We start from the raw sequence: 83878 nt of genomic DNA, 5'->3' as shown, positions 1-83878 counted from the left end.
AGGCCGCCCGGCGGGACATCACCTGCTACATCGAATTCTGGTACAATCGCAAGCGCCTTCATTCGGCCGTGGGTTACCGCCCTCCGCGCGAAATCCACGCCGAGTACGAGAAGTTGCGAATCGCCGCGTGAAATAGACAGTCAGACGCCTGTCCGGAAAACGCGAGGCCCCTCATAGACCACGAAGGCGGGGATCGAAGAGATTCCATGCCGGTCCGCCAGTCCGGGCTCCTCATCCACGTTGATCTTGACGATGTCCAGGACGCCCGCGTGTTCGGCGGCCAGCGCCTCGATGATGGGAGTGACCTTGATGCACGGCCCGCACCACGCGGCCCAGAACTGGACCAGGACGGGCCGCTCCGCCTTCAGTACGCGGGCGGGAAATGTCTGCTCGGTGACACTGTCCACGGGTCCGGTGGACTTTGCTGCCATGGTGAGACTCTCCTTCTTGGTGGGTTCGTGTATGCGCGTGGCTCCCGGCGGGCCCGGACGGCATGTGCCGGGAGACGGCTGGCGAAGCGGCCGGGGTCAGTCGGACAAGGCGGCCTGCGGGGCCGACTGCAGGGCCGACTGCGGGAAGTGCTTGGGCGTCCGGGACGTGGGTCTGCTGTTCTCCACGGCACGCTCGATGTCTTCCGCGACGAGGTCATGGTTGAGCGCGAACGCGGCCGCGGCGCCCTGCCCTGCTGCGGTGATCACGAGCGCCTTCGCGTCGGATACGTTGCCGACCGCCCATACCCCGAACACGCTGGTCCGGCCCGCAGTGTCGGTGGTTACCCAGCCGTTCTGGTCCCGCTCGCACCCCAGGCCGGTGAGCAGGGTGTCGTGCGGCACCATGTGCGGGAAGAGGAAGACCGCGCAGCGGGGGTAGACATGGCCCTCGGCCAGCTCGACGCCGCGCAGTCGGTCGCCTTCCGTCACCAGGCGCTTGATGGCGCCATCAGCGACAGTGATTCCGCGGGCGGACAGCTGTTCGCGCTCCTCCGTGCCGAGGTCCAGGGTGTGCGCAAAGAAAACAATGTCGTGCGACCACTGTCGCAACAGCAGCGCGTGCTGCACCGCGCCCGCGTGGGTGCCCAGCACTCCGATGGGCTGGTCGCGTACTTCATACGCGTGGCAGTAGGGGCAGAACAGCAGGTCCCTGCCCCACCGCTCGCGTACGCCCGGGATCGCGGGAAGCTCGTCCCGCAGTCCGGTGGCCACCATCACCCGGCGGGCCCTGAGTACCGCGCCGCCGTCCAGCCGGACGTAGAAGCCGAGGTCGATCTCATCCACACGGCTCTCGAACAGGTCCACCCCGTAGCCGGTGACCTCGGCCCGCCCCACCGCCAGCAGGTCGGCCGCAGGCACCCCGTCCCGGGACAGGAAGCCGTGCATATGCGCGGCAGGAGCGTTGCGCGGCTCTCCCGCATCGACCACCGCAACCCGGCGGCGGGACCGGGCCAGGACCAGGGCGGCGCTCAGCCCTGCCGCGCCCGCGCCCACAACCACCACGTCATACACGCCATCGTCAGCAGGGGAGTTCTGCGGATTGTTTGTTGTATCGCTCATGGCAATCACCTCCGCCCCGAGCGTGCATCCCTAACCGAGACATCAGCAAATGAACTTGCCATTTCCGCAAGTATCGCCCTGCCCTGCCCTGCCCTGCACGATGTTCACGCCGAACGCCTCCTCCCGTTCCCGCTCGGGCGGGGACAGTTCGAGGGTCTGCGCGAGGAAGACGATGCCCTCGCTCCACTGGCGCAGAAGCAGGGGCTGATGCACAGCATCCGGGTGTGTGCCGAGGACGGCGAGATGCTGGTCTCGGACCTCCGTTTTGCGCTTTGAGCAACTTCTGTTGCCGTTTTCGGAACGGCTTGGGTTGAATGGGGTTCATGGACGAGCAATCCCCCGTTGCCGCCACACTGGCGCAGGTCGGCGCGCGGCTCCGACACATCCGTACGCAGCGCGGCGTGACCCTGTCCGCACTGGCCGAGGCCACGGGGATCTCCACGAGCACACTTTCGAGGCTGGAATCCGGCCAGCGCCGCGCGAGCCTCGAAATGCTGCTGCCGATCGCGCAGGCCCACCAACTGCCGCTGGACGAGCTGGTCGGGGCACCCGAGGTCGGCGACCCCCGGATCCACAGCAGACCACGCGTGCGCAACGGCCGGACCCTGATTCCGCTGACCAACCGGCCGGGCCCCTTGCAAGCATGGAAGTCGGTCATCCCGGCCGCCCAGAACCGGCCCGAGCCGTGCACGCATGAGGGGTACGAGTGGCTGTACGTCCTGTCCGGACGTGTACGGCTCGTCCTGGGCGAACAACACTTGGTCCTCAAGCCGGGAGAGGCCGCCGAGTTCGACACCCGCCTGCCCCACTGGTTCGGGTCTGTCGGTGACTCGGCCGTGGAGGTCCTCAACCTCTTCGGCGGCCAGGGAGAGCGCGTACATGTCCGCGCCGAACCTCGCTCCCGCTGAACGCCACGTCCCGCCGGACGGGCATACGGCATGCTCAGTTCGGGGTTCGGAGCTCTGGTCAGGGCGGCGACCAAAGGCCCCCTTCCTGCGGATAGCGAGGTTGTCGGGAACAACTCCGGACAACCACGCGCTGGGGGCCACCTCGGACCGTATGCGGTTCGTGGGGCCGCGACGCGGCCCTGTCCGAGCTGCCGGGCAACATCCGCGGCGTTCCGAACGGTCACCAAGCGATTCCGGCAACACCGCTGCGCGGGCGCCGCGTTGTCCGAGCGCCTATGTTCCTGTGTAGTCCGGACCGGCCGGCCTTTCAGCCGGACGACCTCCTGGTCGCTGCCCAGCTCTCCACACACACCACGCCGGCAGAGCTCTCCGGCCACAGCACTGGACATCAGCCAAGCCAGTCGACTCTGTTCTCACGAAGCTGCCGCGTGCAGATACTCCCGGGAACTCTCCTCCTGGCAAGGCCGTTCAACCGGCATGCCGCACAACCAGAACGCCCCCGTCGTACGCCCCATCACCGACGTCGACATCCCCGCCGCCGTCGAGACCCTGACCCGGGCCTTCGCCGACTACCCCTACACCCGGCACGTGGTCGCCGCAGACGACCACGAGGACCGGATCCGGCGCTTCCAAGAGCTCTGCTTGACCCGCGTCGGAATGGTGTACGGGCGCGTGTGGGTTGCGGACGAGGGCCGCGCCGTCGCTGTCTGGGCCGCTCCTGACCAGGACCCTTCGCCCGCTTTTGCTGAGGTCGGCCCGTTGCTTGGCGACCTCGCCGGTGACCGGGCGGCTGCATATGAGTCTGCGGAGCAGGCCGTCGCACCGTACCGGCCGCAAGAGCCGGCGTGGTTCCTCAACACGGTAGGAGTCGCCCCTGAAGCCCAGGGGCAGGGCCTTGGTAGTGCAGTGCTCGTCCCAGGCATCGAGGCGGCTGCACACGCCGGGTACCCGGCGTTCCTGGAGACCTCCAGCGAGCGGAACGTGAAATTCTACGAGCGCCTCGGCTTCAAGGTGACAGCCGAGATCTTGCTCCCCGACAACGGCCCTCGCACGTGGTGCATGCGCAAGGACCCCCGCTAGGCCCTGTCGTTTGGATCAGGCCGGAACAAACAACGGCCTCGAGAAGGCGCCCGCCCCAGCAGATGCCCTTCTCACTGCGGATGCGGGCACGTTCCTTGCGGTCGGCGGCCAGGACATCGTGGTGGCGGGCGTTGGCGCGAGCGCCCGGCCTGGGATGCAGGGTGGCAACGCCGCTTCCGACTCACCGAGCCGGGAGATGCTCCGGGAGGCCGTCAGGAGGACGGAGCCGACGGGCCCGTCGGGGTCAAGCTCGGGACCTGGCTCGACAACACCCGCAAACGCGCCGACACACTCACCCAACAACGCCGCACCGACCTCAACGCCCTCGGCATGCGCTGATAGAGCGGGCGGAACAGGGGCAGCGCGGGGACACTCGGCGCGTTGTGCTCCTCGCCTCTGCTGTCTTCCGGGACGAGCTCGGGGTTTCAGCCAACGTGCGGGGGCCTTTCCCCGATGGCCCCGGCACTGGTCACTCCTCGCCGCCCACCTGGGTGATGCGGTCGTCGCCGATACGCTGCTGCACATCCGTCAGCAGGAGGTGGAGCAGTTCCGTCAACCTGTTCCGCTGGTCGGGGGCGAGTCCTCCGATCAACTCGGCCTCGCGCAGGAGCACTTGGTCCACAGTGGCCTCGACAAGATCGTGCCCGGCCCCGGTCAGGGCGATCTGGACGGTACGGGGGCGCCCGGTGCCGGGCTGCCGAGTCACCAGCCCCTCCCGCTCGGCGCGGGCCACCCGTTGGGAAATGGCTCCCGCCGTGACCAGGGCACGCCGCCCGAGTTCGCGGGTGCTCAGGGTGTACGGGGGGCCGCTGCGGCGCAGAACGCTGAGCAGGTCGAGAGTCGCGGAGTCCACCCCGGCACGTGCCAGCACCCGGCGCCGGTCGTCGCCGAAGAGCTTGGCGAGCTGCCAGATGGGCGTGACGATCCCGATCGAGTCGGCCGGAGTGCCAGGGCGCTCGCGCTCCCATGCGGCGGCGATGTCCTGCGCGGAATCGCGCCCCGCACCGTCCTCGCCGTTTGTCGTCAAGGGTTCCTTTGCCACGGCCTCACTCCCACCTGTACGTTTAGATCTAAATTTAGACCTCAATGGAGAAGAATCGGAGTCAGCATATGACACGCACCATCATGGTCACCGGTGGCGGTACGGGCATCGGCCGGGCGACCGCCCGGCTCTTCGCGGAGCAGGACGAGACGGTGATCGTCACCGGTCGCCGCCCCGGTCCGCTCCATGAACTGGCGGCGGAGTCCGGCGTCCGCGCGCTGGTGTGCGACCACACCGACCCCCGGGCGCTCACCGCCCTCCTGTCGGAGCTGCCGGACCGGATCGACGTCCTCGTGAACAACGCGGGCGGGAACACCGACTTCGACAGCGATGGAGCGACGGACCTGGCCGCATATGCCCGGGACTTCCGCGCCAATCTGGACGCGAACCTGGTGAGTGCCGCACTGACCACGAGGGCGCTGTACGAACGGCTCTCCCCCGGCGGCGCGGTCGTCCACATCGGCTCGATCGCCGCCGACCAGGGCGCCGGTTCCTACGGGGCCGCCAAGGCGGGGCTCGCCACCTGGAACCTGGATCTGGCCCGCGAGCTCGGCCCACGCGGCATCACCGCGAACGTAGTCTCGCCCGGCTACATCGCCGACACGGAGTTCTTCCGCGACTGTCTCCCGGACACCCGCCGCACCGCCCTCGTCTCCGCCACGGCGACGGGCCGCGCCGGTACTCCCACGGACATCGCGACCACGGTCGCCTTCCTGGCCTCCCCCGGGGCCCGCCACATCACGGGCCAGGTGCTGCACGTGAACGGGGGCGCACACGGGACCCGCTGATCGGGGCGGGATGCGCGGGGGCCGCAACGGCCGGCCCGCCGACTGCTTCGGCGAGCGCGCTGCCCTCCCGGGGCCGACGGGCGGCCAGGAGAACCCGTGCCTGGACCCTCTCGATGGCACTGCCCCGGAAATCCGCGTCGCCGCCGAGCACCCCGTCGAACCCGAGAACCCGGGCCCCCGCCGCCGCCCCCACAACTGAGGTTCCTATCACCACCGCGAACTGCACCCTGTACCGGGAACGGAGCACGACGGTCCTCCCGGAACTGCCGGTCGCCCCGTTCTGCGCGAGCGGGCGCAGGTCGGAGAGCTCGGTGTGGAATGGGCCTGACACCACCCGCCGGGGTCGCCCGGATCTTGGGTTCAGCGGCCTGGGGGCGGGGGCGATCCACTGAGGTGGTACCGGTGGTGACCAAGGGGATGGGGTGTGAGGTGCGGCCGGTGGGACGGGGTGCATTCGATGATCAGGAGTGCGACGTCGTCGGCGGGGTGGCCGCCGATGTGGGCGAGCAGATCGCGGTGGATGTGGTGCAGCAGAGTATCGGGACTGGTGGTGGGGAAGGAGGCGACTCGTTCGGCGAGCGGGTAGAACGCTCCGGACGGCGAGCGGGCTTCGATGACTCCGTCGGTGTAGAGGACGAGCATGTCACCGCATGTGAGGGTGAACGGGTCGATGCGGTCGTCCTCGATCGGTCGTTCGTACACGCCCAGCGGAGGCAGCGGCTGTCGGGCATGCAGCACCGTGACCCGCTGATCGTGCACCAGCAGAGGCGGGGGATGCCCGCAGTTGATCATCTCGGCGGCCGACGGGGCGTCGTCGGGGATCTCCAGGACGAGGCAGGTGATGAAGTGCTCGCCGGGGTCGTGCTCGGTGTCCGCCACGTCCTCCAGGTTCCGGGAGACGCTGTCTTCGAGGGCAGTTACCAGCTCGGGGAGGGTGGCATACCGGTGAGCGCCCTCACGGAATGCCCCCAGCACCAGCGAGGCCTCACCGATGGCGGCCAGCCCGTTGCCCCGGACATCGCCGATGACCACCCGGGTCGCGGCATGCGCGGCGCGGGCGAACGCAAACAGATCGCCCCCGATCTCGGCCTCGTCCTGCGCGGACATATACAGCCATGCCACCTGCAACGGCCCGATCCGGCGTGGCGGAGGCCGAAGCAGAACCCGCTGAGCCGTCTCCGCCACGGAGCGTGCCAGGCTCAGCGCCCGGTCGCGCCGCTCCCGCACAAACCGCATGAAGACCACCAAGGCGGAGAGCACGGTCAGCGCGATGATCTGCGCCAGGCGGTTGGGCGTGGTCAGTGCGCCGAGGAAGACAGCGATGAACACTTGGGCCGCCACTGCCAGGACCCCGGCGAGAGCGGTGAGCCGTGTCCCGGCGAGGGAGGCGGTCAGAGCGGGCGCGATGACCAGCAGGGGGCCCAGCTGGACATCGCGACCGGTGTAGATATCCAGCACGGTGATCGTCACGATCAGCACGAACGGGATCCCCACCAGACCACGGCCTGATGGGGGCTCCAGGAGGTGATCCCACGAACGTCGCACACCCATATACCCCTCATGCTCCATCGATTACGCACCCCCAGCCAGCCGACGAGCACGAGTCGGGTCTTCTCTCAGGCCGTGCAAGCGCTGGTCGTGCGCTGGACCGGCGAGGAGTTCGTCGTCACCGAGCCCGGGACACGGCCGTCGTGAGCGGGCGGCAGGGCCCCGCCCGGAGAGCCGGCGGGGCCCTGCCGGTGCGGCTGGGTCGGCCGCGGCCGGCGTCTCCGTGATGCGATCACACCCGCCCCGCACAAGGATCGGACTACGGTTACGGACAGTGGCCCGGCCGCGCCCTGCCACGCCTTGAGCGGGGAACTCCTCCCGGGGCTCCGGTCCGCATCCCGGGGCCGCGGCGGTGGTCGACTCCAGTCGGGGACGTCACTCCGGCGGTCGTCCTCGCCGAGGATGGCGAGCATGTCCGCCAGGCTGCCCGCGAGGTCGACCGGGCTACGGAAGCCGGAGCCGGCTACACGCAGACCGGCGGGTCCGGGTAGGAGCACCCGGCGTTGGTGTCGCCCTCGTACGTGATGCCCCCACACCGCAGCCCCCGGCCGACGCGACTCAGCCCTGGTGCCTGAAGCTCGCAGGCCCGACGACCTGCGGTATCACGGGCTCCACCTGTACAGGACGAGCTCGTTCTCTGAGCGTTCAGATGTCCGGTCGGGCCGACTCTCTCCGTATCGGCCGGCTTCGCGTCCTCCTACCCTGCTGTCCGGACGGTGCCGCGGGCCTCGTACTCCAGCATGGCCTCCAGGTCGGTCGCGGCGTCGGCGCCGAGTTCGCGGCGGCTGAGCCAGAGGGCGAGTTCGAGGCCGGAGGTGATGCCGCCGGCGGTGACGAGGTCGCCGTCGTCGACGACGCGGGCGTTCTTGAGGAGACCGCCCTGCCGCTCCAGGTCGGGCTTGGCCTTGTTGTGGGTGGTGCAGGGGCGGCCGTGGGTGAGGCCGGCGGCGGAGAGGAGGATGACGCCGGTGCACAGGGCGCTGATGGTGAGGCCGGGGCGGGTGGCGGCAGCAAGGGCTCGGGGCAAGGTGCCGCGGTCGATCTCGGCCCAGACGCCGGGACTGTCGCGACGTGCGTAACCGCCGCCGGGGACGACGAGAATGTCCGCCGCGTCCGGGGCCCAGTGGTGTATGCCTCGGATCACCGTGCCGTAGGCAGCGGTCACCGTGCGGGCTCCGGTGGCCGACACGTAGCGGACCTCGACCGGGCGCGGGGTGAAAGAACCCGGCAGCCGAGAAGACCTCGTACGGGGGGCGAAGTCCGCCCACTGCGACAAGACGATCCGCTCGGCAAGTAATCCCGGTCTTCCCTGGACGAGCGAGGGAACACTCTGCATGATCAACTGGTGACCACCCCAGAGACCATCGTCGAACGCCAGCTCGCCGCCTACAACAGCCATGACCTCGAAGCCTTCGCGGCGACGTACGCCCCCGACGTCTGCATCAACCGCCGCAGCGGCGACCTGCTCGGGCGCGACGCCGTGCGGGAGGCGTACGCCGACATGTTCGCCAAGGGCCGCTGCCGGGCCGAGATCGTCGGCCGACTCACCGAGGGCGACTGGGTGGTGGACCACGAGATCGCCCACGGCATCACGGACGACCCCCTCCGCGTGCTGGTCGCCTACCGGGTCCGCGACGGCCTGATCGACCACGTCGACTTCCTCGGCTGATCGCCGGACCTCCTTGACCGAACGAACCGTCAGAGGGTGTTCGGTGCTCAGCCCTGGCTGCCACGGGTCACCGGTCTCACGTGGAGTGGCCCTCGACGGCCTGCCGGAAGCGCCTTGTTCTGTGCCCCGGTTCGGAGCGCTGAACAGGTCGGCTTCCATCTGGACGTTCCCGCGGAGGATTCACCACCAAGATTCACCTCGTCACCGAGGGGCGATGCCGGCCCGTCACCTTCGTCCTGGCAGGTCAGCGGCGAAAGTCTCCCACCTCCGCTCGGATCAACAGCGCCTCACGGCACAAACTCCGCGTTCGTCAGATCCCCCGGCTCATGAAGCCAGCCTGCCCCGACACCCCACTCGGATCAGGAGATCCGAGAAACCGTGCCTAGCCGTGCATCGCGGTGCTGTAGACGTACATGGCGATCACACCGGCGACGCAGGCGATGATCACCCATGAACCGAAACCGGTGTGTTTCCCACTGCCTTTGGGCCGCGCGGCCTTCCCGGAGTGATTGAACCGCCCGGGCGCTGCCCGCGGCACGACCAGCGCCGCATCGGCCGCCGTCTCGGCGAGCAGGCGACGGCAGGTCGCGGCGAGCACGTCTGTAGTGGCGGAGAGGGGCACCACGGCCTCCGAACGCGCCGGAGCGGTGGTGCCGCCGTCCAGGATGCGCCCCGCGCGTACGAGGATCTCGTCCCGGCCGCCCGCCGGAGCGAGGCTGATCCACCGCCGTACATGCTCACCCCGGATGACCACACCGCCGGACCGCTCCCGGTACACGGTGTGTTCCCGCCACAAGATCTCCGCCAACTCACCTGCGATGTCCCTCAGTTGTGCGCTCACAACCCCTCCCCCTCCGCCTCACGGCGAATCGAACAAGCATCGCACTCTAGCGGTAGGCGCAGAGGGGGCCAGCAGTCCCCCCAGAGGCCGCACCCGCCCCCGGGCACGGATCTAGCCCGAGCCCAGACCAGCCCCTGACCGCTGCTGGGAGCACACAACGGCGCGAAGGGGTACGAGTACCGGTGTGGCGAGTGAGCGGATCCGGTGGCCGGTCGTCGTGGGCCGGGCCCGGGAGATCGTGTAGAGCTACGAGGGCGGTGTCAGGCTGCGCCAGGTCATGTACCGCCTCGTTTCCGAGGACGTGCTGCAACCCGATGCTGTCCTTCGGGTGCCGAGCCCCACCAAGGGGGAGACACCGCACCGGCCGGTCCGCGCCCTCCCGCCATCAGTTCGCCGGGCTGGATCTCGGGCATGCTGCCGTCGGCGTCGACCAGCTGCCGAAGGACAGCGGGCCCAACGCGCTCGCCGACGATGTCCTGCGCGAGGCGGAAGGCCAGCTGCCCATGACGCTGGAGGGCACCGTGCGCTGCATCCAGAACCGCGCCCGCCTCGTTCGCGCGCTGTATGAACGCTTCGGTCCGGCCGGAGTGCGGGAGCTTGTCGTGCGCTGGAGCGGCGAGGAGTTCGTCGTCACCGGGCCCGGGGCACGGCCCTGAGAGGGCGGGAGGCCCGCCCGAGGGCCGGCGGCCCCTGTCGGCGTGCGCGACTCCGGCCGGCGTCTTTGTGATGCGATCACGCCCGACCAGCATGAGGATCGGATTACGGGCGGTGGCCCGATCGCGCCCCTGTCCCTGCCTGTGTGCGGGAACAGCGCCCCTTCCCGGCGCTCCGGTCCGCTTCCCGACCAGGACCTCGCGGCTCGTGTCATAGAGCATTGCGCCGACCAGCAGGTTCCGGGTTCTCTCAGGTGCGTTCCGACGCCTTTTTCTCAACTCCATGGCATTTCCTCCGGATGGTGTCAGGGGCGCACGGCCTCGATACAGAGGCTGACCATCCGATGGACACCGACGACATGATCGGTGATCTGCATTTCCGTGGGCAAGCCGAGGTCCGTGAGGTACTTGCGGTAGTAGAGCCATCGCACCTTCAAGGATGCGATCGTCTTCATATGTGAATCAATGGGCTGTTGCCGCGGCCAATCCCCCAAGGCCGTGATCAGGTAAAAGAGGCTGCCTAGCTAGGAGATAGAAAGCCGGCCCGCCGACACTCACGGCCATGGCCGCCAGAGCCGATGTCCCGTCCACTGCCTTCTGAGTGCCGCCTCGCGCCAGCTGCAAGCTGATAGCCACCTGATCGGCGTGGATCTCCTTGCCCGGTGTGTCGTCCCGCACGTCGTGGCATTCCAGCAAATGGGCAAGTTCGTGCGCCACGATCGCCCAACAAAGATGAAATCCACTTCACGGGCTGGCCGGGCGTAGGGGATGAAGTCCCGGTTGATGGCCTGCCGAGCAGCCACCGGCGAGTATTTACGGATTCGAGAAGCGGCGGGCAACCGCCTGGGCAGCGGGCCGGCGGCCCGATCCGCGCGCGGCCCGCATCGCCCGATTGCGCGACCTCAACCAGCGGCTCACCAGCAAAATCACGCGAACTCACACGAACTCACACGGAGTTCAACCAGCTCAAAGAACACCATCGACTCCTTCTGTCCGTCCTGGCCGCCAAGGACGACGAGCTGCAGCGGCTCCGCCGCGAGCTGAGCACGTTCAGCCGCGCCTCTCCAGCAGCCGTCCCGGAATCGCGGCAGGGGGACGGCCCCGGCGGCGTCGTCCCCCTGCCCCGTCATGATGTGTGGTTTCCACACCTGCCGAGCCGGGAGACGGCCGACTGCTCGGTCGCTCCCACCTCGCCATTGCGTCTCACGCCCCGGCAACTCCGTCGATGCGCTCTCGGATCAGATCGGCATGGCCGTTGTGACGCGCGTACTCCTCGATCATGTGAACCATGATCCAGCGCAGGGAAACTCCCTGATCTCCTACATGACCAGCCTCCTGCTCGGACAGATGCCCGGAATCGTCCAGCGACGCGGCGGCGATAAGCTCGCGGCCCCGAGCGATCTCCGTCTGCCAGGCAGTCACCGCCTCTTCGAATCCTCGGTCCGGATCAAGGGCAAAACCGTCGCCATTGCTCTCCCCAAAAACCGGGGGCAGGTCCTGGCCTGCAAACACACGCCGGAACCAGTTGCGCTCCACCTCGGCCAGGTGCTGGACGAGGCCCAGCAACGTCATCGACGACGGTGCCGAGGTCAGTCGCAATTGATCATCTTCGAGGCCCGAGCATTTGAGGGCGAGAGTCGCACGGTGAAAGTCGAGCCACGCCTCCAGCATGACTCGTTCGTCAGCATGCGCAGGCGGGATCGGACGTCCATCCGGGGTCGTATTCATGACCGCACCCTGCCAGAAGCAGTCCTGACCCTACGACCGTCTTCGCCGGCGATGAACACGCGGTCGCGCGTCGGGGAACGCGGATTCGAGATCGACGTGCTGGAGATCCGCGCCCCCCGCCGGTCCTCGGGCTGTCGGAGGAGGCGCTGCGGCGCCGGCACCTCGCCCTGTTGCGGACCGCGCTCCTGGAGCACGCGGCGAGGTGGAACCTGCGCACCGTCATGACCTTCCGCCAGAAGGTCGAGGAGGCCGCGGCCCTCGCGGAGAAGCTGCCGGAGACGGCCGCGGAGCTGTACGTCACCGACGCGTCGGATGAAGACCTGGTGAGGTCGGAGGACCTGCCGAAGCGGAGGACCTGCCGAAGTCGTCGATCGACGCGGAGTTCTACGAGCGGAGGCCGGCCGCCACGTCCCGCCGGACCGGGTGGGGTCGGCCTGGCTGTGCGGCAGGGCCTAGCTCGATGCCCGGCTCCGTCAGCGCGATCATCACCTCCTCACGGTCGAGGAACCCCACCGTCGCTTCATACAGCGAAAACCCGTCGCAGTGCAGCAACGCCGTGCTCCCACGGACGGCGGTGGACCGCGACGGGGAAGACGGTCCGGCCGGTGTCATCCGCCTGGTCCACGCAGTGGGCGTATCGAAGGCACACCCCACGTAGCCTCTCTCCCGTGCCAGCCTCCCGCCTGTATCGCGTCGCCGTACTTGTGCTCGAAGGTGCGAAGCCGCTCGATGTCGGAATTCCCGCGCAGGTTTTCGCGACCCGCGCGAGCATGCCGTACGAGGTGCGGGTGTGCGGGGCGGAACCCGGTCTCGTGACCGGCGGCGATGGCCTGTCGTACGGCGTCGCCCACGGCCTTGACGCACTTGCGTGGGCCGACATCGTCTTCGTCCCCGGTTACCGGTTCCCGGACCGCGACGACCCCCCGCGGGCCGTCCTCGACGCACTGATCGCCGCCCATGCCCGGGGCGCGCGGCTCGCTGCCATCTCGACGGGCGCCTTCGCGCTCGCCGCCACGGGCCTGCTCGACGGCAAGCGCGCCACGACGCACTGGCACTACACGCGGGCACTGGTGGCACGGCATCCGCTCGTTCAGGTCGACGAGAACGTTCTGTTCGTCGACGAGGGCAGCGTGCTGACGTCGGCCGGCGCCGCCTCGGGCATCGACCTGTGCCTGCACATCCTGCGCGGTGACCTCGGAGTGGCCGCATCGAACCATGCGGCCCGGCGCCTTGTCGCGGCCCCCTACCGCAGCGGCGGTCAGGCGCAGTACGTGCCACGCAGCGTGCCCGAGCCACTCGGTGAGCGGTTCGCCGCCACCCGCGAGTGGGCGCTTCACCGACTCGGCGAGCCCCTCACCCTCGAAGCGCTCGCCCGGCATGCGGCGGTGTCGCCGCGCACGTTCTCGCGTCGCTTCGTCGAGGACACGGGATACACGCCGATGCAGTGGGTCATGCGCGCCCGCGTCGACCTGGCCCGTGAGCTGCTCGAATGTTCGGAGCGGAGCGTCGAGCAGATCGCCACCGACGTCGGTCTCGGCACCGGTGCCAATCTGCGGTTGCACTTTCAGCGGATCCTCGGCACGACGCCGAGCGAGTACCGGCGCACCTTCACCCAGGGTGAGTAGTCCGCTGCCACCTGGCGAGATCCTTTTGAACCGTGGCGATCATGCCGCTGTCGCGGGCGGATGCAGCACGCGAAATTGATGGTGAACCGAAGGGACACCATTCATGACTCGCATCGCCATCAACGGATTCGGCCGCATCGGACGCAACGTGTTCCGCGCGCTGCTCGAGCGCGACAGCGACCTCGAGGTCGTCGCCGTCAACGACCTCACGGAGCCCGTCTCCCTCGCGCGGCTGCTCGCCTACGACACGACGGCGGGCCGGCTCGGTCGCCCGGTGACCGTCGACGGGGACGCCCTCGTTGTAGCGGGCCGTCGCATCACGGTGCTCGCCGAGCGCGAACCGGCGCAGCTGCCGTGGGCCGAGCTCGGCGTGGACATCGTGCTTGAGGCGACCGGCCGCTTCACGTCGGCCAAGGCCGCCCGCGGCCACCTCGACGCGGGCGCGAAGAAGGTGCTCGTCAGTGCTCCGTCGGACGGCGCCGACATCACGCTCGCGTTCGGGGTCAACACGGATGCGTACGACCCGGACATGCACACCATCATCTCGAACGCCTCGTGCACGACCAACGCACTGGCACCGCTGGCCGCGGTGCTCGACGACCTCGCCGGCATCGAGCACGGCTTCATGACGACGGTGCACGCCTACACGCAGGAGCAGAACCTGCACGACGGTCCGCACCGTGACGCCCGCCGGGCCCGTGCCGCCGCTGTCAACATCGTGCCGACCACGACGGGCGCCGCCAAGGCGATCGGCCTCGTACTGCCGAACCTCGACGGCAAGCTGTCGGGTGACTCGATCCGCGTGCCGGTCCCGGTGGGCTCGATCGTCGAACTCAACACAACCGTCGCCCGCGACGTGACGCGCGACGAAGTGCTGGCTGCATACCGCGTCGCAGCGGAGGGGCCGCTCGCCGGCGTACTCGAGTACTCGGACGACCCGCTCGTGTCGTCCGACATCACGGGCAATCCCGCTTCGTCGATCTTCGACTCGGCCCTTACCCGCGTCGACGGGCGCCACGTCAAGGTGGCCGCCTGGTACGACAACGAGTGGGGCTTCTCGAACCGCGTGATCGATACGCTCGAGCTCCTCGCCACCCACTGACCAAACGCCAGGGCGGTACCTCACGTCCGGCGACCGCGCCGCCCAGCACCTCCTGTGAGCGCTCTAGGCCCTGTCGTCGAACTGCCGTCGTCGCCCGGAGGGCGGCCGCGCGGCGTCCGGTGCGTGCGATCGCAAGGCGCCGGAATGGTCTCGTAGCGGAGCTACCAGGGCATTTCGGCAACGCCGCGAGCGTGCGTGCCAGACGCCGCACGGCAGACGGCAGACGGCAGTTCGACGACAGGGCCTAGTTGACCAGCCGGGCCGGCTGGAGCGCTCAGTCACAAACGGATGACGTCGCCGGGCGGCCGGTGCCAGCCTGATCGCATGACTGGACTACCGCAGCGACGGGTGTACGGATCGGACCACGACGATCCCGACCCCTACGAGCAGCCCGGCCGCGAGTACGTCGAGCTCGTCGGCGGCGCCCTGGACGGCCAGCTCGTCGATGTCACCCACGCAGCGACCCGTCCGTCTGGAAAACAGGGGGCGGCGGCCGGACCCGGCTCGCACTGAGCCTCCGCCAACTCGAAGTCGCTGGTCAAAGGGCTGGCGTGACCGGTTCTCGGGGTACTCGCGCTGGTCACGGGCGGCTGTCTGAGGCTGTCTGAGGAGTAGATCTCCCGTCAGCGGTCGGTTTGCGGGTTCTTGTTCGCTGTGTCCCGGTGTCCCGGTGTCCCGGTGTCCCGGTGTCCCGGTGTCCTCCTACGATCCGGTGCATGGATCCCGAGTTGTCGGAATGGATCACCGCGCGGCGCGCGGAACTGGATGAACTCGAAGAGCGGCTGGCCAAGGAGCTGGCGGAAGCAAGGGCCGAGCGGGACGAACTCGCCGTCGCCGAACGCGTCCTTGAGCGGGTGAGCAAGCAGTTGGCCGACGAGCGCGCCTCGGCCGCGCCGGTACCCGGCCAGGCGGGTGGTCGGGCGGTCATGCTGATCCCGCACCGCGCGCCGGACGTGGAGGAGAGCACGCGCCCGTCGGACTACCAGCGCATCCTCGCCGCCGTGCGGAAGGCCGCCGGACCGGTCATGGCCCGGCAGGTCGGCGAGATGCTGGGGGTGGACGTCAGCGTGCGGGGCAAGCTGGAACCGCTGCGCGAGAAGCCGAACTCCGCACCAACCCCGCTCGTGCCACCCACCTCCTGCGCGCTCTGCTGGTCCTGACGAACCCCGAAGTCAACCGTTGACTGTCTCGATGGGTGGGGAGATCCCCATGCAGGAAGTGGGGTTGGCTCCACTGTCGATACGCGCTCCAGCTGGATTCCTCGCTGCTGCGCTGATCCGTAGGTTCGACGTCATGACGCTCTCAACCAGGCACTCACCGCTCGTCAACCGGCGACGTGGTCTGTTCATCTTCCTCGGTGTCGCTTACATCGGCATGTGGGCGGCCATGTCACCACTCCTGGCCAGCGGTTACCAGCGCGGCGACGCACGCGAGGAGACTGGTGCACTGGAGCAGGTGTGCATCGCGGCCGCGATGCTGGCGCCTGCCCTCGCCGCAATCCTCGTCGTCCGCTGTGTCGAGCGCAGCGGCCGGGTGCGGGACACGCTCGCCCTGCGCTGGACGAAGCCCTGGGGGCGTGCTGCACGGGCGTGCCTGATGGCTTTCGTCGTCCCCGCCGGCCTCACCACGGCTGCTCTTGTCATCGGCACCTTCGCCGGCCGCTACCCGTTCGGTGGAGTGCACTGGAACGGGCTCGGCGCGTGGGCGGCCGCAGCGGTGCTGAACATGCTGGTGTCGCTTCCGCTGTTCTTCGGCGAGGAACTGGGCTGGCAGGGCTACCTTTTTCCGCGCCTCGCGCAGGACGGTGACCGCCGGAGCCTGATACGGGCGTACGCAATCACCGGCGCGGCCTTCGCCCTGTGGCACCTGCCCACGCTGCTGATGGGCGGCCAGTACCCAGGTCGGCCCTGGTATGTGTCGGTGCCCGCCATGCTGGTGAGTTGCCTCCTCGTCCTGCCCGTCTTCACATGGCTGCGTCTGCGCTCCGGCTCGGTCGTACCCGCCGTCATCGGCCATGCGTTCGTGAGTTCGGTGAGTGTCGAGATGGTCAAGGAGTTCGCCGATTCCAAGGCAGCACTGGATCCCCTGCACATGAGCATGGCCGGATGGCCCGGCTGGATCGTCACAGGCGCGTTCGTCGCCTTCCTGGCGCTGACCGGCCGACTCCAGCCATCCTTCTACACGGCCCGAACCGTCCCTCGCCCCGCATCGATCCGCAAACTGTAAGTGCGTGTTCGGCGGGGCCGGCCACGGGCCGAGCCACCAGGGCCTGGTCAAGGCGGTGCGGGCTGAAAGTACACGACCAGGTGCTCATCCACAGTGCGTGAACCCATTGACGTACGCCCCACGCACCGCACCCGTCCAGGGCGGAGCCACGCAAACGGACACTGGTCTTCCCAACCTGAACGTCCATGTCGAAAGCACGCTGACAAACGATCTGCTCCGCAGACTGCCGCACACGACCAGCGCGAGGATGAACCAGGCGGTGAAGCACCCTGCGGTGATCAAAGTCCAGCGGGGGCCGGCGAAAGCGGCAATGACGACCAAGGCAGTGATCGTGACGGCGAGTCCGATGTGGCCGCCGTCGATATCCGCGCCGGACCTGCTGCTACTTGTCATCAGGGTCTCCCGATGCAGAGCACTCTGCTGTCGGTCGACCAGACGTAGGCATCGGGCACCTTCGGGAGGGGACCCGTCACGAATGCGCGTTCTGGGCCGAAATGCTCAGCCGGCACTGGTAGCAGTTCGTCAACTGTCAGGACATGCAGGCTGATCGGGGCTGTCATGACCACGCACTATGGGCGCCCGCTCTCACGAACGGTCGGATCGGGCGGTGCCGGATCTCATGCGTGGCCCATCGGCCGGCCTGACGATCGGTGCCGGCACGCACGTATGTGGTGTCGAGCAAGCCGGCGTCCGCCGACGAGGGCGAGGGCGAGGGCGAGGGCGAGGAATCGATCCCGCCGGGCACGTACCGGGCGAGGGGCAGCATGAAGGACTGCTACTGGGAGCGGACGACGGAGTCGGGGACGTCATCGACAACCGCCTCGCCGGACCACGCCTGCCGATGGGCGACGAGTGCCTGGTGGAAGCCGCCGGACGCCATGTCCCGGGTCTTCACCGGTGTCTCGGGCGCGGCCTGCCCGCTGCCGGAACGATGTGGGCCGTGCGGAACTCCGATACCGCGGGCGCGCCGACGGGCAGGACCCGAACGGTGCGGACCGCCTGAGTGCTGCGGTCCGGAGTCCTCGTTCGTGCTGGGCGTTCAAGGCGCAGATGTCGTATCCAGGCTTGCCTGCGTTGATGAGGGCGATGGTGTTGCGGAGTTTGCGCCTGATCGCCACGTCGGTGAAGAGTCCCTGTCCGGTGACGTCGTGGCACTGGCCGACCGCCACTGCCACACGCACATCCGTCCTGCCGACCGGCATGAGCGTGCCGAACCCTGGCGCTGCGGCACCCCGGGTGCGGAGCCAGCCTCACAGCGTCCGGGGGCGTTGTCCGAGGTAGTGGTTACGATCCCGGTCATGCGTCTTGAAGATCAGCTGGACAGGCTGGCGGAACTGGGGCTGCCGCTCGCGGCCGGCCGGACCGTGGACGAGTTGCTGTACTCGTGGCCGCGGGAGGCATACGAGCGCAAGCCGTTCGACCTGGTGCTGTTCGCGCTGGGCTGCGCGGTCGAGGACGAGCCGTGGGAGCGGTGGTTCTGCGACCGGGCATGGCACTTCGACACCGAGTGCGTCCGCGGCCGGGGTTCGTACGTGGCGATCGCCCGGCAGCTGTGCCGGATCGCCGGCCTGCCGGACGCCCTGTCCGGCCTGCGGGACCATGTCGACCTCGGCGCGGAGGAGGCGTGGATCGAATACACGGCCGACGGCCGGCGGGTCAACTGGCCCATCGAAGTCAGGGACGACTGGGCCGACCTGATGGTCGTGAGCTATCTCATCGACGAGCTGGAACACGGAGACCGGCGCTTCCATGTCCGGCACAACGGCCAGGCCATGACGCTCTTCTTCCTCGACGACGACGCAGCCGCCCGGCTCAACGCGCTGACCGGCGGACAGACGGTCGCCCCCTTCCCGGGGTAGCGGCCCCGCTCTCCCGGGACACAGCCATCCCCCACAAGGTGAACCGGGGTCCACCACCAGGTTCCCGTGGACATCTGGGATGGCTCGACGTCAAGGCCCTCGCCGCCCTCGTCGGCGTCACCCGCACCGGCTTCTGCCCCAGACGGAACCGGGATGGCACCCGTCAGGTCCGGCACCCGCCGGCACCTGGCTGTGGAGTTCGGCAGGCGACTGCGAGAGCTGCAGGCAGCCGGACAGATCGTCGGCCCGCGCAAGGCCCGGATCGAACACCTCAAGAAGGCGAACGGGGAGCTGGCCGTGCGGGTTGTGGCACGCGACGAGCCGATCAAGGAGTTGACCGCCTCAAGACGCCGGCGATCTTACGGCTGGCTGCGCAGCACGAGGAGTCCTTGACGTGGATCTTCGTGCCCAGTCGGAGACGTGTCCGACCGCGATCAGGCCGGCGATGACGCCCAACGCGTACACGGCGAAGATGTAGGTGATCGTCAGCGGCGACAGCGCGTGCCGCTCGGCGTAGAGCACGTACAGCGGGGTGGGAACCGTCGAGAAAGCCATCGTGGTGAAGAACGCAATAGCGGCCCCGCAGCCAGCCGAAGCGGACGGCATCAGGCGGTTGCGGATCACCAACGCCGATCTGCAGTGGCACGTCTGCGTCGCCCGGTTCCGGGAGCGGCCCGCGAACGCCGCCACGCGAACGTTCGAGGCGATCACAGCAGGGCGCCGCGGCCGAGAGGTGACCCGGGCGGAACGATCGGCTCATTCAGGCGCCCGGACGGCAGTGGCGATGCCGGGTCCACTCCGTGGAACCGGCGCAGGCGGGAACAGCAGTCGGCGCCCCCGACAGCCTCTGAGGCACACGCGTCGACTCTTGAGTACTCACAGCGTGATGTCCGTGGCTGGTTGCGTCATGTGGTCACCTTGGCGATGAACGCCGTGAGGTTCGTAACGGTCCGCAGAATCTTCTCCTCCAAGGTGAGCGACTCGTGGAGCCGTGCACCGATGCCCGCGTCTTTCTTGCCTCGCACGTACAGCGGGCAGGCGAGGTCGCTGCATATGTAGGCGCCCACCGAGTTGCCCTGCTGTCCCGCCTTGCCTGCTTTCGCGGCGACCATGAGTGAGACGCCGCCGGTGTGGGTGGTCAAGCACATCGAGCACATGCTGCTCCGCGTTTGCCAGGGGGTGTTGGTGGGGCAGCGCAGGGCGAGTGCTGTCGGGCGGCCGTCCAGCTCGGTGGCGAGGTAGGCCCGGTGGGGGGCCTGGGGGTCCCTCCAGCCGAGGAAGTCCAGGTCGTCCCAGGGCCGCTCGGCCAGGTCGTGGGGGATGGACAGGCGCTTGGCCTCGCCCTTGGTGCAGTTCACGAAGGCGGTGCGGATCTCCCGCTCGGTCAGAGGTCTCATAAACCGCAGGCTAGTTTGCCTAAAACCTTTAGGCAAACGCATAATGGTTATCGCCAGATCGGAGGAAGATTATGGTTAGAGTAGGACTGACACCGGAGCGCCTGACCCTGGCGGGGGCGGAGCTGGCCGATGAGGTCGGTTTCGATCACGTGACCGTCTCGGCGCTCGCCCGGCGGTTCGACGTCAAGGTCGCGAGTCTGTACTCGCACCTGAAGAACTCCCAGGAGCTCAAGACCAGGATCGCGCTGTTCGCGCTGGAGGAACTCGCCGACCGGGTCGCCGATGCCGTGGCCGGACGTGCCGGCAAGGACGCCCTGTCCGCCTTCGCGGATGCCTACCGCGACTACGCCCGGGAGCACCCTGGTCGCTACGCCGCCGCCCGTCTCAGGCTCGATCCCGAGACGGCGGCCGCCAGCGCCGGGGTGCGGCACGCACAGATGACGCGGGCGATCCTGCGCGGCTACGACCTGACGGAGCCGGACCAGACGCACGCGGTCCGAATGCTGGGCAGCGTGTTCCACGGCTACGTCAGCCTGGAGCTGGCCGGAGGCTTCGAGCACAGCGCCCCCGACGCGCAGGAATCCTGGGCCTGGATCGTGGACTCCCTCGACACTCTGCTGCGAAACCGCGCTGCACGCTGACCGGATGAGAGGCGCACCGCCGGAGGCAGTCGCCCGTGCCGGGCACCGAAGCATCTGATGCCGGGCGCCGAAGCATCTGACACTGAAAACCTTGAGCAAGGCTGAGGCAATGCACACTGAGCACGACTGGATCACCACACCCGTCACCGCGGACATCTTGCGCGGTCACCTCGACGTGGAAACGACCGCACACGGTCTGCTGCCGCATCGGCTGCCCGCTCGGTCTCGACGGCAGATCCCCGACAACCAACTGGCCACGGCCGAGGCCCAGCCCTCCGGCGTGCGGTTGGCTTTCCGCACCCGGGCCACGAACATCGATCTGGACACGCTGCCCACCAAGCGGGTCTACCGAGGTTTTCCGGCCCCGCCCGACGGCGTGTACGACCTGCTGGTCGATGGCCGGCTCGCTGCCCAGGCCACGGTGGCCGGCGGAAACGTGCGCACGGTCACCGACATGGTCACCCAGTCCTCCGAGCTGTCCGAAGGGCCTGTCGGCACCGCCCGGTTCACCGGTCTACCCGCGCATGACAAGGACATCGAGATCTGGCTTCCGCATACAGAGATCACCGAGCTGATCGCCCTGCGCACCGATGCCCCCATCGAGCCGGCGCCGGACCGCGGGCGCAGGGTGTGGCTGCACCACGGCAGCTCCATCAGCCACGGCTCGAACGCCACCCATCCGACTGCCATCTGGCCGGCCCTGGCAGCCGCCCGGGGCGGAGTGGAGCTGGTCAACATGGGGTTCGGCGGCAGCGCGCTGCTCGACCCGTTCACCGCCCGTGCGATGCGGGACACCCCCGCGGACCTGATCAGCATGAAGATCGGCATCAATGTCGTCAACAGCGACGTGATGCGCCTGCGTGCCTTCAGCCCTGCGGTGCACGGATTCCTCGACACCCTCCGCGAGGGGCACCCGACCACGCCACTGCTGATCGTGTCGCCCATCCTGTGCCCGGTCCAGGAGGACACTCCCGGCCCCCTCATGCCCGACTTCGACGGCGGGACCTTGCGGTTCAAGGCCACGGGCGATCCGGCTGAACGCGCCGCCGGGCGCCTGACGCTCAACATCATCCGCGACGAACTCGCCCGGATCGTCGAACAGCGGGCGGCCGACGACCCGAAGCTGCACTATCTCGACGGCCGTGACCTGTACGGGGAGAAGGACTACGCCGAATTCCCGCTGCCAGACGAGATCCACCCTGATCCCGCGGCTCACCGCCGTATCGGCGAGAACTTCGGGCGGCTCGCGTTCGGCGACGGCGGCCCCTTCGCCACCAAGACCGGCTGAGCACATCGCTCCGGTCCGGGGCTGGAGGGCGTGCGTCGCCCGTCGATCCGGCGGAAGTGGTGGGTTGCGGTCTATGATGCCGCCGTCGACCCGGAATTCGGCTCCCGTGAGCCACTTCGCGCGGCCGGATGCGAGGAACGCGATCATTTCTGCCACGTCATCGGGATCGCCGGGCCTGCCCATGGGCACGTTCAGGTGCTCCACGATCTGCTGCTGTACCTCCTTCACGTCAACACCCTGCCGGTCGGCGACGCGCTGGAGGTGCTCGACGGCTCCCTCGGTGGTACGTCGTGTTCCTGGTGTGGATCAGCGCACTGATGCGGGGCAAGTCCACCGCTCCGGGAGGCGCTTCCCTACCCGCTGGGCCTGCTTGATGTCACAGTCATGCCGGAAGTCCTCGCATGCAGTGAGGTTCGGCTGGTTTTCCGGGTCGAGGGAACTCACCGGCAGGCCACCCACAGCGGATCGAACCCGTGGGTTCGCGGGTCCCCGAGGACCCGTGAACCCACAAGTCCACCCCCTGACATCAACGTCCTGCGTGCAGAACTCCAGCAGCCGCCGCGGACTCAGCCCCGGGCCTCGCGGAACCGCTTCACCACCTCGCTCGCGCTCACCGCCAGGACCCCCAGCGCCGCCACGGTGTAGAGGGACTGCGGGGCCTGCCAGCCACCATTGGCGTCGGACAGGAAGGCCGGGTTGAACAGCTCCTGCCGATGCAGGATCCAGATCAGCGGCAGCGCGAAGGCCGCCTCGGCGGCGACGCTCCAGGCCGCCAGCGAAAGCGTCCACACCCGCACCGCCCGGATCGCGTCGAGTGTCACGAGGCCGACGAGCCCGGCCAGGATCGGCCAGATCCACCCCGACCACAGGCCCGGGTCGAGCACGTCGAGGCGTGTGCCACCGTCGGTCTGGTACGGCTGCGCGGTGTGCTGCCAGACGATCAGGACGATCAGCAGCGCGTGCCACGCCACCCGGACGTAGACCGCCGCGCCGCGCTCCTTCGGTACGCCGCGGTCGGGCAGGTCGTCGGGCGTCCAGGTTCTGTCGGCCGCGCCAGGCCGCTTGCCGGACCGCTCGATCAGGGCGAACACCACGGTGAGCCAGGCAATCATCTGGGCGCCGACGGTGAGCACCGCCCCGACGGCCCCGCCGATCACTTCGCCGACCCCCTGGCCGTCCAGGACGTCGAGCGCCGCGCTCAGGGCGGTGACCACCGGCAGCACGGTGGAGAGCAGGACCGTGAGGAGTCGTATGTACGTCGGGTAGAGCGCGGGTCCGATCAGTGCGAGCGGCCGGTCCGCGTACCGGGCAGCGAGCCGGATCGGGGCGCCCATCTCGGTGAGCACCTCGCGCTCCGCGGTCTCCGGGTCGGCCGGTCCGCGCGCCTCGACGGTGTCGGCGATGGTGGCGCGCAGCTCGTCGGCCACGTCGCCGCGCTGGTCGGTCGGGATGCGCCGGACGACCTCCACCACGTAACGGTCGGTCAGTGTGCCGGTGCCGGACGCATGCAAACTACTCAACGGTCCCCCTTGGTCAGTCGTGATATCGAGGCGCCGAGGTCCTGCCACTCGCGCAGCAGTCCGGTGCGGACCCGGGCGCCCTCGGGGCTGACCCGGTAGAACTTGCGCGGTCTGGACTCGTCGGTGTTCCACTCGCTGATGAGCAACCCCTGCTTCTCCAGGCGGCGCAGCAGCGGATAGAGGGTGTTGCCGTCGACGGCGAGCCCGGCATCGCCGAGCGTTTCCAGGAGCGCGTAGCCGTACTGCGGCTCCTCCAGGAGCGCCAGGCAGGCCAGGACGACCGTGCCGCGGCGTAGCTCCTGGGCCTGGCTGAGGATCAGTTCATCGGTGCCCACACACGGCACGATACTGTGCGTCGCACACTAATGTCACCGCGATCCGGTGGCATTTGCGGGAGACTGTCGGGTGCCCACTTCCCGATCGCTTGCAACCTCCGACGAGATACGGTGCGTATCTCGTCGGTCAGTTGAATCTCGCCCTGCGTCGTCCCTGAATGTTCGGGAACGAGCTGGGCTTGCGCATCCTGGTGGATCATCTGCTGTTCGTGGAGTGCCGGCCCGAGGCCTTGGCCGAGCAGCAGCGCGTCCGGGAAGAGCGCGGCGCCTGGTCCAACATCGGCGTCGCGGGCGCGTTCCGCGATCTGATCCCGGACAGCTACTACGAGTACGGCATGGCCTCGGTGTACGCCGAGTTCGCGCACCGCCGCGGCTGGCTCAAGCCCGACCGCGTGCTGGGCTCCGACGAATACGCAGCCTTGCAGGGCTCGGTCCGCCAATGGGCGGGCGAGGACCGCGTGTGGGCGGACGTCGTCGACGAGTTCGGTTCCCCGTCCATGCTGTTCGGCGGGACCAACCCCTTGTATGGCAAGACCCTCGGCTACCTGACTGAGAACCCGGAGGAACCGATGGTGTCCTTCCATCTCTGGAACGACAGTGCTCCGGGAACCGGGCAATCATGGCCACCTGAGCACAAAGAGCCCCTGCTGCTTGCCGTGCGCTTCGGAACGGGACCCTTCCGCCAGACCTTCACCTTCACCCCGGAGGGGCAGCGACGGCTCCCTGTGGTGTAACGCTCAAGATCGGCGGGCTGGCATCCGGCGGATATCCAAGATTCAGCGCGCGGGCGGACGGGCGCGGACCGGCGGACCCGGACATCGGCGTCGCCCTGCTCGTCGCCGCCGAAGTGATGACCCCGCTGTACGTCCTGACGGGCTCCGGCCAGAACGGTGGCCCTCCGGCGTGCTGACGCGAGTAGCACCGGCGGGCACGCTTTTGCGTGCCCGCCCGGGGCGATACCCGGATGACGCTGGGCGACGTACACGGCCCCGGGACTGGCCGGCTCGCATGTCAGGTGATGCGCATTCAGCGGATGCGTCCGGCTACTGATTACCGACTGTGATTGTTGTCGATAATCTTGATCCGACCTCATATCAAGCTGCGAGAGACCAAGGGCGGGGATGCACCGACCGAACGTCATCGGTGACTGGCGCGAGTACGAAGACGACCACGAGGGGGTACGTGTCCGCATCCACTCCTTCAAGAAGGGTGACGTCCCGCCCGAGGGCCGGGACAGCGACGCGCGGAAGCTGAAATATTTCAGCTTCCGCGTCACGGTCGAGAACCGCGCTGAGGAATGGTTCCTGATCGAGCTGAAGCGACGCCACATCGACGTGAGGGTCGGCGAGGACGGCGATTCCGCCTTCATCGACTACAACAGCAAGGAGATCGAGGGCTTCAAGCTCTACCCACTGCGCCGAGCCACAGCAACCTTCTACGCCGCTGCGCCCGCCCGTGACCTGGACGTGGTCGACATCCAGGTCCGCATGAGCATCGACGACGAACTGTCCGCTCCACACGTGTGGGTCGGCGGCGCCGACGTGCCCGAGCCCCCCACCAGCACCTCGGCGAAAGCCGGCCGCGCCAAGGGCTCCCTCGCCGACGAGGTGAGCAAGTTCCTGGAAGGACAAGGGGCCGCTTCGGGAGAAGCCCCCGGCGATTGAGCGGTTCACCGCCCTCGCCCGGCCAACAGCGCGAAGGACATCAACGTGAACGCAGAGCAGCGGAACGCTCGCTACCCGATCGGTACGTTCGCAACGTCCTATCCGGGCGTCCGGCCGGAGGACCCGGTGGCCCCTGTCGGTAAGACCAGCTTGTGATCCGGCCCGGCTCCGGCGGCCCGAGCGGCGTAGGACTTCGCGACCAGTTCCTCCACCAGAGCGCCCTTCGCCGTCGAGTACTCCTGCCTGCCGTCGCTGTCGGCGCGGAACCGCTGTGCGAGGGCCACCTTCAACGCGCTGTAGCGCCGGACTTCATCGGGCCGCTGACGCAGGTAGTCACGGAGCAAGATGTGGTCAAGGTAGGGCTTGGAACCTGCGACCACGCCGTACAGGTGATGTTCGGGAGCCGCAGAAGGGGCTTGAAAGGCCTGCCGCCCCGGAATCCCCAGATCACCTTCGTGCCGGTAACCCTGCCCGGTAAGCCGGGAGATCAGCTCGGGCATGACCGCCCCCTCGGCCACCACGAAGTCAAGGTCGATGATCGGCTTGGCAGCACATCCGGGCACGGCCGTACTTCCGACATGCTCGATGGATACAGGCAGATCCGCGACGTGAGGTGCAAGTCGCTGCCGCAGATCCTGGAATCGCTCAGCCCATCGGGGGTCGTAGTCGCTGACCACGATCATGCCAGTCATGCTGGCAGTCTCCCAGGACCGCCAGGGGCCATCGAATCGCTTCGAGAGTCCCGACTATCGCGTACCGAGTCGTTAAGGGCCGGGACCTGCTGCGGTCGCTGGAGGAACTCGGCCCCTCCGACAGCCCGCACGCGCCCCTCGCCGAGACCTACGCCCTCTACCTGTTCGGCGTGCCGACCTCACCGGAGTCCGTCACGGCCATCCAAGCGCGCCAGCGGCAGTTCGTCCGGGACCTCGCTCCCTCGATCAGCGGGCGCAAGCCGTACACCTACCTGACGCCGGGCGAGACCGGGGCCGACGCCTTCGCACCCGGCGCCCTGGCCCGGCTGCGCGACATCAAGCACCGTCATGACCCGCGCCACACGATCCGCAGCAACTACCCCGTCACGTCCTGACTGCCCGATCGGTCGACGAACAACAGCAACTCGCACGAGAACCCGCACGAGAACTCTCACGAGCAAGGAACACGACAGATGCCTGACATCGGGACTCCGCTGGTCAAGGAGGCGACCGCGGAGGACTGGCCCGCGATGTGGGCGTTCATGGAGGGCATCGTGCGGGCCGGAAGACCTTCTTCTGGGATCACGAGACCACCGAGGAACAGGCGCGGGTGATGTGGTTTCCACCGCCGCCCGGACGCACGTTCGTCACCGTGGGCAGCGGTGGCGAGACCCTCGGGACCGCCAACAGCGTCCGCAATCACCGCGGGGGCGCCTCGCACATCGCGAGTGCCGGCTTCATGGTGGATCCGGCGCACTCCGGGCAGGGCGTGGGACGGGCGCTCGGAACACACGTGCTCGAACAGGCGCGGGAAGACGGGTTCCGGTCCATGCAGTTCAACGCCGTCGTGGAGACCAACACACGGGCGGTCGCCCTCTGGCGCTCGCTCGGCTTCGCGGTCGTGGGGACCCTCCCGGAAGGCTTCCGCCATCCGGTTCACGGATACGTGGGATTGCCCGTCATGCACCGGGCACTCCGAGCGCACCGTGCGCACCGTGCGCACCGTGCGCTCCCGACCGAGCCGGGCCGGACTCCGGAGCCCCGAGCTGACAGAGCTCGAGGAGGCCAACTCCCACACCCCAACCTCTGTGGAACGCTGGGGCGATGATCCCTGATGCACCGAACGACGCGGAGTCACTTGCCGTCGGAGCCCTGGAGTGGCTGCTGAAGGCTGCCCGGGACGTCGGCGACGGCTCGGCCTGGCCGGACACCCTCGCAGACGACCAGGTCACGCCGATTCTGTACAGCGGGACTTCGGGGGTGCTGCCAACCCTCCTCGACGCATGGCGGGACTTCGCCGACCACCGGTACGCGGACGCGGCCCTGCGCGGTGCCCGCAGCGTCGCTGACGCGGTCGAAGACTGGGAGGACAGCGGCCTCTACACGGGGGTGGCCGGAATGGCCGTCGCCCTGCGGGGTGTGCACCGCGTGCTCGGCGACACCGTGGCGGGGGCGTCCGCCGACCGTGCTCTGGACATCCTGCGGTCCCGTTACGACGGCGCAGGGTGGAACGACTGCTTCGAGCTGATCGTCGGCAACGCCGGCATAGCGCTCGCCGCACTGGAGTGCGGAGATCTCGACCTCGCCCAACTGGCCGTCGACCGCTACCTGCACACTGCCGAACCCACCACCGCCGGCGTCCAGTGGGAGATCCGCACCGGCGCGGTCCCCCGCATGCACCACATGTCGCACGGCACCCTCGGCATCGTCTACGCGCTCGCCGCCGTCGGCCGGGCCGCCGACCGCCCCGACCTCGTCGACCTCGCACTGGCCGGCGCCGCCGACGTCGTCTCCCGCAACGACGCCGGCCCGGACGGCTTCCTCGTCGCGCACTCCGACCCACAACAGCAACACGAGAAGATCGAACGCCATAGCTACGGCTGGTGCCACGGCACGGCCGGCGACGCCCAGGCGTTCCGCCTCCTGAGCCACATCCTGCCCGACGATCCCGCCTGGCCCGCCCTCGCCGACCGCTGCTGGCACACACTCGTCAACTCCGGCATCCCACGACGGATCCGCCCCGGCTTCTGGGACAACAACGGCCGCTGCTGCGGCACCGCCGGCGTCCTCGCACTCGCATGCGACCGCCAGGTCGAACGCGGCGACGGCCACGACTTCGCCGACGTCCTCGTCGCCGACCTCGCGGCCCGCGCGACGACCGACGCCAACGGCACCCACTGGTCCAACGTTGAACACCGTGAAACGCCCAGTGACCTCCTCCCCGCCACCGGCTGGGCCATGGGCAACGCGGGCATCATCCGTGAGCTCCTGCGCCACGCCCGCATCACCGCGAACCGCGACCCGCGATACGCGGTCCCCTTCCCGGACCATCCGCCCACTGCCTGAGCGCCTGTTGCGGCTCCGTTCGCCGAACGGTCACCGTGACCGTTCGGCGAACACTTGCGCCCCAAACCCCCTTGTCAGGCAATCGACGAAGAACTGCGGAACACCTGCCGCACCACCATGGTCTGCCGCACCATCATGGTCTGCCTCACCTGACCAATCCCCCACCCCAAACCCGGGCCTACCGGCCTCGAAGCCGACGGCATGGCAACAGACATCCAGCTCGTTGGCAGTCACGTGCCGCCGGAGAGCGCCCCAGCGCCGGCCCTCGGTGGCCTACTCGTGGTGAATGCAGAGGTGGGCAGTCAGGGCCGCGCAGGCCCACTCCTCCCAGGCATCGGGGGACCAGCCCCGGTCGCGGACAAAGATCAGGTACAGCTCCGGGCTGAGCAGCCCGTACAGCAGGTCGGCGGCACGGGCGGTGTCGATGTCGGGGCGGGCATCGGGCTTGGAGGTCAGTGTCTTCGCTGCGGCGTGCTGGACGGTGTAGCGCGGGTCGGGTCCGGCGGGCCACTGCGCGGCGATCTCCGGGTCCGTGGCCACGGCAGCCGCGATCAGCGGCATGATCGGGGCGACACGGCCGAGGATGTCGCGTACACCCCGCACGTGGGCGCGCAGTTGCCCGGCCGCGGTGGGCTCGGCGCACGCGGTGCGGAACCAGTCGCGGTCCATCGTGGCGACCGGTTCGACGTCGCCCGCGATGGACGTGTCGACGACGTCCTTGAACAGGGCGCGCTTGTTGCGGAACACGAAGTACACGGTCTGGACGGCCACGCCCGCGCGATCCGCAACCTCCTGAAGGCTTGTCGCGCCGTACCCCTGCGCGACGAACAGGTCCCGCGCCGCCGCGACGATCTTCTCGCGAGTGCGCCGCGAGCGCTCGGCCCGCTTGTCGGGGCGCTTGGCGTTCTGTCCGTCGGATCCCTTGACCGCATGCATGCCGGGAGTCTATCTCTAGAGTCAGTCACTAGAGTTAGACTCTAATTTCTTGGAGAGGTTGGCGATGAGTGAGACTCGGACGGCTGCGGAGCTCGACCAAGAGGCGGCTGTGCGCCGCGCATTGGAGGACTACTACCGGGACGGCAAGCCGCCGTGGGACAGCGGCATCACGCCGCCCGAACTCGTGGCCCTCGTAGAGGGACCCGGCGCGCTGGTGCCGGGCCGGGCCCTCGAACTCGGCTGCGGCACCGGGACCAACGCGGTGTACCTGGCCCGGAACGGCTGGCGGGTGGCGGCCGTCGACCTGGTCGACCGTGCGGTCCGGCAGGCGAGGAAGAAGGCCGCCGCGGCCGGTGCGGACGTCACGGTGCTGTGCGGGGACGCCACCCGACTCGACGAAGTGGGCGTGCCCGGCCCGTACGACCTGTTCTTCGACCTGAGCTGCTACTGCGGGATTCCACCGCACCGCCGCGACGCCTACGCCGCCGGCCTCACGAGGCGTGCCTCCCCCGGCGCACGACTGCTGATGTTCGGGTACGGGCCCGAGGCGTTCGACGACCCGATCTCCGGCGTCACCGCCGACGAACTCGGCGCCAGGTTCACCGGGTGGCAACTGACCGACGTGACGCCCGGCACGAACCCGGTCCCGACGTTCTGGTTCACGCTGCACCGCACCTCCGCCGCGGCGTGAGAGTTCTGCGAGAGGCCAGAGTGATCACGCCCCCGTACCGAATCGCACCCGAAACAAAAGCGGCTGTCGGCGATCTGCGACAGGCCCGCAAGCTCGGCCCGGCGCGGATCGGCCCGATCAGTGCCACGCGATCTTCACGCCGGGCGGCGACCGGCGCCAGAAGGGCCTGCAGCGGGTCCATCTCTTTCGTACGATCCCAGCCCTGCGGCACCCGGGCAGGACTACCCCTTGCACCCCGAATCCGAAATGAGGAGCACCCCAGCATGACCGATCGCATCCGCGCCATCGAGGGCCTCGCCCTGGTCACCACCCCGACTGGTGTCTTCGACGGAGTCCATCCCACGGCGGACCAGTTCCTGCCGGATGCGCACGACGCGGTGACCAAGGGGATGCACGGCTGGACCGAGGCGGTGGCGGCCTGATTGCGGCGCATGACGATATGAACAACCGCAGGCTGCACGTCAGTTGCAGTCGACGCCGTGCAGTCCGTCCATGACCGGATTGACCTCACTACCGCGGACCGTCAAGGTGCCGCCGTCCCGGTTCCAGCGCAGCTCGTACGTGCCCTCTGCAATGGGGCGGTAGCCGTCATCGGCCTGCCAGGAACCCGACGGCCGCCAGGCAATGCCGGTCGGGCCCACCGCGTACACCTCGCCGCTACCGGCGAACAAGAACGATGTCTCCCGCACAACGGCTGTGCAACCGTGCGGGCCTGTGGGGTGAAGAACGTGGTAATCCGAACTGAGGTCGCCCAACACACCGAACGCACTGCCCAGTCCGGCCACGGCCACCAGCAGGCCACGTATGAATCGTGGCGGAGTCACACGACGCGATGTCGTCCGGTCAGCCTCCGACCGGTGCCGCGCGGCAGCGACTCGCATAAGGACCATTGATACGAAGAGCAGGGTTGCGCTCACTGCCCAACTGGAAATCACGTGACCAAGGACGACGAGCAACATGCTGCTCCAGCCCGCAGCGACGGCGAGGATCAGGCATCCCGTGGCGACGACCGAATACAGGGCTGATCGCGCCACTCGGCTGGTACGACATTGCTCCGTTTCCATCAGCGCACCTTATGGCCTCGCCAACTGGGCTTGGTGGGGAGTGTGGACAGGAATCGCGATGCCGCTGACCAGCTCAACAGGCGGCCGCACCCTGCCGCCGTTTCTCGATCATGAGCAATGCCCGACGGTCGCGAAAGCGGCTCTCGCAGTGGCGCCGGACCTGGTCGACGCGGCAGTGGCTCCCCGTGGCGTGGTTGGGCCGTCACTATGTGCGGGCGAGCAGAGCTCGCCAAGGTCATATGCTCCACAGCATGCCAAGCTCCGACGAGGTGATGGGGTCCACGATGGCGACGCTGACCCAGGTGCTGCATCGTGCCGACGTCAGTGCAAGGTTCGGGCGTTGCCCGGCCGCCGATCTTCAGACGGTGGCTCGGGATCTGCCCTTGTCAGCAGAACTGGGGAGCCTCTATGGGACTTCCGGACCGCTCGACACGGTCAATATCCCCGCCCCGCTCGGAGAGATCACGCTCACCCCTGGTCGGGACCTGGTCTCCTACCAGTCCGGCTATCGCTGGCACGGCAACGACAGGCACCGGCTGAACGAGTGGCCGGACGAGTGGGTGGTCATCGCCGACCACTCAGGAGATCCGTTCATCGCCGACACCGCGGTGCCGGGCACCCGAGTCGGCATCGCAGTTCACGGCACGGGCTCTTGGAAGCCGTTCTGGGTTGCACCTACGCCCGCCGACTTCGTCATGCTGCTGGCTTGCTTCACCCAGGCCTACGTCGTGGAGCACCTCAACGGTCCCGGCGGGGAAGAGGACGACTACGAAAGCTGGCCGCCCGCCTATCACGACCAGCTCGCCGCACTCCTGCGCGGCCGCGCACCCGAAGTCGATGCCACGGCCTTCTTGAAATACCTTTGCCAATAACCCACTTGGCTCCACGTCAGCACTCCGGGGCATCCGGCCCGCCGGGTAGGCGCGCAGCCACAAGGGGCCCCGAATCATTGCTCACGAACTCGTCGGCCCTACATGCGTTGAGAAGGAAGCTCGTAGGCGCACTGCGGCGCGAGGGCGCCGATGCGGTCCGCCACGGACGGCCGTGGGGCCTGCCGTTCCAGGGCCGGGCCCTGCTGGTCGTCACTTACTGGCGCACTAATTTGACTCTGCGCCAGCTCGCACCACTCTTGGGCATCTCGAAGTCCGCTGCTGCCTGGGGCATCGACCAGATCGGCCCCGCACTCGCTCTCCGGCCCCGCAAACGGTTACCAGGTGGTCATCGACGGCGACAGCCACCTGGTCGTCCTGGTCGGGCGACCACTCCCCCGGCAACCGCAACGACTGCAAGGCATGGGCGGAATCCGGCGCCAAGGCCGCCGTGGGTCACACGGTCACCATCGCCGACGGCGGCTACCAGGGCACCGGGCTCGTCATCCCGCACCGCCGTGAGAGAGGGCGGGCCGAACTTCCGGCCTGGAAAGAGGCGCACAATCGCTCGCGCAAGCAAGTCCGAGCCCGTGTCGAGCGCATATTCGCCCGCATGAAGAAATGGAGATCCTGCGCGACTGCCGCCTCAAAGGCGACGGCGTCCACCACGCCGTCCTCGGCATCACCCGCTGGCACAACCTTGCCCTCGCCGGACAGAGACGACGACCACGCTCAGGCAAATCCGCCGGCCACGCCCGCCGGCGGAGGTGGCGTGGTGCGCGCCCACGTGATCCGACGCGGCGGCCCGGAACGCCTCCATCAGTGCGCACCCCGGATACGTCCCGAATACTGCGTACTTCCAGCGGTAGTAGCAGGACCAGTAGCTCACCACGCGCCGCTCCGTGCGCGCGAAGAAGGCTGGATTCGCGCGATGAACTCCCCATAGAGCCTGCGCTGGGCCGAGCCCGGGACAGCGAGGCCGACAAGCCCCCGCCCTATCACGTCAAGGATCTCCAGCACGTACTCGCCGGCCAGCTGCACCACGAACGGGGCCACCCATGGTTCCCTCGACGCCAGGACGGCGTTCCACCCGCGTCGAGCGGAAGGTTCTGCTCGGCCGGGGAGACATTCTGCTGGTGACCTGCGACCCGGTTCAGCCGAACGTCTTCTACCCGCGCAGTCCCGAGGTGGACACCTGGAGTCTGCAAATCCTTCAGCGCCAACCGGGCCCCACCGCAACGCACTTCTCATGACAGGGAGCGGGTGAGCCATACCAGTTCGCCACGGTCATCCGTCGATACGTGGTCGCGCGTGAACCCGAGCTTGTCCAGGACGCGGAATGACGGCGCGTTCCAGGGACGCACCGTCGACCAGAGCCGCTTCCGTCCGGTCGCGATCGCGGCGTCGAGCACCGCGGAAGCCGCCTCGGTCGCGTAGCCCTGTCCATGTACCCGCCGGAACAACTCGTACGCGATCTCGGGCTCATCGACGGAAGCCCGACCGACAGTGAGCCCGCAATACCCGATGAAGTCGCCCACATCGCGGCGGATGACGGCCAGCAGAGCAATGCCTGTCAGTGCCGACGCAGCGCGCTCATCCTCGATCATCTGCCGGTTGTGCTCGATCGACGGCATGCCGTTGCCCCGTTCGGCGACGAGCTCGCGGTGGGCGTCGGCGTCGGACTCGGTCCATGGACGCAACATCAGCCGGGCGGTTTCGAGTTGGGGCGGCATCGGCGAATACGGCACGGCGACAGTCTATCGACACCGCCCCGGACCTGACCGGATCAACTGAGATCTGCGGTCTGTGCTGAGATCTGCGGTCTGGCTCGATGACCCGATTCCACGCGTCTTGCCCCATCCGGTCCGCGCAGGTCAGGCGATCTGCCCGACACCGGGCGCCGGCTGGGTACTCCCGTGCCCGGCGACGTCCTGGAGCCGTCCGCAACGCCCTGCGCCGGGAGTCCGCGCGGTACCGCGACCGGTCTCACCAAGGTTCAGGTACCGGGGGCTGCTATCGCTGCGGCGGGGCCGCGTTGAGAGCGGGGGGTTTTGTCGCCCACGCGCTTGGGGGCGATGGTGCGGGGATCGACGGCTTCGCCCGGGGCGCCTTCGTGGTACGGCCCGTCGGGGTTGGCGTCGCGGTCGTGCGGGAGGAGGAAGAAGACGCGGCGGAGCTGGAGGCCGCTGTCGGGGTCGGCTTCGGCTTGGGCGTCGAGTTCGGTGTAACCGACCATGCGTCCGTCGCGTTCGTAGCGGGGCTTGCCGCGGCGGCGGGCGGTCTTGTCGAGCGCCTGGCGTACGTAGTCGAGATCGTCGGGGTTCTCCAGCCACACCACGGCGCTCTCGTGGCGGAGGTCGCCCTCGTTCAGCAGCGAGCTCATGGCTGCAGCCCCTTTTCGTTGTCGATGGCCAGTTGCGGGCCTGGGTTGATGTGGTGAGCACGATCCCTGGCGGGGGCACCGTACTCATGGTAGGCCGGGTTGGCGGGTGCGCGTCGGGCGCTCCGGTCAGGCACGGCCGGCCTGCGGTTCGTCGTCGGTGAGAAGTCCGAGGCCGGGGTAGTACTTCTTGCCGCTGGACTTCATCATGTCGGCGGGTGAGGCGAGGGAGAGTTCCTGACGCACGCGGGTGGCGAAGGCGCGGGCGGTGGCGGGGCGGATGCCCTCACCGGCGCTGCACCAGCTGCTGTACGTGGCGTACAGCAGGCCTTGTTCGACGCGGAGGTCGGCCGGGCCACGTTCGGCGACGCGGTCGCCGTTGTCAGTGGTGCAGCACTCGGTGAGGAAGCGGCCGATGTGGTCTTCGGTGGTGGCGTAGGCCTCGGTGGCGATGCGGACGGTCGCGGGTCCGGCGAGAGGGTCGCGGGTGTCGAGGTAGAGCTGGGCACCTTCGATGAGCCACTGCAGAATGCCGGGCCCCTCGCTCTGGACGAGTTCCTTGGCCAGGTTGTCGATCTTGCGAGCGGCGGGTACGACGCGTTCGAAGGGGATCAGGCGGATCCGACGCCAGAAGGCGTGGCCACCGGTGCCGACTTCAGGGCGGTGGTTGCCGAGCAGCCAGAGTTTGTGGGTGGGGTTGAAGCTGAAGAAGTCCTGGCGCATGCGGCGGGCCATGATGCGGTCGCCGCCGGTCAGGAGCTTGACCCGGGATTCGTCGAACTTGTCGTTGGGTTTCAGTTCGGAGCACACGACGATGCGCCGGCCGTGGAGTTCGGTGAGTTCGGTGGAGTGCTCGGAGAACTTGCCCTTCTCCATGAGGAAGCCGGGCGGGGCGGCCTGGGCGTAGTCGCCGAGGATCTGGGTCATGACGTCGAGCAGCACGGACTTGCCGTTGGCGCCGGTGCCGTAGAGGAAGGGCAGGACCTGGGCTCCGACGTCGCCGGTGACGGAGTATCCGAGGAGCAGGTGGAGGAAGTGGATGGTCTCCTCGCCCTTGGCGTCGTCGCCGAAGGTGTCGTGGAGGAAGCGGTGCCAGCGAGGGGTGGGCATCGTCTCGGGGGCGACGCTGGTGGCCCGGGAGTGCATGTCGGCTTCGGGGTCGGGCTTGTGGAGGTGGCCGGTATGGAGGTCGACGACGCCGGCCGGGGTGCACAGGGCGTAGGGGTCGCCGTCCAGGACGTCGGGGTCCAGAGCGAGTGCCGGGGAGGCTTTGGCTTGGGTGAGCATGGCCTTGATACCCGGGGTCGACATGGAGCGTCGGCGGTGGGAAGCGAGCTCGCGGTTGGTGAACTGGCCGGTCGGGTCGGTGGCGGGCATCTGCTCGGCCAGATCACCCGCCGCCCATACGGCGGCCTTCTCGCCTCCGGTGCGCTTCCAGCGGTACTGGTCCCAGTGGTACCAGCCAAGGCCTTCCACGTGGCGGAACTGATCGCCGAACATCACCGCGAACAGCTTGGCGTTGCCCCGGTCGGTGAGCAGCCCGGGGAGCCGACCCGACTGCGCCGATGGCTCGTGGACGGCCGTGGTGGCGGCCCTCTGCTGGGCGGGCAGGCTGGGGTGTTCCGCCTGGACTTCGAGATCGAGCATCTGCTGCGCTGCGGCAGTGGCGTCGAAGCGCGGGCTGTCGGCGCTGCTCATGGGCGTCCTTTGAGATGGAGCGGCCGGCTTGCGCCGGCGGACAGGGCAGAGGTGATGACGGAAAGGCTGTGGCGGCTGCGATGCGGCCGAGCAGCGTCGGCGGCCGCGGTCAGCAGTTCGCGTGCCTGGCTGTCGGTGAGGTGGCCGGAGGCGATCAGGCCGCCGGCGGTGTAGGCGGCTCGGTTGAGTTTCTCGGTGAAGGCGGTGCCCTCGGTGGCGGCCGCGCAGTCCAGCACCTGGCCGAGCAGCGGTTCCAGGAGCTGGTGGGCGCGCTGACGGGCTGGGCGCAGGGAGCTGGGGCGTGGTGGCGGAAGCTGGGCGGGCCGGTGGTCGACCAGGTGGCCTGTGCGCTGGAGTTCGCTGGCGAGCCAGTCGGGCAGGGTGGCGGGGAGCCGGGCTGCGCCGACCGGGCTGTATGTGCCGGCGGAGGTGCGGGTGGCGGGGGTCACGATGTAGCCGCCGGTGGACCGGACATCGACCTGCCAGGCGAGGGCGGCCTTCGGGCTGGAGCCCACGGAGGAACGGTAGCGGGGGCCTTCAGGGGGTGTCCGGTACCAGACGTGCAATCCGCCCGACGGAGTTCGCACACGCAGGGTGGAATCGTCGTCTGCTGGGCTTTGCCGGCTGCGGAGGGCGGCCAGCAGGGCGAGGGTGTCGAACCCGGAGGCAAGGCCTGCCAGGTTGACGCTCTCGTGGATCGGGATGCCGGGCAGGAGCCGGTTCCGGTCGGGAACTTCGGCGCTGTGGGCATCGATGTCGAGGACGACAAGGCCTGCCGGTCCACAGGAGACTCCGACACCGAGCGCGGGGTTACTCCCCCACCAGGCGTCCAGGAGAGCAAGGTTCGTGGTCGCAGCGTGAAAGCCGTGGCACCACCGGCCTGCGGAATGGCAGGGACAGTCCTGCGGCCTGTGGGGCTCGTTGCGGCACGTCGGGCAGTTGGCGGCCGGGGTCTTACGGCCTGGGGCCAGCGGGTGCACCGGCCAGCCGTTTCCGGCGCACCAGCGGGCAACGTCGTAGGGACTGGCGGTTCCCGTGGAGCGGGGAACGCTGGTCTCACTTTGACGCGGCACGCTGATCGTCCTTGCCGAGGGGCTAATAGCCTGTTCAGTCCCTTCGGCAAAAGACCAGGTCACAGCGCTGTTACCGTCAGGCAAGGGACCGAAGGGACTGAGTTTCCAATGAGGTCAGAGCCTACATCAGCGGTCTGGGCACGGGCGAAGCCGTTTCCCGACTTGGGTCCCTTCAGTCCCTTCGCCACCTGGGGAGTTGGGGCGCCTGCTCCTTGGACAAGCAGCTGATCAGGCTGGCCAGCCGGGCGTGTCGGTCCTGGCTGGGCCGTGAGGGACTGAACAGGGACTGAGGGCCTGGGCGCCTTTGGGTCCCTGTTCAGTCCCTCACGGAAAAGCGCAGGTCACAAGGCTTTTGAGGCTCGACCGAGGGACTGAAGGGACTGAAAGTCTCAGTTATGAACAGCTCAGGACAGAAGACCCTTCTCTTGCGCGTCCGCATGTACGCACACGCGTAATGACTGGAACAGGGATTTTCAGTCCCTTCAGTCCCTTCGGTCCCCTGTCCAGCCAGAGCAGATGTCTCTGACCTGCGCTTTTGTCGAGGGACTGAACGAGGGACTGAACAAGGGACTCAACGAGACCGATCTCCCTACAGGCCTGATCCCACGTCACAGGATCGGCTTGTGGTCGACGGGAAGAGTTCTCCGCCGCTGCCACCAGCCGGCGCAGGATCGTTGGGTCGGGAGCGTCTGCCGGATGACCGACCACGTCGTTGTCCCGAACCGGCTCGGTAGCCGAGGCCCCGCCCGAGGCCGTTCACCGCTCGGGGTGAACATGGCCCCACCTACAGGGTCTGGAGCGCCGAACACCAGCCCCGGATCTCGGTCCAGTAGCAAACTGACGCTCCCAACCTTCCTCTGCATCAGGGAGATGTTCGAATGACCGGACCGACTTCCGCGCCCGAACGACGGACGGGGCGCTGCCAGTGCGGCGACATCGCTTACGAGGTGACCGGCACTCCGGACGATCCCCATCTGTGCTCCTGCGAGCACTGCACGCTCCTCTCCGGCTCACCGGCGATGTCGTGGGTCGTTTTCCGCAAGGAGGAACTGACGTGGACCGGCTCCGGAGGCGAGCCGGCCTGGTATGCGACCTGGCCGAGCCTGCACCGCGGCTTCTGCCCGCGCTGCGGGACCCACCTCGTCTCCGTCGCGGACGACTCTGCCGCGATCATGGTGACGACCTTCAGCCTCGACGAGCGGGGCGGCCTGGAGCCTGTCGGGCACAGCTTCCGCCAAGTCGCCGTACCGTGGATGACCATCACCCTCGCCCCCGATCCGCTTCACCAATAGGGCGGCCCAGGCCGTTCCCCGGCGAACAGGAATAGACCGCTGGTACGGCCGAGGACATCCGAGAATGCCCATCGGCACCTGTGGTGTCCCTCCGGAGCGTCTTGAGTTCGCTGGACGGTTGGCTGCCCTCGGACGGGCCGTCGAGGGCGCGAGGGCCTCGTGTGCCCGGGTGCCCTCGCGTCGGATTTGTGCGCAGCGAGGGCGAGGGTCTGCGCCCTCCATGGCTCAAGGACTCAATCGGCTCGGCTTCACACCCGCGGGTCGACCGGTGTGAGTACTCCGAGTCGGTCCTCGATCGCCTGGGCCGCGTCCAGGCACAGGTCCTCCCGGAACGCGCGCCCGACGACCTGCACCCCGGAGGGGAGCCCATCGGCCATCCCGGTCGGTATGGCCACACCGGGCACGCCCACGAAGCTGGTGACGGTGCACAGGCGCATTCCTGACCCGACCCGTTCCCTGCCCGCCCTGTCACGTGATTCCAGCCTCGGCTCGACCGGTGGTTCGGTGAAGACCGGGCCGAGCAACAGCGGGTATTCGTCGAGGAATTCGGCCCATGAGAGGCGGATGCTCATCCAGGTACCCATCAGCTTCATGAACTCGGCCGCGCTTGCGGGCGGGGTCTGCTCCATCGCCATCTCGATATAGCGGTCGCCGCCCTTGCCGAGCAGCTTGCGCACCATCGGCCAGTTCGGGGCGAACCCGGTCACGGTGATCCGGCCGTACGCCTCAAGGGCCTCGTCCATCCGCGGTACGTCTGTTACTTCGCGCACGTCGTATCCGGCGTCGCGGAGCGCGTCGGCCGCGGTCGCGACGGCCCCGTGGATCGTGGGGTGGACGCCGTGCCCGCCGGGGTCCACCACAACCGCGACCTTCACCGGCCCGGCGAGCGGTTCGCCGTAGGCGGGCACCGGCACGGCCCGTGGATCTCGCGGATCGGTTCCGGCCAGCACCTCGTAAGCAAGCCGAAGATCGCCCACGCTCCGGGCCATCGGGCCGTCGGTGACCAGGATCTGGGATGCCGGGCCGGGGTCGTCCGGGCCGAGAATACGGTGGTCGGCGGGGAACCGGCCCGTGGACGGCTTCAGCCCGGCCACACCGCAGAACTGGGCCGGGACGCGCACCGACCCTCCAGAGTCGTTGCCGAGCCCGAGTGCCGCCATACCCGTGGCAACGGCCACGGCGTCTCCCCCGCTGGTGCCGCCCGGGGTCCGGGTGCTGTCCCACGGGTTGACCGTGTCGCCGAACAACTCGCTGCGCGTATGCATCCCTGCCAGGATCAGGGTGGGGATGTTGCTGTGTCCGATAGGGATGGCCCCGGCTGCGCGCAGCCGGGCCACCGGGGGTGCGTCGGCCGATGCCACCAGATCGCGGAAGCGCTCCGTGCCGAACGTGGTCGGCACGCCTTCGATGGCGGTGCTCTCCTTCACCGTGAAGGGCACGCCCGCGAGCGGTCCCAGCGTTTCACCGGCGGCCCGTCGACGGTCCATCTGTGCCGCGGCCTCTTGCGCGCGCTCCGCCAGGAGCTGCGTGACCGCGTTCACCTGCGGATTGACCTCGGCGATGCGGTCCAGGTGACTGTCGACCAGTTCGGCAGCCGAGACTTCTGCGCTGCGCACGGCCTCCGCCTGCGCGGCGGCCGACATCTTCCACAGAGCGTCCTGCATGGCTCTTCCTTCCTCATCCACGTACCAATGCGCTTGCATCGGAACCGTACCCCTGGAAGCGATGCGAGCGCATCGAATAAAGTGCACTGCGAAGCAGAGCGCTGTGAAACAAGGAGGCGACCGGGCATGCCCAGGCAGGTGGATCACGTGAGTCGACGCGGCCTCATCGCCGAGGCCGTGTGCGACCTCGCCGACGAACGCGGACTGGAGGGCGTGACCCTTCGGGACGTCGCCGCCCGCGCGCAGGTGTCGATGGGGGCGGTTCAGCGGTGCTTCCGTACCAAGGAAGAGATGCTCGTGTTCGCTCTCGGGCACATCAGCGAGCGGGTCAACGAGCGCGTACGGGCCCGCCTCGTCAGGAGCCCGGCCCAGTCGGCGGGCACCGTCCTGGGCCACGCGGCCGCTGAAATCTCACTGCTCCGGGAAGAGCACCGAGCCGAGGCCAGGGTCTGGCTCGCCTTCGCCGCGCAGGCAGCTGTCAGCCAGGCGCTCGCAAAGACGCTCAAGGCGAACTACGCAGCCCTGCAAGAGGCGTTCACCCACCTCATCTCGGAAGCCGGTGAGGACGCCGACTGCGCCGTGCCCCTCGATCCACAACTCGAGGCCCGCACCCTCCTCGCCCTCGCGGACGGCCTCACCACGCACGTCCTCATCGGCCACCTCACCCCGCAAGAGGCACACAACGTCCTCCACACGCACCTGGCCGGGCTCTGGGAGCGGCCGGCCAAGCCTCCGCACGCCATCTCGAACCTCCCGAACCGTCCAGGCGGACGCTGAGTCAGCGTCCGCCATCAGGGGCGGCGACCGCGGGCCGGCGACCTCTTCACGGGCTTGGATCCCGCCGGCCAGGCCGAGGCCATCAGCACCGGCCGCCCGTACGTTCTGCGCGTCACCGTGAGCTGACCTGATGACCGGCCGCGACCACCGGTGATTCCGGCTACGCCATGGGCGCCGATGATGTCCCGCGGAGGTGCTAACGCCGTTAGCACCTCCAACAACTAACGCGAGATCAGCTGAAAACGCGCGATTCGTTGTCGCTTGAGCGGACTTCGCGGCAGTAAGCTGCCGCCATGTCATCTCTCAACACAGGAGGTGAGCGGGAGAAGCTGGTCTCCAAGCTGCCCGCATCCCTCCGACAGGCCCTCAAGGTCCGCGCGGCCCAGCTCTCCACCGATGTCCAGGATGCCGTCACCGCCGGTGTGCAGCTCTGGCAGTCTCAGAGTTCTCCACTCCCCCACATTGAGACAGCGGGTGCGGAATCCTTCGGTACCTGGCTTCCCGAAGGGCTTTACGACTCCTTCAAGGGCGACTGCCGCCAGCGAGGCGTCTCCTACATCCAAGGTCTTGCCCAGGTAGTGGCTCTGTGGTTGGAGCGGAACCCCGCCGGCGAAGACACCGCTTCCGTACGCCGGATCGTGGTGTGCAACCAGAAGGGGGGCGTCGGTAAGACCGCGGTGTCCGCCGGTGTCGCCCAGGCATTCGCCGAACGCGGCAGCCGCGTCCTCCTCGTTGACTATGACCCGCAAGGCCACCTCTCGCACCAGCTCGGCCTCAAGGCCATCCCAGCCGGTCAGGAAAGCCTCGTCACCCACATGCTCAACCGTGACGACACCCGGCAGTCCCTGATCGACCTCACCGTCGTCATACAGGGCGCCAAGTTCGGTGACCGGCTCCGTGTTCTGCCGGCAGCCTTCGACGCCTTCCTCCTCGACTCCGGACTCACCGTCTTCCGCGGCCCCCGCCACGCCGCTCTGGAACGTGCCCTGGCTTCCATCGAGGAACACTTCGACGTCATCGTCGTCGACTCTCCGCCCAGCCTCGGCCTGGCCATGGACGCAGGTCTCGTCTACGGCCGGCAGCGTGACGGCGAGAAGCCCGGCGCCTCTGGACTCATCATCCCCGTCGAAGCCGAAGACACTTCCGCCCAGGCCTACGGCATGCTCATCAACCAGGTCGGATCGCTGACACGGGACTACGACATCACCGTGGACCAACTCGGACTCGTCGTGAACAAGTACGACTCCCGACGCGGTTTCATCGCCACGTCCTCACTCGACAAGTGGAAGGCGCTCGGCAGCCCGCCTGTGCTGTCGGTCATCCCGGACGTCAAGGAACAGCGCGAAGCCGTTCGCATGCAACGCCCGCTCCTCGACTACGCCCCCGAATCCGACCAGGCCCACAGCATGCGGCAGATTGTCCGGGGGCTCGCATGAAGAAGTCAGACGCTCTCGGAGCATCCGCCACCTTCGATGCCGTCAGCCAACCCATCAGCAGCCGCGCCGCGTCCTTCGCCCGATACGCCGGACAGGGCGATGACCCCGCCCCGGCCATTGGCGCCGAAGCCCAGACCACCTCACCGCGGCTGGCCGTCACACAGCTGGCCCACAACCCGTTCAATCCCCGGGAAGAACTCAGAGCCGTCGAGGACATGGCGGACAGCCTCACCGCGCGAGGCGTCATCCAGCCCCTCACCGTCGTGACCCGTGCCGCCTTCCTCAGCGCACACCCTGGACACGACACCGAACTCGGTTCCGCTACACACGTCGTCGTCGACGGAAACCGTCGCCTGGCCGGCGCCAAGCTGGCCGGCCTCGACGACGTGCCCGTCCATATCGACAACTCCCTCGCGGAAAGCTCCGACACTCTCCTGGAGACGGCCCTCACCGCGGCCATCCAGCACGAGAGCCTCGATCCGCTGGACGAGGCCAAAGCGCTGGAACGCCTCGTGGAAGTCCACGGCTCGCAGCGTGCGGTCGCCCGTGCCCTTGGAAAGTCCAGCCCCTGGGTGACCCAGAGACTCGCACTGCTGAAGCTCACCCCCGACCTCCAGCAGGCCGTGGAAGACAAGAGCCTGCCAGTCGAAGTCGCCCGCAACGTCGGACGGCTGCCGCCACAGCAGCAACAGCGTGCAGCCGACGAAGCCCTGACGGCTCGTGCCGAACGTCAGCAGCGACGGCGTGGTCGGGGTGCTAACGGCGTTAGCACCCCGACGACTACGGAGCCGGTTACCGGTACTCCCCCGACCATGGAGCCGGTTACCGGTACTCCCCCGACCATGGAGCCGGATACTGGTACTCCCCCGACCATGGAGCCGGATACTGGTACTCCCCCGACCACGGACGGGACCGAGCAGTCCAACGACGCAGGGGCGACGAACACCGATGTCGAACTCCCCGCGCCTCGCAAGGCCGTAGTGAAGATGCCGTGGCTGGACGGGGAAAAGGTGGCCGACATCGTGATCGAAAAGATGGGGGAAAAGCAGCGGGAAGTCCTCCTGCAGAGACTGATCAAAGCGCGCACGGCGTCCGGGGCATAGCGGAAGCGTCTGCATCACAGATGGGCGGGGCCGGATGAGTTCGGCCCCGCCCATGCTCCGGCACCAACCGCAGGGCGCACGCGCATGGAGCTGATCGGAATCCTTGGGCACGATTCTCAGCCGAGGCGGTGAGCCCACCGGGACTGGCCTCGGCGTCCTCACAGGATCTCTACCGCAACGCCGGAGGCTCGCGTGCGGTGTCCCTGACGACCAAAACGGAGGGCTCCTCCGGAAATTCGTTAGGAGCGATCCTAAGCTCAGGCCCCTCATCCAGAACCTCACCACCTGAGCGCTCAGCGCCTGTCCGATCTGACGCGCATCTTCGAGGATGACGGAGCCCGGTCAGAACGATCGGTTCGGAGGCGGGTGGCGCGGTCGGCCCGTCTCCGGGACTTCCGGGTCAGCCCTTCGGGTTGGTGAGATAGGTGTCGATCACTCGCATTGCCTTCTCCGTCCCGCCTCTGCGGTAGAGCCAGTGGCCCACGACGTCCATCGTGAACAGAGATGCCTTCGGGAAGGAGCGCGCCATGCGCTGCGCGCCCGGCAGCGGAGTCGCCAGGTCATGGGTGGCGTTGGCCACGAGGACGGGAGGGAGGTCGCCCTTGGCTCGGGCGGGCCGGGGCTTGGGCGGCATGGTCCAGCCCTGGCAGCCGAGGACGCTGTCCAGGGCCTGGGCGTTGTAGCGGACGTGCGGGGCGGCCTTCGCGACCCTCTTGCGGATGGCGAGGTACTGGGCGTAGTCGCGGATCCGGAAGTCGTAGTCCCGGCACAGCACGAGTTGTGAGTCGGAATTGGTGCCGACGGGGAGCCAGTTGACCTCACCCTTTCCCGTGTTCAGGGCGGCCAGCTGCCGTGCAGTGCCCTCCGGGCTCCCCTTGCCGAGTGCGAAGGTGAGGAAATCGGACAGCTTGTCGGCGTCGACCTTGGTCCGCGTCGGTCCGTTCGGGCCCGGATCGCGGAGTGTGCCCGCGTCGGCACGGGCGAACAGCTTGTCGGTGACAGCCATCAGGTCCTTGCCTTTGAGCGCGCAGGCCGTGTCCGTCTTGCACCAGGCCGCGAGCCGTTTCAGGGTGTTGTCGATGGTGACGCTGCCGTCGGTGAGGTAGCGCTCGGCGTCCGGCCGGTCCGGGTCCATCGCGCTGTCGAGGGCCAGCGCGCGGAGCCTGCCCGGGAACAGGCGTGCGTAACGTTCGCCGAGGAACGTGCCGTAGGAATGGCCGATGAAGCTGATCTTGCGTTCGCCGAGGGCGGCACGGATCGCGTCCATGTCGCGGGCCACGCTCTCGCCGTCCATATGGGCGGCGAGAGCGCCCGTCTTCTTCAGGCAGCTGTCCGCCAGCCGGCTGTTCAGGGTGCGCATCCGCTCGAACTCGGCCGCATTGCGGGGGCGGGCCGGAATCGAGCCGGTGATGGTCTCGTCGCACTCGGCGTTCTGGCTGCGGCCGATACCGCGAGGGTCGAAGCCGATCATGTCGAAGCGCGGGAGCATGGCCGGGGAGTAGCCCCCGATGGGGTCGTCCGCGTACAGCGCGTCATCGGCGCCGGCCGCCCCGGGGCCACCCGGGTTGGACATCAGGACGCCGATCCGCCGTGCGGGGTCGGTGGCCCGGTAGCGGGCGACGAAGATGCCGATCTTCGAGCCCTTCGGCTTCGCCCAGTCCAGCGGTACCTTGACCGTCGCGCACTGCGCACTCGGGCTGGGGTCGGGGTAGGGCGGCTCGGCCTTGGGGCAGGTGCCCCAACGGATCAGCGGGACAGCGGCGTTGGCATGGGACGGCTCCTGGGCGGCTGCCGCACCGGGGGCGCCCAGGGCCGCTGCGGAGGCGGACAGGGCCAGGAGTACGGAGACAACCCGCCGTCTTGTGTTCGGGTTCGGGTTCACACGCATGCTCGTGTTCATGCGCGTCACTGTTTCGGCCCCGTATGACGGCGCCTCCATGGGCACATGGTGAGAACGTAACAAGGAGCTCCGGCTGAGGTGTCACGGCTCAGCTGTCGACGGCGGCTGTCTCGCCGACCGTCGCGCGTACCGGTATAGTGAGGCGCACAACTTGTTGTTCAGGCACAGAGGCCCCGTCATCGCAGATGACGGGGCCTCTGATTTTGCCGGGTCAGGCGATACGGAGGTCGGGGCGGCCCTCGGTCGGCGGTGCCGCTCGGTATTCCGGTAGGTGGATGGTCGGCAGTTTGCCGCTCTTCATCTCTTCGAGGGCGTACGCGAAGGCAGCTTCCATGTCCGTCACGCTCTCGTACTTGGCGGCGAGTGGGTGGAGTCGGTAGCGGTTGCCCCCTCGGCCTTCGGCGCGGGAGCGCAGCACGAGGTTCAGCTCGAACAGCGGCTCCATCAGGGCGCTGACGGTGGGCGGCTTCACCTTGTACTCCACCGCCATCTCGCGCTGGCTCGGCAGTGCGCCACCGTTCTCGCTCCGGAAGACCAGGTACTGAAGGAACTTCACCGGGGCGGCTCCGATGGGCAAGGCCCAGATGCGCTCAGCAACGAGGGGCGACATGACTGCAACGGCCATCGGTGCCTTCCTCCGTATCGAATCGGCTTGTCGTAGTAGCGGGCATCACCCTGTGCGCTTCCTTCTGACAGGCTCGGGCACTACGCCTTCCAGGTTAAGGTCCAGCGCCTCCTGGTGGTGGACCATCTCGGGACCAATGCTGTGCGGGAATGCGGTGGGGTCGTCGTCGTGGTCCGCGGCGATCTGCGCGAGCACATCGTGCTGGGCGGCGCTGTTGCCCTGGAACCAGAGCGTCACGTTGAGGCGGATCCGCCCGTTCCCCGCCGATTCGAGCCACTTGTACTCGCAGAGGGTTCGGACGGCGCGGTTGACGGTGGGCCTCGTGATCATCTTGGCGCCGGGCTTCTTGGCCGCGAGCCCGTTCAGGCCGTCGGTGATCTCCTGCTGGGTGTACTCCGCGATCCCGGTGCCGGGCCTCTGTCCGCCCGCTACGTACAGGAACACGCACAGCTGGCTCTTCGTGATGCCGTTGGCGATGAAGAGCTGGGGCAGCAGCTGGGTGAACCAGTTGCTGGCGAGGCTGTAGCCGGCGCCTCCGGCAAAGCTGTGAACGGATCGCGGGTCGTTCTCGTACTCGAAGGTGACGCCCTTGAGCTTGGGCTTCCCTGTCCTCGACGGTGTTGTCTCCTGGGCGGTCGCGCCGAGTTGCTCACCCAGCAGGTTCAGGATGTCGTCGTACACGGTGTTGCTCTCCGGCGAGGAAGCGGGAGAGGGCACTGCTCGTGGCCGACGCGGCTGGCGCGACGGCGTTTCAGATGTCACTGGACCCTCCTTGTTGCTCAGGCGGTCCGAGGCTATCCCAAAAGTTCGGCTGAGCCTTACTTTTGACGGCTCGACACGCTCCGAGTCACAGGGGTCAACACGCCCACCTCAAAAGTTCGACTGAACCGAAGTTTTAGTGCGTGAAAGTGCCGGAAGTTAGGCTGAGCCTAACTTCCGGTGTCAATATTGCGGCACATTTTGTTCGGATCGATTCGGATCAATGCCATGTGCCGGGATGTTCGCCCGGCACCGGCACGCCGCTGACCTGCGGTTTCTCCGGCGTGCCCAGCCGGTTTGAAAAGTTAGGCTGAGCCTAACTTTTTGGGCCAAATGTGCCGGCCAGGTTAACATTTCGACCTACCAAATGTGTCGGCCAGAGCATGATCAACTTCGCATATGTGCAGGTCAGCGCTGTTTCGAGGCCCGGCGCCTCTTATAAAAGAAGACCCGCACCCGACGTTCGGCATCGCCCTCAGGCCCGGAGCAATGCGTCCGTGTCGGGCGCGCACGTCATCTCGGGCGTCAGTTGGCGTTCCTGAGCGGACGTCACCGGCTGAGCCCTCTACTCGCCGTACTGAACCTCAGCCGACGAAAGCCAGCCCCGACGAAAGGGTCATGGATCCTGCGGCGGGAGTGCTTACCCGAGCCCTCCACTGTGATCAGCCACTGCACCGTCTTGTCCGACCCGCAGTCCCACGGGCCCGGCTGTCCGCGATGGTTCATCAGCTGAGTGCCGGCCAGCTCGGCACCCGCGATGGACAAGATGTCCTGTAGAGACTCCAGTTGCTGCTCTTTGATGGGTTTGGGAGCGGCGGAGGGCATCAGTTGCAAAAGGAGCGCATTATAGCTGAAGTGGGTACGGATGTATATGGTATTGCCGCTGGTGGTTGCCGTGTTCGGCTCGCAGTGGCAGTGGCAGTGGTTCCACCACGCTGAGCAGTGACGACTCCTCATGGGCCACTCCCCCGGGCCATGTGTGCATGGCATGGGTGCTTCGTGCGGACACGCTGTTTCGAAGGCATCCCTCGGTCCCGGGCCCTGGGATTATCACGGCGTGATAGCTGAGGGGGCCCGGCGGCAGGTGTGGGGGCTATCACGGCGTGATAGCCCCCCACCCGAAAAAGGCGACACAGCTAACGTTTCATGCATTCAATTGATCTATGGCGTTAGTAGAGTGACGAACTATGACGACACCCGACACCAGGGGCGACCGCGAGAAGGTCGTCTCGAAGCTGCCTTCTTGGCTCCGCCAGGAACTCAAGGTCCGCGCCGTTCAACATGGCATCGACATGCAGGACGCTGTCGAAGCCGGCATCACGGCATGGCGCGGTCTCGGATCCAACCTCTCCCCCATCGACACTTCTGGGGCGGAGTCCTTCGCGACGTTCCTGCCCGCCCAGCTGTGGACCGGATTCCGCTCGGACTGCAAGCGCCGGGGGGTATCCCTGATCCAGGGTCTGGCCCAGTCCGTACGCGTGTGGCTGGACAGCCATCCCGCTCCCGCGGTGAAGCGTCCCGACATCGTCCGCCGCGTCGTCATCTGCAACCAGAAGGGCGGCGTCGGGAAGACTGCCGTCACTGCCGGAACCGGCGAAGCTCTCGCGGAAGACTCCACCGCCCTGGTGCCGGTTCGTGTGTCCAAGCACTTTGCCGCACTCCTCGAAGAGGACGAGGAAGCCGCCAATGATCCGCTCGCTCTTGAAGATCTGCCCGGACTCGGGCAGCGGGTCCTGCTCGTCGACTTCGACCCTCAGGGGCACCTCACCAAGCAGCTCGGCCACGCTCCCCTCGCCATGGACGGGGACTCCCTCACCAATCACATGGCCGGTGATGGCAAGGGTCCACTGAGCGACCTCATCGTGACGATCGACGAAGACCGGTTCGGTGGGCGTCTGAATCTTCTGCCCGCCTGCACCGATGCCTTTCTCCTCGATGTACGTCTCGCATCCGTCCGCGCACGCGAAGCCGCCCTCGAACGAGCCCTCTCCGCAGTCGAGCCCGACTACGACGTCATCCTGATCGACTGCCCGCCCAGCCTCGGACTGAGCATGGACGCGGCCACCTACTACGGGCGCCGCCGCCCGCAGGAAGTGCCCGGCAACTCCGGCGTTCTCATCGTGGTCCAGGCCGAGGACAGCAGTGCCGACGCCTACGAACTGCTCACGTCCCAGATCGAGGACATGCGCAACGACCTTGCGCTCGACGTCGACTACCTCGGCCTTGTCGTCAACCACTACGACGCCCGCCGCGGCTACATCGCCACCTCCTCGCTCCAGTCCTGGATGGCCATAAAGGATCCGCGTGTCGTAGGCGTCATCGGAGACCTCAAGGAACAAAAGGAAGCCGTCCGCGCCAAGCGGCCGCTTCTTGCCTACGCACCCCGCTGCGAACAGTCCGTCGCCCTTCGCGCCCTCGCCCGGGAGATCAGCAAGTGAGTAAGGCCAAGAACCTCGGAGCGGGCGCCTCCTTCGCCCAGGCCCGCCCCATCAGCGCCCGTCGGGCTGCGATCGGTGCTGCTACGGGCGTGCCAACGGCCGGCGTTCCCGAACCGACCGAGCTCTCTCTGAGCCTCATCAGCCAGAACCCCGACAACCCTCGCGAGGAGCTCCGCGATCTCCAGGGGCTGGCGGAGAGCATCGCGGAGATCGGTCTCGTCAACGCCGTCACCGTGGCCTCCGTCGAGGCCTACCTGGCAGAGCGGCCGGACCGCGCGGCCGACCTCGACGAGGGCGCCCGGTACATCGTCGTCGACGGCCACCGCCGACTTGCCGCAGCACGTCTCGCCGGAGCTGCGACGATTCGCGTCAGCGTCGACAACGCTCTTGTCTCCACCGACGAGTCACTTCTCGAAGCGGCCTTCGTCGCCAACGTCCACCGTGACGACATGAACCCCCTGGAGCAGGCGCAGGCCCTGCGCACGCTCGTCGACTTCTACGGCTCCCAGACCAAGGCAGCCAAGAGACTCGGCATCGCCCAGTCGACCATCTCGTCGAAGCTCTCCGTGCTGGACCTCGACCCACAACTCCAAGCGGACCTGTTGGAGGGGCGCCGCAAGATCGAGCACGTACGGAATCTCTCCAAGCTCCCGCCCGATGAGCAGCGTCAGCAGGCGGATGCACGGGCTGCCGCAGGTGGCCAGAGGCGTTCGGCAGCGCGTGAAGTATCACGCCGTGATAATCCGGAGAGCGGGGGAGTGGAAGAGAGTGGAGGAGTGGAAGGGACCGGGGACAGGGCCGGTACTTCCGACAGCCCGGATACCCCGGATACCCCGGACAGCTCGGAGGATCAGCGGACGGGGCTATCACGCCGTGATAATCCGGAGGAGCTGCACGTAGGGCTATCACGCCGTGATAGTTCGGAGGAGCGGCAGGCCGAGCTATCACGGCGTGATAGCCCCGGGACCCGGGAGTCGGTATCGCCGACGCAGGATGAAGTGCCCAGCCAGCGATCGGAGCAGGCCGGACGACAGGTGGCGCCGACACAGCTGGCCCCGGGAGAGTCCGGCATCGTCGCCCTCGGCAAGGTCACGAAGATGCCCTGGCACGACGGTCATCAGGTTGCCGAGCTCGTACTGAGAAAGATGGATGAGGCGCAGCGGAAGATCCTTGTCGACAGGATCCTCGACGAGGGCACCAACTCGGTTCGGTGAACGGCCCGGTGAGGGCGGGCCGGGGGACTGGCATAGGTTCCCGGCCCGGCCCGGCCGCCGTGGTGGTGGTGGCAGCGAGCAAGGAACTGCTCGCTGTAGCAGGTGTGTTGGCCGCCTGTGCAGCGGAACTCCCGTTGTTATGGGCCTGCATGTCCGTGTCCTTCGGCGGGCGCGATTGGCTGGTATGCGCCAGTGGGGGCGGTCGTGATGGGGAGGCCGCATGAGTCCGGATCCAGACGGACTTGAACGGTTCGGGCGGTGGGGGAGCGGGTTCAGCGACTGAACGCCAGCGACTGAATGAGTGCTGAGTCGCTTCGGGCATAGAGCAAAAATTGCAGGTCAGGGCCCCAGTCGAGGGAGAACAGCGACTGAAGCGACTCAAGGTTCAGGTATATGGAGACATTCGTGCGTGTGCGTGTGAGCGCGTGTGAGCGTCATATATGGCGAACTTGAGTCGCTTCAGTCGCTGTTCTGTGTTGCGCAAGCCTTTGACCTGGTGTTCTGCGTGCCTGCGGGCGAGCGACTGAGCGACCGTCAGCCACTGTGGACTTCAGTCGCTCGGTCGCTGGGGCTTCTTGCGGATACGTACATACGTTCTATCCCATGCGCCTCTCCTCTCTCTCAGATTTCGCTAATCTGATTGTGGGAGTTGAGTCGCTTCAGTCGCTGATGGGGGAAGTGAATGGCAGCTGAGCTGCAGGCTTCGCGCAGCGACCCACGGCAGTTCGAGAGATCTGCACCGGTCGCTTCGCAGCCTCTGACAACTGCTTCGTGGTGTGCGCGCCAGGGGTGGCCGGTTCATCCTCTTGCTCCGGGCCGTAAAACGCCTGTGGGCAACTGCGAGGTGTGCCGCGGCCAGGGTCATGCCCGAGGGGGTGCGACTGTATCCGTGCGGGCCGCTGGTGTCATGGGTTTCATGCAGCCACGCTCGATCTCGACCGGATCCGGCAGTGGTGGGGTTCCCGCCCCGATCTCGGGGTGGGTGTTGCCACTGGTCCGGCCGGCCTCGTCGTCATCGATGTCGACGCGCATGCGTGCGAACTCCCCGACCGGGACCGGCTGCTGCCCGGTGTCGGGATCTCCGCCGGGGGCGACCTGACCGGGCTGGCCAATGGCTTCCACACCCTGGGAGTGCTGGCCGCCCTGCGCGGCGCTGCCAGCCCGGCGGACGACGAGTCGACGCTGCGGGTCCGCACCCCGTCCGGGGGCCTGCACGTGTGGTACCGCAATGACGGCGGGCATCACTGGCAGTGCTCCTCCGGGGCGGGCGGCGGCCGGGCCCTTGCCTGGCAGGTCGACGTCCGGGCGCACGGCGGGTACATCGTGGCGCCCGGGACCGTGACCCCCGCGGGGATCTATCGGCCGGTGGGAACCGTGCGGGTGCCTGCTCCGCTGCCCGCCTGGCTCGCCAGGGAGCTGGAGCGCACCGGGCATCTGCCGTCCGCTTCCATGCCGGGGACCCGGCCTGTGCCGCCCCGCGCCCGGCAGGCGGTTCTCGCGGCGGGTGGCGGACGCGGGGCGGGGGACCGGGTACTGACCGGAGTTCTCGCCGAGGTCGCCGCATGCGCGGCCGTACCCGAAGGCGCTGCGTTCTCCGAGAAGTTGAACCGGGCCGCGTACACCGCCGGCGGTCTGGTCGCAGCGGGGCACCTCACCGAGGCCGAGGCCACACGGGTGCTGCGGGATGCGGCCGAGCAGGCCCGCCCGGGGCAGCAACGGCGGTGCCTGGCCATCATCCGGCGCGGGCTGAGCGCGGGTCTGACACGCCCGCTGTCCCTCGGGGGGCGTGCGTGAGTGTGGACGAGGACAGAGCACTGTCCGCCTTCGACGTCCAGGTCGTGGCCGCGCAGATCCTTGCGCAGCCCGTTCCGGCGCCCCGGCAGAGCGACGAGTCCGCGCGGTACACGGTCGCTGCCACACCGGAGGGGGACGGCGAGGCGACGGCGAACGGGCTGCTGCCCGACACGCTCACCGACCGCGGCAACGCCAAATTGTTCGTCAAGCTCTATCGCAACGACTACCGGCACGTTCCCGGGATCGGCTGGTACCGATGGGACGGCACCCGCTGGCAGATCGACGAGGACGACACCGTGATGTGGTCGGCGGGCGACCTGGCGGAGTCCATTGCCACCACCGATCCGCGAGGCGTCTACACTCCGGCCGCGTTGCAGCAGCACCGCCGTCGCACGCTGAGCACCAGTGGGATGAACGCGATGCTGACGCAGGCGAAGTCCGCCCCGGGAATGGTGCTCAACGCGGCGCGGCTGGACGCGGATCCGTACGCGCTGTGCACGCCCGCGGGCGTCGTCGACCTGCGCACCGGACACATCCGTGCCGCCGATCCGACAAAGGACTTCCACTCCCGTTCCACCTCGGCCGCGCCACAGCCGATGCCCACGCCGCGCTGGAACCGATTCCTGACCGACACCTTCGGCGAGGGGCCGGACGGTGCGGAGATGATCGACTTTCTCCAGCTGCTGCTCGGCTACTCCGTTACCGGGGATGTCGGCGCCCAGGTCATGCCGTTCCTGTTCGGCTCCGGGAAGAACGGCAAGTCCGTACTGCTGGACGTCCTGATGAAGCTGCTCGGGGACTACGCGGACGCGGCGCCTCCGGGGTTTCTGATGTCGCGTCCGTACGAGGGCCATCCCACCGATCTGGCCGAACTGCACGGCCGCCGCGTGATCGTGTGCAGCGAAGTCAAGCCGGGGGACCGTTTCGACGAGGCCCGGGTCAAGCTGCTCACCGGTGGCGACCGGATCAAGGCGCGCCGGATGAGGCAGGACTTCTTCAGCTTCGAGCCGACGCACAAGATGTGGCTGCTCGGCAATCACCGGCCCGAGGTGGGCACGGGTGGCTTCGCGTTCTGGCGGCGCATGCGGCTGATCCCGTTCGAGCGGGTCGTCTCCGACGATCGCAAGATCGACAACCTGGCGGACATCCTCGTCACCCAGGAAGGTGCGGGCATTCTCAACTGGCTCATCGAAGGCGCCCGTCGCTACCTCGGGGGCGCCAAGGACCTCTCGGATCCCGAGCGGGTCCGCATCGCGACCACGGCGTACGCCGAGACCGAGGACCACACCGGGCGCTTCGTGCACGAGACCTGCCGGCTTGAGGCCGATCTGCGCGCCGAGCAGGCGCAGCTGTACGCGGCCTACAGGAGCTGGTGCCAGAATGAAGGCGCACCGGCGATATCGTCCCGGGCTTTCGCGGCACATGTCCGCGAGGTGGTGGGACTGACGTCACCGAAGGAAATGATCCTTTCCAACCAGCGCAAGTACTACCCGGGCATCGGCCTGCTCGCGGACGAGGAGACAGTATGAGTGCCCTCATCGCAGAGGACGAGATCGTCGACGAAATGGACCTGGTCTGGCTGGAGGACATCAGTCGGCTCGACTATGTCCGCCAGAGTCTGGACCGGTTGCCGACCCGGCGCGGCAGACCCGCGTATCACCGTGACGGCCGGATGGTCGGGTACGCCCTGCTGGGGCCGAGGGCCAAGCCGTCCCGCTCCTCCGGCACGTTCAGACGACGGGTGTTCTGGCTGCTTCCGCACGACCGGGACACCGAGCCCGACGGGCTGTACGCGAGGGGGGCGCCGGCGGAGGCCGTGGATGTGCGGACCCTGGCGCCGGGCAGCAAGGGGCACAAGACCGAGCGCTCGGAGGGCGGACCGATGTCGTCCGCGACGCGGGAGCCTTAGCTTGAGCTTCGGTAGTGGTTCCCGCGTCAGTGCCGGGCACACGCACTTCGGCCCGGTCGCCATCCTGGTTCCCCTGGAAACAGTCCGTCCGGTATATTTCTTTCAGCGGATGGACCGCAGCCAGGGGGAGGCGTCGCTGTGCAGGGGGAACGTCCGGTACGGGCACAGGTCGTGGTGGTCGGTGGGGGACCGGTCGGCATGCTCGTCGCCGCCGAACTGGCCGGGTACGGAGTCGACACCGTGCTCCTGGAATCCCGAGCCGAGGTGTCCGACCAGCCCAAGGCGACCACGCTGCACGCCCGAGCGGTGCAGACCCTGGCCCGTCGCGGTCACCTGCCGGGGGAGGGGTACCCGTACGCAGACGACGCGGCGGAGAGCCCGTTCCACTTCGCGGGCCTGCCCGGACTGACCATCACGGTTCCCGCACGCGAACCCGAGCCGATCCTCAAGTGCCCCCAGGTGGAGCTGGAGCGGCACTTCGAGGCGCGGGCGCGGGCGGCCGGGGCACGGATCCTGCGCGAGCACCAGGTGCTTGAGTTCGTCCAGGAGGACGGCGGGGTACGGGTCACGGCCGGGGGGCCGCAGGGGACCGCGGTCTGCTTCGCCGAGTACGTGGTGGGGGCGGACGGCGCCCGCAGCACGGTCCGCGACCAGGCGGGCATCGCCTCCGAGACCCACCCGGCGACGGTGTCCGCGCTCATGGGCGCCGTCACGCTCGCGCAGCCGGACGAGCTTCCCAAAGGCTGGCACCGCACCGAGCGCGGCTGGATCGTGGCCAAGCTCGACGCGGAGGGCAGGACACACATCCGCACGCTGAATTGCGACGGTGCTCATCCGGACCGGCAACTTCCCCCCACGTTGGAGGAGTTGCGCCGGGAGGTGTCCTGGATCGCCGGCCGGGACATTGCGATGGATGAGCCGCGCTGGCTCAGCAGGTTCAGCGACTTCGCGCGGCTGGCCCGGACCTTCCGTGCGGGGCGGGTCTTCCTGGTGGGCGACGCGGCGCATGTGCACTTCCCGATCGGAGGGCAGGGCCTCAGCACCGGGGTGCTCGACGCCCTGAACCTGGGCTGGAAGCTGGCGCTGACGGTGCACGGATCGGCGGACGCGGGTCTGCTCGACACCTACGACCGGGAGCGCCGTCCCGTCGCCCGGCGGGTCATCGACCAGACGCAGGCCCAGCTCGCCCTGATGCGGCCCGGCCCCGAACTCGACGCCCTACGAAGGGTGTTCACCGGAGTCCTGTCGGCGGACCGTGAGCACGGGCACCTCGGCGGCATGATCAGCGCACAGGACACGGTGCTTCCGGACCACACCGGGGGATCGGATCACACCAGGGGATCCTGCCAGGCAACGGGAACGTTTCTCCGTAATGCGGTGCTCAGCACGGCAACCGGCGAGACCGATGTGATCGGGCTGCTGCGTGACGGCCGGCCGCTGCTGCTGCTCCTCGGCGAGGAAGACAGCGGCCACCGCGAGGCGGCACGGGAATGGGTGGGGGTCCTGCATGTGGTCCGTGCCCGGCCCACTACCGAGGTGCCGCACGACGCGTTGCTGGTGCGGCCCGACGGCTACATCGCCTGGGTGCCAGGCGTCCGTGACCTGACGGAGGTGCTGTCGGCGTACTTCCGCAAGAGCGTCGACCGCAAGGGAGTTGGCCCCGAGGATGTCGTTCCTGAGGGCGCCGCTCCTGTGGGGCACCCTTGACGGTGCCCCACAGGAACATCCGGTGCTCAGCCGGTCGTTTCGACGAGGTCCCGCATCTCGGCCGCCTTCACGGCCTCGGCGTAGACCGTGGCTCCGCGGCTCTCGGAGAGGTCGAGAGAGGCGAGGACGGAGGGCACCACCGCACTGGGCAGCACGTGACGCATCAGGGCGGAGACCCGCCCCACAAGGTCGCGGTACTCGCAGACGGCCTGCGACATGGACTGGATGCCGGCGAAGGAGCCCACGATGACATCGGCCGTCTCGGACGGCGAGATGTGGGGCAGCAACTCGCCCTGGGCCTGGGCCTGCTGGAGCAGGTCGAGGCCGACCTCGCCCCAGCGCAGGAACGGGCCGCTCCGGTCGAGGCTCTGCGCCAGCTGGTCCATCGTCAGCCGCACGCCGGCGCGCACCATGGGATCGGTCTGCAGGCGGTGGGCCTGCAGCATCACGACGTCCACGATCTCTTGCACCTTAGAGGCGCGGTGCGGAACGATGATCCGCTGGTCCTGCTCCGCGAGGACGCCTTGAGCCAGGTCTTCCTTCGAATGGAAGTGGAAGTACAGGGCGCCCTTGGTCACTCCCGCCTCGGTGAGGATCTGGGAGATCGTGGCCGCTTGGTACCCATGTTCCTCGAAGATCTTGGCCGCCGCCGAAAGAATTGTCTGACGGGTACGGATGGCTCGTAGCTGCTCAGCCACTTTGCCTCCTCCCTCCTCAGGGTGGTCGAACGTCGGGAGGCCGGTAAAGAAACCGTCCAGTTCGTATCTTACAGGCCGCTTCCTCGTCTGTACCGGTCGGGGAAATGTCAGACAAGAGAGGGAAGTCCATGATTCTTGTCACCGGTGCCACGGGGACCATCGGGCGCGAAGTGGTCCGAAGGATCCCGGCTGACCTGGCAGTTCGCATCATGGCGAGGGATCCGGGGCGAGTCACGGGTGCGAGTGCGGCGGCTGAGATCGTCCCCGGGGATTTTTCGGATCCGGCTTCGCTGGTGGGTGTTCTGCGTGGGGTTCGCACCGTTTTCCTGGTGACCAACCCCGATGGGGACGACGACGCGGGCTTCCTCCGGACCGCCCGGTCGGCGGGCGTGCGGCACGTGGTGAAACTCTCCGCGGCCGCGGTCGCGGACGGCCGGGCCGCGGACCTGATCACCCGGTGGCAGCGCCGCAACGAAGACCTGCTGCGCGGATCCGGTATGGAGTGGACTCTGCTGCGTCCGCGCGCGTTCATGTCCAACGCGCTTTCCTGGGCGGGGTCCATCCGCTCGGACGACGTGGTGCGGGCGCTGTACGGGGCGTCGGCCAACGCCTGCGTCGATCCGCGTGATGTGGCGGAGGTGGTGGTGCGTGCCCTCACCGAGGACGGTCATGCGGGCAGGGTCCACACGCTGACCGGTCCGGAGGCGATCACCGCGGTCGAGCAGACGGCCCAGCTCGCCGAACTGCTGTGCCGTCCGCTCCGGTTCGAGGAACTGGGCCCGGAGCAGGCCCTTACCGCACTGGGCGCACGCTATCCGGCGGACATCGTCGAGGCGCTGCTGGAGAGCGCGGAGCGCGGCCGTGAGGGCTCGAAGGCGGAGGTGGACGGCACGGTCGCCGGTCTGCTCGGCCGGCCGGCCGGAACCTTCCGCGGATGGGCGAGCGATCACCTGGGTGCCTTCGGGTGAGCGCCTTCGGGCACCGGTGAGGGCAGCCGCCGTCCGTCATGGGCAAGTCGATGTTCGGCACCGGTCAGATGCCGTTCGTCAGAGGTCGGATGCCATACGACCCGGCCGTCACCGTGGAGTTGAAGACGAGCTCACCGTCCTGATGGGCGGTCACCAGGACGCTCTGCTCGTCTCCGGAGGCCGTGCCGGGCAGCAGGGACGCCTCGATCACGCATGGGGAGTCCAGCTCGACGTACCGCTTGAATTCATTGGCGATACCGAGCGGGAGGTAGGAGGACCGGCCGAGGGCGGCTGCCGTGGCCTGGCGGGCGGCTTCGATCAGCACCATGCCCGGCACATGGTCGACCGCGTGCTCGAAGAGCACGGGATGCCGGGTGTCCACCCGCAGCTGCCAGCGGTTCGGTTCATTCGTGGGGGAGAGCACCACGTCCATGGGCGACATGCGCCCGACGCTCTGCGGGGCCGCCGGGCTGATCAGCGGCAGCTGGTACCAGTTGCCGCCGGGCGTGTGCTCGCCGCGCACCCGCCGGTAGACCGCGGGCGCCATGCAGGAGAAGGAACCGCCCCCGCTCGCGACGACGTTCCCGTCGCGGTGGAAGACCGCCTCGAAGCGCAGCCCCGACAGGTTCCTGCCGCGCCGGCTGATCTGCGTGCAATCGACGTCGATGCTGAGCGCAGCGGGCTCGTACCCCATCCGTAGATGCTCCGGACATACGGCGATGTCGAGGTCCCAGACGAGGAACTGGTGGCCGAAGGGCACGCCGAACTCCGCGTGTCCCAGGAGGATGCCGATCTGGCGGAGCGTCTCGCAGCCTATGAGCGGATCGTGGTAGCCGTCCGCGACCGGGGTGAAGAAGCTGTGGCTGCGCGGCCATTGAGCGGATATGACGAAGTGGGTGTCGTCCACCCTCTCCCAGTCGGTGAGCATGACCTCCGCGACAGCGGACCGGTGTACGAGTTCCTTGGGGACGGTGGTGGTCAGAGTGGTGGGGTGGAAACCGTCGGGCTTGATCGTGGAAGCCTTGGTGCCTCTTGTCCTTTCTCTGTCGAACGCTGTTGGTTCGACATGAAACGTGCTCGCAGACATTGCTCCCCCTGGGCTGGTGCGAAAGGTGTGTTCAGGGATGGGCTGTTCCTTGGCCCGAAAATACATACCAACCGGTTTAATTTCTAGTGCCTCTGGTGCCTTGGCACCCAAAAACGGCGGAGATGTTTATTCCGGTCTGCCTGTTCTCGGGGATGAGGCCGGGCCGGCGCGTTCCAGGGCCGAGCTGGCGTCCGTTTCTGGTCCGACATGGTTTGAGCGTGACACAAGTTGTCCTCGAGTGGGGTGACTCAAGGCGCACTCGCGGCGTTCTGGTGGGCGGACCGGGACCCGGCCCCATTTGACGGATGAGCAGGTAGTCTTTTCAGAAACCGCGCGCACGGTTTGTTATAGTCGTCTCCTGCCCTTCGGCAAGCACGGCAACCCCCGGCAGTGACGGAGCAGTTGATGGTCAAACAGGAACGCGCGGCGCGTACGCGTGAAACCCTGATCCGGTCCGCGGCCGAGGTCTTCGACCGGGACGGTTTTTCGACGGCGTCGCTCACCGCGATCAGCTCGCAGGCGGGCGTGAGCAACGGAGCGCTGCACTTTCACTTCGCCAGCAAGGCCGTCCTGGTGGACGTTGTCGAGGAGGCGGCGCTGACCAGGCTGCTGGCCGTCACGAACGGCGAGCTGCCGCTCGGGGTGAGCCGGGTGCAACTCCTCGTCGACGTCACCCATGCGCTCGCCGACGCCCTGCGGGGCGATGTGGTGCTGCGGGTCGGCTTCGCGCTGAGCGGCGAGACGTCCCGCCCGCCCCGGATGGACCTGCGGCAGAGCTGGCGGTGCTGGGTCGAGGAGACGCTGAAACAGGCCGAGGCCGAAGGCGAACTGCGCCGCGGGACGGAGGTCCAGGACGCGGTGACCGCCGTGGTGGCCGCGACCGTGGGATTCGAGGTGCTCGGGGTCCGGGACTCGCCGTGGCTCTCGGTGTCGACGGTCATGCGGTTCTGGCGGCTGCTGCTGCCGACGCTCGTGCCGGCGACGCGTCTCGCCGTGATCGAGGCCAGGGGAACCCGGCGGCCGCAAGAGGCGGTGTGACGGATCCCCGGCCCTTCGCGCCCCGTGTAGGGCCGGGGTCCTTCGCGGCCGGTCGCGGGCGTGGTGGCCTCGATGGTCGGTGTCCGCGGCTTCACCCGCCGCGCCCGCCCCGCTCCGGCCGCCCCTACTGTGCGGCGGCCGCGGCGTGAGCGCTCTTCTTGCGTGCGCGGTAGGCGGCCGCCTTGATCTTGTTGCCGCAGGACTCCATGCCGCACCACTGCCGCCGCATGCCCCGGGAGCGATCGATGTAGATACGGGTGCACTCGGGGTTGCCGCACTCCTTGAGCAGGGGTACGTCCGGCCCGCTCAGGAGCTCGACCGCATGGCGCGCCACGGTGGACAGGGCCTCGTCCGGCGTCGCTTCCGTCCAGCGCCCCGAGGCGGTGAGCTGGGGTGCCGCGGGCGGCTTGCGCGCCGCGCCGTTCAGCACTTCCAGTGCCTCGTCGGCGTACTCCTCGCCGAGTCGACGGGCCGTGACCAGTACGTAGGCGGCCTCCCGTACGGCCTTCGCGCGATCGACGTCGGCCTGGTCGCCGGGGGAGACCGCGTCGACGATGCCGGATTCCAGATACCACGCCCGCAGCCGCTCCGGCGTCACGAACATGTCGAACCGCACCGAGCGCCGTGCCCGGAGTGTCGCGGCGAAGTCGAGCGCCGGGTTTCCGCATACGAAGACATGATCCAGATTCACATCACCATTCTGGCAGGTGACTATCGCGTCAGCAAGGCTCCCCCGTGTGCTCCGGGCCGGAGCGCAGCCGGATCTCGCGCCCCTGCCAGCGTCTGCGCAGCCAGCGGTCGTGGCTGGCCAGGACGATCGCGCCGGGCCCGGTGCCCAGGGCGGCCTCCAGCTCGTCGCACAGTCGCGGGGACAAGTGGTTCGTGGGCTCGTCGAGCAGCAGCAGCTCCGGTGGACGCGCCACCAGGAGCGCCAGCGCGAGCCGGCGGCGCTGACCGACCGACAGCCGGCCGACCGGCTTGTCCAGATCCGCCTCGTGCAGCAGACCCAGCGAGCCCAGTGGGACCGCCTCCGCCCGCTCGGCGCCGAGCGAGCGCACGTAGGTCTCGCGCCCGGTCCGGTCGGGCCGGCCGAACACGGTGTCCTGGGCCAGCAGACCCACCGTCAGCCCCTGCCGCCGCCTTACGTCGCCCTCGGCCGCGAGCCGCCCGGCGAGCACGGACAGCAGCGTCGATTTGCCCGCACCGTTGCCTCCCGTGACGAGGAGGCGCTCGGTCGCCGGTACGTCCAGGTACGCGACGGCCAGCCGGCCCGGCACCCGCACATCGCGCAGGGAGACGAGGGAGTCGTCCGCCGACTCCCCGCCCGCCGACTCCCCGTCGAGCGGCCTCCCGCCGAGCGCGGTGACGGCAAGCACGGTGCCGTGGAAACGCAGCGGCTGCGGCGGCTCACCGACCCGCCTGCGCTCCAGCCCGTCCAGCCTGCGGGTGGCATTGCGCACCCGCCGGGAGATCTGGCTCTGCACCCGGCCGCCCCGGTGGCCATATCCCATCTTCTCGTTGTCGCGCCGCTCCCGGTCGGGCGCTACGCGGTGCGCGGTCACCCCGGCCGAGTGGCGCAGCGCCGCCAGCTCCTCCTGCTCCTCGGCGTACCGCTGTTCCCAGCGTTCCCGCTCGGCGCGCTTCTCGGCCAGGTAGGCGCTGTAGTTGCCGCCGTAGCGGACCGGGCCGTCCATGGCCGGATCGAGGTCGATCAGATCCGTGCAGACGGCGTCGAGGAAGGTCCGGTCGTGGCTGGCCACCACGACGACCCCGGGCAGGCCGCGCACCTGCTCCTCCAGGAACGCGGCGGCGCCGTCGTCGAGATGGTTGGTCGGCTCGTCCAGCAGCAGTGCCGAAGGGCGCCGGACCAGCAGGGCGGCGAGCGCCAGGCGACCGCGCTGCCCGCCGGAGAGGGAGCCGAGCGCCCGGTCGTGCCGGAACGCGCCGAGGCCGAGCCCGTCGAGCACGATCGCGGCACGCCGGTCCGCGTCCCAGACCTCCCGCTCCTGGGCCTGTTCGAGCCGCCGGCCGTACGCGTCGAGCAGCTCGGCGTAGCCGGGGGAGTCCTGCGGGACGTGGGCGAGCCGCTCGGTGAGACGTTCGAGCTCGGCCAGGTCGTCGCGGGCCTCGCGCAGGGCTTCGTCCAGCACGTCGGCGATCGTCGACGCGTCGTCGAACGGCATCTCCTGGTGCAGGAAGCCCAGGTCGGCCGGGCGTGTGACGGTCCCGGCATCGGGTTCGTCCACTCCGGCGAGCAGGCGCAGCAGCGTCGACTTGCCGACGCCGTTCTCCCCGATCAACCCGATGCGGTGGCCGGGGGAGGCGGTGAGGGAGACGCCGTCGAGGACCCGTTTGGTCCCCAGGGTGCGGACGACGTCGGATGCGAGCAGGGCCGGTCGAGACATGGTGGTCCACCTGACGTGATCAGTGTTCGGCCCGCCGGGTGGCGAACCACCTCGGGCGCGGGCCCGGTCGGCACGTCAGCGGCTCACACCTCGGGCGCCCCCGTCTCCGTCAGCTCACCGCCGGCCAGCCGCAGCCACCGGGCCACACCGATCCGGGCCAGAAAACGCTCGTCGTGGCTGATCACCACGAACGCCCCCCGGTACGAGCCCAGCGCGCTCTCCAGCTGGCCCGCGCCGACCAGGTCGAGGTTGTTCGTCGGCTCGTCCAGGAGCAGCAGCTGCGGAGCCGGTTCGGCGCACAGGACACAGGCCAGGGTGGCGCGCAGCCGCTCACCGCCGGACAGCACCCCGACGGGCAGATGGGCCCGGGGACCCCGGAAGAGGAAGCGGGCGAGCAGGTTCATCCGCTCCGCCTCCGGCCGGTGCGGCGCGAACGCGGTGAAGTTCTCGGCGACGGTGCGGTCCGGGTCCAGCAGGTCCAGCCGCTGCGAGAGGTAGGCGATCCGGCCGTCGGCTCGCTTGATCTGACCGCTGTCCAGGCCGAGTTCGCCGTTGAGCAGCCGCAGCAGTGTGGTCTTGCCGGAGCCGTTGGGACCGGTCAGCGCGATGCGTTCGGGGCCCCGGACGGTCAGGTCGACGCCCGGCTCGGCGAACACGGCCCGTCCGCCGTGGCGGACCTGCATGTGCTCGCCGAGGACGAGCGTGCGTCCGGCGGGCACATCGGTGTCCGGCAGATCCAGCGTGATGCGCTGCTCGTCGCGCAGGGCGCGCCCCGCCTCGTCCAGCCGGGCCCTGGCCTCGCTGACCCGGGAGGCGTGCAGCTGCCCCGACCGGCCCGCGGACTCCTGGGCGCCTCGCTTCATGTTCCCGGCGAAGATACGCGGCAGGCCCGCGCTCTTGAGGTTGCGGGCGGCATTGCTCGCGCGGCGCTCGGCGCGTTCGCGGGCCTGCTGCATCTCCCGCTTCTCCCGCTTCAGTTCCTGTTCGGCGTTGCGGATGTTCTTCTCGGCGACCTCCTGCTCGGCCTGCACGGCCTCTTCGCACTCGGTGAAGTTGCCACCGTAGAAGCGCAGTTCGCCGCGTTCGAGCTCGGCGATGCGCTCCATGCGGTCGAGCAGCGCACGGTCGTGGCTGACCAGCAGGAGGCAGCCGCTGAAGTCCTCCAGTACGTCGTAGAGCTTGTGACGGGCGTCGAGGTCGAGGTTGTTGGTCGGCTCGTCGAGCAGCAGTACGTCGGGCCGCTTCAGCAGCTGGGCCGCCAGACCGAGCGAGACGACCTGGCCGCCGCTGAGCGTGCTCAGGCTCCGGTCGAGGGTGAGACCGGCGAGGCCGAGCCGGTCCAGCTGGGCCCGGGTGCGTTCCTCGATGTCCCAGTCGTCACCGATGGCCGTGAAGTGTTCCTCGCTCACGTCCCCGGACTCCACGGCGTCCAGGGCCCGGATCACCGCGTCGACGCCCAGGACCTCGGCCACCGTGAGATCACCGGTCAGGGGAAGGGTCTGCGGGAGATGGCCGAGCGTGCCGCCCACGGACACGGACCCGGTGCCGGGCCGCAGCTCGCCGGCGATCAGCTTGAGCAGGGTGCTCTTGCCGGAGCCGTTGGGCGCGACCAGGCCCGTCCGGCCGCTGCCCAGGGTGAAGGACAGGTCCTCGAAGACCGGGGTGTCGTCGGGCCAGGCGAAGGACAGGTTGGAGCAGATGACGGAGGCGTCGGACATGGAGAGACCTCGAATGAGATACGGGCAGGCAGAGACTGGTGCCCGGGACATGGAAGAAGGGGACGACTGAACGGCCACGACGGCGATGCTCCTGGGCATCCGCCGGTGGCCTGACAGATCGGGGTATCACCCCGAGATGTCGTCGTCACCCACCATGTCTGGTCTCCTCAATACATGATCGACTCGATATGTGATCAATGCTCTCGCGAGCCTAACAGGCCTCGGGGCCTGTTAGGCGGATCAGAGTCGGAAAGGTCCTACAGGCCGAGGTCGGCGGCGAGGCAGGGGAAGGAGCGGACCTGGGTGCGCATGACTGTTCCACGCGGTGCGTCACCAGTCAAACAGGTGACGCATGCGATCCGTGTGTATGGTGTTCGGCTTGTGCCTGAGATGAACTCGATGGAGGAGAACCGGACATGGCAGCCCCGTACCCGCCGATCGATCCCTACGACCACGGCATGCTCGACACCGGCGACGGAAACCTCATCTACTGGGAGACCTGCGGAAACCCCGACGGCAAGCCCGCTCTCGTCGTCCACGGCGGCCCCGGTTCGGGCTGCTCGACGGGCCCGCGCAAGTCCTTCGACCCGGAGCGCTACCGGATCATCCTCTTCGACCAGCGAGGATGTGGCCGGAGCACGCCCCATGCCGCCGACCCCACCACCGACATGAAGCTCAACACCACCGAGCATCTGATCGCCGACATGGAGCGACTGCGCGAACACCTCGGTGTCGACCGGTGGTTGCTGTTCGGCGGCTCCTGGGGCTCCACGCTCAGCCTCGCGTACGCCGAGCGGTACCCGGAGCGGGTGTCCGAGATCGTTCTCGCCGCCGTCACCAGCACCCGTCGCTACGAGATCGACTGGCTCTACCGGGGCGCGGGCCGGTTCTTCCCGGAAGCATGGGAGCGATTCCGGGACGGTGTCCCCGAGGCGGACCGGGACGGCGACCTCGTCGGAGCGTACGCGCGCCTCATGGAGCACCCCGACCCGGACGTACGGGCCAAGGCCGCGACCGACTGGTGCGCCTGGGAGGACGCGGTTCTCTCCGCGGAGCCGAACGGCTCGCCCAACCCGTACGGCGACAGGCCGCCCCGGGCCATGCTGGGGTTCGTACGGATCTGCTCGCACTACTTCGCCCATGGGGCCTGGCTGGAGGAGGGTCAGCTGATCCGCGACGCGGGACGCCTGGCAGGCATCCCCGGCGTCCTGATCCACGGCCGCCTCGACTTCAGCGGACCGCTCGGCACGGCCTGGGAACTCGCCCACGCCTGGCCCGGCGCGGAACTCGTGGTCATCGAGGACTCGGGACACAAGGGCAGTGCCGCCATGAGCGCGGCGCTGTACGCGGCGTTCGAGCGCTTCGCGCGGCAGTAGCCTCGCGAAGCCGTGGGCAGCGAGTACGGGCTTCACCCCAGGAACGCGGCAACGGTTGCCACGAACCGGTCCGCGTCGTCGACCCAGGGGCAGTGACCGGCTCCTGGCTGAACGGTGAGTACGGCATCGGGGAACAGTTCGGCGGCCTCGGCCACCGAGCGAGGGGGGCTGTTCACGTCGAACTCACCGGCGAGCAACAGGACGGGGGCCTCGAAGCCGGCGAGCGCCGCACGGGTGGCATCCGGTGTGAAGGCCCCTTCGGCCGCGAAGAGAGCGGCAGCCTCCTCGTTGTCCGGCCGGCTCGCCGCTTGGTGCTGCTGCGCAGTGGCGTCCCAACGGCCGCAGAAGAAGGGGCTGATGGCCTCCCAGTCGCTGCCGGTGCCCTCGGTGATCGCCTCCAGGGCGGCGAACGCCGCCGGGAACCACGGCTCGTTCCTGCGGAGCTGTGCGAGCTCGCGTCGCATCTCCCCGGTGATCGCGATTCCGAGGGCCCGGGTGCCGGGGGCGATCAGGGCGAGCCTGCCGACGTTCTTCGGGTGACGCGCCGCGTACTGCGTCGCGAGGTTCGCTCCGGCGGAGTGGCCGAGCAGGTCGATCCGGGGGAGTCCGAGGTGTGTGCGCAGGGCCTCGACGTCCTCGACGAGGCGGTCGCAGCGGTAGGAGGAGGAGTCCTCGGGGATCGCGGACCGCCCGGTGCCGCGAAGGTCCAGGACGATCAGCGGGCGGTGCGCCGACAGGCCGCCGAGGTCACCGAGGTAGCGGGAGTCTGCAGGGCCTCCGGGGACGCAGACGAGCGGGTCGCCGTCCCCGTCGCCGTGTACGCGGTAGGCGAGCCGGGTTCCGTCAGGTGCGAAGAAGGTGGGCATGGCATGCACTCTGCCAGCCATAACCAGGTTGTACAACCCGGTTATGGCTGGCAGGGGCCCGGAGGTATATAACCGAGTCATGGCAGGCGAAGAGAGCGCGCACCGGATCGGCGAGGAGCCGGCCGAAGCGCTGACCGAGGAACAGGCCGGGCGGATGCTCGCCGGCATGAACGAAGTCATCCGCGCAGGCGAGGAGATGCGGAGGCTGCGCGCCGAAATGATCAAGCTGTTCATCGGCTTCGGCTGGACGCAGGAGAGGATTGCCCGGCTCGCGGCCATGAGTCAGCCCGCCGTGTCCAAGCAGGTGGCGAAGTACCGGATGGACGACCCGCCGCCTCCGATGGAGCTCTCCCTGGACCAGCAGGACGTCCCATGGCTCGAAGGACGCCTGTGGGCCCTTGCCGAGGAGATCTCGGAGACCCTCCGCGACACCGCCCGCTGCACCCGCTGCGTCGACGCCGTCGCCCGGGGGAGGAAGCGCTTCACGCCCGAGAACGTCGACGAGCTGCGACGCCTCGTCGAGGAGGACCTGAGGCTGCACCGGGCGACGATGCCCATCGGCTACCAGGACGCGTACGACAGGATCAGCCGCGGCCTCGACGTCCCCTCGAAGACCACCGTCACCGCCACCGCATCGGCCTCCGCGCGCCGCGCTCTCGCACACCGGATCCAGCGCGACCGGCTCAGGGAAGACGCCTGATCGCGCAGCAGCCCGATCCTCCGGTAGACGCACGCGTATGGAGTTGAGCGTTGTGGCTATGGGTCGTCTCGACGGGCGGCAGTTGACTGATCGGCATGACGAACACACGGAACAACCAGCAGAACAACCAGCAGAACAGCCAGCGGAACGTTCAGCAGAACGGAACGAGGACGACCCTGGTGATCGGCGGTACCGGCAAGACCGGGCGCCGTGTGGCCGAGCGGCTCACCGCACAGGGGCTGCCGGTGCGTGTGGGATCCCGCAGCGGCGAACCGCCCTTCGTGTGGGAGGACCCCAGCACCTGGGAGGCGGCGATCGAGGGCGTCGGAGCCGTCTACGTCACCTACTACCCCGACCTCGGGTTCCCGGGGGCCGCCGAGGCCGTCGGGGCCTTCTCGGAACTCGCCGTGAAGAAGGGCGCCCGCCGCCTGGTGCTGCTCTCCGGACGCGGTGAACCGGGGGCGGTCATCAGCGAGAACAAGCTCAAGGAGTCGGGCGCCGACTGGACTGTCGTACGGGCCAGCTGGTTCAACCAGAACTTCGACGAGAGCTTCTTCCTGGAGCCGGTCCTGGCCGGTGAGCTCGCGCTGCCGACCGCCGACGCCGTGGAGCCGTTCGTGGACGCCGACGACATCGCCGACGTCGTCACCGCGGCTCTCACCGACGACAAGCACATCGGCAGGACCTACGAGCTGTCCGGGCCCCGGTCGCTCAGCTTCCGCGATGTGGCCGCCGAGCTGTCGCAGGTCACCGGCCGGGAGATCACGTACATCCCGGTCACCCTCGACGACTACCGGGCGGTCCTGCGGGAGAACGGGCTGCCGGTCGAGTTCGCCGACCTGTTCGGCCTGATCCTCGACGGGCGCAACGCCCGCGTCGTCCACGGTGTGGAGGAGGCCCTCGGCCGCGACCCGCGTGACTTCTCCGTCTTCGCGAAGGATGCCGCCGCCACCGGCATCTGGAACGTCTGACAACGCCCGGCAACGTCTGACAGCGTCGGGGGACGTCGGGGGGCGTCTCAAGCCGAATGGGGATCACCACATGGACGTGCTCACCGGGCTCCTGGACGGGCCCAAGGCGCGTGGCGCCTTCCTGCTCAAGTCCGTTCTCAATCCGCCCTGGTCGCTCCGCGTCGAGGACCGCGCCCCGATCTCCCTGGCCACCATGGTCCACGGCGAGGCCTGGGTGATGCCCGACCACGGAGTTCCGGCCCGCATAGGCCCCGGCGACGTCGCCGTGCTGCGGGGCCCCGACCCGTACACGATCGCGGACGCGCAGGACACCCCCGTCCAGATCACGGTCGGCCCGGATCAGCGCTGTGGCACCGGCGACGGCGAGGACGTCACCGACAGCATGGCCCTGGGGGTGCGCACCTGGGGGGACCCGATCGGCCAGGGCTCGTCCGTCATGCTCAGCGGCACGTACCAGGGGCCCGGCGAGATCGGCCGCCGTCTGCTGGGTGCCCTGCCCGCCCTCCTGGTGCGGCCCGCCGCCCTCGACGACTCCCCGCTCGTACCTCTGCTGGCCGAGGAGATCGGCCGCGACGAGCCGGGCCAGGAGCTGGTCCTCGACCGCCTTCTCGACCTGCTCTTCGTCAGTGTGCTGCGCGCCTGGCTCGCCGAGCCGGGCGCCGGCGCGCCGGCCTGGTACCGCGCCCGGTCCGACCCCAGGGTGGGGCCCGCACTGCGTCTTCTGCACGAACATCCGGCCCACGCGTGGACGGTGGAGTCGCTGGCCCGCAAGGTGGGCGTCTCCCGGGCGGGCCTCGCCCGCCGCTTCGCCGAGGTCGTGGGGGAGCCGCCGATGACCTACCTGGCCACCTGGCGTCTCACCCTGGCCGCCGACCTGCTGCGCGAACCGGACGCCACGGTGGCCGCGGTCGCGCACCAGGTCGGCTACAGCAGTGCGTTCGCGCTGAGTTCGGCCTTCAAGAGGGTGCGGGGAGTCACTCCGCAGGAGTACCGGAGGAGCGGCGCCTCGCAGATCGTCCTGCCCCCGGCGACACCGTCCCGGACGGTGGTGCTGGGCGGCTGACGGTCCGGGCCGCACGCGTCACGCCTCGCCGGACGAGCCGGACGAGCCGGACGAGCCGGACCGCTCCGGTCGGCGGTCACCCATGATTCCCGCCACGATTCCCGCGCTCGCGCGCCGGGCGAACGACCGGATTTCACAGTGAGGACGCTCCGATGACCACCGATTCCTCCCATCCCCGCAGCGCTCCCGGCCGCCATGTGCCGCAGGCGCCGCACGCGTCGCAGGCGCCAGCGCCCCGGCCGAGCAGAGCCGCGGGCATTCTGCTGGTGATGTCCGTCATCACCGTCGGTCTGATGGCCGGTCTGTTCTTCGCCTTCGATGTGTCGGTCATGCCCGGCCTCGCCCGTACCGACGACCGCCTGTACGCGGAGGCCATGCAGAACTTCAACCAGGTGATAGACACCAGCGGCCTGTTCGTTCTGATCTTCCTCGGCGCGCTCGCCGTGACGGTGGCCGTTGCCGTCATCGAGTACCGCAAGGGACGCCGTACGGTCGCCCTGTGGGCAGGCGTCGCCGCCGCGCTCTACGTGGTGGCGCTGCTGGTCACGTTCTCCGTCAACATCCCCCTGAACAACGAGCTCGCCGCGATCGGTGACCCGGCGAAGGTCCGCGACCTGTCGGTCGTCGACAAGTTCAAGGGGGTCTGGGAAACGACCAACATCATGCGCACCCTGCTGTGCACCGCCGCACTGGGCTGCCTGGCGCACTGCCTGAGACTGCAGGGCCGCGGATGGGCCGGTGTCCCGGACTGATCGTCCGGCGGCGGCGCAGGTGCCCGTCGGCATCTGCTCCCGAACGACGGGTCCGCACACGCGAGAGCCCCCCACCGGTGCGCGGTGCGGGGTTCTCGGTCCGGGGTCTCGGCCGGGGTTCTCGGTCCGGGCGGTGCCACGGTCGCTACGAGCCCGTGGAGTCCGGGGCGTCGAGGGCGATGGCTCCGGCGGGGCAGAGGCCGACGGCCATCCGGGCGGCGGCCCGGTGCTCGGGGGCCGGTGCGGGGTGCAGGAGCACCACCAGGCCTTCCTCGTCGTCCTGGTCGAAGACCTCGGGAGCCGTCAGGGCGCACATGCCGGCACCGGCGCAGCGGTCACGGTCGACGCTGAGACGCAACGGATCTCGTGGGTCGCTCATGGGTCTACTCCTTGTCCCAGGTGACGGGCAGGCTGATCACGCCGTAGATGTTGGAGCGGTCGCGCAGCGGCACCTCCTGCGGCGGCACCGCGAGGCGCAGGGTGGGGAAGCGGGCGAGGAGCGCCGGGAGCGCGACGGTCATCTCGACGCGGGCGAGCTGCTGGCCCAGGCACTGGTGGACGCCGTGGCCGAAGGCCAGGTGCCCGGTGGCCTTGCGGTGGATGTCGAGCCGGTCGGGGTCGGGGAACTTGTGCGGGTCGCGGTTGGCGGCCTGCACGGAAACGGTCACCGTCTCGCCCGCTCCGATGAGTTGCCCCTCCACCTCGATGTCGTCGAGCGCCGCCCGCAGCAGCGGGTCGGCCACGCTGAGGTAGCGCAGCAGCTCCTCCACGGTCTGCTCGGCGAGGCCCGGGTCGGCTCGCAGCGCGTCCAGCTGGTCGGTATTGCTGAGCAGGGCGAAGGTGCCGAGGGCGAGCATGTTCGCGGTGGTGTCGAGTCCGGCGGCGAGGAGCAGCCCGCCGATTCCGGCCAGCTCCTCGTCGGTGAGGTCGGAGGTGGTCAGATCGCTGAGCAGGTCGTCGGTGGGCTCGGCACGCTTGGCGAGGACCAGTTCTCCCAGGTACTGGAGCAGCGCCATATAGGCCTCGCCCTTCGACTCGGCATCCACCGTCTGGTCGAAGAGGGTCGCCACATGGCCCTGGAAGCGCTCCCGGTCGGTGTACGGCACGCCGAGCAGCTCGCAGATCATGAGCGCGGGCAGGGGCTGCGCGAACGCCTCCACCAGGTCGACCGCGGGCCCGGCCTGCTCCATGGCGTCCAGGCACTCGGTCGTTAACTGCTCGACGCGCTCGGTGAGTCGGCGCATCCTGCGGACGGTGAACTTACCGGTCAGCAGGCGCCGGTAGCGGGTGTGCTCGGGGGCGTCGAGGCCGATGATGTCGCCGACCGGCGCTGGCGGCAGCTCGCCCGACACGCCCGCCATCGGCATCGGCAGGTGCAGGAGTTCGTAGCGTGAGCTGAAGCGCGGGTCGGCCAGGATCGCGCGGGCCGCGGCATGGCCGGTGACCAGCCGGCCCACGTGTCCGTCGGCGTAGCGCATGCGGCGCATCGGCTTGTCGCTCAGGGCGGTGAGTTCGGCGGGCGGGTCGAAGGGGCAGCCGGTGCGCCGGTCGGTGGGCAGGGTGGGCGGCTCTTCGGCGGTGATGTCGTCGGCGGTGGTGCCGGCGGCCGTCGGGTCGTACGACATGGGGTCCTTCCGTGGGCGTGGGGCGAGGTGCGGCTGGGGTGGATCGGTGAAGTGGCCTGAGAAGAGCGGGGGTTACCGCTTGGCGTCGGCCTCGAAGGAGCGGAGGTTACCGCTTGCCGATGGTCCTGAAGGCGCGGCGCGCCCACACGTAACCGACCAGGGAGAGCCCCACGCACCAGGCGAGGCCGATGACCGCGCTGGAGCCGATCTCGGTGCCGAGCCACAGGCCGCGCAGCGTCTCGATGATCGGAGTGAAGGGCTGGTACTCGGCGAACCAGCGCAGGCCGGTGGGCATGGAATCCGTCGGCACGATGGCGCTGCCGAGGAACGGCAGGAACGTCAGCGGCATCGGGATGTTGCTGGCGCTCTCCACGTTCTTGGCGATCAGGCCGATGCCTGCGGACAGCCAGGTGAGCCCGAGCGTGAGCAGGGCGAGCAGACCGATGGCGGCGACCCACTCGACGGGCGTCGCGCTGGGGCGGAAGCCCATCAGGAGGGCGACGCCGATGACGAGCGTGATGCTGGTCATCGTCTGGATCACGCCCCCGACGACATGGCCGGTCAGGAACGAGGCCGGGGAGATCGGCATCGTACGGAAGCGATTGACGATGCCCTCGGTCTTGTCGACGCACACGCTGATCGCGGTGGTCAGGGCGCCGGAGGTGGCGGCCATCAGGATGATGCCGGGCGCCAGGTAGTCGATGTAGTCGCCGCTGCCGGTGGGCAGTCCGCTGATGCCGGTGCCCAGGGCGCGGCCGAACACGTAGTTGAACAGCAGCAGCATCATGATGGGCATGATGACGACGGTGAGCGTCAGGGACGGGTAGCGCAGGGCCTTCTTGAGGTTGCGCCGCAGCATCGTCCGGGAGTCCTGGGCGGCGTAGGACATGGTGGCCATCAGACGTTCTCCTCGGGCGATGCGGTGGTGTCGGCGGGGCGGGGCTGACCGGTGAGGGTCAGGAAGACGTCGTCGAGGTCGGGGGTGTGCACGGTGAGCGACTCGGCCCGGACGTCGGTGGACTCCAGGGTGTCGAGGACGGCACGCAGGGTGGGGATGGAACCGTCGCTGGGGATCTGCAGGGTGAGGGATTCCTCGTCGCGCGTGGCGATCCCGAAGATGTCCGCGGCGGTGTCCAGCTCCTGGGCGTCGGCGAACCGCAGCCGGATGTGGCCGCCGGGGATGCGCCGCTTCAGCTCGTCGGCGGTGCCCTCGGCGATCAGCCTGCCGTGGTCCAACACGGCTATGCAGTCGGCGAGTTGGTCGGCTTCATCGAGGTACTGGGTGGTCAGGAAGATGGTCACGCCGTCGTCGGCGACGAGGCTCCGGATGATCTCCCACATGGTGCGCCGGCTGCGCGGGTCGAGTCCGGTGGTGGGCTCGTCGAGGAAGATGACCCGCGGATCGCCGACCAGGGTCATCGACAGGTCCAGCTTGCGCCGCATGCCGCCGGAGAAGGTGACGGCGGTCTTGCCCGCCACCTCGGTCAGGTCGAAGCGGCGCAGCAGCTCCTTGGCCCGCCGCTTGCCCTCGCGCCGGTCGAGGTGGTGCAGATCCGCCATGAGGAGCAGGTTCTCCTCGGCGGTCAGCAGATTGTCGACGGCCGAGAACTGGCCGGTGACGCCGATCACGGAGCGCACCGCGTCGGCGGCGCCGGTCAGATGGTGACCCGCGACCCGGGCCTCGCCCGCGTCGGCGTCGATGAGCGTGGAGAGGATCTCCACGGTGGTGGTCTTGCCGGCGCCGTTGGGTCCGAGCAGGGCGAAGACGGTGCCCTCGGCGATGTTCAGGTCGATGCCGTCGAGCACGACCTTGTCGCCGTAGGACTTGCGCAGTCCGGTGGCGGTGATCGCCGACGCCGTCGCGTTCTTGGCGGTCGGCGCGGATGTCTGGGTGGTGGTCATGCCGCTTTCCTTTCGAGGGCGGGGAGTTGGGGGTAAGCGGGGTCAGGCACGGCGGATGACGATGTCGCCGACCGAGGTACGGGCGTGCACCTCGACGGTCTCGTCGGAGCCCTCGGGGCCGGCGGCGGAGTCGAGCGAACTGCGTACGGTGCCGTACTTGGCGTTCAGGTCGAGCCAGGCGGCGGTGCCCTCGTGGATGCCCACTTCGAGGTCGCCGACGGAGGTGCGCAGATCGATTCGGCCACGGGTCACGTCGCCGACGCGGATACGGCCGTTGGAGGACATCGCGTCGACCCCGGCGTGGGCGACGGCGACCTCGATCCGGCCGTTCGCGGATTTGGCGGCGACGCTGCCGTGCGCGATGCCCACGGAGATGTCGCCGTTGGCCGCGTTGGTCTTCAGACCGCCGGTGACTTCGCCGATCTCGGTCGCGCCGTTGCCGTTCTTGACGGTCGCCGCGCCGGCCACCGTGCCGACCTCGATCCGGCCCGAGCCGATGACTTCGACGTCCCCGGTCGAGCGGGCCAGGTGGATGTCGCCGTGGTCGGTCTTGAGGTCGGCGCCCGCCACCTCGTCCACCTGGAGGTCGCCGAGCGAGGTCTTGAGCGTGACCTCCCCGAAGCGGCCATCGCAGAAGAAGCCGCCCATGGCCGTGGTGCCCCGGAGATCCGACCCCGCGGGCAGTTCGACGCTCACCTCGATGGCGCCCGGCTTGCCGAACAGGGACCGCTTCTTGGGTGTCCTGACCGTGAGACGGCCGCCCGAGCAGGTGACCTGGGTCTGCTGCACGGCGCGTACGTCGTTGTCGTCGGATCCGTTGCGCGGCAGCACCTCCACGACCGTGTCGGTGCGCTTGCCCGCGGTGATGCGGGCGGTGCCGACCTCCAGTTCGAAGGTGGCGGAGATCGGTTCGGGGGTCTCGAAAGCAGGCATGGCTGTCCCGTCCTCGTGGCTTGGTTGGGTGATCCCGCCGGTGGGGCGGGTGAAGAGTTACGTCGGCCGGATCGGCGATCCGCCGGTGAAAGTGGGGTGGGCCGGGCCGGCGGCCCAGGGTCTGTCCGACCCTGATCCGCCGACAGGGCCTAGCGGACCCAGCCGGTGAAGCCCCGGCCGCCCGAGTCCTTGCCGCGGCCCGGCGGGGTTGCGCGCTCACCGCCCTCAAGGGCGGTGGACACGGCCCGCACCAGCCAGGCGTTGACCGACAGGCCCTCCGCCGCCGCGGCGTTCTCGGCGCGGCCCTTGAGGTGGGCGGGGAGGCGGAAGTTGATCCGCGCCATCGCGCCGTCGTCGGCGTCCGCGGGCGGCGGTGGCGGCGTGGGTGCGGCGGGGGCCGTGGCCGACGTCTGCGTCTCCTGGAACGGCTCGGGCGCGGGCGGCGGCGTCACCACGAACTCGGGGTCGAGCCCGCGCAGCCGCACGTCGACCGAGCCGGGCGCCAGCTCCCGGGTGACCTCGCCCATGGCTGCGGACAGCGCGTTGAGCAGGGTGAGCCGGGTGGCGGACTCCAGGGGGGCGGTGAGCCGCTCGGCCAGGGCGCGGGCTTCGTCACCGCCGGCGTCCGCCGCGACGGCGAGTTCTTGGCGGAGGTTGTCGACGTAGGGCGTGAGGTCCATGACGCCATCATGGCACACGAGTGGCGCCATGGCGAGCCAAGTTGGCTCTTTCCTGGCGCATGCGTCTCTGAGCTGGGACTTCTCTGTATTCTGGTGCGCCTTGGTGCCGCTCGAATGAGGGCGCGGCTTGGGACGGTGCCATGGAAATGCCATCGTGGCGCCATCTGGGTGGGGGCTCTGGCGCCACCGGCGGCATCCCGTGGCGTCGGGTGGTCGAGCGGGCCTTCGGCCGACTCGACCACCGCGATGCCGCCGGGCGGTCTCGCCTGGTGGTCTCGCCTGGGTCAAGTGCCTCTCCGGCCGGAGCGCGGGACCGGACGAAGGCCGTGTCGAAGAACTGAAGAGCCGAAGAACTGGGGCGGGAGCGTCTTCACCCGGGGACTTCCGTGCGCTCCCACCATTCGTAGACGGGCAACGTCCCCTCGGCTGTTTCCTGGTGGCGCGCCGTGGCCCTGAAGTGTTCGTACCCACCGCGGAACGAGATCTTGATGTCGGGCCCAGGTGCGGTGAGGGGGACGATCCGGTCGGGGAGATCGTCCGGGCCGCCTTCGAGTACTGCTTTCGGTGCGTCGGTCATGGCGAGAGTTTCTCCGGGTGGTGGTCCGGCTCCTTCATGACGCGCCGAAGGGCTCACCGCCGCCCGCCGCGCCCCACTCCGACGGCGTGCCCGCGGTTCTCTGACGGGGTATCACCGACGCTGTCGCCCCAGGAGCCCAGTCGGCGGGCCGGATACTGTCCAACTTGTTGTGAAGTTAAGCGAGTGGTAACTTTGCAACAAGTTGGACAGTATTCCCCGGGAGGTGGACGGGTGCTGCAGATCCAGATCGGCGCCGAGCGCGCGGCGGACGCGGACGACCGCCTGATGCGGACCACCCTCGGGTGGCGCCGGGGCATGAGCGAGGACGAGGCATGGGAAGCAGGCCGCGGCATCTGGAAGTTCAACGCCGACCGGGCCCTGTCGCAGGACGAGGTGCAGATCATCAACACCGAAGGCACGGTTCTCGCGGTCGCGAGGATCATCGGCATCTCCAAACACGGTGACCGTTACGCTCTCGAAGGCGAACTCCTGCGTGACGACCCCCGCGTCGGCCGCCCCACCAGGAGCCCGCATCTGTCCCGTAACCCCGTCACCTACATCTGACGGGCCTCATGACACCCCAGCCGCCCCGCGTGTCCCCGGAACGGGCCGCGGCGACACCGCGAAGGGAGCGCTCCGGTGAGTGACTTCGACGCCATCGACGCGCTGCTCGCGGCCGTCGGCCCGCAGGCCGAACTCCCGCCGGCGGACGTCCGCCGGGAGCTGCGGGAACGGGCCAGGCTCTCCAAGGCCCAGGTGGCCCGTACGCTCGGCGTGAGTCCCAGCACGGTCGGGGGGTGGGAGAGCGGCCGCGACCCGGCGGACGAGATTCGCGCCAAGTACGCGTATCTGCTGGACGGGCTGGCCGCCAAGTTCACCACCGGGCCGGAGCGGGAAGGGGCGTCCTCGGCGTCCTCGGCGCCGGACGTCTCCCCCCCGTCGCCGGTGACCGAGGAGAACGAGGCCGGGGACGAGGCCGGGGACGACGCGGGAGATGACGCGGGAGATGACGCCGGGGACGACGCCGGGGACGAGGTGGAGTCCCTCGCCGCCCCCGAGCCGTGCGTGCTGTGTGGATCACCGGCCGGCCACCGGGTAGCGGGCTTCGCCCAGCACCTGGACCCGGCCGACTGCCGACCCGCTACCGCCACGTCGCCCACTGCCACGCTGCCCACCACCACGCTGCCCACCACCACGTCGCCCGAGCCCCCGGCCCCTCGGACCCCCGAGCCCCCGGCCCCCGGGGCCGCGCCGTCCCGGGCCGCCGCGCGCCCCGCCCGGGGCCCGGCCAAGCGTGCGTTCCAGGAGGAGTCCGGGCCCGGGGACCTGATCGGCCGGACGGTCCGGGCGGCGCTCGCCGAGCACCGGGGCGACGTCGACGCGGCCCTCGCGGCGCTGCTGAAGCGGGCGATTCCGGACGCGATGCGGCTGCTGGACGAGACCCGCAAGGGGGCGCGGTACGACATCGTCGCGCACCCGTGGATCCCGGACATCCTGCGCAAGCAGACCTCCAAGGGCGCGGACCGGATCTGGGAGGCGCGCCCGAAGTGGACCCGTCACGAACTGCCGCCCGGCCGCCACGAGGTGACCGCGCTCGACGTCAACGGCGCCTACCTCTCCGCCCTGAAGACCCACCTCCCGCTCGGCCAGCTGGAACACACCACGGGCTTCGCCCACGACCGCCGCCGCGCCGGTGTCCACCTGATCACCCCGCCCGAATGGGAACACGGGGCGGTACTGCCCAACCCGATCGGCAACCGGGACGAGCCCGGCCCGCTGTGGGTCACCGAACCGACCCTGCGCCTCCTGTTGCGCCTCTCCGGCCCGAAGCACGCCCTGTGTGCACCCCCGGAGATCCATGAGTCCTACACGTCCGGCGCGACGGAGAACCTGCTGGAGAAGTTCCGCGTCGCCCTCAAAAACGCCCGGGACACGGCGATCACCGAGGACGACGAGGTGACCCTGGAGTACGTGAAGGCGATGTACTCGAAGTTCGTCTCCACGATGGGGGAGTCGAACTACAACCGGGAGCTCTACCGCCCGGACTGGATGCACATCATCCGCAGCCAGGCGTTCGCCAACCTCTGGATGAAAGCCCTCAAGGCCCACGACGAGGGCCTCACCGTCGTACGCGCGATGGGCACCGACGAGCTCCACGTCATCGGCGACTGGCACCGTGTCTTTCCCGAAGGCCGTGGCGTGACCGAGGTCAAGATGAAGGACACCTACACCGCGGGCAGCGGCGACACCGAGGACATGTCGGGGGAGGAGGAGTAGATGCCCGAGAAGACCATCGACTTCGGGAAGTTCGGCGCCCGGGGCATCAAGGGCAGCGACGCCGTCGCACGCAAACTCGACGAGCTGTCGGGCGGCATCGTCACTCCGGTGACCGTGAAGCGTGGTCTGATGGCGCGCCTGCACTACCTGACCAGGACGGACCACAGCCGCAGGGCGGCCAGGGACGCCGGGCTGACGGTGACCGACCGTACGCTGAAGGCGTGGCTGGAGGAGAGGCGCCGGCCGTCGAAGGCCAACCTGGAGCGCATCGACGCCGCCTACCGCCAGGTGCGCCGCCAGAACGTCGCCCGGCATCTCCTGCGACGCCTGAACGCGCGCGGCGGCACGCGGGTCGAGATCCACCCGCTGAACCAGTCGCAGGTGCCGCGGCCGCTCCAACGGATGGTGGAGTACCGCACGATGAACGTCCGCCGCTGGGACCGCATCGTCGAGACCTGGGCAGCCGGCGACCACCAGGGCCTGGACGACGCCTGGGAGGACGTCATCGTCGACCTGGGGTCGCAGTGGGGGCAGTACGAGTACGTCACCAACATCGGATTCGCCGCGTAGACGTGCGTTCCGCCGCCGCACGGCTTGCCCCTCCTGCAACAGGAGGTCCTACGTTCCCATGGCATGAAGATTGTTGTTCATGACACGGCGTCCGCCATGTTCGATCTCCTGCACAGCCCGTTGGAGGAACGGCCCGACGCCCTGCGGGACATGCTCGGCCCGCTGCAGAGCGTGATGTCGACGGTGGGTGATATCGACACGTTCCAGATGCACACGACGGGCAGTGGCTTCCGGATCGACCGTGAGGACCCGCGCTACCTGACAGCCCTGCGACAGATGCGGGACGCGGGAGTGTGGGACCGGATCGAGCACTGCCTCGCCGCCGCGTGGGAGCGGTTGAGCGGTGCCGTGCCCGAAGCCAGGAGCGCCGGGACCGTCCATGTCGTCCTGGTGCTCGGCGACCCCGACGACGACCACCTGACGGTCCGCAACGCCGGCTACTTCGGCATGGGCGGAATCCCGGGCGCGATCCAGCTGACGATGTGGCCCACCGAGACCAGCCTGGCGAAGATCGGCCACGCCGCCGCGCACGAGCTCCACCACAACGTGCGCTACGCCAATGTGGCCTGGAACCCCATGACGGTCACGGTCGGCGAGCAGGTCGTGGCCGAAGGTCTGGCTGAGGCGTTCGTACGGGAACTGGCGGGCGAGCGGGCCATGGGGCCCTGGGCGACGGCGCTGGCCGGAGCGGAACTGGACGACGCCCACGGGAAGATCGTGGCCGGGATCGACGTGGCGGGGATGCAGAACCTGCCCGCGTACGTGTACGGCGACGCCACCGCGCGACTGATGGGGCAGCAGCCCGTCGGACTGCCGGACTTCGCCGGATACGCGGCCGGTCTCCGGATCGTCGATGCCCACCTGGCGGCCTCCGGCCTGACCGCGGCCCGGAGCACCGCGCTGCCCGCGCACGACATCCTCGCGAACGCGGGCGTGCCCACCGGGGCGGCGACCGAGGACCCTCCCGGGGCAGCGGGCCCCGAAGCCCCCGCCCCGGCGAGCTCGGCGACACTGGGCGGATGACCAGTGACGTCCCCGAGCAGGAACCGGCCACCACCGAGGCGGGAGCCGGGGTGCCCGCTGCCGGCGGCCTTGCCGTCGGACGGGCGGCCGCGCTCGTCGGGGTCAGCGTGAAGACGCTGCACCACTGGGACGCCATCGGTCTCGCGCGCCCCAGTGGGCGCACCTGGGCCGGGCACCGGGTGTACTCGGGCGACGACATCGCCCGGATCCACCGCGTCCTCGTCTACAAGGAACTCGGCTTCCCACTCGCCGAGATCGGCCGGATCCTCGACGCCCCGGACGTCGACGCGCACGACCACCTGCGCCGGCAGCGGTCACAGCTCGTGGAACGCATCGCCCGTCTCCAGAGGATGGTGCACGCCGTCGACCGCATGATGGAGGCGTCGAAACCCGGGATGCGGCTGACGCCCGAGGAACAGGTCGAGATCTTCGGCGCCGACTGGCAGCCCGCCTGGGTCGAGGAGGCCGAGGACCGCTGGGGCGACAGCGCACAGTGGGCCCAGTACGCGGAGCGGGCCGCCGCGATGACACCGGAGGACTGGAAGGAGACCGCGTCCGCGACCGAGGCCCTGAACGCCGACCTCGCCGCCGCGAAGCGCGCCGACGTCGCACCGGGCTCCGCTGCGGCGAACGCCCTCGCGGAGCGGCACCGCGCCATGATCTCGGCGCACTTCGACTGCACAACCGCGATGCACGTGTGCATCGGGCGGATGTACGTCGACGAGCCCGGGTACGCCGAGCACTACGACGCCCTCGCGCCGGGCCTGACCGTCTGGCTGCGCGATGTGATCCTCGCGAACGCCGGGGCGCGAGGCGTCGACCCGGAGTCCGCGAGATGGGAGTGATCGCGTGCCGCCGTCGGGGCGGCGGGTGCTCCGGAGTCGTTCAGCCCACGGGAACGAGCGTGAGGTAGGCCATCCCGAGCACTCCCCGGTAGCCCTTCAGCCAGCTCGACCGGTGCCGGTCGACGCGCTCGCGCGTCTCCTCTGCCAGCGGGTGGTCCGGGTGAGTGGCCAGCCACTCCTCCACGTCCGACTGATAGCCGGACTCGAAGTCCTCCCACTCGTCGTCGCCGGCCGTGTCGATCCAGACGGGCCGGAACCCGGCGGACACCGCGACGTCGACGAGTCCGGCCAGGTCATGGAATTCGTCGGCGCGGGCGTCCGGCCACATCGCGGCCAGTTCGGCGGAGGTGGGGGAGCGCTGCCAGAAGCACTCGGCGAGCAGGACCCGCCCGCCGGGCGCGACGATCCGGCGCAGCGCTCGCAGCGCGCCCGCACTGTGCTCGGGCGGTTCCGCGTCGCTGAGGGCGTGACTGGCCCCGAGACACAGGACGAGGTCGGCGGACCCGTGCGACGCCTCCTCGGCGGACCCCTCGACGAACTCCACGCGTCCGGTCAGCGCACGGGCCTCGGCGTTCGCGCGTCCCCGGGCGATATCCTCGCCGTTGAGGTCGATTCCGGTCCCGGTCGCTCCCGGCACCGCGTCGAGGACGCGGAGCATCAACTCCCCCCAGCCACAACCGATGTCCAGAACACGTGCGGGGGCGGCCCGGCGGAGCCGGTCGACGATCCGCGCGGCCCGCGCCTCGGAAAGGGGACCGTGGAATGTGAGCCGGGTCAGACGCGGCGGAAGATCGGTTCCAGTCATGCGGCGCACGCTAACGCCGACGGGCCGGCCATGGACACCGAGTTTCGCCCCGGCCGCGCCGGATCGCCTCAGAACCGACAGGGCCACACACCGACGCTCTCCCGTCCGACGCGGACCTCGGCCCAGGTCGCACCGGCGCTGTCCGGCGGTGGCGGAGCCCCGAGTTCGAACAGGAGCGGCGTGCCGCCCACGTCCAGCAGCGCCATGCCGTCCCCGGTGAGACCCAGCCGCCCCCGGAAGACGATGTGGTCGCCGTCCTCCCGGATCGCGGGGGTGGCGGAAGCGGCAGGCCAGGTGTTCTGCGCCCAGGCGATGCCCTCGTCGACGGTCCACTCGACCTGGTGCTCGTGGCCCACTTCCCCGGGGGCACCGTGCCAGAGCACGACGGCGGTGCCCACCGCGGAGCACACCCGGACCGTCGCGGGCCCCGACGGCACCTGCCGCACCGCCTCTGTCCGGACCAACATCCCGCCATCATCCGCGACGCCGCTCCGCGACCGGACACCGCCCTCGGCTCATCCCGCCGCGTCGTCGCCGACGAGCCGGTGCAGGACCTTGTCGAGCCGGGCCTTCCGGGCCCCCGGGGTGAGCGCCTGCAGCAACGGCAGGATCAGCTGGTAGCGCTCCGACCTGCCGAGTGCCTCGAACGCCTTCCTGGCCACGGGATCCACGTCGAGTGCCGCCACCAGGTCGGGCGGTGCCGTCGCCGTCCGCTGCGAGGCGTAGGCCGCCGCCCATCGGCCGTCCTCCTGGGCCCTGCGCACCTCGGCCAGCCCGGGTTCCCGCATCCGCCCCGCGGCCGTCAGCTCCGCCACCTTGTCCACATTCACCTGCGACCACAGGCTCCTGGGGCGGCGCGGCACGTACTTCTGCAGGTAGTTCCGCTCGTCGAACGACCGGCGTTGTCCGGAGATCCAGCCGTGGCACAGCCCGATGTCGACCATCTCGTCGTCGGTGACCGTCGCGATGCCGGACTTCTTCCTGGCCACCTTGACCCATATGCCCGTACTGCGTGTACCGTGCTCGGCCAGCCAGTTCTCGAATGCCTCGGCGTCCGTGAACGCGATGACCTCCGCCCCGTCGATCTCGTCCATGAGGCTCAGGCTATCGCCCGGCGGGCGGTACCTTCGGAATACGCCCCAAGGCTGCGAACGACCCATGAGGAGCCAGGACATGCCCGGTCGCCCGAGCACGCGTTGACGCTGCAGGCCGTGATCGGCCCGTCATCGCGTGCTGCCTTCGATGCGCGGCACAGCGAGCCTTCCCGCACCCGAACCGTCGGCACAGCTGTCGTGCGCCGGGTGGCGGGCCTCGTCTTCGGCAACCCGAGGGGCCCTTGTGCCGTCCGCTTCTTCCTCCTCCTCTTCGTCCTCTTCCTCCTCCGCGTCCGGTTCCGGGCGCCCTGTTCCGTCCGGCCTGTGGCGGGACGCCGACTTCCGCAGCCTCTGGGCGGGCCAGACGGCCTCCCAACTCGGCGAACACGCGAGCCTGGTGATCCTCCCGCTGATCGCCGTTCTCACCCTCGAAGCCGACGCCGGCCGGCTGGGCGTCCTCCGTGCGGTGGGGCAGACACCGGTCCTGCTCTTCTCGCTCCTCGTCGGCGCGTGGGTGGACAGATGGCGGACCCGTACGGTGATGGCCCTGTCCGATCTCGGCCGGGCCCTGGCGCTGGGATCGGTCGCCGCGGCCGGTCTACTCGGCGTGCTGGGCCTGCCGGTCCTGCTCGTGGTCGCCTTCGCCGTCGGGACCCTGTCCGTGTTCTTCGACGTGGCCTACCAGACGTCTCTCGTACGGCTGGTGAAACGCGATCAGCTGGTACGCGGCAACAGCGCGCTCGAAGGCAGCCGGTCCGCGGCCCAGACCGGCGGCCCCGCCCTCGGCGGCCTGCTGGTCTCCCTGTTGTCGGCACCCGTCGCCGCCGCGTCCGGCGCGCTGTTCTTCGCGCTCTCGTTCCTGTCGATCCGGCGGATCCGCCGCCACGAACCGGTGCCGCGGCACCCGGGACGTTCCCCTCGGGTCCGGCTGCGGATCCATGAGGGCCTCCGCTTCGTCGTCGGCCATCCCGTGCTGCGGACGGTGGGGCTCGCCTCGGCCGCCTTCCAGTTCTCCTTCGCGGCGATGACGACCGTCCAACTGCTCTTCCTGACCCGCGAGCTGCACCTGTCGGGCACTGCCGTCGGGCTTGCACTCGCGGCGACGGGACCGGGGGCGCTGTTGGGCTCGTTGCTCGCCGCCCGTCTTCCGGGCCGGTTCGGCCACGGCGCGGTGCTCGTCTCCGCGGCGGTGCTCGGCTACGGCGTGCTGCTGTGCGTGCCCGCGCTGCACGGCCCCGCCGCGGTGACGGTCCCCGCACTCCTGGCGGTCAACTTCGTGTTCGGGGCCTTCGGCCAGCTGGTGAACGTCACGGTCATGGCCGTCCGGCAGGCCATCACCCCGGACGGGATGCAGGGCCGCGTGGCCGCGACGATCAACTTCGCCGGAATGGGACCGGCCCCGGTCGGCTCGTTGCTCGGCGGCTGCCTCGCACAGGAGTGGACGCTGCGCACCGCCCTCCTGGTGACGGCCGCGGGCATGATGCTGTCCCCCGTCCTGATGGCCCTGTCCCCGCTCGCCCGCCTGGGACGGGCCCTTCCGGCCCCGCAGGACGTACCGTCCCGGACGGGCGGCGGCATGCCGATGCCGCGCACCTGACACCGCTCACGACATCGCAGCGCCCCGGAAACGGGGGAGTGTTCCGGGGCGCTGCTGCCTGTGTGCCGACTCGCCCCGCGGGGCGGCGGATGGCGGTACGCGGGTGGGGCTTCCCGTGTGCGATGCGGGCGGTGCCTGCAGCCGGGTGCGGCGGCCGGTCTGCTCATAGCTTTGGCCTCCGCGCTGTCGTTCCGATGGCGTCCGGCTGACGTACCGCTGACGCACGCACTCGCCGGACTCGACGGCCTGACCCGGCCGTCAGGCGTCCCGCCCGCGCAGGACCAGATAGCCGCCGATCAGGGCGGCGGCCGTCCAGGCCAGCAGAATGGCGAGAGCCGCCCCGGTCCCGTAGCCGGGGCCGAAGCGTCCGTCGCCGGACGGTCCGGCGATGTGCATCAGTTCCAGACCGGCCTGGTCGGGCAGATACCGCAGGACGGGCTTCAGGACGGGGACGTTGCCGAGCCCCTGGGAGCCGAG

Annotated in this window: 83 protein-coding genes and 7 pseudogenes (1 of these 90 running past the window's edge); 47 read left to right on the top strand and 43 right to left on the bottom strand. The window is 69.0% G+C overall.

Going from position 1 to position 83878, the window contains the following annotated elements; translation table 11 throughout:
- Window positions 1-140: 140 nt before the first annotated feature.
- From ACFVX4_RS25270 to ACFVX4_RS25260, 3 genes are all read right to left on the bottom strand, one after another.
- Window positions 141-431 (bottom strand): thioredoxin family protein, encoded by a 291-nt coding sequence (locus ACFVX4_RS25270; RefSeq protein WP_389981073.1) that lies wholly within the window; start codon window positions 429-431, stop codon window positions 141-143.
- Between the two features lie 96 nt (window positions 432-527).
- A complete protein-coding gene (locus ACFVX4_RS25265) occupies window positions 528-1550 on the bottom strand; it encodes an NAD(P)/FAD-dependent oxidoreductase (RefSeq protein WP_389981071.1) in 1023 nt (340 codons plus the stop codon).
- Between the two features lie 42 nt (window positions 1551-1592).
- The gene (locus tag ACFVX4_RS25260) at window positions 1593-1763 is read right to left on the bottom strand and encodes a hypothetical protein (protein ID WP_389981069.1); all 171 of its coding nucleotides are present in this window, start codon (window positions 1761-1763) and stop codon (window positions 1593-1595) included.
- 110 nt (window positions 1764-1873) lie between these two features.
- On the opposite strand from ACFVX4_RS25260, the gene ACFVX4_RS25255 reads away from it, so the two are divergent.
- From ACFVX4_RS25255 to ACFVX4_RS25245, 3 genes and pseudogenes are all read left to right on the top strand, one after another.
- A complete protein-coding gene (locus ACFVX4_RS25255; protein WP_389981067.1) occupies window positions 1874-2458 on the top strand; it encodes a helix-turn-helix domain-containing protein in 585 nt (194 codons plus the stop codon).
- Window positions 2459-2631: 173 nt separating this feature from the next.
- Window positions 2632-2811: pseudogene (locus ACFVX4_RS25250) on the top strand (hypothetical protein); the annotation flags it as partial.
- 124 nt (window positions 2812-2935) lie between these two features.
- The gene (locus ACFVX4_RS25245) at window positions 2936-3538 is read left to right on the top strand and encodes a GNAT family N-acetyltransferase (RefSeq protein ID WP_389981065.1); all 603 of its coding nucleotides are present in this window, start codon (window positions 2936-2938) and stop codon (window positions 3536-3538) included.
- A 40-nt stretch (window positions 3539-3578) separates the two neighbouring features.
- On the opposite strand, the pseudogene ACFVX4_RS25240 reads toward ACFVX4_RS25245, so the two are convergent.
- Both ACFVX4_RS25240 and ACFVX4_RS25235 read right to left on the bottom strand, forming a co-directional pair.
- A pseudogene (locus tag ACFVX4_RS25240) lies at window positions 3579-3674 on the bottom strand (integrase); the annotation flags it as partial.
- A 333-nt stretch (window positions 3675-4007) separates the two neighbouring features.
- Window positions 4008-4565, bottom strand: a complete 558-nt coding sequence (locus ACFVX4_RS25235) for a MarR family winged helix-turn-helix transcriptional regulator (RefSeq protein WP_385322876.1) — start codon at window positions 4563-4565, stop codon at window positions 4008-4010.
- A gap of 83 nt (window positions 4566-4648) precedes the next feature.
- Here ACFVX4_RS25235 and ACFVX4_RS25230 point away from each other — a divergent pair, with 83 nt between their 5' ends.
- A complete protein-coding gene (locus ACFVX4_RS25230) occupies window positions 4649-5368 on the top strand; it encodes an SDR family NAD(P)-dependent oxidoreductase (protein WP_389981062.1) in 720 nt (239 codons plus the stop codon).
- A gap of 360 nt (window positions 5369-5728) precedes the next feature.
- On the opposite strand, the gene ACFVX4_RS25225 is transcribed toward ACFVX4_RS25230, so the two are convergent.
- Window positions 5729-6847 carry a PP2C family protein-serine/threonine phosphatase gene (locus ACFVX4_RS25225; protein ID WP_389981060.1) on the bottom strand — a complete coding sequence of 373 codons (1119 nt, stop codon included), beginning with the start codon at window positions 6845-6847 and terminating at the stop codon, window positions 5729-5731.
- A gap of 766 nt (window positions 6848-7613) precedes the next feature.
- Window positions 7614-8252, bottom strand: coding sequence for a DJ-1/PfpI family protein (locus ACFVX4_RS25220; RefSeq protein WP_389981058.1), 639 nt, complete (start codon window positions 8250-8252; stop codon window positions 7614-7616).
- Window positions 8253-8261: 9 nt separating this feature from the next.
- On the opposite strand from ACFVX4_RS25220, the gene ACFVX4_RS25215 reads away from it, so the two are divergent.
- Window positions 8262-8585, top strand: coding sequence for a nuclear transport factor 2 family protein (locus ACFVX4_RS25215; protein WP_389981056.1), 324 nt, complete (start codon window positions 8262-8264; stop codon window positions 8583-8585).
- Between the two features lie 382 nt (window positions 8586-8967).
- Here ACFVX4_RS25215 and ACFVX4_RS25210 read toward each other — a convergent pair whose 3' ends face one another.
- On the bottom strand, window positions 8968-9426 hold the full coding sequence (locus tag ACFVX4_RS25210) for a hypothetical protein (RefSeq protein WP_389981054.1): 459 nt from the start codon (window positions 9424-9426) through the stop codon (window positions 8968-8970).
- A gap of 314 nt (window positions 9427-9740) precedes the next feature.
- Between ACFVX4_RS25210 and ACFVX4_RS25205 the strand changes: the two genes are divergently transcribed.
- The gene (locus ACFVX4_RS25205; protein WP_389981052.1) at window positions 9741-10082 is read left to right on the top strand and encodes a hypothetical protein; all 342 of its coding nucleotides are present in this window, start codon (window positions 9741-9743) and stop codon (window positions 10080-10082) included.
- A gap of 302 nt (window positions 10083-10384) precedes the next feature.
- Here ACFVX4_RS25205 and ACFVX4_RS25200 read toward each other — a convergent pair whose 3' ends face one another.
- Window positions 10385-10534, bottom strand: a complete 150-nt coding sequence (locus tag ACFVX4_RS25200) for a hypothetical protein (protein WP_389981050.1) — start codon at window positions 10532-10534, stop codon at window positions 10385-10387.
- A 748-nt stretch (window positions 10535-11282) separates the two neighbouring features.
- Window positions 11283-11807, bottom strand: coding sequence for a DinB family protein (locus tag ACFVX4_RS25195; protein WP_389981048.1), 525 nt, complete (start codon window positions 11805-11807; stop codon window positions 11283-11285).
- 81 nt (window positions 11808-11888) lie between these two features.
- Between ACFVX4_RS25195 and ACFVX4_RS25190 the strand changes: the two are divergent.
- The 7 genes and pseudogenes from ACFVX4_RS25190 to ACFVX4_RS25160 all read left to right on the top strand — a co-directional run.
- Window positions 11889-12254: pseudogene (locus ACFVX4_RS25190) on the top strand (helicase); the annotation flags it as partial.
- A gap of 221 nt (window positions 12255-12475) precedes the next feature.
- Window positions 12476-13432: a GlxA family transcriptional regulator gene (locus ACFVX4_RS25185; RefSeq protein WP_389981046.1), complete on the top strand. Its 957-nt coding sequence runs from the start codon at window positions 12476-12478 to the stop codon at window positions 13430-13432.
- 103 nt (window positions 13433-13535) lie between these two features.
- Complete coding sequence (gap, locus tag ACFVX4_RS25180) at window positions 13536-14534, top strand: type I glyceraldehyde-3-phosphate dehydrogenase (RefSeq protein WP_389981044.1); 999 nt, start codon at window positions 13536-13538, stop codon at window positions 14532-14534.
- 324 nt (window positions 14535-14858) lie between these two features.
- Window positions 14859-15047, top strand: a complete 189-nt coding sequence (locus ACFVX4_RS25175; RefSeq protein WP_389981042.1) for a hypothetical protein — start codon at window positions 14859-14861, stop codon at window positions 15045-15047.
- A gap of 203 nt (window positions 15048-15250) precedes the next feature.
- Window positions 15251-15694, top strand: coding sequence for a hypothetical protein (locus ACFVX4_RS25170; protein WP_389981041.1), 444 nt, complete (start codon window positions 15251-15253; stop codon window positions 15692-15694).
- A 133-nt stretch (window positions 15695-15827) separates the two neighbouring features.
- Window positions 15828-16760 (top strand): CPBP family intramembrane glutamic endopeptidase, encoded by a 933-nt coding sequence (locus ACFVX4_RS25165; protein WP_389981039.1) that lies wholly within the window; start codon window positions 15828-15830, stop codon window positions 16758-16760.
- A gap of 1298 nt (window positions 16761-18058) precedes the next feature.
- Window positions 18059-18619 carry a hypothetical protein gene (locus ACFVX4_RS25160; protein WP_389981037.1) on the top strand — a complete coding sequence of 187 codons (561 nt, stop codon included), beginning with the start codon at window positions 18059-18061 and terminating at the stop codon, window positions 18617-18619.
- 342 nt (window positions 18620-18961) lie between these two features.
- Here ACFVX4_RS25160 and ACFVX4_RS25155 read toward each other — a convergent pair whose 3' ends face one another.
- Window positions 18962-19243: a hypothetical protein gene (locus ACFVX4_RS25155; protein ID WP_389981036.1), complete on the bottom strand. Its 282-nt coding sequence runs from the start codon at window positions 19241-19243 to the stop codon at window positions 18962-18964.
- Window positions 19244-19524: 281 nt separating this feature from the next.
- Window positions 19525-20016 carry an FBP domain-containing protein gene (locus tag ACFVX4_RS25150; protein WP_389981034.1) on the bottom strand — a complete coding sequence of 164 codons (492 nt, stop codon included), beginning with the start codon at window positions 20014-20016 and terminating at the stop codon, window positions 19525-19527.
- Window positions 20017-20087: 71 nt separating this feature from the next.
- Between ACFVX4_RS25150 and ACFVX4_RS25145 the strand changes: the two genes are divergently transcribed.
- Together ACFVX4_RS25145 and ACFVX4_RS25140 are read left to right on the top strand one after the other, a co-directional pair.
- Window positions 20088-20657 carry a TetR/AcrR family transcriptional regulator gene (locus tag ACFVX4_RS25145; protein WP_389981033.1) on the top strand — a complete coding sequence of 190 codons (570 nt, stop codon included), beginning with the start codon at window positions 20088-20090 and terminating at the stop codon, window positions 20655-20657.
- A gap of 109 nt (window positions 20658-20766) precedes the next feature.
- Entirely contained in the window at window positions 20767-21945 is a 1179-nt protein-coding gene (locus tag ACFVX4_RS25140) for a GDSL-type esterase/lipase family protein (RefSeq protein ID WP_389981031.1), read from the top strand.
- A 72-nt stretch (window positions 21946-22017) separates the two neighbouring features.
- Here ACFVX4_RS25140 and ACFVX4_RS25135 read toward each other — a convergent pair.
- The 3 genes and pseudogenes from ACFVX4_RS25135 to ACFVX4_RS25125 form a co-directional block, all read right to left on the bottom strand.
- Window positions 22018-22227 (bottom strand): annotated as a pseudogene (locus ACFVX4_RS25135) (SDR family oxidoreductase); the annotation flags it as partial.
- Window positions 22228-22511: 284 nt separating this feature from the next.
- Entirely contained in the window at window positions 22512-23465 is a 954-nt protein-coding gene (locus ACFVX4_RS25130; protein ID WP_389981029.1) for a hypothetical protein, read from the bottom strand.
- Window positions 23462-23800: a PadR family transcriptional regulator gene (locus ACFVX4_RS25125; protein ID WP_351267891.1), complete on the bottom strand. Its 339-nt coding sequence runs from the start codon at window positions 23798-23800 to the stop codon at window positions 23462-23464. The genes ACFVX4_RS25130 and ACFVX4_RS25125 overlap by 4 nt, the downstream gene beginning before the upstream one ends.
- Before the next feature lie 179 nt (window positions 23801-23979).
- On the opposite strand from ACFVX4_RS25125, the gene ACFVX4_RS25120 reads away from it, so the two are divergent.
- Window positions 23980-24534: a hypothetical protein gene (locus tag ACFVX4_RS25120; protein ID WP_389981027.1), complete on the top strand. Its 555-nt coding sequence runs from the start codon at window positions 23980-23982 to the stop codon at window positions 24532-24534.
- Window positions 24535-24921: 387 nt separating this feature from the next.
- Window positions 24922-25464, top strand: coding sequence for a hypothetical protein (locus tag ACFVX4_RS25115; protein WP_389981025.1), 543 nt, complete (start codon window positions 24922-24924; stop codon window positions 25462-25464).
- 98 nt (window positions 25465-25562) lie between these two features.
- Here the strand turns inward: ACFVX4_RS25115 and ACFVX4_RS25110 are convergent, their stop codons facing one another.
- Entirely contained in the window at window positions 25563-26156 is a 594-nt protein-coding gene (locus ACFVX4_RS25110; RefSeq protein ID WP_389981023.1) for a GrpB family protein, read from the bottom strand.
- Between the two features lie 170 nt (window positions 26157-26326).
- Here ACFVX4_RS25110 and ACFVX4_RS25105 point away from each other — a divergent pair, with 170 nt between their 5' ends.
- The 3 genes and pseudogenes from ACFVX4_RS25105 (at window position 26327) to ACFVX4_RS25095 (ending at window position 28502) form a co-directional block, all read left to right on the top strand.
- Window positions 26327-26551, top strand: a complete 225-nt coding sequence (locus ACFVX4_RS25105) for a hypothetical protein (protein WP_389981021.1) — start codon at window positions 26327-26329, stop codon at window positions 26549-26551.
- A gap of 78 nt (window positions 26552-26629) precedes the next feature.
- Window positions 26630-27132 (top strand): annotated as a pseudogene (locus tag ACFVX4_RS25100) (GNAT family N-acetyltransferase); the annotation flags it as partial.
- Window positions 27133-27260: 128 nt separating this feature from the next.
- Window positions 27261-28502: a lanthionine synthetase LanC family protein gene (locus ACFVX4_RS25095; protein WP_389981019.1), complete on the top strand. Its 1242-nt coding sequence runs from the start codon at window positions 27261-27263 to the stop codon at window positions 28500-28502.
- Between the two features lie 273 nt (window positions 28503-28775).
- Here ACFVX4_RS25095 and ACFVX4_RS25090 read toward each other — a convergent pair whose 3' ends face one another.
- Window positions 28776-29438, bottom strand: a complete 663-nt coding sequence (locus ACFVX4_RS25090; RefSeq protein WP_389981017.1) for a TetR/AcrR family transcriptional regulator — start codon at window positions 29436-29438, stop codon at window positions 28776-28778.
- Between the two features lie 64 nt (window positions 29439-29502).
- Between ACFVX4_RS25090 and ACFVX4_RS25085 the strand changes: the two genes are divergently transcribed.
- A complete protein-coding gene (locus tag ACFVX4_RS25085) occupies window positions 29503-30129 on the top strand; it encodes a methyltransferase domain-containing protein (RefSeq protein WP_389981015.1) in 627 nt (208 codons plus the stop codon).
- A 263-nt stretch (window positions 30130-30392) separates the two neighbouring features.
- The gene (locus ACFVX4_RS25080; protein WP_389981013.1) at window positions 30393-30551 is read left to right on the top strand and encodes a hypothetical protein; all 159 of its coding nucleotides are present in this window, start codon (window positions 30393-30395) and stop codon (window positions 30549-30551) included.
- 39 nt (window positions 30552-30590) lie between these two features.
- Here ACFVX4_RS25080 and ACFVX4_RS25075 read toward each other — a convergent pair whose 3' ends face one another.
- Window positions 30591-30800: a hypothetical protein gene (locus tag ACFVX4_RS25075; RefSeq protein WP_389981011.1), complete on the bottom strand. Its 210-nt coding sequence runs from the start codon at window positions 30798-30800 to the stop codon at window positions 30591-30593.
- A gap of 644 nt (window positions 30801-31444) precedes the next feature.
- Between ACFVX4_RS25075 and ACFVX4_RS25070 the strand changes: the two genes are divergently transcribed.
- On the top strand, window positions 31445-32065 hold the full coding sequence (locus ACFVX4_RS25070) for a hypothetical protein (RefSeq protein WP_389981009.1): 621 nt from the start codon (window positions 31445-31447) through the stop codon (window positions 32063-32065).
- Window positions 32066-32181: 116 nt separating this feature from the next.
- Window positions 32182-32776: pseudogene (locus ACFVX4_RS25065) on the top strand (transposase); the annotation flags it as partial.
- A gap of 533 nt (window positions 32777-33309) precedes the next feature.
- Here the strand turns inward: ACFVX4_RS25065 and ACFVX4_RS25060 are convergent.
- From ACFVX4_RS25060 to ACFVX4_RS25045, 4 genes are all read right to left on the bottom strand, one after another.
- Complete coding sequence (locus ACFVX4_RS25060; protein WP_389981083.1) at window positions 33310-33795, bottom strand: GNAT family N-acetyltransferase; 486 nt, start codon at window positions 33793-33795, stop codon at window positions 33310-33312.
- A 263-nt stretch (window positions 33796-34058) separates the two neighbouring features.
- A complete protein-coding gene (locus ACFVX4_RS25055) occupies window positions 34059-34445 on the bottom strand; it encodes a DUF6009 family protein (protein ID WP_389981007.1) in 387 nt (128 codons plus the stop codon).
- A 126-nt stretch (window positions 34446-34571) separates the two neighbouring features.
- Window positions 34572-36140 (bottom strand): phage/plasmid primase, P4 family, encoded by a 1569-nt coding sequence (locus ACFVX4_RS25050; protein WP_389981005.1) that lies wholly within the window; start codon window positions 36138-36140, stop codon window positions 34572-34574.
- A complete protein-coding gene (locus ACFVX4_RS25045) occupies window positions 36137-37213 on the bottom strand; it encodes a bifunctional DNA primase/polymerase (protein ID WP_389981003.1) in 1077 nt (358 codons plus the stop codon). Before ACFVX4_RS25045 ends, ACFVX4_RS25050 begins: the two co-directional genes overlap by 4 nt.
- Before the next feature lie 878 nt (window positions 37214-38091).
- On the opposite strand from ACFVX4_RS25045, the gene ACFVX4_RS25040 reads away from it, so the two are divergent.
- Window positions 38092-38505 (top strand): GFA family protein, encoded by a 414-nt coding sequence (locus ACFVX4_RS25040; RefSeq protein ID WP_389981001.1) that lies wholly within the window; start codon window positions 38092-38094, stop codon window positions 38503-38505.
- Between the two features lie 248 nt (window positions 38506-38753).
- Here ACFVX4_RS25040 and ACFVX4_RS25035 read toward each other — a convergent pair whose 3' ends face one another.
- Window positions 38754-40169, bottom strand: a complete 1416-nt coding sequence (locus ACFVX4_RS25035) for an amidase (RefSeq protein WP_389980999.1) — start codon at window positions 40167-40169, stop codon at window positions 38754-38756.
- Between the two features lie 126 nt (window positions 40170-40295).
- Between ACFVX4_RS25035 and ACFVX4_RS25030 the strand changes: the two genes are divergently transcribed.
- The 3 genes from ACFVX4_RS25030 to ACFVX4_RS25020 all read left to right on the top strand — a co-directional run bounded on the left by ACFVX4_RS25030 (window position 40296) and on the right by ACFVX4_RS25020 (window position 43485).
- Window positions 40296-40946: a TetR/AcrR family transcriptional regulator gene (locus ACFVX4_RS25030; RefSeq protein ID WP_389980997.1), complete on the top strand. Its 651-nt coding sequence runs from the start codon at window positions 40296-40298 to the stop codon at window positions 40944-40946.
- Window positions 40947-41239: 293 nt separating this feature from the next.
- Entirely contained in the window at window positions 41240-42382 is a 1143-nt protein-coding gene (locus ACFVX4_RS25025; protein ID WP_389980995.1) for a ParA family protein, read from the top strand.
- The gene (locus ACFVX4_RS25020) at window positions 42379-43485 is read left to right on the top strand and encodes a ParB/RepB/Spo0J family partition protein (RefSeq protein WP_389980993.1); all 1107 of its coding nucleotides are present in this window, start codon (window positions 42379-42381) and stop codon (window positions 43483-43485) included. Before ACFVX4_RS25025 ends, ACFVX4_RS25020 begins: the two co-directional genes overlap by 4 nt.
- A 400-nt stretch (window positions 43486-43885) precedes the next feature.
- Here ACFVX4_RS25020 and ACFVX4_RS25015 read toward each other — a convergent pair whose 3' ends face one another.
- The 3 genes from ACFVX4_RS25015 to ACFVX4_RS25005 form a co-directional block, all read right to left on the bottom strand.
- Window positions 43886-45385 carry an alpha/beta fold hydrolase gene (locus tag ACFVX4_RS25015; protein ID WP_389980991.1) on the bottom strand — a complete coding sequence of 500 codons (1500 nt, stop codon included), beginning with the start codon at window positions 45383-45385 and terminating at the stop codon, window positions 43886-43888.
- 211 nt (window positions 45386-45596) lie between these two features.
- Window positions 45597-46010: a hypothetical protein gene (locus ACFVX4_RS25010; protein WP_331748658.1), complete on the bottom strand. Its 414-nt coding sequence runs from the start codon at window positions 46008-46010 to the stop codon at window positions 45597-45599.
- Between the two features lie 45 nt (window positions 46011-46055).
- A complete protein-coding gene (locus tag ACFVX4_RS25005; protein ID WP_389980989.1) occupies window positions 46056-46772 on the bottom strand; it encodes a hypothetical protein in 717 nt (238 codons plus the stop codon).
- 1184 nt (window positions 46773-47956) lie between these two features.
- Between ACFVX4_RS25005 and ACFVX4_RS25000 the strand changes: the two genes are divergently transcribed.
- The 6 genes and pseudogenes from ACFVX4_RS25000 (at window position 47957) to ACFVX4_RS24975 (ending at window position 55831) form a co-directional block, all read left to right on the top strand.
- Window positions 47957-49207, top strand: a complete 1251-nt coding sequence (locus ACFVX4_RS25000) for a ParA family protein (protein WP_389980987.1) — start codon at window positions 47957-47959, stop codon at window positions 49205-49207.
- Window positions 49204-50421: a ParB/RepB/Spo0J family partition protein gene (locus ACFVX4_RS24995; RefSeq protein WP_389980985.1), complete on the top strand. Its 1218-nt coding sequence runs from the start codon at window positions 49204-49206 to the stop codon at window positions 50419-50421. The genes ACFVX4_RS25000 and ACFVX4_RS24995 overlap by 4 nt, the downstream gene beginning before the upstream one ends.
- A gap of 829 nt (window positions 50422-51250) precedes the next feature.
- Window positions 51251-52215, top strand: a pseudogene (locus ACFVX4_RS24990) (bifunctional DNA primase/polymerase).
- Between the two features lie 2 nt (window positions 52216-52217).
- Window positions 52218-53744, top strand: coding sequence for a phage/plasmid primase, P4 family (locus ACFVX4_RS24985; RefSeq protein WP_389980983.1), 1527 nt, complete (start codon window positions 52218-52220; stop codon window positions 53742-53744).
- Window positions 53741-54124, top strand: a complete 384-nt coding sequence (locus ACFVX4_RS24980) for a DUF6009 family protein (RefSeq protein ID WP_389980982.1) — start codon at window positions 53741-53743, stop codon at window positions 54122-54124. Before ACFVX4_RS24985 ends, ACFVX4_RS24980 begins: the two co-directional genes overlap by 4 nt.
- Before the next feature lie 138 nt (window positions 54125-54262).
- On the top strand, window positions 54263-55831 hold the full coding sequence (locus tag ACFVX4_RS24975) for an FAD-dependent monooxygenase (protein ID WP_389980980.1): 1569 nt from the start codon (window positions 54263-54265) through the stop codon (window positions 55829-55831).
- Window positions 55832-55857: 26 nt separating this feature from the next.
- On the opposite strand, the gene ACFVX4_RS24970 is transcribed toward ACFVX4_RS24975, so the two are convergent.
- On the bottom strand, window positions 55858-56529 hold the full coding sequence (locus tag ACFVX4_RS24970) for a ScbR family autoregulator-binding transcription factor (protein WP_389980979.1): 672 nt from the start codon (window positions 56527-56529) through the stop codon (window positions 55858-55860).
- Window positions 56530-56657: 128 nt separating this feature from the next.
- Between ACFVX4_RS24970 and ACFVX4_RS24965 the strand changes: the two genes are divergently transcribed.
- Window positions 56658-57497 (top strand): NAD(P)H-binding protein, encoded by an 840-nt coding sequence (locus tag ACFVX4_RS24965; RefSeq protein WP_389981081.1) that lies wholly within the window; start codon window positions 56658-56660, stop codon window positions 57495-57497.
- A gap of 64 nt (window positions 57498-57561) precedes the next feature.
- On the opposite strand, the gene ACFVX4_RS24960 is transcribed toward ACFVX4_RS24965, so the two are convergent.
- On the bottom strand, window positions 57562-58584 hold the full coding sequence (locus tag ACFVX4_RS24960) for a ScbA/BarX family gamma-butyrolactone biosynthesis protein (RefSeq protein ID WP_389980978.1): 1023 nt from the start codon (window positions 58582-58584) through the stop codon (window positions 57562-57564).
- Window positions 58585-58989: 405 nt separating this feature from the next.
- Here ACFVX4_RS24960 and ACFVX4_RS24955 point away from each other — a divergent pair, with 405 nt between their 5' ends.
- Window positions 58990-59622: a ScbR family autoregulator-binding transcription factor gene (locus ACFVX4_RS24955; RefSeq protein WP_389980977.1), complete on the top strand. Its 633-nt coding sequence runs from the start codon at window positions 58990-58992 to the stop codon at window positions 59620-59622.
- A 124-nt stretch (window positions 59623-59746) separates the two neighbouring features.
- On the opposite strand, the gene ACFVX4_RS24950 is transcribed toward ACFVX4_RS24955, so the two are convergent.
- From ACFVX4_RS24950 to ACFVX4_RS24940, 3 genes are all read right to left on the bottom strand, one after another.
- Window positions 59747-60313, bottom strand: a complete 567-nt coding sequence (locus tag ACFVX4_RS24950; protein WP_389980975.1) for a CGNR zinc finger domain-containing protein — start codon at window positions 60311-60313, stop codon at window positions 59747-59749.
- Between the two features lie 28 nt (window positions 60314-60341).
- The gene (locus tag ACFVX4_RS24945) at window positions 60342-62027 is read right to left on the bottom strand and encodes an ABC-F family ATP-binding cassette domain-containing protein (RefSeq protein ID WP_389980973.1); all 1686 of its coding nucleotides are present in this window, start codon (window positions 62025-62027) and stop codon (window positions 60342-60344) included.
- Between the two features lie 83 nt (window positions 62028-62110).
- Complete coding sequence (locus ACFVX4_RS24940) at window positions 62111-63745, bottom strand: ABC-F family ATP-binding cassette domain-containing protein (RefSeq protein WP_389980971.1); 1635 nt, start codon at window positions 63743-63745, stop codon at window positions 62111-62113.
- A 416-nt stretch (window positions 63746-64161) separates the two neighbouring features.
- On the opposite strand from ACFVX4_RS24940, the gene pip reads away from it, so the two are divergent.
- On the top strand, window positions 64162-65121 hold the full coding sequence (gene pip, locus ACFVX4_RS24935; protein WP_389980969.1) for a prolyl aminopeptidase: 960 nt from the start codon (window positions 64162-64164) through the stop codon (window positions 65119-65121).
- Window positions 65122-65153: 32 nt separating this feature from the next.
- On the opposite strand, the gene ACFVX4_RS24930 is transcribed toward pip, so the two are convergent.
- On the bottom strand, window positions 65154-65987 hold the full coding sequence (locus tag ACFVX4_RS24930; protein ID WP_389980967.1) for an alpha/beta fold hydrolase: 834 nt from the start codon (window positions 65985-65987) through the stop codon (window positions 65154-65156).
- 79 nt (window positions 65988-66066) lie between these two features.
- Here ACFVX4_RS24930 and ACFVX4_RS24925 point away from each other — a divergent pair, with 79 nt between their 5' ends.
- The 4 genes from ACFVX4_RS24925 (at window position 66067) to ACFVX4_RS24910 (ending at window position 69473) form a co-directional block, all read left to right on the top strand.
- Window positions 66067-66687, top strand: a complete 621-nt coding sequence (locus ACFVX4_RS24925; RefSeq protein WP_389980965.1) for a sigma-70 family RNA polymerase sigma factor — start codon at window positions 66067-66069, stop codon at window positions 66685-66687.
- Window positions 66688-66782: 95 nt separating this feature from the next.
- The gene (locus tag ACFVX4_RS24920; RefSeq protein WP_389980963.1) at window positions 66783-67658 is read left to right on the top strand and encodes an NmrA family NAD(P)-binding protein; all 876 of its coding nucleotides are present in this window, start codon (window positions 66783-66785) and stop codon (window positions 67656-67658) included.
- A gap of 70 nt (window positions 67659-67728) precedes the next feature.
- On the top strand, window positions 67729-68721 hold the full coding sequence (locus tag ACFVX4_RS24915; RefSeq protein WP_389980961.1) for an AraC family transcriptional regulator: 993 nt from the start codon (window positions 67729-67731) through the stop codon (window positions 68719-68721).
- 152 nt (window positions 68722-68873) lie between these two features.
- Window positions 68874-69473 carry a DUF1772 domain-containing protein gene (locus ACFVX4_RS24910; protein WP_389980959.1) on the top strand — a complete coding sequence of 200 codons (600 nt, stop codon included), beginning with the start codon at window positions 68874-68876 and terminating at the stop codon, window positions 69471-69473.
- Window positions 69474-69618: 145 nt separating this feature from the next.
- Here ACFVX4_RS24910 and ACFVX4_RS24905 read toward each other — a convergent pair whose 3' ends face one another.
- The 7 genes from ACFVX4_RS24905 to ACFVX4_RS24875 form a co-directional block, all read right to left on the bottom strand.
- Window positions 69619-69852, bottom strand: coding sequence for a ferredoxin (locus ACFVX4_RS24905; RefSeq protein ID WP_389980957.1), 234 nt, complete (start codon window positions 69850-69852; stop codon window positions 69619-69621).
- A 4-nt stretch (window positions 69853-69856) separates the two neighbouring features.
- On the bottom strand, window positions 69857-71098 hold the full coding sequence (locus tag ACFVX4_RS24900; RefSeq protein ID WP_389980955.1) for a cytochrome P450: 1242 nt from the start codon (window positions 71096-71098) through the stop codon (window positions 69857-69859).
- Between the two features lie 106 nt (window positions 71099-71204).
- Complete coding sequence (locus ACFVX4_RS24895) at window positions 71205-71996, bottom strand: ABC transporter permease (protein WP_389980953.1); 792 nt, start codon at window positions 71994-71996, stop codon at window positions 71205-71207.
- Entirely contained in the window at window positions 71996-73000 is a 1005-nt protein-coding gene (locus ACFVX4_RS24890; RefSeq protein ID WP_389980951.1) for an ATP-binding cassette domain-containing protein, read from the bottom strand. Before ACFVX4_RS24890 ends, ACFVX4_RS24895 begins: the two co-directional genes overlap by 1 nt.
- A 42-nt stretch (window positions 73001-73042) precedes the next feature.
- Window positions 73043-73933, bottom strand: coding sequence for a DUF4097 domain-containing protein (locus tag ACFVX4_RS24885; RefSeq protein WP_389980949.1), 891 nt, complete (start codon window positions 73931-73933; stop codon window positions 73043-73045).
- A 149-nt stretch (window positions 73934-74082) separates the two neighbouring features.
- Window positions 74083-74613: a hypothetical protein gene (locus ACFVX4_RS24880; RefSeq protein ID WP_389980947.1), complete on the bottom strand. Its 531-nt coding sequence runs from the start codon at window positions 74611-74613 to the stop codon at window positions 74083-74085.
- A 370-nt stretch (window positions 74614-74983) separates the two neighbouring features.
- Window positions 74984-75190, bottom strand: coding sequence for a DUF5988 family protein (locus ACFVX4_RS24875; protein ID WP_389980945.1), 207 nt, complete (start codon window positions 75188-75190; stop codon window positions 74984-74986).
- 231 nt (window positions 75191-75421) lie between these two features.
- On the opposite strand from ACFVX4_RS24875, the gene ACFVX4_RS24870 reads away from it, so the two are divergent.
- The 5 genes from ACFVX4_RS24870 (at window position 75422) to ACFVX4_RS24850 (ending at window position 79905) form a co-directional block, all read left to right on the top strand.
- On the top strand, window positions 75422-75754 hold the full coding sequence (locus tag ACFVX4_RS24870; protein ID WP_389980943.1) for a hypothetical protein: 333 nt from the start codon (window positions 75422-75424) through the stop codon (window positions 75752-75754).
- Between the two features lie 75 nt (window positions 75755-75829).
- A complete protein-coding gene (locus tag ACFVX4_RS24865; RefSeq protein ID WP_389980941.1) occupies window positions 75830-77467 on the top strand; it encodes a helix-turn-helix domain-containing protein in 1638 nt (545 codons plus the stop codon).
- Window positions 77468-78037 (top strand): transcriptional regulator, encoded by a 570-nt coding sequence (locus ACFVX4_RS24860; protein WP_389980940.1) that lies wholly within the window; start codon window positions 77468-77470, stop codon window positions 78035-78037.
- A gap of 63 nt (window positions 78038-78100) precedes the next feature.
- Window positions 78101-79060, top strand: a complete 960-nt coding sequence (locus tag ACFVX4_RS24855) for a DUF2268 domain-containing protein (RefSeq protein WP_389980938.1) — start codon at window positions 78101-78103, stop codon at window positions 79058-79060.
- The gene (locus ACFVX4_RS24850) at window positions 79057-79905 is read left to right on the top strand and encodes a MerR family transcriptional regulator (protein ID WP_389980936.1); all 849 of its coding nucleotides are present in this window, start codon (window positions 79057-79059) and stop codon (window positions 79903-79905) included. Before ACFVX4_RS24855 ends, ACFVX4_RS24850 begins: the two co-directional genes overlap by 4 nt.
- Before the next feature lie 40 nt (window positions 79906-79945).
- On the opposite strand, the gene ACFVX4_RS24845 is transcribed toward ACFVX4_RS24850, so the two are convergent.
- The 3 genes from ACFVX4_RS24845 to ACFVX4_RS24835 form a co-directional block, all read right to left on the bottom strand.
- The gene (locus ACFVX4_RS24845) at window positions 79946-80710 is read right to left on the bottom strand and encodes an SAM-dependent methyltransferase (protein ID WP_389980934.1); all 765 of its coding nucleotides are present in this window, start codon (window positions 80708-80710) and stop codon (window positions 79946-79948) included.
- Between the two features lie 68 nt (window positions 80711-80778).
- Window positions 80779-81177 (bottom strand): hypothetical protein, encoded by a 399-nt coding sequence (locus ACFVX4_RS24840; RefSeq protein WP_389980932.1) that lies wholly within the window; start codon window positions 81175-81177, stop codon window positions 80779-80781.
- 48 nt (window positions 81178-81225) lie between these two features.
- Window positions 81226-81804 (bottom strand): YdeI family protein, encoded by a 579-nt coding sequence (locus tag ACFVX4_RS24835; protein ID WP_389980930.1) that lies wholly within the window; start codon window positions 81802-81804, stop codon window positions 81226-81228.
- 244 nt (window positions 81805-82048) lie between these two features.
- On the opposite strand from ACFVX4_RS24835, the gene ACFVX4_RS24830 reads away from it, so the two are divergent.
- Window positions 82049-83401, top strand: a complete 1353-nt coding sequence (locus ACFVX4_RS24830; RefSeq protein ID WP_389980928.1) for an MFS transporter — start codon at window positions 82049-82051, stop codon at window positions 83399-83401.
- Between the two features lie 258 nt (window positions 83402-83659).
- Here ACFVX4_RS24830 and ACFVX4_RS24825 read toward each other — a convergent pair whose 3' ends face one another.
- Window positions 83660-83878, bottom strand: partial view of an ABC transporter permease subunit gene (locus ACFVX4_RS24825; protein WP_389980926.1) — the 3' end only. 555 nt of this gene lie beyond the right edge of the window; only the last 219 of its 774 coding nucleotides appear in the window; its start codon lies off the right edge, out of view; it ends in the stop codon at window positions 83660-83662.

The organism is Streptomyces sp. NPDC058240 (assembly GCF_042882135.1).
GTDB lineage: Bacteria > Actinomycetota > Actinomycetes > Streptomycetales > Streptomycetaceae > Streptomyces.
This window is presented reverse-complemented; position numbering and strand designations above follow the sequence as displayed.

Bases quoted from the DNA above. Each gene is read 5' to 3' on its own strand.
- ACFVX4_RS25270 (WP_389981073.1), bottom strand. From the start codon at position 431: ATGGCAGCAAAGTCCACCGGACCCGTGGACAGTGTCACCGAGCAGACA.
- ACFVX4_RS25265 (WP_389981071.1), bottom strand. From the start codon at position 1,550: ATGAGCGATACAACAAACAATCCGCAGAACTCCCCTGCTGACGATGGC.
- ACFVX4_RS25255 (WP_389981067.1), top strand. From the start codon at position 1,874: ATGGACGAGCAATCCCCCGTTGCCGCCACACTGGCGCAGGTCGGCGCG.
- ACFVX4_RS25245 (WP_389981065.1), top strand. From the start codon at position 2,936: ATGCCGCACAACCAGAACGCCCCCGTCGTACGCCCCATCACCGACGTC.
- ACFVX4_RS25230 (WP_389981062.1), top strand. From the start codon at position 4,649: ATGACACGCACCATCATGGTCACCGGTGGCGGTACGGGCATCGGCCGG.
- ACFVX4_RS25220 (WP_389981058.1), bottom strand. From the start codon at position 8,252: ATGCAGAGTGTTCCCTCGCTCGTCCAGGGAAGACCGGGATTACTTGCC.
- ACFVX4_RS25205 (WP_389981052.1), top strand. From the start codon at position 9,741: ATGCTGTCCTTCGGGTGCCGAGCCCCACCAAGGGGGAGACACCGCACC.
- ACFVX4_RS25200 (WP_389981050.1), bottom strand. From the start codon at position 10,534: ATGAAGACGATCGCATCCTTGAAGGTGCGATGGCTCTACTACCGCAAG.
- ACFVX4_RS25195 (WP_389981048.1), bottom strand. From the start codon at position 11,807: ATGAATACGACCCCGGATGGACGTCCGATCCCGCCTGCGCATGCTGAC.
- gap (WP_389981044.1), top strand. From the start codon at position 13,536: ATGACTCGCATCGCCATCAACGGATTCGGCCGCATCGGACGCAACGTG.
- ACFVX4_RS25175 (WP_389981042.1), top strand. From the start codon at position 14,859: ATGACTGGACTACCGCAGCGACGGGTGTACGGATCGGACCACGACGAT.
- ACFVX4_RS25170 (WP_389981041.1), top strand. From the start codon at position 15,251: ATGGATCCCGAGTTGTCGGAATGGATCACCGCGCGGCGCGCGGAACTG.
- ACFVX4_RS25165 (WP_389981039.1), top strand. From the start codon at position 15,828: ATGACGCTCTCAACCAGGCACTCACCGCTCGTCAACCGGCGACGTGGT.
- ACFVX4_RS25160 (WP_389981037.1), top strand. From the start codon at position 18,059: ATGCGTCTTGAAGATCAGCTGGACAGGCTGGCGGAACTGGGGCTGCCG.
- ACFVX4_RS25150 (WP_389981034.1), bottom strand. From the start codon at position 20,016: ATGAGACCTCTGACCGAGCGGGAGATCCGCACCGCCTTCGTGAACTGC.
- ACFVX4_RS25145 (WP_389981033.1), top strand. From the start codon at position 20,088: ATGGTTAGAGTAGGACTGACACCGGAGCGCCTGACCCTGGCGGGGGCG.
- ACFVX4_RS25140 (WP_389981031.1), top strand. From the start codon at position 20,767: ATGCACACTGAGCACGACTGGATCACCACACCCGTCACCGCGGACATC.
- ACFVX4_RS25115 (WP_389981025.1), top strand. From the start codon at position 24,922: ATGCACCGACCGAACGTCATCGGTGACTGGCGCGAGTACGAAGACGAC.
- ACFVX4_RS25110 (WP_389981023.1), bottom strand. From the start codon at position 26,156: ATGACTGGCATGATCGTGGTCAGCGACTACGACCCCCGATGGGCTGAG.
- ACFVX4_RS25095 (WP_389981019.1), top strand. From the start codon at position 27,261: ATGATCCCTGATGCACCGAACGACGCGGAGTCACTTGCCGTCGGAGCC.
- ACFVX4_RS25090 (WP_389981017.1), bottom strand. From the start codon at position 29,438: ATGCATGCGGTCAAGGGATCCGACGGACAGAACGCCAAGCGCCCCGAC.
- ACFVX4_RS25085 (WP_389981015.1), top strand. From the start codon at position 29,503: ATGAGTGAGACTCGGACGGCTGCGGAGCTCGACCAAGAGGCGGCTGTG.
- ACFVX4_RS25080 (WP_389981013.1), top strand. From the start codon at position 30,393: ATGACCGATCGCATCCGCGCCATCGAGGGCCTCGCCCTGGTCACCACC.
- ACFVX4_RS25070 (WP_389981009.1), top strand. From the start codon at position 31,445: ATGCCAAGCTCCGACGAGGTGATGGGGTCCACGATGGCGACGCTGACC.
- ACFVX4_RS25060 (WP_389981083.1), bottom strand. From the start codon at position 33,795: ATGCCGCCCCAACTCGAAACCGCCCGGCTGATGTTGCGTCCATGGACC.
- ACFVX4_RS25055 (WP_389981007.1), bottom strand. From the start codon at position 34,445: ATGAGCTCGCTGCTGAACGAGGGCGACCTCCGCCACGAGAGCGCCGTG.
- ACFVX4_RS25050 (WP_389981005.1), bottom strand. From the start codon at position 36,140: ATGAGCAGCGCCGACAGCCCGCGCTTCGACGCCACTGCCGCAGCGCAG.
- ACFVX4_RS25040 (WP_389981001.1), top strand. From the start codon at position 38,092: ATGACCGGACCGACTTCCGCGCCCGAACGACGGACGGGGCGCTGCCAG.
- ACFVX4_RS25035 (WP_389980999.1), bottom strand. From the start codon at position 40,169: ATGCAGGACGCTCTGTGGAAGATGTCGGCCGCCGCGCAGGCGGAGGCC.
- ACFVX4_RS25030 (WP_389980997.1), top strand. From the start codon at position 40,296: ATGCCCAGGCAGGTGGATCACGTGAGTCGACGCGGCCTCATCGCCGAG.
- ACFVX4_RS25025 (WP_389980995.1), top strand. From the start codon at position 41,240: ATGTCATCTCTCAACACAGGAGGTGAGCGGGAGAAGCTGGTCTCCAAG.
- ACFVX4_RS25020 (WP_389980993.1), top strand. From the start codon at position 42,379: ATGAAGAAGTCAGACGCTCTCGGAGCATCCGCCACCTTCGATGCCGTC.
- ACFVX4_RS25015 (WP_389980991.1), bottom strand. From the start codon at position 45,385: ATGAACACGAGCATGCGTGTGAACCCGAACCCGAACACAAGACGGCGG.
- ACFVX4_RS25010 (WP_331748658.1), bottom strand. From the start codon at position 46,010: ATGGCCGTTGCAGTCATGTCGCCCCTCGTTGCTGAGCGCATCTGGGCC.
- ACFVX4_RS25000 (WP_389980987.1), top strand. From the start codon at position 47,957: ATGACGACACCCGACACCAGGGGCGACCGCGAGAAGGTCGTCTCGAAG.
- ACFVX4_RS24980 (WP_389980982.1), top strand. From the start codon at position 53,741: ATGAGTGCCCTCATCGCAGAGGACGAGATCGTCGACGAAATGGACCTG.
- ACFVX4_RS24965 (WP_389981081.1), top strand. From the start codon at position 56,658: ATGATTCTTGTCACCGGTGCCACGGGGACCATCGGGCGCGAAGTGGTC.
- ACFVX4_RS24960 (WP_389980978.1), bottom strand. From the start codon at position 58,584: ATGTCTGCGAGCACGTTTCATGTCGAACCAACAGCGTTCGACAGAGAA.
- ACFVX4_RS24955 (WP_389980977.1), top strand. From the start codon at position 58,990: ATGGTCAAACAGGAACGCGCGGCGCGTACGCGTGAAACCCTGATCCGG.
- ACFVX4_RS24945 (WP_389980973.1), bottom strand. From the start codon at position 62,027: ATGTCTCGACCGGCCCTGCTCGCATCCGACGTCGTCCGCACCCTGGGG.
- ACFVX4_RS24940 (WP_389980971.1), bottom strand. From the start codon at position 63,745: ATGTCCGACGCCTCCGTCATCTGCTCCAACCTGTCCTTCGCCTGGCCC.
- pip (WP_389980969.1), top strand. From the start codon at position 64,162: ATGGCAGCCCCGTACCCGCCGATCGATCCCTACGACCACGGCATGCTC.
- ACFVX4_RS24930 (WP_389980967.1), bottom strand. From the start codon at position 65,987: ATGCCCACCTTCTTCGCACCTGACGGAACCCGGCTCGCCTACCGCGTA.
- ACFVX4_RS24925 (WP_389980965.1), top strand. From the start codon at position 66,067: ATGGCAGGCGAAGAGAGCGCGCACCGGATCGGCGAGGAGCCGGCCGAA.
- ACFVX4_RS24920 (WP_389980963.1), top strand. From the start codon at position 66,783: ATGACGAACACACGGAACAACCAGCAGAACAACCAGCAGAACAGCCAG.
- ACFVX4_RS24915 (WP_389980961.1), top strand. From the start codon at position 67,729: ATGGACGTGCTCACCGGGCTCCTGGACGGGCCCAAGGCGCGTGGCGCC.
- ACFVX4_RS24910 (WP_389980959.1), top strand. From the start codon at position 68,874: ATGACCACCGATTCCTCCCATCCCCGCAGCGCTCCCGGCCGCCATGTG.
- ACFVX4_RS24905 (WP_389980957.1), bottom strand. From the start codon at position 69,852: ATGAGCGACCCACGAGATCCGTTGCGTCTCAGCGTCGACCGTGACCGC.
- ACFVX4_RS24900 (WP_389980955.1), bottom strand. From the start codon at position 71,098: ATGTCGTACGACCCGACGGCCGCCGGCACCACCGCCGACGACATCACC.
- ACFVX4_RS24895 (WP_389980953.1), bottom strand. From the start codon at position 71,996: ATGGCCACCATGTCCTACGCCGCCCAGGACTCCCGGACGATGCTGCGG.
- ACFVX4_RS24890 (WP_389980951.1), bottom strand. From the start codon at position 73,000: ATGACCACCACCCAGACATCCGCGCCGACCGCCAAGAACGCGACGGCG.
- ACFVX4_RS24885 (WP_389980949.1), bottom strand. From the start codon at position 73,933: ATGCCTGCTTTCGAGACCCCCGAACCGATCTCCGCCACCTTCGAACTG.
- ACFVX4_RS24880 (WP_389980947.1), bottom strand. From the start codon at position 74,613: ATGGACCTCACGCCCTACGTCGACAACCTCCGCCAAGAACTCGCCGTC.
- ACFVX4_RS24875 (WP_389980945.1), bottom strand. From the start codon at position 75,190: ATGACCGACGCACCGAAAGCAGTACTCGAAGGCGGCCCGGACGATCTC.
- ACFVX4_RS24860 (WP_389980940.1), top strand. From the start codon at position 77,468: ATGCCCGAGAAGACCATCGACTTCGGGAAGTTCGGCGCCCGGGGCATC.
- ACFVX4_RS24855 (WP_389980938.1), top strand. From the start codon at position 78,101: ATGAAGATTGTTGTTCATGACACGGCGTCCGCCATGTTCGATCTCCTG.
- ACFVX4_RS24850 (WP_389980936.1), top strand. From the start codon at position 79,057: ATGACCAGTGACGTCCCCGAGCAGGAACCGGCCACCACCGAGGCGGGA.
- ACFVX4_RS24845 (WP_389980934.1), bottom strand. From the start codon at position 80,710: ATGACTGGAACCGATCTTCCGCCGCGTCTGACCCGGCTCACATTCCAC.
- ACFVX4_RS24840 (WP_389980932.1), bottom strand. From the start codon at position 81,177: ATGTTGGTCCGGACAGAGGCGGTGCGGCAGGTGCCGTCGGGGCCCGCG.
- ACFVX4_RS24835 (WP_389980930.1), bottom strand. From the start codon at position 81,804: ATGGACGAGATCGACGGGGCGGAGGTCATCGCGTTCACGGACGCCGAG.